The 113093-nt window shown below is 71.6% G+C and carries 114 protein-coding genes, 2 tRNA genes and 1 pseudogene (2 of these 117 cut by a window edge); 89 read left to right on the top strand and 28 right to left on the bottom strand.

The annotated features are described in order from the left end of the window. The 3 genes in view from ABD286_RS05270 to ABD286_RS05260 are tightly spaced (at most 3 nt apart) and all read left to right on the top strand, a layout consistent with a single transcriptional unit that may run on beyond the window. Positions 1–274: the end of an ROK family protein gene (locus tag ABD286_RS05270; RefSeq protein WP_344190989.1), read on the top strand. It extends 644 nt beyond the left edge of the window; the window shows 274 of its 918 coding nt (coding positions 645–918); the start codon falls outside the window, past its left edge; its stop codon occupies positions 272–274. Then, positions 271–1200, top strand: coding sequence for a 1-phosphofructokinase family hexose kinase (locus ABD286_RS05265; protein WP_344190987.1), 930 nt, complete (start codon positions 271–273; stop codon positions 1198–1200). The genes ABD286_RS05270 and ABD286_RS05265 overlap by 4 nt, the downstream gene beginning before the upstream one ends. A 3-nt stretch (positions 1201–1203) precedes the next feature. Further along, positions 1204–2037 (top strand): class II fructose-bisphosphate aldolase, encoded by an 834-nt coding sequence (locus tag ABD286_RS05260; RefSeq protein ID WP_344190985.1) that lies wholly within the window; start codon positions 1204–1206, stop codon positions 2035–2037. A 54-nt stretch (positions 2038–2091) separates the two neighbouring features. On the opposite strand, the gene ABD286_RS05255 is transcribed toward ABD286_RS05260, so the two are convergent. After that, positions 2092–2682 carry a TetR/AcrR family transcriptional regulator gene (locus tag ABD286_RS05255; RefSeq protein WP_344190983.1) on the bottom strand — a complete coding sequence of 197 codons (591 nt, stop codon included), beginning with the start codon at positions 2680–2682 and terminating at the stop codon, positions 2092–2094. Positions 2683–2732: 50 nt separating this feature from the next. On the opposite strand from ABD286_RS05255, the gene ABD286_RS05250 reads away from it, so the two are divergent. Continuing rightward, positions 2733–3233, top strand: coding sequence for an FBP domain-containing protein (locus ABD286_RS05250; RefSeq protein WP_344190981.1), 501 nt, complete (start codon positions 2733–2735; stop codon positions 3231–3233). Between the two features lie 110 nt (positions 3234–3343). Next, complete coding sequence (locus ABD286_RS05245; protein WP_344190979.1) at positions 3344–3967, top strand: histidine phosphatase family protein; 624 nt, start codon at positions 3344–3346, stop codon at positions 3965–3967. Positions 3968–3971: 4 nt separating this feature from the next. Here the strand turns inward: ABD286_RS05245 and nucS are convergent, their stop codons facing one another. After that, positions 3972–4667 (bottom strand): endonuclease NucS, encoded by a 696-nt coding sequence (gene nucS / locus ABD286_RS05240; RefSeq protein WP_344190977.1) that lies wholly within the window; start codon positions 4665–4667, stop codon positions 3972–3974. Between the two features lie 122 nt (positions 4668–4789). On the opposite strand from nucS, the gene ABD286_RS05235 reads away from it, so the two are divergent. From ABD286_RS05235 to ABD286_RS05225, 3 genes are all read left to right on the top strand, one after another. Further along, a complete protein-coding gene (locus ABD286_RS05235; protein WP_344190975.1) occupies positions 4790–5194 on the top strand; it encodes a hypothetical protein in 405 nt (134 codons plus the stop codon). A 55-nt stretch (positions 5195–5249) separates the two neighbouring features. After that, positions 5250–7028 (top strand): 3-hydroxyacyl-CoA dehydrogenase family protein, encoded by a 1779-nt coding sequence (locus ABD286_RS05230; protein WP_344190973.1) that lies wholly within the window; start codon positions 5250–5252, stop codon positions 7026–7028. 66 nt (positions 7029–7094) lie between these two features. Next, positions 7095–7394: a hypothetical protein gene (locus tag ABD286_RS05225; protein WP_344190971.1), complete on the top strand. Its 300-nt coding sequence runs from the start codon at positions 7095–7097 to the stop codon at positions 7392–7394. A 61-nt stretch (positions 7395–7455) separates the two neighbouring features. On the opposite strand, the gene ABD286_RS05220 is transcribed toward ABD286_RS05225, so the two are convergent. The 3 genes from ABD286_RS05220 to mce all read right to left on the bottom strand — a co-directional run bounded on the left by ABD286_RS05220 (position 7456) and on the right by mce (position 10778). Continuing rightward, positions 7456–8817, bottom strand: a complete 1362-nt coding sequence (locus tag ABD286_RS05220; protein WP_344190969.1) for an AI-2E family transporter — start codon at positions 8815–8817, stop codon at positions 7456–7458. Positions 8818–8865: 48 nt separating this feature from the next. Further along, positions 8866–10203 (bottom strand): crotonyl-CoA carboxylase/reductase, encoded by a 1338-nt coding sequence (gene ccrA / locus ABD286_RS05215; RefSeq protein WP_344190967.1) that lies wholly within the window; start codon positions 10201–10203, stop codon positions 8866–8868. Positions 10204–10334: 131 nt separating this feature from the next. Continuing rightward, positions 10335–10778 (bottom strand): methylmalonyl-CoA epimerase, encoded by a 444-nt coding sequence (mce, locus tag ABD286_RS05210; RefSeq protein ID WP_344190965.1) that lies wholly within the window; start codon positions 10776–10778, stop codon positions 10335–10337. A 141-nt stretch (positions 10779–10919) separates the two neighbouring features. Between mce and gatC the strand changes: the two genes are divergently transcribed. The 3 genes from gatC (at position 10920) to gatB (ending at position 14378) form a co-directional block, all read left to right on the top strand. Continuing rightward, positions 10920–11216 carry an Asp-tRNA(Asn)/Glu-tRNA(Gln) amidotransferase subunit GatC gene (gene gatC / locus ABD286_RS05205; RefSeq protein WP_344190963.1) on the top strand — a complete coding sequence of 99 codons (297 nt, stop codon included), beginning with the start codon at positions 10920–10922 and terminating at the stop codon, positions 11214–11216. Between the two features lie 136 nt (positions 11217–11352). Then, entirely contained in the window at positions 11353–12834 is a 1482-nt protein-coding gene (gatA, locus tag ABD286_RS05200; protein WP_344193265.1) for an Asp-tRNA(Asn)/Glu-tRNA(Gln) amidotransferase subunit GatA, read from the top strand. A gap of 5 nt (positions 12835–12839) precedes the next feature. Further along, a complete protein-coding gene (gene gatB, locus ABD286_RS05195; RefSeq protein WP_344190961.1) occupies positions 12840–14378 on the top strand; it encodes an Asp-tRNA(Asn)/Glu-tRNA(Gln) amidotransferase subunit GatB in 1539 nt (512 codons plus the stop codon). An 18-nt stretch (positions 14379–14396) separates the two neighbouring features. On the opposite strand, the gene ABD286_RS05190 is transcribed toward gatB, so the two are convergent. After that, positions 14397–14975 carry a GNAT family N-acetyltransferase gene (locus ABD286_RS05190; RefSeq protein ID WP_344190959.1) on the bottom strand — a complete coding sequence of 193 codons (579 nt, stop codon included), beginning with the start codon at positions 14973–14975 and terminating at the stop codon, positions 14397–14399. 17 nt (positions 14976–14992) lie between these two features. Next, entirely contained in the window at positions 14993–16177 is a 1185-nt protein-coding gene (locus tag ABD286_RS05185) for a PQQ-dependent sugar dehydrogenase (protein ID WP_344190957.1), read from the bottom strand. An 81-nt stretch (positions 16178–16258) separates the two neighbouring features. On the opposite strand from ABD286_RS05185, the gene ABD286_RS05180 reads away from it, so the two are divergent. Further along, the gene (locus ABD286_RS05180; protein WP_344190955.1) at positions 16259–17197 is read left to right on the top strand and encodes a 2-hydroxyacid dehydrogenase; all 939 of its coding nucleotides are present in this window, start codon (positions 16259–16261) and stop codon (positions 17195–17197) included. Here the strand turns inward: ABD286_RS05180 and ABD286_RS05175 are convergent. Further along, complete coding sequence (locus tag ABD286_RS05175) at positions 17185–17982, bottom strand: glycoside hydrolase family 16 protein (protein ID WP_344190953.1); 798 nt, start codon at positions 17980–17982, stop codon at positions 17185–17187. The genes ABD286_RS05180 and ABD286_RS05175 overlap by 13 nt on opposite strands. 78 nt (positions 17983–18060) lie before the next feature. Between ABD286_RS05175 and ABD286_RS05170 the strand changes: the two genes are divergently transcribed. Further along, positions 18061–19146: a WD40/YVTN/BNR-like repeat-containing protein gene (locus ABD286_RS05170; protein ID WP_344190951.1), complete on the top strand. Its 1086-nt coding sequence runs from the start codon at positions 18061–18063 to the stop codon at positions 19144–19146. Beyond that, on the top strand, positions 19143–19427 hold the full coding sequence (locus tag ABD286_RS05165) for a MoaD/ThiS family protein (RefSeq protein WP_344190949.1): 285 nt from the start codon (positions 19143–19145) through the stop codon (positions 19425–19427). The genes ABD286_RS05170 and ABD286_RS05165 overlap by 4 nt, the downstream gene beginning before the upstream one ends. A gap of 39 nt (positions 19428–19466) precedes the next feature. Here ABD286_RS05165 and ABD286_RS05160 read toward each other — a convergent pair whose 3' ends face one another. Both ABD286_RS05160 and ABD286_RS05155 read right to left on the bottom strand, forming a co-directional pair. Continuing rightward, positions 19467–20588, bottom strand: coding sequence for a PLP-dependent cysteine synthase family protein (locus ABD286_RS05160; RefSeq protein ID WP_344190947.1), 1122 nt, complete (start codon positions 20586–20588; stop codon positions 19467–19469). Between the two features lie 37 nt (positions 20589–20625). After that, positions 20626–21300, bottom strand: coding sequence for a TetR/AcrR family transcriptional regulator (locus ABD286_RS05155; protein WP_344190945.1), 675 nt, complete (start codon positions 21298–21300; stop codon positions 20626–20628). A gap of 80 nt (positions 21301–21380) precedes the next feature. On the opposite strand from ABD286_RS05155, the gene ABD286_RS05150 reads away from it, so the two are divergent. The 9 genes from ABD286_RS05150 (at position 21381) to serA (ending at position 33304) form a co-directional block, all read left to right on the top strand. After that, a complete protein-coding gene (locus ABD286_RS05150; RefSeq protein ID WP_344190943.1) occupies positions 21381–21998 on the top strand; it encodes a hypothetical protein in 618 nt (205 codons plus the stop codon). Next, complete coding sequence (locus ABD286_RS05145; RefSeq protein ID WP_344190941.1) at positions 21995–24058, top strand: YhgE/Pip family protein; 2064 nt, start codon at positions 21995–21997, stop codon at positions 24056–24058. The genes ABD286_RS05150 and ABD286_RS05145 overlap by 4 nt, the downstream gene beginning before the upstream one ends. Before the next feature lie 126 nt (positions 24059–24184). Further along, the gene (locus ABD286_RS05140; RefSeq protein ID WP_344190939.1) at positions 24185–24709 is read left to right on the top strand and encodes a SixA phosphatase family protein; all 525 of its coding nucleotides are present in this window, start codon (positions 24185–24187) and stop codon (positions 24707–24709) included. A gap of 109 nt (positions 24710–24818) precedes the next feature. Beyond that, a complete protein-coding gene (ilvD, locus tag ABD286_RS05135) occupies positions 24819–26534 on the top strand; it encodes a dihydroxy-acid dehydratase (RefSeq protein WP_344190937.1) in 1716 nt (571 codons plus the stop codon). 177 nt (positions 26535–26711) lie between these two features. Continuing rightward, positions 26712–27599 (top strand): zinc metalloprotease, encoded by an 888-nt coding sequence (locus tag ABD286_RS05130; RefSeq protein ID WP_344190935.1) that lies wholly within the window; start codon positions 26712–26714, stop codon positions 27597–27599. A 286-nt stretch (positions 27600–27885) separates the two neighbouring features. Further along, on the top strand, positions 27886–29820 hold the full coding sequence (locus ABD286_RS05125; RefSeq protein ID WP_344190933.1) for an acetolactate synthase large subunit: 1935 nt from the start codon (positions 27886–27888) through the stop codon (positions 29818–29820). A 5-nt stretch (positions 29821–29825) separates the two neighbouring features. Beyond that, the gene (ilvN, locus tag ABD286_RS05120; RefSeq protein ID WP_056917201.1) at positions 29826–30338 is read left to right on the top strand and encodes an acetolactate synthase small subunit; all 513 of its coding nucleotides are present in this window, start codon (positions 29826–29828) and stop codon (positions 30336–30338) included. A gap of 103 nt (positions 30339–30441) precedes the next feature. Beyond that, positions 30442–31470: a ketol-acid reductoisomerase gene (ilvC, locus tag ABD286_RS05115; RefSeq protein ID WP_344190929.1), complete on the top strand. Its 1029-nt coding sequence runs from the start codon at positions 30442–30444 to the stop codon at positions 31468–31470. Positions 31471–31717: 247 nt separating this feature from the next. After that, positions 31718–33304, top strand: coding sequence for a phosphoglycerate dehydrogenase (serA, locus tag ABD286_RS05110; RefSeq protein ID WP_344190927.1), 1587 nt, complete (start codon positions 31718–31720; stop codon positions 33302–33304). 97 nt (positions 33305–33401) lie between these two features. Here serA and ABD286_RS05105 read toward each other — a convergent pair whose 3' ends face one another. After that, positions 33402–33941 carry a GNAT family N-acetyltransferase gene (locus ABD286_RS05105; RefSeq protein WP_344190925.1) on the bottom strand — a complete coding sequence of 180 codons (540 nt, stop codon included), beginning with the start codon at positions 33939–33941 and terminating at the stop codon, positions 33402–33404. Positions 33942–34214: 273 nt separating this feature from the next. Here ABD286_RS05105 and ABD286_RS05100 point away from each other — a divergent pair, with 273 nt between their 5' ends. The 3 genes from ABD286_RS05100 to ABD286_RS05090 all read left to right on the top strand — a co-directional run bounded on the left by ABD286_RS05100 (position 34215) and on the right by ABD286_RS05090 (position 36694). Further along, positions 34215–34304, top strand: a complete 90-nt coding sequence (locus ABD286_RS05100; RefSeq protein ID WP_344190923.1) for a 3-isopropylmalate dehydrogenase — start codon at positions 34215–34217, stop codon at positions 34302–34304. 125 nt (positions 34305–34429) lie between these two features. Next, positions 34430–35497 (top strand): 3-isopropylmalate dehydrogenase, encoded by a 1068-nt coding sequence (locus ABD286_RS05095; protein WP_344190921.1) that lies wholly within the window; start codon positions 34430–34432, stop codon positions 35495–35497. 87 nt (positions 35498–35584) lie between these two features. Then, on the top strand, positions 35585–36694 hold the full coding sequence (locus tag ABD286_RS05090) for a branched-chain amino acid aminotransferase (protein WP_344190919.1): 1110 nt from the start codon (positions 35585–35587) through the stop codon (positions 36692–36694). Positions 36695–36767: 73 nt separating this feature from the next. Here ABD286_RS05090 and ABD286_RS05085 read toward each other — a convergent pair whose 3' ends face one another. Continuing rightward, the gene (locus ABD286_RS05085; protein WP_344190917.1) at positions 36768–37505 is read right to left on the bottom strand and encodes a M50 family metallopeptidase; all 738 of its coding nucleotides are present in this window, start codon (positions 37503–37505) and stop codon (positions 36768–36770) included. A gap of 719 nt (positions 37506–38224) precedes the next feature. Between ABD286_RS05085 and cimA the strand changes: the two genes are divergently transcribed. Further along, positions 38225–39805, top strand: coding sequence for a citramalate synthase (cimA, locus tag ABD286_RS05080; RefSeq protein WP_344190915.1), 1581 nt, complete (start codon positions 38225–38227; stop codon positions 39803–39805). A 613-nt stretch (positions 39806–40418) separates the two neighbouring features. Here the strand turns inward: cimA and ABD286_RS05075 are convergent. Next, entirely contained in the window at positions 40419–41972 is a 1554-nt protein-coding gene (locus tag ABD286_RS05075) for a PAS domain-containing sensor histidine kinase (protein WP_344190913.1), read from the bottom strand. 165 nt (positions 41973–42137) lie between these two features. Continuing rightward, entirely contained in the window at positions 42138–42563 is a 426-nt protein-coding gene (locus tag ABD286_RS05070; protein WP_344190911.1) for a response regulator, read from the bottom strand. A gap of 143 nt (positions 42564–42706) precedes the next feature. Between ABD286_RS05070 and ABD286_RS05065 the strand changes: the two genes are divergently transcribed. Further along, positions 42707–43387 carry a response regulator gene (locus ABD286_RS05065; protein ID WP_344190909.1) on the top strand — a complete coding sequence of 227 codons (681 nt, stop codon included), beginning with the start codon at positions 42707–42709 and terminating at the stop codon, positions 43385–43387. A 24-nt stretch (positions 43388–43411) separates the two neighbouring features. Here ABD286_RS05065 and argG read toward each other — a convergent pair whose 3' ends face one another. After that, positions 43412–44839 carry an argininosuccinate synthase gene (gene argG, locus ABD286_RS05060; protein WP_344190907.1) on the bottom strand — a complete coding sequence of 476 codons (1428 nt, stop codon included), beginning with the start codon at positions 44837–44839 and terminating at the stop codon, positions 43412–43414. Between the two features lie 75 nt (positions 44840–44914). Next, positions 44915–45811, bottom strand: coding sequence for a 3-methyladenine DNA glycosylase (locus tag ABD286_RS05055; protein ID WP_344190905.1), 897 nt, complete (start codon positions 45809–45811; stop codon positions 44915–44917). A gap of 59 nt (positions 45812–45870) precedes the next feature. On the opposite strand from ABD286_RS05055, the gene ABD286_RS05050 reads away from it, so the two are divergent. Continuing rightward, complete coding sequence (locus ABD286_RS05050) at positions 45871–46869, top strand: SGNH/GDSL hydrolase family protein (protein ID WP_344190903.1); 999 nt, start codon at positions 45871–45873, stop codon at positions 46867–46869. A gap of 9 nt (positions 46870–46878) precedes the next feature. Here the strand turns inward: ABD286_RS05050 and ABD286_RS05045 are convergent, their stop codons facing one another. Further along, positions 46879–47058, bottom strand: coding sequence for a hypothetical protein (locus ABD286_RS05045; protein ID WP_344190901.1), 180 nt, complete (start codon positions 47056–47058; stop codon positions 46879–46881). Positions 47059–47152: 94 nt separating this feature from the next. On the opposite strand from ABD286_RS05045, the gene ABD286_RS05040 reads away from it, so the two are divergent. Further along, positions 47153–48106 carry a GlxA family transcriptional regulator gene (locus ABD286_RS05040; protein WP_344190899.1) on the top strand — a complete coding sequence of 318 codons (954 nt, stop codon included), beginning with the start codon at positions 47153–47155 and terminating at the stop codon, positions 48104–48106. 20 nt (positions 48107–48126) lie between these two features. Then, positions 48127–48897: a fumarylacetoacetate hydrolase family protein gene (locus ABD286_RS05035; protein ID WP_344190897.1), complete on the top strand. Its 771-nt coding sequence runs from the start codon at positions 48127–48129 to the stop codon at positions 48895–48897. 65 nt (positions 48898–48962) lie between these two features. On the opposite strand, the gene ABD286_RS05030 is transcribed toward ABD286_RS05035, so the two are convergent. Continuing rightward, positions 48963–49646, bottom strand: a complete 684-nt coding sequence (locus tag ABD286_RS05030; RefSeq protein WP_344190895.1) for a DUF2306 domain-containing protein — start codon at positions 49644–49646, stop codon at positions 48963–48965. A gap of 107 nt (positions 49647–49753) precedes the next feature. Between ABD286_RS05030 and gltX the strand changes: the two genes are divergently transcribed. The 5 genes from gltX (at position 49754) to ABD286_RS05005 (ending at position 52306) form a co-directional block, all read left to right on the top strand. After that, positions 49754–51280: a glutamate--tRNA ligase gene (gene gltX / locus ABD286_RS05025; protein WP_344190893.1), complete on the top strand. Its 1527-nt coding sequence runs from the start codon at positions 49754–49756 to the stop codon at positions 51278–51280. Next, complete coding sequence (locus ABD286_RS05020; RefSeq protein WP_344190891.1) at positions 51277–51747, top strand: SRPBCC family protein; 471 nt, start codon at positions 51277–51279, stop codon at positions 51745–51747. The genes gltX and ABD286_RS05020 overlap by 4 nt, the downstream gene beginning before the upstream one ends. After that, the gene (locus tag ABD286_RS05015) at positions 51744–51956 is read left to right on the top strand and encodes a hypervirulence associated TUDOR domain-containing protein (RefSeq protein ID WP_344190889.1); all 213 of its coding nucleotides are present in this window, start codon (positions 51744–51746) and stop codon (positions 51954–51956) included. The genes ABD286_RS05020 and ABD286_RS05015 overlap by 4 nt, the downstream gene beginning before the upstream one ends. A gap of 96 nt (positions 51957–52052) precedes the next feature. Beyond that, positions 52053–52124, top strand: a tRNA-Gln gene (locus ABD286_RS05010). 109 nt (positions 52125–52233) lie between these two features. Then, positions 52234–52306 (top strand) — tRNA-Glu (locus ABD286_RS05005). Between the two features lie 106 nt (positions 52307–52412). Here the strand turns inward: ABD286_RS05005 and ABD286_RS05000 are convergent. Then, on the bottom strand, positions 52413–53006 hold the full coding sequence (locus tag ABD286_RS05000) for a MerR family transcriptional regulator (protein WP_344190887.1): 594 nt from the start codon (positions 53004–53006) through the stop codon (positions 52413–52415). A gap of 178 nt (positions 53007–53184) precedes the next feature. After that, positions 53185–53928 (bottom strand): IclR family transcriptional regulator, encoded by a 744-nt coding sequence (locus ABD286_RS04995; RefSeq protein ID WP_056883602.1) that lies wholly within the window; start codon positions 53926–53928, stop codon positions 53185–53187. A 143-nt stretch (positions 53929–54071) separates the two neighbouring features. On the opposite strand from ABD286_RS04995, the gene leuC reads away from it, so the two are divergent. The 4 genes from leuC to murA all read left to right on the top strand — a co-directional run bounded on the left by leuC (position 54072) and on the right by murA (position 58547). Next, positions 54072–55532: a 3-isopropylmalate dehydratase large subunit gene (gene leuC, locus ABD286_RS04990; RefSeq protein ID WP_344190885.1), complete on the top strand. Its 1461-nt coding sequence runs from the start codon at positions 54072–54074 to the stop codon at positions 55530–55532. After that, complete coding sequence (leuD, locus tag ABD286_RS04985) at positions 55532–56125, top strand: 3-isopropylmalate dehydratase small subunit (RefSeq protein WP_344190883.1); 594 nt, start codon at positions 55532–55534, stop codon at positions 56123–56125. Before leuC ends, leuD begins: the two co-directional genes overlap by 1 nt. Positions 56126–56533: 408 nt before the next feature. Continuing rightward, entirely contained in the window at positions 56534–57133 is a 600-nt protein-coding gene (locus tag ABD286_RS04980; protein ID WP_344190881.1) for an HU family DNA-binding protein, read from the top strand. Positions 57134–57230: 97 nt separating this feature from the next. Further along, complete coding sequence (murA, locus tag ABD286_RS04975; RefSeq protein WP_344190879.1) at positions 57231–58547, top strand: UDP-N-acetylglucosamine 1-carboxyvinyltransferase; 1317 nt, start codon at positions 57231–57233, stop codon at positions 58545–58547. Here murA and ABD286_RS04970 read toward each other — a convergent pair. Together ABD286_RS04970 and cofC are read right to left on the bottom strand one after the other, a co-directional pair. Further along, complete coding sequence (locus ABD286_RS04970; protein ID WP_344190877.1) at positions 58544–58762, bottom strand: hypothetical protein; 219 nt, start codon at positions 58760–58762, stop codon at positions 58544–58546. The two genes, murA and ABD286_RS04970, sit on opposite strands and share 4 nt — an antisense overlap. Positions 58763–58814: 52 nt before the next feature. Beyond that, entirely contained in the window at positions 58815–59450 is a 636-nt protein-coding gene (gene cofC, locus ABD286_RS04965) for a 2-phospho-L-lactate guanylyltransferase (protein ID WP_344190875.1), read from the bottom strand. Positions 59451–59554: 104 nt separating this feature from the next. Here cofC and ABD286_RS04960 point away from each other — a divergent pair, with 104 nt between their 5' ends. After that, positions 59555–60316, top strand: coding sequence for a lysophospholipid acyltransferase family protein (locus tag ABD286_RS04960; RefSeq protein ID WP_344190873.1), 762 nt, complete (start codon positions 59555–59557; stop codon positions 60314–60316). After that, entirely contained in the window at positions 60313–61311 is a 999-nt protein-coding gene (locus ABD286_RS04955) for an NAD(P)H-dependent glycerol-3-phosphate dehydrogenase (RefSeq protein WP_344190871.1), read from the top strand. The genes ABD286_RS04960 and ABD286_RS04955 overlap by 4 nt, the downstream gene beginning before the upstream one ends. Positions 61312–61345: 34 nt before the next feature. Here the strand turns inward: ABD286_RS04955 and ABD286_RS04950 are convergent, their stop codons facing one another. Continuing rightward, positions 61346–62419 (bottom strand): trans-sulfuration enzyme family protein, encoded by a 1074-nt coding sequence (locus tag ABD286_RS04950; RefSeq protein WP_344190869.1) that lies wholly within the window; start codon positions 62417–62419, stop codon positions 61346–61348. A gap of 74 nt (positions 62420–62493) precedes the next feature. On the opposite strand from ABD286_RS04950, the gene ABD286_RS04945 reads away from it, so the two are divergent. Then, positions 62494–63639 (top strand): D-alanine--D-alanine ligase family protein, encoded by a 1146-nt coding sequence (locus tag ABD286_RS04945; RefSeq protein WP_344190867.1) that lies wholly within the window; start codon positions 62494–62496, stop codon positions 63637–63639. A 132-nt stretch (positions 63640–63771) separates the two neighbouring features. Here the strand turns inward: ABD286_RS04945 and ABD286_RS04940 are convergent, their stop codons facing one another. Further along, the gene (locus ABD286_RS04940; RefSeq protein WP_344190865.1) at positions 63772–64251 is read right to left on the bottom strand and encodes a DUF3515 family protein; all 480 of its coding nucleotides are present in this window, start codon (positions 64249–64251) and stop codon (positions 63772–63774) included. A 7-nt stretch (positions 64252–64258) separates the two neighbouring features. Continuing rightward, on the bottom strand, positions 64259–64492 hold the full coding sequence (locus tag ABD286_RS04935) for an Lrp/AsnC family transcriptional regulator (RefSeq protein WP_056915180.1): 234 nt from the start codon (positions 64490–64492) through the stop codon (positions 64259–64261). Between the two features lie 188 nt (positions 64493–64680). On the opposite strand from ABD286_RS04935, the gene thiL reads away from it, so the two are divergent. Next, a complete protein-coding gene (gene thiL, locus ABD286_RS04930) occupies positions 64681–65655 on the top strand; it encodes a thiamine-phosphate kinase (protein WP_344190863.1) in 975 nt (324 codons plus the stop codon). A 95-nt stretch (positions 65656–65750) separates the two neighbouring features. On the opposite strand, the gene rpmB is transcribed toward thiL, so the two are convergent. Next, positions 65751–65945 carry a 50S ribosomal protein L28 gene (gene rpmB / locus ABD286_RS04925; RefSeq protein WP_055814433.1) on the bottom strand — a complete coding sequence of 65 codons (195 nt, stop codon included), beginning with the start codon at positions 65943–65945 and terminating at the stop codon, positions 65751–65753. Between the two features lie 165 nt (positions 65946–66110). Here rpmB and ABD286_RS04920 point away from each other — a divergent pair, with 165 nt between their 5' ends. From ABD286_RS04920 to rsmD, 4 genes are read left to right on the top strand one after another with little or no spacing between them, the layout of a single operon-like run. Continuing rightward, positions 66111–67799 carry a DAK2 domain-containing protein gene (locus tag ABD286_RS04920; protein WP_344190859.1) on the top strand — a complete coding sequence of 563 codons (1689 nt, stop codon included), beginning with the start codon at positions 66111–66113 and terminating at the stop codon, positions 67797–67799. Positions 67800–67801: 2 nt separating this feature from the next. Further along, positions 67802–70093, top strand: a complete 2292-nt coding sequence (locus ABD286_RS04915) for an ATP-dependent DNA helicase RecG (protein ID WP_344190857.1) — start codon at positions 67802–67804, stop codon at positions 70091–70093. 44 nt (positions 70094–70137) lie between these two features. After that, positions 70138–70914, top strand: a complete 777-nt coding sequence (locus ABD286_RS04910; RefSeq protein ID WP_344190855.1) for an alpha/beta fold hydrolase — start codon at positions 70138–70140, stop codon at positions 70912–70914. 55 nt (positions 70915–70969) lie between these two features. Beyond that, the gene (gene rsmD, locus ABD286_RS04905) at positions 70970–71545 is read left to right on the top strand and encodes a 16S rRNA (guanine(966)-N(2))-methyltransferase RsmD (RefSeq protein WP_344190853.1); all 576 of its coding nucleotides are present in this window, start codon (positions 70970–70972) and stop codon (positions 71543–71545) included. Positions 71546–71641: 96 nt separating this feature from the next. Here rsmD and ABD286_RS04900 read toward each other — a convergent pair whose 3' ends face one another. Beyond that, positions 71642–71938: a hypothetical protein gene (locus ABD286_RS04900; RefSeq protein ID WP_344190851.1), complete on the bottom strand. Its 297-nt coding sequence runs from the start codon at positions 71936–71938 to the stop codon at positions 71642–71644. A 160-nt stretch (positions 71939–72098) separates the two neighbouring features. On the opposite strand from ABD286_RS04900, the gene ABD286_RS04895 reads away from it, so the two are divergent. The 35 genes and pseudogenes from ABD286_RS04895 to trmD all read left to right on the top strand — a co-directional run bounded on the left by ABD286_RS04895 (position 72099) and on the right by trmD (position 107865). Next, positions 72099–72653 carry a hemerythrin domain-containing protein gene (locus tag ABD286_RS04895; protein WP_344190849.1) on the top strand — a complete coding sequence of 185 codons (555 nt, stop codon included), beginning with the start codon at positions 72099–72101 and terminating at the stop codon, positions 72651–72653. Between the two features lie 60 nt (positions 72654–72713). Next, positions 72714–73244: a pantetheine-phosphate adenylyltransferase gene (gene coaD, locus ABD286_RS04890; protein WP_344190847.1), complete on the top strand. Its 531-nt coding sequence runs from the start codon at positions 72714–72716 to the stop codon at positions 73242–73244. A 13-nt stretch (positions 73245–73257) separates the two neighbouring features. Further along, the gene (locus tag ABD286_RS04885; protein ID WP_344193263.1) at positions 73258–75366 is read left to right on the top strand and encodes an acyltransferase family protein; all 2109 of its coding nucleotides are present in this window, start codon (positions 73258–73260) and stop codon (positions 75364–75366) included. Between the two features lie 124 nt (positions 75367–75490). Beyond that, on the top strand, positions 75491–76087 hold the full coding sequence (locus ABD286_RS04880; RefSeq protein WP_344190845.1) for a YceD family protein: 597 nt from the start codon (positions 75491–75493) through the stop codon (positions 76085–76087). 1 nt (position 76088) lies between these two features. Then, entirely contained in the window at positions 76089–76283 is a 195-nt protein-coding gene (gene rpmF / locus ABD286_RS04875; protein ID WP_344190843.1) for a 50S ribosomal protein L32, read from the top strand. Between the two features lie 14 nt (positions 76284–76297). Next, on the top strand, positions 76298–77185 hold the full coding sequence (rnc, locus tag ABD286_RS04870) for a ribonuclease III (protein ID WP_425565314.1): 888 nt from the start codon (positions 76298–76300) through the stop codon (positions 77183–77185). A 20-nt stretch (positions 77186–77205) separates the two neighbouring features. Then, on the top strand, positions 77206–78075 hold the full coding sequence (gene mutM / locus ABD286_RS04865; protein ID WP_344190841.1) for a bifunctional DNA-formamidopyrimidine glycosylase/DNA-(apurinic or apyrimidinic site) lyase: 870 nt from the start codon (positions 77206–77208) through the stop codon (positions 78073–78075). Positions 78076–78134: 59 nt separating this feature from the next. Further along, complete coding sequence (locus ABD286_RS04860) at positions 78135–78431, top strand: acylphosphatase (RefSeq protein WP_344190839.1); 297 nt, start codon at positions 78135–78137, stop codon at positions 78429–78431. Positions 78432–78576: 145 nt separating this feature from the next. Further along, complete coding sequence (locus ABD286_RS04855; RefSeq protein WP_344190837.1) at positions 78577–78780, top strand: hypothetical protein; 204 nt, start codon at positions 78577–78579, stop codon at positions 78778–78780. After that, complete coding sequence (locus ABD286_RS04850) at positions 78777–79091, top strand: chorismate mutase (protein WP_344190835.1); 315 nt, start codon at positions 78777–78779, stop codon at positions 79089–79091. Before ABD286_RS04855 ends, ABD286_RS04850 begins: the two co-directional genes overlap by 4 nt. A gap of 246 nt (positions 79092–79337) precedes the next feature. Then, entirely contained in the window at positions 79338–82910 is a 3573-nt protein-coding gene (gene smc, locus ABD286_RS04845; RefSeq protein WP_344190833.1) for a chromosome segregation protein SMC, read from the top strand. Between the two features lie 70 nt (positions 82911–82980). Further along, positions 82981–83253: a hypothetical protein gene (locus ABD286_RS04840; protein WP_344190831.1), complete on the top strand. Its 273-nt coding sequence runs from the start codon at positions 82981–82983 to the stop codon at positions 83251–83253. Positions 83254–83436: 183 nt separating this feature from the next. Then, on the top strand, positions 83437–86124 hold the full coding sequence (locus tag ABD286_RS04835) for a WD40/YVTN/BNR-like repeat-containing protein (RefSeq protein ID WP_344190829.1): 2688 nt from the start codon (positions 83437–83439) through the stop codon (positions 86122–86124). Positions 86125–86264: 140 nt separating this feature from the next. Then, a complete protein-coding gene (gene ftsY / locus ABD286_RS04830) occupies positions 86265–87491 on the top strand; it encodes a signal recognition particle-docking protein FtsY (protein ID WP_344190827.1) in 1227 nt (408 codons plus the stop codon). A 2-nt stretch (positions 87492–87493) separates the two neighbouring features. After that, positions 87494–88558, top strand: coding sequence for a hypothetical protein (locus ABD286_RS04825; protein ID WP_344190825.1), 1065 nt, complete (start codon positions 87494–87496; stop codon positions 88556–88558). 155 nt (positions 88559–88713) lie between these two features. Then, on the top strand, positions 88714–89175 hold the full coding sequence (locus ABD286_RS04820) for a hypothetical protein (RefSeq protein WP_344190823.1): 462 nt from the start codon (positions 88714–88716) through the stop codon (positions 89173–89175). Continuing rightward, positions 89172–90110 carry a hypothetical protein gene (locus ABD286_RS04815; protein WP_344190821.1) on the top strand — a complete coding sequence of 313 codons (939 nt, stop codon included), beginning with the start codon at positions 89172–89174 and terminating at the stop codon, positions 90108–90110. The genes ABD286_RS04820 and ABD286_RS04815 overlap by 4 nt, the downstream gene beginning before the upstream one ends. Positions 90111–90119: 9 nt before the next feature. Continuing rightward, positions 90120–90764 carry a maleylpyruvate isomerase N-terminal domain-containing protein gene (locus ABD286_RS04810; RefSeq protein WP_344190819.1) on the top strand — a complete coding sequence of 215 codons (645 nt, stop codon included), beginning with the start codon at positions 90120–90122 and terminating at the stop codon, positions 90762–90764. Between the two features lie 140 nt (positions 90765–90904). Continuing rightward, the gene (locus ABD286_RS04805; protein WP_344190817.1) at positions 90905–92299 is read left to right on the top strand and encodes an ammonium transporter; all 1395 of its coding nucleotides are present in this window, start codon (positions 90905–90907) and stop codon (positions 92297–92299) included. After that, positions 92296–92634 carry a P-II family nitrogen regulator gene (locus ABD286_RS04800; RefSeq protein ID WP_056883635.1) on the top strand — a complete coding sequence of 113 codons (339 nt, stop codon included), beginning with the start codon at positions 92296–92298 and terminating at the stop codon, positions 92632–92634. The genes ABD286_RS04805 and ABD286_RS04800 overlap by 4 nt, the downstream gene beginning before the upstream one ends. Positions 92635–92800: 166 nt before the next feature. Next, the gene (locus ABD286_RS04795) at positions 92801–95179 is read left to right on the top strand and encodes a [protein-PII] uridylyltransferase (protein ID WP_344190816.1); all 2379 of its coding nucleotides are present in this window, start codon (positions 92801–92803) and stop codon (positions 95177–95179) included. A 48-nt stretch (positions 95180–95227) separates the two neighbouring features. Next, the gene (ffh, locus tag ABD286_RS04790) at positions 95228–96850 is read left to right on the top strand and encodes a signal recognition particle protein (RefSeq protein ID WP_344190814.1); all 1623 of its coding nucleotides are present in this window, start codon (positions 95228–95230) and stop codon (positions 96848–96850) included. Next, positions 96847–97719 carry an alpha/beta fold hydrolase gene (locus ABD286_RS04785; protein WP_344190812.1) on the top strand — a complete coding sequence of 291 codons (873 nt, stop codon included), beginning with the start codon at positions 96847–96849 and terminating at the stop codon, positions 97717–97719. The genes ffh and ABD286_RS04785 overlap by 4 nt, the downstream gene beginning before the upstream one ends. A 74-nt stretch (positions 97720–97793) precedes the next feature. Continuing rightward, the gene (locus ABD286_RS04780) at positions 97794–98879 is read left to right on the top strand and encodes an amidohydrolase family protein (RefSeq protein ID WP_344190810.1); all 1086 of its coding nucleotides are present in this window, start codon (positions 97794–97796) and stop codon (positions 98877–98879) included. A gap of 212 nt (positions 98880–99091) precedes the next feature. Continuing rightward, positions 99092–100126 carry a sulfate ABC transporter substrate-binding protein gene (locus tag ABD286_RS04775; RefSeq protein ID WP_344190807.1) on the top strand — a complete coding sequence of 345 codons (1035 nt, stop codon included), beginning with the start codon at positions 99092–99094 and terminating at the stop codon, positions 100124–100126. Positions 100127–100129: 3 nt separating this feature from the next. After that, on the top strand, positions 100130–101029 hold the full coding sequence (cysT, locus tag ABD286_RS04770) for a sulfate ABC transporter permease subunit CysT (protein WP_344190805.1): 900 nt from the start codon (positions 100130–100132) through the stop codon (positions 101027–101029). Further along, complete coding sequence (gene cysW, locus ABD286_RS04765; protein WP_344190803.1) at positions 101026–101835, top strand: sulfate ABC transporter permease subunit CysW; 810 nt, start codon at positions 101026–101028, stop codon at positions 101833–101835. Before cysT ends, cysW begins: the two co-directional genes overlap by 4 nt. Then, a pseudogene (locus ABD286_RS18875) lies at positions 101832–102485 on the top strand (sulfate/molybdate ABC transporter ATP-binding protein); the annotation flags it as partial. The gene cysW and the pseudogene ABD286_RS18875, both read left to right, overlap by 4 nt. Positions 102486–102515: 30 nt before the next feature. Continuing rightward, the gene (locus ABD286_RS18870; protein ID WP_425565356.1) at positions 102516–102842 is read left to right on the top strand and encodes a TOBE-like domain-containing protein; all 327 of its coding nucleotides are present in this window, start codon (positions 102516–102518) and stop codon (positions 102840–102842) included. 107 nt (positions 102843–102949) lie between these two features. Beyond that, positions 102950–103423 (top strand): RrF2 family transcriptional regulator, encoded by a 474-nt coding sequence (locus ABD286_RS04755; RefSeq protein ID WP_344190799.1) that lies wholly within the window; start codon positions 102950–102952, stop codon positions 103421–103423. After that, a complete protein-coding gene (locus tag ABD286_RS04750) occupies positions 103420–104931 on the top strand; it encodes an SDR family NAD(P)-dependent oxidoreductase (RefSeq protein ID WP_344190797.1) in 1512 nt (503 codons plus the stop codon). Before ABD286_RS04755 ends, ABD286_RS04750 begins: the two co-directional genes overlap by 4 nt. 248 nt (positions 104932–105179) lie before the next feature. Then, positions 105180–105692, top strand: coding sequence for a 30S ribosomal protein S16 (gene rpsP, locus ABD286_RS04745; RefSeq protein ID WP_344190795.1), 513 nt, complete (start codon positions 105180–105182; stop codon positions 105690–105692). A gap of 2 nt (positions 105693–105694) precedes the next feature. Continuing rightward, on the top strand, positions 105695–105937 hold the full coding sequence (locus ABD286_RS04740; RefSeq protein ID WP_056915145.1) for an RNA-binding protein: 243 nt from the start codon (positions 105695–105697) through the stop codon (positions 105935–105937). Between the two features lie 94 nt (positions 105938–106031). Then, positions 106032–106580, top strand: a complete 549-nt coding sequence (gene rimM / locus ABD286_RS04735) for a ribosome maturation factor RimM (protein WP_344190792.1) — start codon at positions 106032–106034, stop codon at positions 106578–106580. 10 nt (positions 106581–106590) lie between these two features. Further along, positions 106591–107865 (top strand): tRNA (guanosine(37)-N1)-methyltransferase TrmD, encoded by a 1275-nt coding sequence (gene trmD / locus ABD286_RS04730; protein ID WP_344190790.1) that lies wholly within the window; start codon positions 106591–106593, stop codon positions 107863–107865. On the opposite strand, the gene ABD286_RS04725 is transcribed toward trmD, so the two are convergent. Then, positions 107848–108606 (bottom strand): ABC transporter permease, encoded by a 759-nt coding sequence (locus tag ABD286_RS04725; protein ID WP_344190788.1) that lies wholly within the window; start codon positions 108604–108606, stop codon positions 107848–107850. The genes trmD and ABD286_RS04725 overlap by 18 nt on opposite strands. Before the next feature lie 162 nt (positions 108607–108768). On the opposite strand from ABD286_RS04725, the gene ABD286_RS04720 reads away from it, so the two are divergent. From ABD286_RS04720 to ABD286_RS04695, 6 genes are all read left to right on the top strand, one after another. Continuing rightward, positions 108769–109827 carry a LacI family DNA-binding transcriptional regulator gene (locus ABD286_RS04720; RefSeq protein WP_344190786.1) on the top strand — a complete coding sequence of 353 codons (1059 nt, stop codon included), beginning with the start codon at positions 108769–108771 and terminating at the stop codon, positions 109825–109827. Between the two features lie 51 nt (positions 109828–109878). Then, positions 109879–110103: a hypothetical protein gene (locus ABD286_RS04715; protein ID WP_344190784.1), complete on the top strand. Its 225-nt coding sequence runs from the start codon at positions 109879–109881 to the stop codon at positions 110101–110103. A 248-nt stretch (positions 110104–110351) separates the two neighbouring features. Next, entirely contained in the window at positions 110352–110711 is a 360-nt protein-coding gene (rplS, locus tag ABD286_RS04710; protein WP_344190782.1) for a 50S ribosomal protein L19, read from the top strand. 135 nt (positions 110712–110846) lie between these two features. Continuing rightward, positions 110847–111575: a signal peptidase I gene (gene lepB, locus ABD286_RS04705; protein ID WP_344190780.1), complete on the top strand. Its 729-nt coding sequence runs from the start codon at positions 110847–110849 to the stop codon at positions 111573–111575. Then, the gene (gene lepB, locus ABD286_RS04700; protein WP_344190778.1) at positions 111572–112894 is read left to right on the top strand and encodes a signal peptidase I; all 1323 of its coding nucleotides are present in this window, start codon (positions 111572–111574) and stop codon (positions 112892–112894) included. Before lepB (ABD286_RS04705) ends, lepB (ABD286_RS04700) begins: the two co-directional genes overlap by 4 nt. Before the next feature lie 3 nt (positions 112895–112897). After that, positions 112898–113093 carry the 5' portion of a ribonuclease HII gene (locus tag ABD286_RS04695; RefSeq protein ID WP_344190775.1) on the top strand. Its footprint extends 635 nt past the window's final position, so 196 of the gene's 831 nt are visible here — the first part of the coding sequence; it begins with the start codon at positions 112898–112900; its stop codon lies beyond the right edge, outside the window.

Raw genomic sequence — 113093 nt, 5'->3', positions numbered from 1 at the left:
CGTCGATGCCGGCGACGCCGTGGCGACGCAGGTGTGGGGTGTCGCCGTGCAGGCGCTCGCGCGTGCGATCGTGGTCACCGTGACGCTCACGGGAGTGGACCGGGTCCTCGTCGGCGGCGGGCTGGCCCAGAGCGGCGAGACCCTGCTCGGCCCGCTGCGTCGGGCGGTCGAGGCGCAGCTGACGTTCCAACGGGTTCCGACCATCGAGCGGGCCAGGCTCGGGGAGCGGGCCGGCTGCCTCGGTGCGGCCGCGCTCGCGTGGGACCTGTCGTGATCCTCACGGTCACGCCGAACCCGGCGCTCGACGTGACGTACGACGTCGAGCACCTGACCCCGCACGGGAGCCACCGCGTGCTGGCCGTCCACGAGGTCGCGGGGGGAAAGGGCATCAACGTCGCCAGCGTGCTGCACCGGCTCGGCCGCGACGTCCTCGTCACCGGAGTGGTCGGGGGGCCGACGGGGGACCAGGTGCGCGCCGACCTGGACCGGCGCGGCATACCCCACCGCTTCGCCCGGTCCAGTGCACCGACGCGGCGCACGACCACGGTGGTGGGGCGCGACGACGGTGAGGCGACGGCGTTCAACGAGCCGGGCTGGCCGTGGCCGGACGGGTCGTGGATGGCCCTGCTCGATCACGTCGCCGGGCTGCTCGCCGAGCGCCCTGTCTCGGTGCTCGTGGCGTCCGGCAGCCTTCCCCCGGGCGCACCCGACCACGCGTTCGCCGACCTGACGCTCCTCGGCCGGGACGCGGGGGTGCCGGTGGTGGTCGACGGCTCCCGTGACGCACTGCTCGGCGCCCTCGCCGCTGGGCCCGACGTCGTGAAGCCGAACCGTGAGGAGCTCCTCGACGTGACCCATGTCGACGACCCTGTGCTCGGCGCGAAGGTGTTGCAGGACAAGGGCGCTCGCCACGTGGTGGTCTCACTGGGCGCGGACGGCATCATGGCCGTGTCGCCCACCGGGACGACGGTGCGGGCCTGGTTGGGGGAGCGGCTGAGGGGTAACGCCACGGGCGCCGGTGACTCGGCAGTGGCGGCCCTCGCCGCGTCGATCGCGCGCGGTGACGACTGGGCCGACGGCCTGGCCGACGCCGTGGCCTGGTCGGCCGCCGCCGTCCTGCGGCCGACTGCCGGCGACGTCGACCCCGACGACGTCGAACGCCTGCGCGCCGCCGTGCGCGTCGAGACCCTGGAGGACTGACCGATGCTCGTGCCGTTGACCGAGGTGCTCGCTCCCGCGCGGGAGCAGGGTCGTGGCCTGGGGGCCTTCAACGTCATCCACCTCGAGCACGCGGAGGCGCTGGTCGGTGCCGCGGAGGACGTGGGCCTGCCGGTGGTGCTCCAGATCAGCGAGAACACCGTGGCCTGGCACGGTTCCCTCGCCCCGTTGGCGCTCGCCACCCGCGCCCTGGCCGAGCGCGCCGCCGTGCCGGTGGTCCTGCACCTCGACCACGCCGTCTCGGTCGACCTGGTGCGGGAGTCCCTCGACCTCGGCTTCACGTCAGTGATGTTCGACGGGTCGAAGCTCGACGACACGACGAACCGCTCGACCACGCGAGACGTCGTCGAGCTGTGCCACGCGCACGGCGTGGACGTCGAGGCCGAGCTCGGGGAGATCGGGGGGAAGGACGGCGTGCACGCACCCGGTGTGCGCACCGATCCCGTTGATGCGCAACGGTTTGCGCTCGACACAGGGGTCGATGCCCTCGCGGTCGCGGTCGGGTCCTCCCACGCGATGACCGAACGCACCGCGTCACTCGACCTCGAGCTCGTCGCCGCCATCCGCAGCACCGTGCCCGTGCCCCTGGTCCTGCACGGGTCGTCCGGTGTCGCGGACGACGGACTCGCAGCCGCGGTGCGGGCAGGCATGACGAAGGTCAACATCGCCACCCACCTGTCGAGCGTCTTCACCGCTGCCGCCCGCGAACGGCTCGACGCGGACGCCGGTCTCGTCGACAGCCGCAAGTACCTCGGGCCGGCCAGGTCGGCGATGCGGGCCGAGGCGGCCCGCCTGCTCGACCTGCTCGCCCTGCGCTGACCCGCTGCGGCACCGACCAACTGCCGCACCAACCTGCTGACCTGACCTGACCTGCTACTGCGCTGGCGTGGACGTCCTCGTCGCCGCCCAGTGCCGCAGTGCGTGGTCGACGGCGTCCATCGAGCGCACGAACGACGTCTCGAGGTCCCGCGGGTGGTGGCTGAAGCCGCCCATCGCCTCCAGCCCGAGGAACCCGTAGACGGTCGACAGCACGAGGCGTGCGGCGTCGGTCTGGTCGGGGTCGGCCAACCCGTAGCCGCGCAGCACCGCTCGCACCAGCTCACCGTGTCGCGGCGCCGCGCTCCCGGCTGCCGTGCCAGGGTCCAGCTCCTGCTGCATCGCGGTGTAGCGACCGGGGTGCTCCAGGGCGTACCGGCGGTAGGTCGTCGCGAACGCCAGCAGCGCGTCGCGCCCCGCGAGACCTGCGACGGCGTCGGAGAGCCGGTCGGCCAGCTCGGCGAGGGCGAGCAGGGTGACCCGCGTGCGCAGGTCCTTCAGGCTCCCGACGTGGGAGTAGAGGCTGGCGTCCTTGACGCCCAGCCCGCGGGCCAGGGCCGCGAGGCTGATCGCGTCGAAACCGACCTCGTCGGCGAGGTCGGCGGCGGCCGTGGTCAGCCGGTGGGGGGTGACGCCGGCTCGTGCCATGTCCGCTCCTCAAAACTAGGTACCCTAGGTTTTGGCCTATGCTTCCTAGTATGCACGAGCTGACCGGAGCAGAGATCAGGGCGTCCTTCGTCAACGCCACCAAGGGCGAGACCACGAGGCTGGCGCTGCCGTCGGACCTGGCCGACCTGCCGTGGGACGACCTCGACTTCCTGGGGTGGCGGGACCCCGCGTCGCCGCAGCGCGCCTTCATCGTCATGACGACCGCTGCGGGTGCGACGGGGATCGCGCTGCGCCTGGCGCACTCCGCGACCGGGAGGCGCCGGCGCAACATGTGCGCGGTCTGCCTGACCACCCACTCCGGTGACGGCGTCTCCCTGATGACGGCACGCAAGGCCGGCCGCGCGGGGCAGCAGGGCAACTCGGTCGGCACCTACCTGTGCAGCGACCTCGCCTGCTCGCTGTACGTCCGTGGCCTGCGCAGCGCCGGGCCGGGTGCACGCCTCCAGGAGTCGTTGTCCCTCGAGGACCAGGTGGAACGGATGCTGGGGCGGCTCGAGGCGTTCGTCGCCGGCGTCGCCAGGTCCGCGTGACGCCGGCGGCGCCGTCGCGCCACCTCTGAGCGCCCCACGCGGGGGCAGTCCCGGAGCCCCAGGCGACGTGCCGCGCGACGCACCCCGCGCACGCGCCATACGCTCGGGGCGTGAGCGACCTCCACTGCCCGGCGACGCTCCTCGTCGCGCGGCACGGCGACGCGGAGTACGGCCATCCCTCGGTGCTGTCCGACGAGGGCGGCTGGCTGACCACCAGGGGACGCGAGCAGGTCAGAGCCCTGGGGCAGTCGTTGGGGGACCGGCGGATCGCCCGGGTGTACACAAGTCCGCTCCAGCGGGCCGTGGAGTCCGGGGAGCTGGTCGCGACACTCCTGGACGTGGACGCCGTGGTCGTCGAAGGACTCGAGGAGTTCTCCGTGGGAGCGCTGGCCGGGCGTCCGCACGACGACCCGGAGCTCGCCTCGGTGTTCAAGGCCTGGATGCACGGGGACCCCGGGCGGTTCATCCCCGGGGGTGAGTCAGGCGCCGACGTCCTGCGGCGCTACCGCGAGGCGTTGCAGGCCATCGCCGACCAGCACCGGGGGGAGACGGTGCTCGTCTTCTCCCACGGCGGCGTGATGTCGTTCGCCCTGCCCCGGCTCGCCGATCCAGTGAGGCAGGACCTCGTGGCGCGGGCGTTCCTGCCCAACTGCGGTGCGGCCGAGGTGAGGGTGGACGCCGACGGGTTCGATGTCGTGACGTGGCCCGGGTCGATCGACCGCAGCGTGGTCTGACCCTTCAGAAGAGCCGGGTCGTGGTGTCGTCGATGCCGCGCAGTGCGTCGTAGTCGAGCGTGACGCACCGGATGCCGCGGTCGGTGGCCAGCGTGCGGGCCTGCGGCTTGATCTCCTGGGCGGCGAAGATCCCGGTGACGGGCGCCAGGTGGGGATCGCGGTTCATCAGCTCGAGGTAGCGGGTGAGCTGCTCCACGCCGTCGATGTCGCCGCGCCGCTTGATCTCCACCGCGACCGCGCTGCCACCGGCGTCACGGCACAGGATGTCGACGGGACCGATCGCCGTCATGTACTCGCGTCGGACCAGCGTCCAGCCCTCGCCGAGGGTGTGGATGTGCTCGGCGAGCAGCTTTTGGAGGTGCGCCTCGACGCCGTCCTTGATGAGACCGGGGTCGACGCCGAGCTGGTGGGCCGAGTCGTGCAGGACCTCGTGGATGAGGACGCGCAGGCGGTCCTCGGACTTGGCGTGCTGCACCTGCCACACCGCGGTCACGCCGTCGGCCGCCTCGTGCTCCTCGGGGGAGACCTCGACCATCGCGCAGGGCGGTGACATCCAGTTGAGCGGTTTGTAGGAGCCGCCGTCGCTGTGCACGAGCACCGAACCGTCGGCCTTGACCATCAGCAGTCGCGTCGCCAGGGGGAGGTGGGCCGACAGCCGACCGTCGTAGTCCACGGAGCACGTCGCAATCACCAGTCGCACGAGGCGCCACTCTACGGTGGCGCGCTCGGGTCGGGCGAACCGATGAGGTCCCGGCGACGAACACCTGATTGCGCGAGGCCGACTCGGGGCGCACACTCGGAACAGAGGTGAGGTGAGCACCCATGGTGAACCTGCTGGGCAATGTTGCCGCGCTGGCGATCGTCGTCGCCGTGGCGTGCGGCATCCTGCGCTGGGTCTCGACCGGTGCCCCGCCGCGCACCATCCAGCCGTTCTTCGACCGGCTCGACCGCCTCCGGGCCCGGCGACGCGGGCGTCCAGAGCCGCTGCCCCCCATCCTGCTGGCCCTCGAGGTCAGCCGACTCTCGGACCACGTGCGCTACGTCGAGCACTCCGACCTGCCCAACAAGGCCGAGCGGCTGATGGCGGCCCGTCTCGCCTACGACCACACGCTGCGCGACTACTGCCGTGCCGTCGACATCCCCGTGCCGACCGCGATCCGTGGCCTGTCGACCGAGCAGCGGTTCCACATGGAGTCCGCCCTCATCGGCGCCGGTCACGAGTGGTGACTGTCACGCCCGGCGGGTCTGCACCCTCCTGAGCGGCTCTGACAGACTGCGCCGCATGGCTCGTGAGTTCAGCAAGGTCGCTGTCGTCGGACTCGGCACCATGGGTGCCGGCATCGTGGAGGTGTTCGCCCGCAACGCCATCGACGTCGTGGCGATCGAGGTGGACGATGCCGCGGTCGAGAAGGGCAGGGGTGTCCTGCAGCACTCCACCGACCGTGCGGTCAGCCGGGGCAAGCTGTCCGAGGACGACCAGGCGGCTCTCCACTCGCGGGTGCACTTCACCTCGAGCATCGACGAGGTGGCCGACTGCCAGCTGGTCATCGAGGCCGTCCCCGAGCACCTGCACCTCAAGCGCGAGATCTTCGCCAAGCTCGACGCGGTCGTCGGTCCCGACGCCATCCTCGCCACGAACACCTCGTCGCTGTCGGTCACCGAGATCGCCGTCGCCACGAGCAACCCGAAGCGCGTCGTCGGCATGCACTTCTTCAACCCGGCGCCGGTCCTGCAGTTCGTCGAGGTGATCCGCACCGTCGTCACCGAGGACGAGGTGTTCGAGGACGTCAAGGCCCTGGCCCAGCGGCTCGGCAAGCAGCCCGTCGTCGTCGGCGACAAGGCCGGCTTCATCGCCAACGCCCTGCTCTTCGGCTACCTCAACCACGCCGTCGCGATGTTCGAGAGCAAGTACGCCTCCCGCGAGGACATCGACGCCGCGATGAAGCTCGGGTGCGGCTACCCCATGGGTCCGCTGGCGCTGATGGACCTCATCGGACTCGACACGGCCTACGAGATCCTCGACACGATGTACAAGCAGGGCCGCGACCGCCTGCACGCCCCGAGCCCCATCCTCAAGCAGATGGTCAGCGCCGGTCTCAAGGGCCGCAAGAGCGGGCGCGGCTTCTACACGTATGCCGAGCCTGGCAGCTCCCAGCTCGTCGACGACGCACTCAGCCCTGCGACCGAGGGCGGGGAGCACGTCGCAACCCGGACGGTGCGCACGGTCGGTGTCGTGGGTTCGGGCACCATGGCGACCGGCATCATCGAGGTCTTCGCCAAGGCCGGGTACGACGTCACCTACGTCACCCGCAGCCAGCCCAAGGTCGACGCCGTCACCGCGGCCGTGCAGAAGTCGCTGGAGAAGGCCGTCCAGCGCGGCAAGCTCACCGACGAGGCGCGCGACGAGGCGCTGGGTCACCTGACCGGCTCGACGTCGCTGGACGACCTGGCCACCGTCGACCTCGTCGTGGAGGCGGTCGTCGAGGACCTCGCGGTCAAGCGTGCGCTCTTCGAGAACCTCGACGAGATCTGCCGGCCGGGGGCGATCCTCGCGACGACCACCTCCTCGCTCCCGGTGGTCGAGTGCGCTGCCGCGACGGCCCGACCCGAGGACGTCATCGGGATGCACTTCTTCAACCCGGCCCAGGTGATGAAGCTCGTCGAGGTCGTCCACACCGTCTCGACCGCCCCCGACGTCGTGGCGACGGTGCAGCAGGTCTGCGCCGACCTCGGCAAGCACGCCGTCACCTGCGGCGACCGTTCGGGCTTCATCGTCAACGCCCTGCTCTTCCCGTACCTCAACGACGCGGTCAAGATGCTCGAGGCGAACTACGCGACGGCGGACTCGATCGACACGGCCATGAAGACGGGGTGCGGCCTGCCGATGGGCCCGTTCGAGCTCCTCGACGTGGTCGGCCTCGACGTCTCCCTGGCGATCCAGCGCGAGCTCTACCTCGAGTTCCGTGAGCGCGGCTTCGCCCCGGCGCCGCTGCTCGAGCACCTCGTCACGGCCGGCTACCTCGGGCGCAAGTCCGGCCGCGGCTTCCGCACCTACGCCTGAGCCCACCCGGCTCGTCGACGGCAGTCCCGTCGGGCGGTCGTCGGCGGTTCTGGGAGAATCACCTCCATGCCCCGAGCCAACCGTCGCCGCCGTGACGACGTCCCGCTGAACGTCGACCGGGCCGTCGGTGGGCTCACGCGGCGTGAGTCGTACGGCGCGTCGGAGTGGTTCGTCCGCAGGGTCACCGGGGCATCGGCCAGCCGCGCCTACCTGTGCCCGGGCTGCCAGCAGAACATCCCGATGGGCACCCCGCACGTGGTCGCCTGGCCGGCCGACGGCATGGGCGGTCTCGACGACCGGCGCCACTGGCACACGGCGTGCTGGGAGGCACGCGAACGGCGGCACACGCGCGGCGCCATACGGTGACTGCGTCAATCCGGAACGGCGAAGGGGTCGGTGCGCACTGCGCACCGACCCCTTCCCGAGTTCAGTGGCGCCGCTGGCGCGGCAGCAGCACCTCTTCGTACAGCAGCAGGAGACCCGCGGCGACGGGGATCGCCAGGAGCGCACCGAGCACGCCGAGCAGGCTGCCGCCGGCGAGGGCCGCGACGACGGTGACCGCCCCCGGCACAGAGACGGTGCGCTGCATGATCTTCGGGGCGATGAGGTAGTTCTCGACCTGCTGGTAGACGAGGTAGTAGACGGCGGCGATGATCGCGTCCTGGGTGTTGGTGAACACCGCGACGAGCACGACGATGGCCGCACCGATCGTGGCACCGACCATGGGGACGAGGCCGAGGAAGCCCACGGCGACGGCGAGCACGGCGGCGTACGGAATGCCGACGATCACCATCATGAAGTAGGAGCAGATGGCGTTGATCGTCGCGACCGCTACCTGGCCGATGGCGTAGGAGCCGGTCCGACGCATGATCTCCTCGGACAGGGAGATCACGCGCGGGCGGCGGGAGGCGGGGACCATCGCGTAGGCCGCCTGCTTGACCCGGGGCAGCGAGGCAAGCAGGAAGAGGGTGAGCACGAGGACCGTGAAGGCCTGGAAGATCCCGCCGATCACTGCGGCGCCCACGCCGAGCACGCCACCGAAGACCTGGCCGATGAAGTTGCCGTCGGTGAGGCGCTTGTTGAACTCCGCCTCGATCTTGTCGACCACCTGGTAGTGCTGGTCGATGTCCTTGACGAACGGGTTGTTGAGCAGCTGGTTGAGGTAGTCGGGGGACTTGGCCGCGAGGTCGCCGCCCTGCTGGACGACGGGGGGGACCACGAGCAGGCCGATGAGCGTGAACACCACGACGACGCCGGCGAAGACGATGGCCACGGCCCCCGGTCGGCGCACGCCACGCCGGGTCAGGAACTCGACCAGGGGGTTGAGGGCCAGCGTCAGGAAGAAGGCCACCACGACGAGCGTGATCGTCGTGGTGAGGCGACCGAGGGTCTGCCACAGGAGCAGCGCCGCGAGCACGCCCAGGGCGCCGACGAACCCCATGTAGAACGGCGACTGCCGGTTGAGCGGGCGTCCTGCCGTGCCGTAGCGCAGCCCCCGCTTGCCGTCCTTGGGCTCGCCCTCGGTGGTGTGCTGGGGCTCGTGGGTCACAGGTCCCGCGGCAGCTGCCGGTTCCGCCGGGGCAGGTTGGTGGGACGGCGGCTCGCCGCCGTCAGCGCTGTCGCTGGCCGGGTCGTCGTGCTCGCCGCGGTGGCGCAGACCGGGCAGCACGTCGGCGAGCAGGTCACCCGCCGACGTCGGCGCACCACTCCGCTCATGGGGGTGGTTGCTGGCACGCAGAGCCTCACGCTGTGCGTGCCGGAACTCGCGCCATCGTTCCAGCACCGACATGTCTGGAACCCTAGGGCACCGCACCCACCGCCGCCGCGACGGTGCAGGTCAGGCGTTGCGGAACCGGTTGATCGCGGCCAGGTGGGTGGCCCGCTTCTCGTCGTCCGTGACGCCCAGACCGGCCTCGGGGGCGAGCGTGAGCACGCCCACCTTCCCCTGGTGCAGGTTCTGGTGGACGTCGTACGCCGCCTGGCCCACGTCCTCGAGCGCGTACGTCTTGGACAGGGTCGGGTGGATGAGGCCCCGGTTGATGAGGTCGTTGGCCTCCCACGCCTCGCGGTAGTTGGCGAAGTGGCTGCCGATGATGCGCTTGAGGTTCATCCAGAGGTAGCGGTTGTCGTACTCGTGCATGTACCCGCTCGTCGACGCACAGGTGACGATGGTGCCGCCCTTGCGCGCGACGTACGTGCTGGCGCCGAAGGTCTCGCGGCCGGGGTGCTCGAAGACGATGTCGGGGTCCTTGCCGCCGGTGAGCTCGCGGATGCGGGCGCCGAAGCGCTTCCACTCCTTCTGGTCCTGGGTCGTCGGGTCGCTCCAGAACTTGTAGCCCTCGGCGCTGCGGTCGATGACCAGCTCGGCACCCATGGCGCGGCAGATGTCGGCCTTGTCGGGGGAGGAGACGACGCAGACGGGGGTGGCTCCTCCGGCCAGCGCCATCTGGGTGGCGTAGGACCCGAGGCCACCCGAGGCGCCCCAGATGAGCACGATGTCGCCGAGCTTCATGCCGGCACCGTTGCGGGAGACGAGCTGGCGGTAGGCCGTGGAGTTCACCAGACCGGGGGAGGCGGCCTCCTCCCAGGTGAGGTGCGCGGGCTTGGGCATGAGCTGGTTGGTCTTGACGATGGCGAGCTCGGCCAGGCCGCCGAAGTTGGTCTCGAAGCCCCAGATCCGCTGCTGCGGGTCGAGCATCGTGTCGTTGTGCCCGTCGGCGTCCTCGAGCTCGACCGACAGGCAGTGCGCGACGACCTCCTCGCCGGCCTTCCACTTCTGCACGCCGGGACCGGTCCGCAGGACGACGCCGGCGAGGTCGGAACCGACCACGTGGTACGGCAGGTCGTGGCGCTGGGCGTACTCCGAGGTGCGCCCGTAGCGCTCGAGGAACCCGAAGGTCGATACCGGCTCGAAGATCGAGGTCCACACGGTGTTGTAGTTGATGGCGCTGGCCATCACGGCCACGAGGGCCTCGCCGGGGGCCAGCTCGGGGATCGGCACGTCGTCCACGTGCAGCGACCGGCGCGGATCCTTGTCGCGGCTCTCCAGGCCCTCGAAGAGCCCGACCTCGTCCTTGTGCACGGTCACCCCGCGGTAGGACTCGGGAAGGGGGAGTGCGGCGAAGGTCTGCTCGGTGCGGTCCCCGGAGAGGATGGCGTCGCGGATGTCCTGCATGGGATGTGGCTCCTCGGCGTCGTCGGCGTCATTGGCTCGGCTGCGGCCGAAACTACTGCGGGGTAGGGCGCTGCGGTGGCCAGTGAGACTCCGGTCACGAGGTGACCTGCCTCACCCCTGAGTAGGTGTCGTCAGTGGGTCTCGTAGGCCGGCTGGACCAGCTCGACCAGCACCCCGCCGGCGTCCTTGGGGTGGATGAAGTTGACGCGGCTGTTGGACGTGCCACGGCGGGGTGCGTCGTAGAGCAGGCGCAGGCCGCGCTCGCGCAGGATCGTGCTGACCGCCTCGACGTCCTCGACGCGGTAGGCGACCTGCTGGACGCCCGGCCCGGAGCGGTCGAGGAACTTGGCGATCGTCGACTCGGGCGTCAACGGCGCGAGGAGCTGGATGTGCGACCCGCTCCCACCGACGGCCATCATCGCCTCGCGGACGCCCTGCTCCTCGTTGACCTCCTCGTGCGCGAGGGTCATGCCGTAGGTGTCGCGGTAGAACGCGATCGCCGCGTCGAGGTCCGTGACCGCGATGCCGACGTGGTCGATGGCCGTGAAGAGCTCCGAGGGCAGCGCTGCATCCATGGGGGTCACCCTAGGCTCAGCCGGGTATGGCGCGACAGGAGTGATGCGTCACCCCTCCTCGGAGGGGGCCGGCCCCGGGTCCTCGACCAGGCGGCCGGTCTCCTGCGAGTGCCTGTGCTGGACGCCCCTAGACTGACCTGCATGTCTGCACTGTCCCGGGACGACGTCGCCCACCTCGCCGGCCTCGCCCGCATCGACCTCTCGGACGCCGAGCTCGACCGCATGGCCGGTGAGCTCGGGGTCATCCTCGACTCCGTCGCCAAGGTGCAGGAGGTCTCCGCAGGTGACATCGAGCCGATGTCCCACCCGCTGCCCCTGACCAACGTGACCCGACCCGACGTGGTCCGCCCGTCCCTCGGCGCCGAGGCCGCCCTCTCCGGCGCGCCGCAGCAGGACCAGCAGCGCTTCTCGGTGCCGCGCATCCTCGCTGAGGACTGACCCGCCCGACCGAGCCTTCGGGCCGCCCCACCCGCACCAGCCCAGTGACCGCACCCCCGCTCGGACCCGGTCACTCGCGACAGACCAAGGACCACCACTCGTGAACTCCGACCTCACCCGCTCCAGCGCCGCAGAGATGGCGCACGCGCTCGGCTCCGGCGAGCTCAGCTCCGTCGAGATCGTGCAGGCGCACCTCGACCGCATCGCCGCGGTCGACGCCGACGTGCACGCCTACCTCCACGTCGACGGCGAGGGAGCCCTCGCCGCGGCCCGCGAGGTCGACAGCCGTCGCGCCTCCGGTGAGGAGCTGCACGTCCTCGCCGGCGTGCCGATCGCCGTCAAGGACGTCCTGGCCACCAAGGGCCTCCCGACGACCTGCGGGTCCAAGATCCTCGAGGGCTGGGTGCCGCCGTACGACGCGACCGTCGTCGCGAAGCTGCGCGCCGCCGGCATGCCGATCCTCGGCAAGACCAACATGGACGAGTTCGCCATGGGTTCCTCCACCGAGCACTCCGCCTACGGCCCCACCCACAACCCGTGGGACCTCACCCGCATCCCCGGTGGTTCGGGAGGCGGCTCGGCTGCCGTCGTCGCTGCGTACGAGGCCCCGCTGGCCATCGGCACGGACACCGGTGGCTCGATCCGCCAGCCGGCCTCGGTCACGGGCACGGTCGGCGTGAAGCCGACGTACGGCGGGGTCTCCCGCTACGGTCTCGTGGCGCTCGCGTCCAGCCTGGACCAGGCGGGTCCCTGCACCCGCACCGTCCTCGACGCGGCCCTGCTGCACTCCGTCATCGGCGGTCACGACCCGCTCGACTCGACCTCCATCAACGCCCCGGTGCCGTCGGTCGTCGCAGCCGCCCGTCGCGCGGACGTCAAGGGACTTCGGGTCGGCGTCATCAAGGAGCTCGGTGGCGAGGGCTACCAGAACGGTGTGCGCGACCGCTTCGACGAGTCCGTGGCCCTGCTCCAGGAGGCCGGCGCCGAGGTCGTCGAGGTGTCCTGCCCGAGCTTCGACTACGCGCTCGCCGCCTACTACCTGATCCTCCCCAGCGAGGCTTCCTCCAACCTGGCCAAGTTCGACGGGATGCGTTACGGCGCAAGGGTTCTCCCCGCCGGCGTCGACGACCCCAGCGCCGAGCAGGTCATGGCTGCGACGCGTGACGCCGGGTTCGGTGACGAGGTGAAGCGCCGCATCATCCTGGGCACCTATGCCCTGTCGAGCGGCTACTACGACGCCTACTACGGCCAGGCGCAGAAGGTCCGTCGCCTCATCGCCGACGACTTCGCCGCTGCGTTCGAGAAGGTTGACGTCCTGGTCAGCCCGACCGCGCCGACCACCGCGTTCAAGCTGGGCGACAAGCTCGACGACCCGATGTCCATGTACCTCCAGGACGTCGCCACCATCCCGGCCAACCTCGCCGGTGTGCCCGGCATGTCGCTGCCCAGCGGCCTCGCCGACGAGGACGGGCTGCCCACGGGCATCCAGATCCTCGCCCCCGCGACCCACGACGACCGCCTGTACGGCGTCGGCGCGGCTCTGGAGCGCATGCTCCTCGACCGGTGGGGTGCACCGCTGCTCACCCAGGCCCCCGAACTCTCCGCGAAGGGAGCGTGACCCCGATGGCCACCGCCGTCACCGAAGAGGTCGTCGACTACGACGAGGCCCTCAAGCGCTACGACCCCGTGATGGGCCTCGAGGTCCACGTCGAGCTCAACACCGCGACGAAGATGTTCTGCGGCTGCGCGACCGAGTTCGGCGCCGCACCCAACAGCCAGGTCTGCCCGGTCTGCCTCGGGCTGCCCGGCGCCCTGCCGGTCGTCAACGCCACCGCGGTCGAGTCGGCGATCCGCATCGGGCTGGCGCTGAACTGCGAGATCGCGCAGTGGTGCCGGTTCGCCCGGAAGAACTACTTCTACCCGGACATGCCGAAGAACTTCCAGACCTCTCAGTACGACGAGCCGATCGCGTTCAACGGTCACCTCGACGTCGAGCTCGAGGACGGCACGACCTACCGCGTGGAGATCGAGCGCGCGCACATGGAGGAGGACACCGGCAAGTCGCTGCACGTCGGTGGCTCCACCGGTCGCATCCACGGCGCCGAGTACTCCCTCGTGGACTACAACCGCGCTGGCATCCCGCTCATCGAGATCGTCACCAAGCCACTGACCGGCGCCGGTGAGCGCGCCCCCGAGGTGGCCAAGGCCTACGTCGGTGCGCTCCGTGAGCTGCTGCGCGCCCTCGGCGTCTCCGACGTGAAGATGGAGCAGGGTTCGCTGCGCTGCGACGCCAACGTCTCGCTGCGGCCCAAGGTCGGCGACGCGACGAGCGACGAGCAGGCGGCGGTGCCGCTCGGCACCCGCACCGAGACCAAGAACGTCAACTCGCTGCGCAGCGTCGAGCGTGCGGTCCGGTACGAGATCACGCGGCATGCGGCGATCCTCGACAAGGGTGGGAAGATCATCCAGGAGACGCGCCACTGGCACGAGGACACCGGAGTCACGACGAGTGGTCGCGAGAAGTCCGACGCCGAGGACTACCGCTACTTCCCTGAGCCAGACCTCGTGCCCGTCGCCCCGACGCGCGAGACGGTCGAGGCCCTGCGCCAGACCCTGCCGGAGCCCCCCGGTGAGCGCCGCAAGCGGCTCCAGTCCGACTGGGGCTACAGCGATCTCGAGATGCGCGACGTCATGAACGCCGGCGCCGTCGAGCTCATCCAGGAGACGGTCGCTGCCGGTGCCACGCCGGCCGCAGCCCGCAAGTGGTGGACCGGTGAGCTGGCCCGTCGCGCCAACGCCGAGGGCCGCTCGGTCGAGGACTTCGGCGTCACGCCGGCGCACATCGCCGAGCTCGACGGGCTGGTCCGCGACGGCCGGCTCAACGACTCGATGGCGCGCCAGGTGCTGGAGGGCGTCCTTGCCGGAGAGGGCACGCCGACCGAGGTCGCCGACGCCCGGGGGCTCGAGCTGGTCCAGGACGACGGTGCGCTCGAGGCAGCCGTCGACAAGGTCATCGAGGCCAACGCCGACGTGGCGCAGAAGGTCCGCGACGGCAAGGTCCAGGCGGCTGGTGCCCTGATCGGCCAGGTCATGAAGGAGATGCGCGGCCAGGCCGACGCCGGCAAGGCCCGCGAGATCATCCTCGCCAAGCTCACCAGCTGACCGCCGGCGCGGGTGGGGTCAGGCGAGGGGCGGAAGGGTTGCGTCGGCGGCGCGGAACTCGCGGTCGAGCACGGCCATCACGAGGTCGTCGTGCCACTGGTCGCCGATGAGGCAGGTCTCCCGCTCGCGGCCCTCCTCGACGAACCCGCACCGCCGGTAGCAGGCGATGGCTGCCGCGTTGAACGACAGGACCCGCAGGTCGATGCGGTGCAGGTCGAGGGTGTCGAAGGCGTGCCGCAGCACGAGCCGCGTGGCGGTGGTGCCGGTGCCCCGACCCATGACCGCAGGGGAGAACATCCCGATGGCGAAACGCGCCCTGCGGTCGGCGTGGTTCAGGGCGTGCAGCATGGTGTGCCCGACGAGCCTGCCCTGCACCTCGACGGCCCACAAGGTCCCGCCCGCCCGGGTCGTGACGTCGTCCATCCACGCGCGCACCTCGTCGTCGGACATCGGTCCCGTGTCACGGTCCGAGCCGTAGCAGTGCTCGATCTCGCGGTGCCACCCGTGCTCGCGCCGGGCGTCGGCGTCGGCGCCGACGAAGGGCCGCAGCCGCACGTCGCCACCCTCGAGGACCGGGGGCGCCGGGGTCTCGGTCACGGTGGTGCCTCCAGTGCTCAGGTCAGGTCGTCGAACGGGATGGCCAGGAGCTTGTCGTCGTCCTCGGCGCCGCCACCTCGAGAGGTGTTGTTGGACAGCACCCACAGGCGTCCGTCGGGGGCGAGCACCGCGTCGCGCATGCGACCGTACTCGCCCTGCAGCAGCCGCTCCGGCGTCCCGGCACCGTTGCCCGACACCGGGATCCGCCACAGCGACTCACCGCGCAGCGCCGCCATCCAGATCGCGCCGTCGGCGTAGGCGATCCCGCTCGGGGACGCGTCGGACGTCGCCCACTGCACGAGCGGCTCGACGAACCCGTCCCGGCGCTCCTTGCCCTCGACGACCGGCCAGCCGTAGTTCTTGCCCGGCTCGATGCGGTTGAGTTCGTCCCAGGTGTTCTGCCCGAACTCGCTCGCGTACATCGTGCCGTCCGGCGCCCACGCGATGCCCTGCACGTTGCGGTGGCCGTAGCTCCAGACCGGTGACCCGCTGAAGGGGTTCCCCGGCGCGGGCTTGCCGTCCTTGGTGATGCGCAGGATCTTGCCGCCGAGCGAGTCGCGGTCCTGCGAGCGGTCGGTCTGCCCCGCGTCACCCGTCGTGACGTAGAGGAAGCCGTCGGGGCCGAACTTGAGCCGACCACCGTTGTGGTTCCCGGCCTTCGGGATCCCGGTGAGCACGGCGCGCTGCTGGGACGGCTTGCCGTCCTCGAACGTCACCCGCACGACCCGGTTGTCGTCGGCGGCCGTCGTGTAGAGGAAGACGCTGCGGTCGCTGGCAAAGGTCGGTGAGACGGCGACCCCGAGCAGGCCTCCCTCGCCCCCGGGCTCGACCCCGCCCACCCGACCCAGGTCGACGGGATCCTGGCCGTCACGCACCTGCAGGAGGCGGGCCTCGTCGCGCAGGGTGAGCAGGGCAGAACCGTCGGGGAGGAACGCCGTCGCCCAGGGCACGTCGAGGTCGCTCGCGACGGTCGTCTGCTCGGTCACCTCGGCAGGGGATGACGTGGCCGAGGACGACGGGGCGGTGGTCGTCGTGGTCGCGGCGCCGGGGGAGCCGCTCGCACTCGACGAGGACGGGCTCACCACGGGTGCCGTGAGGGCGTCCTCGTCGGAGCCGCTGCTGCATGCTGCGAGCGCGAGGGCGAGGGCGCCGGTGACGGCGGCGAGTCGGACACGGGCGGAGGGTTCGGGACGAAGCGCCATACCCCATTGTGCGCGAGGTGGTGCCGCGTCGCCGGTGGGACGGCGCGCAGTGGCCGCGGGGAGGCGGTTAGCGTGGGGGCCATGACGCTCGTGACGCTGCCGGGACAGGACTGGATCGACGCGGTCGGGCCGGTCCCCGGGCTCGAGCTCGCGGTGTGGGACATGGCCGGGCCGCCGGAGCGCGCCGACGAGGTCAAGGTCGTCGTCCCGCCGTACATGGGGGCCGGGCCGCTGCTGCCCAACATCCGGCACGCGCCGTCCGTGGAGCTCGTGCAGACGCTCACGGCGGGGTACGAGGACATCGCCGCTGTGCTGCCCGAAGGGGTGGGACTGGCCAACGCGGCCGGGGTGCACGACGCGTCGACCGCAGAGCTGGCGCTCGCCCTCACGCTGGCCTCGCTGCGCGACTTCCCCGACTTCCACGCGGCCCAGCAGGAGGGGCGCTGGCTGCCGGGCTCGATCCACCAGGCGCTCGCGGACAAGCGCGTCCTCATCCTCGGTTATGGCTCCATCGGACGCGCCATCGCCGCCCGCTTCACCCCCTTCGAGGTCGAGCTCACCGCTGTCGCGAGCACCGCGCGGGCGGGTGACGACCTGGTCCGCTCGGTGCACGGGGTGGACGAGCTGCCGAGCCTGCTGCCCGAGCACGACGTCGTCGTCGTCATCGTGCCCCTCGGCCCGGCGACCGCGGGGCTCGTCGACGACGCGTTCCTGTCCGCAATGCCCGACGGTGCGCTCCTGGTCAACGTCGCCCGCGGCGGCGTCGTGGACACGGACGCCCTCGTCGAGCACCTCGGGGCTGGTCGCCTGCGGGCGGCGCTCGACGTCACCGACCCCGAGCCCCTTCCCGAGGGACACCCGCTGTGGTCGGTCCCCGGGGTCCTCATCACGCCTCACGTCGGTGGCGCCTCGACGGCGTTCAAGCCGCGGGCGGTGCGCCTGCTGCGCGAGCAGCTCGGGGCGTATGCGGCGGGGCGACCGCTGCGCAACATCGTCCGGGAGCAGGGTCAGGGCGCGTAGCCGCGCACCCAGTCGACGACGAGCTCCGGCACGTGGGCTGCCTCCTGCTCGTCAGCGGGGGTGGCCCACGTCGGGAAGTCGAACACGGCGAGCATGCTCTGCACGGGGTAGTCCGGTGCGACGTCGGCCGAGCGCACGACCACCCCGTCCACGAGGAAGTCCGCAGAGCCTCGGCGCCAGTCGACGGCATAGACGTGGAACTCACTGACGTCGAGCTCGAGCCGCGGGGCAGCCCAGTCCTCACTCAGGGCGGGATCGCGGAACGCGTGCACCCCCATACCGATCTCGGCACTGGTGCCCGACACCGAGCGGCCGAACACCTCCATCACGCAGAGCTCACCGCAGCGCTCCGGTGAGTCCTCGAGCCCGACGAACCACCAGGCCGCCATGGACCTCGGGCTGAGCGACATGCGCGCCCTCACCTCCAACCGGCCGAGGTAGGGGGTCCAGCCCCACCACGCCTCCTGCTCCTCGCGGACGACGCTGCGGCCGTCGACCGGCTGCTGTCCCACACGACTCCCGACCGGCCCGGAGAACACGCCCGACTGGACCCCGGACACCCGCAACGGTGGGTCGTCCTGCACGTCGGGGCACCACATCGCCTGGTCGGGGGCGACGGTCAGGTGCAGGCACGAGTCACGCACCTCCCACGTCGCCGCCGTCGCAGCCCGCGAGCTCCACTGCGGCAGGTAGTGCGGGAGCCAGCGGACCCGGTCGAGCCCACCGCCGGACCCGTCGTCGAAGTCGTCCTCGAACACCAGCTCGCCAGGTCGTGGTCCGCTCACGGCTGCCTCCTCGATCTGCTCCAACTCGTCCCATCATGGCTGGTCACACCGACACCCGTCAGTGCCACCATGGGGGGCATGACACAGACGATCGTGGGCATCGGAACGCGCAAGGGGCTGTGGTTCGCCCGCAGCGAGGACCGTCGGACCTGGCAGGTCGACGGCCCCCACTTCCTCATGAGCGAGGTGCTCTCGCTCCTGTTCGACACCCGGCGCGAGACCGCGCGGATCGTCGTGGGGTTTCGCTCCTCGCACTGGGGCCCGTCGCTCCAGCACTCCGACGACCTGGGGGCCACGTGGGTCGAGCACCCCGAGGGATCGATCCGGTTCCCGGAGGACACGGACACTGCGCTCAAGGCCACCTGGCAGCTCGTCGCCGACCCGCACGACCCGCAGGTCGTCTGGGCCGGCACCGAGCCGCAGGGGCTGTGGCGCAGTGCCGACGGCGGTGAGACCTTCGAGCTCAACCGTGGCCTGTGGGACCACCCGCACCGACCCGAGTGGGGCGAGGGCTTCGGGGGCGGCGCGATCCACACGGTGCTCCCCAGCCCGGCCGACGCCGACTCGATGCTCGTCGCGATGAGCACCGGCGGCGTCTACAACACCCGGGACGGCGGACGGTCCTGGACCCCGGGCAACACCGGGATCCACGCCTACTTCCAGCCGCACGACGAGTGGCCCGAGTTCGGGCAGTGCGTCCACAAGGTGGCCCGCGACAGCGCCACCCCGACCCGTCTCTACGCGCAGAACCACAAAGGCGTCTACCGGTCCGACGACGACGGCGTCACCTGGACCTCGATCGAGGCCGGTCTGCCGACCAACTTCGGCATGACGGCGGTGACCCACCCCAGCCGTGGCGACACCCTGTGGCTGGTGCCGATCGCCTCCGACGGCGAGCGGATCCCACCCGCGGCGACCCTGCAGCTCCAACGCACCGACGACGCCGGGGCGACGTGGCACACCCAGAACGCCGGGTTGCCGAAACCCAGCTACACCAACGTTCTTCGCGATGCCGCAGGGGTGGACACCGCCGACGAGCCGGGCCTCTACGTCGGCACACGCAACGGAGAGGTCTACGCCACGACGGACGGCGGCGAGTCCTTCACCCGGATCGTCGAGCAGCTCCCCGACGTCCTGTGCGTGCGGGCGGTGACTCTCCCGTGACCGCGCGGGTCGTCCTGCCCGGCTTGCTGCGCGACCTCGCCGACGGTGCCGCAGAGCTGCCGGTCGAGCTCGGGGCGCCGGCACCGTTGTCCCAGGTCCTCGACGCCGCCTTCGAGCCATGGCCCATCCTCGCCTCGAGGATCCGGGACGAGCGCGGCGAGATCCGCCGCCACGTCAACGTGTTCGTCGACGGCGAGGACGCCAAGCGGGCCGACGGCGTCCGCACCGAGGTCGGCCCGCAGGCCACCATCCACGTGATCAACGCCGTCTCCGGGGGCTGAGAGGAACCGGGCCGGGAGCAGGTGTGCGGCGGAGCCGGCTCAGCCGGTCCAGACCCCGTCGTCCCAGGCGCGTTGCAGGACAGCGGTGTACGGCGCGAGGTCCAGGCCCCGGGAGGCGAGCCATGCGTCGTCGTCGTACGTCGCGGCATACCGCTCTGCGCCGTCGCACAGCAGCGAGACGATGCTGCCGCTCTCACCCCGCGCCGTGAGCTCGCAGCCGAGCCGGAGCACTCCGTAGAGGTTGGTGCCCGTCGAGGCTCCCGCGCGACGGCCGGTGCGGTCGTTGAGGAAGCGCATCGCCGCCACCGACGCGGCGTCCGGTACGAGCATCATCCGGTCGACGACGGTCGGTACGAAGCTGGGCTCGACGCGAGGGCGCCCGATGCCCTCGATCCGTGAACCGCAGGCCGCGGCGACCCCGGCGTCGTCGCCGCGGAAGGCGGGCAGGAACGCCGAGCGCTCGGGGTCGACCACGCAGACCTTGCTGGCGAGGCCGCGGTAGCGGACGTAGCGCCCGATCGTCGCGCTCGTCCCGCCGGTCCCGGCGCCGACGACGACCCAGTGGGGGACCGGATGCCGCTCCAGCGCCATCTGCTCGAACACCGACTCGGCGATGTTGTTGTTGCCCCGCCAGTCGGTCGCGCGCTCGGCGTACGTGAACTGGTCGAGGTAGTGGCCTGCGCGCTCGACAGCGAGCTTGCGGGCCACGTCGTACACCTCGCCGGCATCGTCGACGAGGTGGCACTGCCCGCCCTCGCGCTCGATGAGGGCGATCTTCTCGGCGCTGGTGGTGCGTGCCATGACCGCGATGAACGGAAGCTCCAGCATCCGTGCGAAGTACGCCTCGCTCACCGCTGTCGATCCGCTCGACGCCTCGATGACAGTGGTGCCCTCGCGGAGCTCGCCGTTGCACAGGGCGTAGAGGAACAGCGACCGGGCGAGCCGGTGCTTGAGGCTTCCCGTGGGGTGCGTCGACTCGTCCTTGAGGTAGACGTCGACCTCGGGCAGGCCGGGTACCGGGATCTGCACGAGGTGGGTGTCGGCGCTGCGGTTCGCGTCGGCTTGGATCCGCCGGACCGCCTCGTCCAGCCAGGCCCGGTCCGTCGGGGTGGCAGCCGGTACGTCGACGATCGGGGGCGCGGGATCGGTACGGGCGTCCATGGGGGCGAGGGTAGCGGTCGCCCTCGTCGGCCCCGGTTCAGCTCGACGACACCTCCGGCGCCTCGTCGACGTCGGTGGCCGCCCGGACGAGCAGGGGCACGAAGGTGCGCTCGAGCGAACCCGCCTGGACGTGCGTGGGGTCCAGCAGGTGCTGGCCCAGACCTCCCTGGAAGACGGTGCTGATCACGCGGACCAGGTCAGCCGTGGGGACCGACGTCCGCAGCCCCCGGGCCGCGGCGATCCGGTCGACCAGCTGGGTGAGCTCCTCCCGGATGGCCTCCTGGGCCGCTGCCCAGGCACGTCGCGCGTCGTCGTCCCGCAGCGCGTGCAGGGCGAACTCGCTGGTGAGCAGGTGCCACCGACGTCGGGCCTCGGGCTCGGCGGTCCAGACGTCGAACACCCGGTCGAGCACCTCCTCGAGCGAGAGTCCGGGCTCCTCGGCCACCTCGGCGATCCGGCGGCGCAGCGCGGCCGCGTGAGCGGCATACAGCTCGAGGACGAGCTCGTCCTTGGAGCCGAAGTTGGAGTAGAACGCCCCGCGGGTGAACTCGGCGCGATCGCAGAGGTCCTCGACGCTGGAGCCGTGGAACCCGCGTTCGGCGAACACGGTCTCGGCGGCGGCGAGCAGGCGGGCGCGGGTGGCCTCCCGGCGGGCGGTGCGGCGCGGGGGCGACGTGTCGGGGCTCACGGCCCCGGGGGTGGCGACGGGCATGGCCGCAAGAATACACTTCTGTATCGAATACATACATGTATCGAAACGCCGTGGCCCCGCGGCAGGAGAAGGCTGGACGCATGGAACTCATTGCGGATCGCGTGGGGGTCGCCGGGCTGCACGCCCCACTGCTGCTCCCCACGGACGTGCACGCCCGACCTCGCAACGTGACCGTGATCGCCGGAGACCCCGGCTACGGCCACGTAGCACTCGCGCTCGCTCTCGGAGGGAGGGTGCCGCTGTCCAGCGGGACCGTCACCCTCGATGCTGACGAGGACGAGACGTTGCGCCGACGACACGTGGCCCTCGTCGACGTCCCCGGCGTCACTGCGCCCGAGGACGCCGTCTCGGTCCGCGCCGCAGTGGCCGAACAGCTTGCGCTCGCCGGACGGCCCGCGGGTCGCGCCGCGACCCGGGCCTTCCTCGGCGGACACGGGGTCGAAGAGGCGGGCGCGCGGTTCGAGGCGCTCCTGCCCTCCGTGCGCACGGTCCTGCTCATGCACGCCGCTGCCTCCCGAGCCGCCACCCGCGTGCTGGTCGTGGCGGCTCCCGACCGCTTCGGTGGAGACCCGAACGACTGGTATGGCGCGGCGCAGCGGCTGGCTGCCGACGGACTGACCGTGGTCGTGCAGGTCACGCACGCGACGGCGCGACAGCTGGCAGTACCGGCCACCTACGAGCTGGGGGTGTCTCGATGACCGCGCTGCGCCTGGCGCTCACCGAGCTGCGCCGGGTCACCGCGGGTCGGCTGCCGAGGGCGGCCCTCGCGACCCTCGTCCTCGTGCCGACGCTCTATGGCGGCCTCTACCTCTACGCCAACAAGGATCCCTACGGGAACCTCGACCGCGTCCCCGCCGCAGTCGTCGTCGAGGACGCCGGCACGACCCTCGCCAACGGCGAGCGCCTCGAGGTCGGCGACCAGGTCGCCACCTCCCTGGTCGACTCACGGAGCTTCGACTGGCACCGTGTCACGCAGGCCGCGGCGAGGACCGGCGTCGAGGGCGGGGAGTACGACTTCGCGGTCATCGTCCCGAAGGAGTTCTCGGCCGATCTCGCCTCGAGCGCAGAGTTCACGCCCCGTCAGGCGAAGCTCCAGGTCGTGACGAACGACGCCAACAACTACCTCGCCCGGACCATCGCCAACCAGGTGGCCGCCCAGGTCACGAAAAGTGTTGCGTCGCAGGTGAGCTCGACCGCGGCCAACCAGCTGCTCACCGGGTTCACGACGATTCACGGCAAGGTTGCCGACGCCGTCGACGGTGCCGGCACACTTGCGTCCGGCCTCGCGGACGCCGACAGGGGCGCGCGTGAGCTCGCCACCGGGGCCGGCAGTCTGCGAGCCGGGCAGGAGAAGCTCCTCGGTGGAACGCGGGAGCTGTCGTCGGGGGCGACCGAGGCGGCGTCCGGGGCGGAGCGCCTCGCGACCGGGGCAGGCGCCCTGGGGTCGGGGTTGGCCACCCTCGACAGCCGCACCAGCACCCTCCCGGCCGACACGCGCAGGCTCGCCGAGGGCGCCCAACAGGTGGCCGACGGCAACGCCCGGGTGGCTGAAGCCGGAAGGCAGGTGGCTGCAGCCTCCAAGGACCTCGCCAGCACCCTCACCTCGGCCCAGGGCGACCTCGCCGACAGGTTGCGGGAAGCGGGCTTCACCGACGACCAGGTGCAGCAGGTCCTCGCGGCCGCCACGCGGGCCAGTGGTCCGATCGAGGATGCGAACGCCCGCGTCCAGACCGCGTCGGGTCAACTCGACCGGCTCTCGAGCGGGGCCGCACAGGTCGCGACCGGTGCGGACCGGCTGGCGGCGGCGGCAGGTCCGCTGCAGACCGGCATCCACCGGGCGGCCACCGGGAGCGCCACACTCTCCACGGGGGCCGATGACCTCGCGAGCGGCAACCGGGCGCTGGCTGCAGGCGCCACGAAGCTGGTCGCCGGACAGGAGCAGGCGCTGTCCGGTGCGAGCCGGCTCGGGACCGGTGCGAACAAGCTCGCAGACGGACTCGACCAGCTCTCGACCGGGGCCGCGTCCCTGCGTGACGGGCTGGCCAAGGGCCTGAAGTCAATCCCTGACCCGAGTGCGGACCAGCGCAAGGCCGTGGCGCAGACGCTCGGCAATCCTGTTGGCGTGCAGGCGAACTCACTCGCCTCCGCCGCCAGCTACGGCGCCGGTCTCGCTCCGTTCTTCCTCAGCCTGTCGCTGTGGATCGGCGCCTACGTCCTCTTCCTCCTGCTCAAGCCCCTCTCGTCGAGGGCCCTCGCGACAGGGCAACCGAGCTGGCGCACGGCCCTGGGTGGATGGCTGGCACCGGCTCTGCTCGGGCTGGTGCAGGCAGTCCTCGTCTTCGCGATCGTCACCCGGGGTGTCGGCATCGACGTGGCGCGACCCCTCGCCTTGATCGGGTATCTGGTCGCCGTGTCGGCCACGTTCGTCATGGTGCTGCACGCCCTCGCAGCGCGGTTCGGTGCGCCGGGCAAGTTCCTCGGGCTGGTGCTCATGGTGGTGCAGCTGGTCAGTGCCGGCGGGACGTTCCCGTGGCAGACCCTGCCCGAGCCGTTGCACCCGCTGCACCACGTGCTGCCGATGAGCTACGCCGTCGACGGCGTGCGTCGACTCATGTACGGGGGATCGCTCGCGCCCCTCGCCCTGGACCTCGCGGTCCTGCTCGCGTGGTTCGTCGCAGCCTTCGCCGTGGCCACCTGGGCGGCGCACAGGGCCGGTCGGTGGTCGGCCCTGCGCATCAAGCCCGAGCTCGCGATCTAGGCAGGCCCGGGCGCGGGACGCGAGCAGCCGGACCACCCGGCGGGAGTCCTGGTCGTCGCGGTTTCTCCGTCCCCGGCGCGGTTGTCAAGACTGGCTGAACGGCCCCGACAGGGCCATGCTCGGGGTATGACCCTGGCCAGCGATGACAAGGTCCTGATCCTGTTCCGTCACGCGAAGGCGGAGGAGGGGTTCGGCAAGCCCGACCACGACCGCGAGCTCACCGACCGGGGCCGCCGCGACGCCCGCACGGCGGGGGCCTGGCTGCACGAGCACGGCCTGGGCCCCGAGCTGGTCCTGTGCTCCACCTCGGTCCGCACGCGCCAGACCTGGGAGGCGGCGGAGGAGGGCGGTGCCTGCGGCGAGACCGTCGAGTACGACGACACCGTCTACGCAGGTGGCTCCGAGTCGGTCCTGCGCGTCGTGCGCGAGTCCGCGGGCGAGGCCCAGGTGGTCCTCGTCGTCGGCCACAACCCGACCATGGCGGCGCTCGCGAGCGGGCTTGCCGAAGGCAACGGCTCGCTGCAGGCGCACGACTGCCTCGCGGCCGGCTTCCCGACCTCGACGGTGGCGGTGCTGCGGTACGCCGGTCCCTGGTCGGGCCTGGGCTTCGGGACCGCCGAGCTCGACCGGTGCCACGTCGCGCGGGGATGACGTATGGCGCGGACGCACCCCGCGGCGCGGCATACCTGCTGTGCGGGAAGGTGATCCGGCACCTGAGACCCACGTCCCACGTGCTGGACCGCGGTCCTAGACTGCGACCATGACGACCACCGAGCCCACCACCAACGGCGTCGACATCAAGCCGCGCAGCCGCGACGTCACCGACGGCATCGAGAAGACCGCGGCCCGCGGGATGCTCCGCGCGGTGGGGATGGGCGATGACGACTGGGTCAAGCCGCAGATCGGGGTGGCCAGCTCCTGGAACGAGATCACCCCCTGCAACCTGTCGCTCGACCGGCTCGCCAAGGCCGTCAAGGACGGGGTGCACTCGGCCGGTGGCTACCCGCTGGAGTTCGGCACGATCTCCGTCAGCGACGGCATCTCGATGGGTCACGAGGGGATGCACTTCTCGCTCGTCAGCCGGGAGATCATCGCCGACTCGGTGGAGACGGTGATGAACGCGGAGCGGCTCGACGGCTCGGTCCTGCTCGCCGGTTGCGACAAGTCGCTGCCCGGCATGCTCATGGCCGCGGCCCGCCTCGACCTGAGCTCGGTGTTCCTCTACGCCGGCTCGATCCTCCCGGGAATCGCCAAGCTCTCCGACGGCTCGGAGAAGACCGTCACGATCATCGACGCCTTCGAGGCCGTCGGTGCCTGCGCCGCCGGCCTGATGTCGCGGGCGGACGTCGACGCGATCGAGCGCGCCATCTGCCCGGGTGAGGGTGCCTGTGGCGGCATGTACACCGCGAACACGATGGCCTCCGTCGCCGAGGCGATGGGTATGTCGCTGCCGGGTTCCGCGGCACCGCCGGCCACCGACCGCCGCCGGGACGGGTTCGCCCGCAAGTCCGGTGAGGCCGTCGTCGAGCTCCTGCGCCGCGGCATCACCGCGCGCGACATCATGACCAAGGAGGCGTTCGAGAACGCCATCGCCGTCGTCATGGCCTTCGGTGGCTCGACGAACGCGGTCCTGCACCTCCTCGCCATCGCCAACGAGGCGGAGGTCGACCTGACCCTCGACGACTTCGAGCGCATCGGGTCGAAGGTCCCGCACCTGGCCGACGTGAAGCCGTTCGGACAGTTCGTCATGACCGACATCGACCGGGTCGGGGGAGTGCCGGTCGTCATGCGGGCGCTGCTCGACGCCGGTCTCCTGCACGGTGACTGCCTCACGGTGACGGGCAGGACGATGGCCGAGAACCTCGCCGACATCGCGCCCCCGGACGTCGACGGCAAGGTCGTCCGCGCCATGAAGGAGCCGATCCACAAGACCGGTGGGATCACCATCCTCAAGGGATCGCTCGCCCCCGAGGGCGCCGTCGTGAAGTCCGCCGGGTTCGACTCCGACGTATTCGAGGGCACCGCCCGCGTCTTCGACGGGGAGCGGGCCGCGATGGACGCGGTCGAGCAGGGGACGCTCAAGGCCGGGGACGTCGTCGTCATCCGCTACGAGGGTCCCAAGGGCGGTCCCGGCATGCGCGAGATGCTCGCCGTCACGGGGGCCATCAAGGGCGCCGGCCTCGGCAAGGACGTCCTGCTGCTCACGGACGGACGCTTCTCCGGTGGCACCACGGGCCTGTGCGTCGGCCACGTCGCCCCCGAGGCGGTCGACGGCGGTCCCATCGCGTTCGTCCGCGACGGCGACTCGATCACCCTCGACGTCGCCAACGGACGGCTCGACGTGCACGTCGCGGAGGACGAGCTGGCCCGCCGCGCCGAGGGTTTCGAGCCGCCGCCGGCCAAGTACCCGCGTGGCGTGCTGGCCAAGTACCGCAAGCTCGTCGGCAGCGCGAGCGGCGGTGCCGTCTGCGGCTGATGCCCTGATTCTGGTGGCTCCGGGCCGTCCGTCGGCCCGGAGCGCGACCGGAATGCCCGTGTGGTGTGGGTATGGGCGCCTAGGTGGGTGGGGAGTGCTCCCCATTCCACCGTGGCTCTGGCCGTCCTACGTTCGCCCCGACCCCCGCGCCGTGCGGGGGTGGACAAGGGGGAACCAATGAACACTCGCATGAAGGCACTGCTGGCAGCGGCGGGGGCCGCCGCTGTCGTCGCTCCGATCGGAGCCCTGGCTTCGGCCCAGGCGTCCACGACGACAGCACCGCTGTCCGCGGTCGCGGAGGCCAGCACGGACGTCGGGGGCATCCACGACGAGGACCCGGGCTTTGACGCTGGCGTCGCCCAGGTGACGCGTGAGCTGGCGGCCGACCCATCGGCGCGAGCGGCAGCCGAACGCGCCGTGGGCGTCGACATCAAGGTCTACTACAAGGTCTTCTATGACCGGCAGACCGGCAAGGGCAAGCTCACCTACGAGCAGGCGCTCAACCAGACCAAGTGGCTCAACCACTCGTACAGCGGCGGCCAGGGCGGCGTCGCCACGCGCTTCGACTTCGTTCTCGGTGGCTACAAGAACATCGCCGTCGACAGTCGTCGCGTGAACCTCGACAACACCACCGCCGGCAACGGTGCCACCTACGTCAGCGAGCGCACGAAGTCGCTGATGCGCAACCACCACGACGGTGGGGCGGCGACCCTCAACGTGTACGTTGCAGACCTCGTCGGTGACGGGGTCGACGGACCGCAGGGCAACGGGCTGATCGGCAAGTCGACGTTCCCGCAGTACGCGAAGGCTCACCCGAACGTGGACGGCGTCTGGTACGACCGCGGAGCCATCCGGGGGACGGCCGGCGACGGCACCTCCCGCAACTCGACCGGTGACGTGCTGGTCCACGAGGTCGGGCACTGGATCGGGGCGCTGGCGCACACCGACACCAGTGGGGCCTGCCGTGCCAACTTCATGTCCTACGCCTCGGACGCCTGCATGACCTCGTTCACCAGTGGTCAGGCTGATCGGATGTCCTCTGCCTGGACGCGCTACCGCGACTGACCGCCGGCCACGCGCCGGGGTGACCGGCTGACGTGATCGCTCGCGATCCGGACCTGTGACTGAGACGACAGGTCCGGATCGCGAGACCGGTCGTCTCGCTCGTTGACACTGCCGGGGCGGCGGGGGGAGAGTGCACGTGTGGCACGAATTCTCGTACTTCCCTAGCGCGCCGGCACTGACCGATCAGAGCCAGCGCGCTGCCCTCCGTTGTCCCGCACCGGGACTGGAGGGTTTTTTTGTGAGCAGATCCAGTTGAGCGAGATACGCAACCGAAAGCGGTAGAGACGTGAGCGACACGAGGACGACGCCGGCCCCGAGCCCGTCCCAGGTGGCCCAGAAGGCCCAGCAGGCGCAGCAGGAGGCCCGGGCGAAGCAGCCCACCGAGGTCACCGGGGCGCAGAGCCTCGTGCTCTCCCTCGAGGCCATGGACGTCGACACGGTGTTCGGCATCCCGGGCGGGGCGATCCTCCCCGCCTACGACCCGCTGCTCGACTCGGTCAAGGTGCGCCACATCCTCGTGCGTCACGAGCAGGGCGCCGGCCACGCGGCCGAGGGGTACGCCAGCGCCACCGGCAAGGTCGGGGTCTGCATGGCCACCTCCGGGCCCGGTGCCACGAACCTCGTCACCGCCATCGCCGACGCCTACATGGACTCGGTCCCGATCGTCGCCATCACCGGCCAGGTGAGCTCGGCCTCGATCGGCACGGACGCCTTCCAGGAGGCCGACATCCGCGGCATCACGATGCCGATCACCAAGCACAACTACCTCGTCACCGACGCGTCGCAGATCCCGCGCGTCATCGCCGAGGCCTTCCACATCGCCTCGACGGGCCGACCCGGACCGGTGCTCGTCGACATCTCCAAGGACGCACTTCAGGCCCGCACCACCTTCAGCTGGCCGCCGAAGTTCGACCTGCCGGGCTACCGCCCGGTGGCGCGTCCGCACACCAAGCAGATCCGTGAGGCCGCCCGCCTGATCGCGGCGGCCCAGCGACCGGTGTTCTACGTCGGTGGCGGCGTCATCCGGGGCAAGGCGTCCGACGCGCTGCGCGAGTTCGTGGAGCTCACGCAGATCCCCGTCGTCACGACGCTGATGGCCCGTGGCGCCGTCGCCGACAGCCACCCGTTGCACCTCGGCATGCCGGGCATGCACGGGTCGGTCGCCGCCGTCACGGCCCTGCAGAAGTCGGACCTGCTCATCACCCTGGGCGCACGGTTCGACGACCGGGTCACCGGCCAGCTGTCGACCTTCGCCCCCGAGGCCAAGGTGATCCACGCCGACATCGACCCCGCGGAGATCTCCAAGAACCGCGTCGCCGACGTGCCGATCGTCGGCGACGTCCTCGAGGTGATCGGTGACTTGCACAAGGCCGTCGCCGCCGATATCGCTGCCGGGACCGCCGGCGACTACGCCGCGTGGCGCGCCCAGACGGCCGGGTGGAAGTCGACCTTCCCCCTCGGCTACACGACCCCCGAGGGCGGCGAGGCGGTCTCGCCGCAGCACGTCATCGAGCGCATCGGCGCCATCAGCGGACCCGAGTCCGTCTACGTCGCCGGTGTCGGCCAGCACCAGATGTGGGCCGCCCAGTTCGTGCAGTACGAGCGCCCGAACGCCTGGCTCAACTCCGGTGGGCTCGGGACCATGGGGTATGCCGTGCCGGCCGCCATGGGCGCGAAGGTCGCCCAGCCGGAGCGCACGGTGTGGGCCATCGACGGCGACGGGTGCTTCCAGATGACGAACCAGGAGCTCGCGACCTGCGTCATCAACAACATCCCCATCAAGGTCGCGATCATCAACAACAGCAGCCTCGGCATGGTCCGCCAGTGGCAGTCGTTGTTCTACAACCAGCGTTACTCCAACACCGACCTGCACACCTCGGTCGGCAGCCGGATCCCCGACTTCGTCAAGCTTGCCGACGCGTACGGCTGTGCCGGTCTGCGGTGCGAGCGCCCCGAGGACATCGACGCCACGATCAAGGCCGCGATGGAGATCAACGACCGCCCGGTCGTCGTCGACTTTGTGGTCCACCGCGACGCGATGGTCTGGCCGATGGTGCCGGCGGGCGTGAGCAACGACGCGATCCAGGTCGCCAAGGACACCGCGCCCCAGTGGGACCGCGAAGAGGACGAGGCGACCGCCCAGCCCGAGGACGCCGACAACTCCGAGACCACCCCAGAGACCACCCTGGAGACCACCTCCGAGAGCAAGGACGGGAAGTGAGCGCCATGAGCAAGCACACCCTGTCGGTCCTCGTCGAGAACAAGCCCGGCGTGCTCGCACGCATCGCGGCGCTGTTCTCCCGCAGGGGATTCAACATCGACTCCCTCGCCGTGGGCCCGACCGAGCACCCGGAGATCTCCCGGATGACCGTGGTGGTCGACGTCGACGCGCTCCCGCTCGAGCAGGTGACCAAGCAGCTCAACAAGCTCGTCGAGGTGCTCAAGGTCGTCGAGCTCGAGCCCACCGCGTCGGTCCAGCGCGAGATCCTGCTCGTCAAGGTCCGCACCGACCTGCACAGCCGCAGCCACGTCCTCGAGACCGTGCAGCTGTTCCGTGCCAAGGTCGTCGACGTGGCCAGCGACACCCTGACCATCGAGGTCACCGGCAACCGCGACAAGCTCGCCGCGTTCCTCGAGGTCCTCGAGCCCTTCGGGGTGAAGGAGCTCGTGCAGTCGGGCATGGTGGCCATCGGACGCGGTTCGCGCTCGATCACCGACCGTGCGCTGCGCAGCGCCTGACCACCCCACACCTCCGGTGGCGCACGCGCCATACGCGCTCACCGGCTGAACCACCAAGCACCGCAACCGAACCCAGCAGATCCCAACCGAAGGAGTGGCCACCGTGGCCCAGATGTTCTACGACGACGACGCTGACCTGAGTGTGATCCAGGGCAAGAAGGTGGCCGTCATCGGCTACGGCAGCCAGGGGCACGCGCACGCGCTGAACCTGCGCGACTCCGGGGTCGACGTCCGTGTCGGCCTCGCCGAGGGCAGCAAGAGCCGCGCCAAGGCCGAGGCCGAGGGCCTCACCGTGAGGACCGTCGCCGAGGCGGTCAAGGAGGCCGACCTCGTCGTCATCCTCACGCCGGACCAGGTGCAGCGGAAGGTCTACGCCGACGACATCAAGCCGAACCTCAAGGAGGGCGCCGCCCTGCTCTTCGGCCACGGCTTCAACATCCGGTTCGACTACATCAAGCCTGAGGCGACCTCCGACGTCCTCATGGTGGCCCCCAAGGGTCCCGGCCACCTCGTGCGTCGCGAGTACGTCGACGGCCGTGGCGTCCCGGTGCTCCTCGCCGTCGAGCAGGACCCGTCCGGCACTGCTTGGGACCTCGCCCAGTCCTACGCCAAGGCCATCGGTGGCCTGCGCGCCGGCGGCATCAAGACCACCTTCACGGAGGAGACCGAGACCGACCTGTTCGGTGAGCAGGCCGTTCTCTGCGGTGGTGCGAGCCAGTTGGTCCAGTACGGCTTCGAGACCCTGACCGAGGCCGGCTACCAGCCGGAGATCGCCTACTTCGAGGTGCTGCATGAGCTCAAGCTCATCGTCGACCTCATGGTCGAGGGCGGCATCGCCAAGCAGCGGTGGTCGGTCTCTGACACGGCGGAGTACGGCGACTACGTCTCCGGACCGCTGGTCATCGACCCCAGCGTCAAGGAGAACATGGCGGCGGTGCTCGCCGACATCAAGAACGGCGCGTTCGCGAAGCGCTTCATCGAGGACCAGGACGCCGGCGCCCCGGAGTTCAAGGCCCTGCGCGAGAAGGGTGCCCAGCACCCGATCGAGTCCACGGGCAAGGACCTGCGCAAGCTGATGTCGTGGATCAAGGACTCCGACAACGACTACGTCGAGGGCTCCGCCGCCCGCTGACGCCTGAGCGGGACGGCACGACACGACTGCGAAACGGCGGTTGTTCGACAACACGGGAGCAATGTCCCCCGGGTTGCCGAGCAACCGCCGTTTCGTCGTCCGGGGAGCGACCGGCGTGAGCAACGGCACCGTGTCACATGTCGAGCCGGTGCATCCACATGCTGAACGCCGCCGTATGCTTGCCGCGGCACAGCGCGGTGCCGGAACACCTGTCCACGCACCCTTTCGACCCCCAGAGGACTGACCTGTGAGCAAGCCGATCGTCCTGATCGCCGAGGAACTCTCGCCCGCCACCATCGACGCCCTCGGGCCGGACTTCGAGGTCCGCACCGTCGACGGCGCCTCCCGCGAGGCTCTGCTGCCCGCGCTCGCCGACGTCGACGCCGTGCTGATCCGGTCCGCCACGAAGATGGACGCCGAGGCCATCGCCGCGGCGAAGAACCTCAAGGTGATCGCCCGCGCTGGAGTGGGGCTCGACAACGTCGACGTCCCCGCCGCCACCCAGGCCGGTGTCATGGTCGTGAACGCCCCGACCTCCAACATCACCTCTGCCGCCGAGCTCGCGGTCGGACTGCTGCTCGCGACGGCCCGCAACATCGCCCCCGCAAACCAGGCCCTCAAGGCCGGCGCGTGGAAGCGCAGCAAGTACGGCGGTGTCGAGCTGCTCGACAAGAAGGTCGGCGTCGTCGGCTTCGGCCGAATCGGCCAGCTCGTCGCCGAGCGGCTCAAGGGCTTCGGCATGGACATCCTCGCCTACGACCCCTACGTCTCCGCCCAGCGCGCCGGCCAGCTCGGTGCCCAGCTCGTCACCCTCGACGAGCTGCTCGAGCAGAGCGACTTCATCACGGTGCACCTGCCCAAGAGCCCCGAGACCCTCGGCCTCATCGGCAAGGAGGCGCTGACCAAGGTCAAGCCGACCGTGCGCATCATCAACGCCGCCCGTGGCGGCATCGTCGACGAGGAGGCGCTGGCCGAGGCCCTGCGCGAGGGCCGGGTCGCCGGCGCCGGCATCGACGTCTTCGCGACCGAGCCGACCACCGAGAGCCCGCTCTTCGAGCACGAGTCGGTCGTCGTCACCCCGCACCTCGGTGCCTCCACCGACGAGGCCCAGGAGAAGGCCGGCGTCTCCGTCGCCAAGTCCGTCCGACTGGCCCTGGGTGGCGACCTGGTCCCGGACGCCGTCAACGTGTCCGGTGGCGCCGTTCCCGAGGAGGTCCGCCCCGGTATCGCGCTCGTCGAGAAGCTCGGTCGCATCTTCACCGCGCTCGCCGGCTCCGTCCCCGTGCAGCTCGACGTCGACGTCCACGGCGAGATCACCGAGCACGACGTCTCGATCTGGAAGCTCGCCGCGCTCAAGGGCCTGTTCGCCGACGTCACCGAGGACCCGGTGACCTACGTCAACGCGCCGCTTCTCGCCGAGCAGCGCGGGTGCGAGGTGCGCCTGCTCACCGACCCGTCCACACAGGACTTCCGCAACGTCACCACGCTGCGTGGCACGCTCGCCGACGGCACGACCGTCAGCGTCGCCGGCACGCTCACCGGCCCGCGGATGATCGAGAAGATCGTCGGGGTCAACGGCTTCGACATCGAGGTGCCCCTCACCGACCACCTCGCGTTCTTCACCTACGTCGACCGCCCCGGCGTCATCGGCACCGTCGGCCGACTCCTCGGCGACGCCCAGGTCAACATCGCCGGCATGCAGGTCGCCCGCAACGAGAAGGGCGGCCAGGCGCTCGTCGCCCTCACCGTCGACAGCGCGATCCCTGCCGACGTGCTCGGCGCGATCGTCTCCGAGGTCGGGGCCGAGGTCAGCGTGGTCGACCTCGCCGGCTGACCCACCTGTTCGCCCGGTGCCGTCCCGGCACCCCCGGTATGCCGCCCGCTCGTCCTGAGCGGGCGGCACACCTGTGTCCGGGAGAGGAGGCCGAGCGTCAGCCGCGTGGTGGACCGTCGTGCAGCACGAGGTTGAACAGCAGGCTGTCGCGCCAGTCGCCGTCGAGGTGGAGGAACTGGGGGATCCGGCCGCACTCGATGAACCCGCAGCGCCGCAGGACCGCCTGCGACGGGAGGTTCGCGACCATGGTGCTGGCACCGAGCCGGTGCAGGCCGAGCGCGTTGCCTCGCTGGACGAGGTGCTCGAGGGCTGCCACGGCCAGCCCCCGGCGCAGGTGCTGGTGATCCACCCAGTACCCGACGTCCGCTCCCTGCATCGCGCCGCGGACGATGTTCTGGAGGTTGGCCGCGCCGACCACGGTGTCGTCGTGCCACAGCAGCCAGCAGTCGTACAACCCGAGCTCGACCTGGTGCAGTCGTCCCCGCACCACCTCGAGCTGGCCGTCGGCGGTGAAGAACGTCTCGGGCCGTGCGGGTTCCCAGGGGCGCAGGTGCTCACGGTTGCGCAGCGCCGCGTGGGCGAGCGCGGCGGAGTCGCCGAGCGACAAGGGGCGCAGGGTGTAGCCGTCGGGGAGCACCGGATCACCCTAGGACCCATGAGGCGCGGGTCACGTCCAGAGGTGTCTCACGCAGTGGGAACCGGGTACCAAATAGTTGGACGTCCACCTAATCTCGAAGCATGACGCAGCGGGTCGTAATTCTTATCCGCCGCGGCGAGTTCCGGTAGTCAGCCACCTCGCCGCGGAGATCCCGCGTGCACGGCTGACCGAGGCGCCCCGTCATCCGGGAGCGGCCCCCGCAGAACTCTCCAGACCCGAATCCCTGTGCTGCACAGGAGAATCCACGAAGGAATGACCGACATGAGCGAAGAAGCACAGAAGGCACGTCAGGCACTGCAGGAGTCGATGGACCTGCGCGAGCAGGGTCACTCCGACGACTGACCACAGACCGACGGCGGTGCCGCGAGAGCGCACCGCACGACGAACGGCCCCAGGCGACCCGCCGGGGCCGTTCGTCATGTGAGACGCAGGTATCAGATCGCAAGACCGCTTCTAGGCTGGTCGGCATGTCCACCCACGCCTCCAGCACCGACACCGTCAACCTCGCCGTCATCGGCGGAGACGGCATCGGCCCAGAGGTCGTCGCGGAGGGCCTCAAGGTCGTCGATGCGGTGACCGGCGGCTCGGGGCCGAAGTTCTCGACGACGGAGTACGACCTGGGCGCCCGTCGGTGGCACGCGACCGGTGAGACGCTGCCCGACTCGGTCCTCGAGGAGCTGCGCGGCCACGACGCCATCCTCCTCGGTGCCATCGGCGACCCGACCGTCCCGAGCGGCGTCCTCGAGCGTGGTGTGCTGCTGCCGCTGCGGTTCGCCCTGCAGCACTACGTGAACCTGCGACCCGCCAAGCTCTACCCCGGTGTCCAGAGCCCCCTGGCCGTCGAGCGCGTCGCCCCCGACGGCATCGACTTCGTCGTCGTCCGGGAGGGCACGGAGGGGCCGTACGTCGGCAACGGTGGCTCGCTGCGTACCGGGACTCCCCACGAGATCGCCACCGAGGTGAGCGTCAACACGCGGTTCGGCGTGGAACGCGTCGTCCGCGACGCCTTCGCCCGTGCGGCAGCCCGTCCGCGCAAGCACCTGACCCTCGTCCACAAGCACAACGTCCTCACGCACGCGGGTCACCTGTGGCGTCGGACGGTCGAGGAGGTCGGGGCCGAGTTCCCCGACGTGGAGACCGCCTACCAGCACGTCGACGCCGCCACGATCTTCCTGGCGACCGACCCGGGCCGGTTCGACGTCATCGTCACCGACAACCTCTTCGGCGACATCATCACCGACATCGCGGCCGCCATCGCCGGCGGCATCGGCTTGGCAGCGAGCGGCAACATCAACCCCGAGGGCACCGCGCCGAGCATGTTCGAGCCGGTCCACGGGTCGGCCCCCGACATCGCCGGTCAGGCCAAGGCCGACCCGACGGCGACGATCTTGTCCGTCTCCATGCTGCTCGAGCACCTCGGTCGGACCGAGGAGGCGCAGCGGGTCGAGCGGGCGGTCGCCGCCGACCTCGCCGAGCGCGGCACGAGCGTACGCAGCACCACCGCGGTGGGCGACGCGATCGCCTCGCGCCTCTGAGTCACGGCTGCACCTGAGTCTCCTGCCGGGGGTGCCAGTCCGGCGGGTAACCTCGGCAGGAGATCCGCAACGACGCAGGAGGACTCCATGAGCCAGACCACCGCCCCGCTGACCTTCGAGGTCACCCGCCGCACCGATCCGCGGCCGGACGCGGAGCGTGAGGCGGTACTGGCCAACCCTGGCTTCGGGACCACCTTCACCGACCACATGCTCACCCTGACGTGGACGAAGGGGGAGGGATGGCACGACGGCAAGGTCACCGCATACGGGCCGATCTCCCTCATGCCGTCCGCGGCCGTCCTGCACTACGCGCAGGAGATCTTCGAGGGCATGAAGGCCTACCGCCACGAGGACGGCTCCATCTGGACGTTCCGCCCCGAGGCCAACGCCCAGCGCATGATCCGCAGCGCCCGTCGCATGACGCTTCCGGAACTGCCGGAGGAGGACTTCATCGCCTCCTTGCGCGCGCTGGTCGAGGTCGACCAGGCGTGGGTGCCGTCCGGCACCAGTGGTGAGGCCAGCCTCTACCTGCGTCCGTTCATGTATGCGTCGGAGGCCTTCCTCGGCGTCCGCCCGGCGTCGGAGGTGACGTACTCCGTCATCGCGTCCCCGGCCGGGGCCTACTTCACCGGCGGCATCAAGCCCGTGACACTGTGGCTCTCGATGGACTACGCCCGGGCCGGCGATGGCGGCACCGGTGCGGCCAAGTGTGGCGGCAACTACGCCTCCAGTCTCGCGGGCCAGCTCGAGGGCATCGAGAACGGCTGCGACCAGGCGGTGTTCCTGGACTCCTCGACGCACACGTACGTCGAGGAGCTCGGCGGCATGAACCTGTTCTTCGTGACCCGCGACAACCGCCTGATCACCCCGGAGCTCACCGGCTCGATCCTCGAGGGGGTCACCCGCTCGTCGGTGCTGGCGCTCGCCAAGGAGATGGGGCTCGAGCCCGAGGAGCGGCGGATCCCCATCCAGGAGTGGAAGGACGGAGCCGACAGCGGCGAGATCACCGAGATCTTCGCCTGCGGCACCGCAGCGGTCATCACGCCCGTCGGCGAGCTCAAGTGGGACGGCGGCAGCTGCGACCACCGCAACGGTGTCGACTACGGACCGGTCACCCGGAGCATCCGCGAGAAGCTGCTCGACATCCAGTACGGCCGCGCCGAGGACACCCACGGCTGGCTGACCCGGCTCGTCTGAGAGAACGGTCAGCTCCACCGAACGCGCGTCGGGCCCTCGTGGCCCGGCGCGCGTCCTCGTCCGGGCGGGGCGATCAACCCATCGCCAGCAGGCTGCGCAGCGCCCACCACGTCGAGGCTGCCAGCACGAGGACGAAGCTCGCGTTCCAGAGCCAGCGCGGCAGGCGGGTCAGCCCGGCGAGGACCGCCGGGTCGGACTGGCCGCCGGGCCGGCGAACGACCGCTCCGAGGTGGCGCCAGGCGCCGACGAGGAGGAACGAGCCGGTGCCCAGCAGGACGCCGCCCTGCACCGCCGGCGCCGCCCACCACCAGAGCGCCCCGGTCACGGCGGTGAGGGCCACCATCACGGCGGCGGTGTAGGCGGACCGAACCCGTACCAGGGTGAGGAGCAGGACAAGCGCCGTGGCACCGAGAGCAGGCGGCGCCCACCCGGCGCCGACCGCGTGCAGCGAGAAGGCTCCGACGACCGCGGGGGCGGGATAGCCGGACCAGGTGCACAGCACCCGGCCGAGACCGCGTGCAGGGCCGACGGTCACCGCGTGGCCCGACATGTCCCCGCGCAGGACGAGTCCGGTGAAGCGGCGACCGAAGAGGGTCCCCACGAGGCCGTGGCCCAGCTCGTGCACGACGGTGACGACGACCCTGACCTGCGTCCACCACGACGGGACGAGCACCACGGCGAGGACGGCGGCGAGCACCACGACCACGGCTGGCCAGGTCGGTATGGCACCGGCGGTGGGCTGCAGGCGCAGCGCCACCTCGCGCCAGAGGTCGGTCGCCTGTCCGTCGGCGGCAGTGGTGAGGAGGAGCACGGGAACATCCTCACTGCCCACCCTGTGCCTGCCGTCAGCGGGCGTCTCGTGCGCGGCTCACCCCGGGGCGCTCGTGGTGGCGTCGGCCATCGTCCGCTCAGGCTGCAGCGGGTATGGAGCGGGGTCGCCTTCGTCTGCGCCACTGGTCCAGGGCGGTGTCGTAGGACCCGATGGTCAGGTCCCACTCGACCCGCGGCCTGCCTCTCCCGATGAGGCCAGCCCACTGCGCCGGCCTGTGCTCCGCTGTCGTCGTCGCGGGCGACGCGGCCGGCGTAGCGCTGTTGGTGGACGAGGGTGTGGTGGGGCGCGGCAGAGCAGGGCGGCGTTGCTATCGGCGACCACTGACAACGGTCAGGGGTCACCCACAGGGTCTGAACCGTTGTGGCACAGACCAATTGGTCGGACGGCTGAGACCTCACGGGGTGCGGCGTCCAGTGGCTTTGACCATCATCCGGAACGGGGGTTCAGTCGGCGGACGGCGCGTGCCACAGTAAGCGCATGACCTCCTGGCACATGGCGACCACCATGGTGATTATCGACTAGCGCGACGAGACCTCCTCGTCGCGCAGACCTCCCACACCCGGGGGGTCTTTTGCTTTGTCAGGACCTTCGCCAGGCCACCATCCCCGGCCCCGGAGGCGCGACAGGGGAGAATGAACCACCAGGACCACACGCACCACACGACTCGACTGCACCGATGACCCGACGGGACCACCACGATGAGCGACCTGCACGTCTACGACACCACCCTGCGCGACGGAGCGCAGCAGGAGGGGCTCAACCTCTCCGTGTCGGACAAGCTCGCCATCGCGGTACACCTCGACGAGCTCGGGGTCGGGTTCATCGAGGGCGGCTGGCCGGGGGCGAACCCCAAGGACACCGAGTTCTTCGCCCGCGCCCAGCGCGATCTCACGCTTCGCAACGCCACCCTCGCGGCGTTCGGCGCGACCAGGCGGGCCGGCGGTCGCGCGGCCACCGACCCGCTGGTCCGCGCCCTCGTCGACTCCGGCGCCCCCGTGGTCACGCTCGTGGCCAAGTCCCACGTCCGCCACGTGGAGACCGCGTTGCGCACGACCCTGGAGGAGAACCTGGAGATGGTGCGCGACACCGTCTCCTTCCTCGCCGGCGAGGGTCGGCGCGTCTTCCTCGACGCGGAGCACTTCTTCGACGGGTATGCCGCCGACCGGGCCTACGCTCTCGAGGTCGTCCGGGCGGCGATGGAGTCCGGCGCCGAGGTCGTCGCGTTGTGCGACACCAACGGCGGGATGCTCCCGCACCAGATCGCCGACGTCGTCGCCGACGCGGTGGGCAGCACGTCGGCGCGCGTGGGGATCCATTGCCACAACGACACCGGCTGCGCGGTGGCCAACTCCATGGCTGCCGTGGACGCAGGCGCCACGCACGTGCAGGGGACGATCAACGGGTACGGCGAGCGCACCGGCAACGCCGACCTGCTCACCGTCGTGAGCAACCTGCAGATCAAGCAGGGCCTGCCCCTGCTCGAAACCGGTCGTCTGCGCGAGGCGACGCGGATCGCCCACTCCATCAGCGAGATCACGAACGTCCCGCCGTACAGCCGCCAGCCCTACGTCGGGGCCAGCGCCTTCGCGCACAAGGCCGGCCTGCACGCCAGCGCCATCCGAATCGACCCCGACCTGTACCAGCACACGGACCCGATGCACGTGGGCAACGACATGCGAATGCTGGTGTCGGACATGGCCGGTCGCGCCAGCATCGAGCTGAAGGGCCGAGAGCTGGGGTACGACCTGTCGGGCAACGACGAGCTGCTCAGCGGTGTCCTCGCCAAGGTCAAGGACCTCGAGTTGCGGGGCTACACGTTCGACGCCGCCGACGCCTCGTTCGAGCTGCTGCTGCGGCGTGAGGTCGAGGGCAAGGGACTCGACTTCTTCGCCGTGGAGTCGTGGCGCGTCATCACGGACGCACGTGGCGAGGAGTCCGCACTGTCCGAGGCGACCGTCAAGGTGGTCGCCGGCGGGGAGCGCGTCGTCGCGACCGGGGAGGGCAACGGCCCGGTGAACGCCCTCGACCACGCCCTCCGCCAGGCGCTCACCCCGGCCTACCCGGAGCTGGCCAAGCTCGAGCTCATCGACTTCCGCGTCCGCATCCTCGACGCCGCCCATGGCACCGACGCCGTCACCCGTGTCCTCATCGAGACCTCCGACGGCACGACGTCCTGGGAGACCATCGGCGTCGCGGGCAACATCCTCGAGGCATCGTGGCAGGCGCTCGTGGAGGGCGTGACGTACGGCCTGGTCCGCGCCGGGGTCTCCGTCCGCTGACCCTGTCCCTCGGAGCCGGATGGCCGCGGACATGGGACGAGCACCGATCGGACCCGTGCAGGGGGGGAGGGGCCGAACGGTGCTCGTCACGACGAGCTCGGCGCACGTGAAGTGGGGGGATCACCGGAGCTCGTAGCACCAGTCTGGCCGATCGGCCTGGGGACGAACCCGATGCGAGCGTCGCATTTCGCCTAGTGCATCGACACCAGCACCATGACAGCTGGGTCTCGCGGCGTCCGGGGCGGACGGCCCCGGACATGGGACGAGCACCGATCGGACCCGTGCAGGGGGGAGGGGCCGAACGGTGCTCGTCACGACGAGACCGGTGCGCGGGTGAGGCGGGGGGATCACCGGAGCTCGTAGGACCAGTCTGGCCCACCCCACAAGGGGCAAACCCGATGCGAGCGTCGCATCTTGCCTAGTGCATGGACACCAGTGACTGGGCGTGACGTCCCGGGCAGGCCCGGGCGGGCCCGGGGACGTCGAGCGCCGACCGGCCCTCAGGGGACGCGGGCCGGTCGACGTACCTTCACCTTCTCCCACAAGGGCGGCCGGCACCCAGTGCCGCAGCGCGATCCTGCCTAGTGCGCAGGCACCGTATGGGGAGTAAGCCTCAGTCGTCGTCGTCGCTGCGGTCGTCGGCGTCGGCCTGCGGCTGGGGCCGGGTGCTCTGGCTGGCGGCCAGGGTCAGGCCGAGCCCTGCGCCCAGGCCGGGAGGACCGCTCGGTGCGGCGCCGGGTCCCGGGAGCCACAGGGACACGAGGGTGCCGCCGTGCGGGCTCTCGCCGATCGTGCACCGACCCCCGGCCAGGGTGGCGCGGTCCTGCATGCCGGAGACACCGCGGTGACCGGGCGCCGAGCCGTGGAGCGCCTGGCCCGGGCCGATGCCGTCGTCGTGCACCTCGACCGTCAGACCCCCGTCGGCACCCGCGACCGTGACAAGGACCTGCCGCGCCTTGGCGTGCTTGAGTGCGTTGACCAAGGCCTCCTTGACGATGCGGTATGCCACGGCTCGGGTCGCCTCGGGCATCGCCGGCTCCGCCGAGCCGTCGACCTTGCCGTGCAGCTCGGTGCCCTCGAAGATCTCCTCCACGGCGCGCTGGAGTGCGCCGGCCAGCCCGCGCACCTCGAGGTTGGGTGGCTCGAGGTCGAACAGCAGTGACCGCAGGCGCTCGGTCGCTCCGCTCAACGTCTCCTGGAGGCCGTCCAGTTCGGGCAGCAGGTCGGGCGCGTGCTCGCGCAGGCGCCGTCGCAGCAGTCCCATCCGCAGGTCGACCGCGGCGATGGCCTGCACGGGGTCGTCGTGGACGTCGGCGGCGATGCGGTTGCGCTCGGCGTCCTGGGCGTCGACGAGGCGGGTGAGCAGGGCGGTGCGCTGCTCGACGAGTGCGCTCATGGCCGTGTCTGCGGCGACGCGGTCGCTGATGTCGCGTTGGACCGTGGCCAGGGCGAAGGGCTCGCCGGTGGTGATGTCGAACATGAGGAAGCTCGCGACGGCCACGGGGATGGCGCTGCCATCCTGGTGCTTGAGGGTCGTCTCACCCTCGAAGTGGCCGTCGCGCACCACGGCCGGCTGTTCGACCTGGAGCGAGAGCTCCAGGCCCTCCGGGGTGAGGTAGTCGGAGATCGTGGTGGTGCTGACGTCGTGCTCGCGTGACATCCCGATGAGCCGGCGCCCGCCCGGGTTGACGTACTCGACCGTGCCGTCGAGGGCGGCGATGGCGATGAAGTCCGGGGACGCCTCGACGAGGGCCTTGAAGCGGCGCAGGTCGGAGGACAGGTCCAGGGCGCGGGCCCGGCTGTCGCGAGCCTCCTCCTCGGCCCGGCGCTGCTCCGTCACGTCGATCGTCATGCCTATGGCACCGGACACCGAGCCGTCGTCGTCGTGGATCGGTTCGAAGTGCAGCACGAGCCGCCGCCCCTCGAACTCTCGTTCGTGGCTGTGGCGCTCGCCGGCGAGGGCGCGCTCCAGGGACTCGATGCTCATCGCGTCCTCGCGGTAGAGCTCACGCAGGTCGGTCCCGACCAGCTCTCCCGGCGCGAACCCCAGGGCCGCCAGCCCTGAGCCCACGGAGAGCGTGCAGACCCCGTTGGCGTCCATCCCGAAGAACACCTGAGGACCCAGCCCTGCGTGCTCGGTCGTCGTCGACCTCGTGCCGTCTGCCATGAGTGGTCCCCTCGCCTCCCGGCTGCTGGTCGCCCATGCTAGGTGCGAGCACCGCAGTCCACCACGGCCGGGCGGTTGATGGGACGGCGCGGTCCGGACTGCACCCTGGTGGCGTGAGTCCCGGGCGGGCGGATCGGCCGGGCGGCGACCAGCCGGAGAGCGCGGTCAGTTGCCGAGCAGCATCCGGAGCGCCCCCGCACCGGAGCCCGTCGCCAGCACCACCTCGCCCGCGGCGCACTGGGCGAGCACCTCGGGCAGGCTCTCGCCGATCCGACCCTTGGCGAGGTAACCGACGGCGCCGGCGCCCACCATGGCGGCGACCGTGCTCAGGCTTGTCTCGGCAGAGACGGCCACCACGACGGGCGGTGACGGCAGGGCGACGAACGCGGCGACCGCTGCCGGGCCACCGCCGGGCATGCGCACGTCGAGCAGGGCGATGTCGACCTCCGAGTCGATCGCCACCTGGAGTGCGTCGTGCCCGTTGGTGGCGGTGCCGACGACGAGGAAGCGGCTGTCGGACTCGACCACGTGGACCATCGCGGCGAGCATCTGCGGGTGGTCGTCGGCAATCAGCACGCGGAGGTGGGACACGGACCTGCCTGTCCTGATCGAGGGGGAGGCGCTGTCGCTGACCGCGACCTCAGGAAGTCCATGGTGGCGGTACTCGGTGCCAATTTGGCGGTGCACGCGCGCCGCGCCACCTAGTGCATGGATACTAGGTGCCGGGAGGGGACATGACTGATGTCGAGGACGGCGGGGACGACCGCCGCGTCACGGAGCCGATACGCGTGCTCATCGTCGACGACCACGAGGTGATGGCTGCGAGCCTGGCCCGGGTCCTCGACGACGAGCCCGACGTGGTGTCCGTGGGACTGGCCAGCACCTTGGCCCAGGCGCGGGCACGCGTGCAGTCCTCGGCTCCCGACGTCCTGGTGCTCGACCGGCGGCTCCCCGACGGCGACGGGGTGGATGCGATCCGCGACCTGAAGGCGTTGCGCCCCAGCATGAACGTCCTCGTCCTCACGGGGTCGAGCTCCGACGACGTCCTCGTCCGCGCCCTGGAAGCCGGGGCCGCGGGGTTCCTCTCCAAGACGCGCAGCCTCGCCGAGGTCACCTCCGCCGTCCGCGCCGCGGCCCAGGGCGAGGCGTCGATCTCCTCGGAGATGCTGGCCCGGCTGCTGCCCAGGCTCACCCGGGTGAGCGCACCGGTGCCCACCCTGACCCGCCGTGAGGACGAGGTCCTCGCGATGCTGGCCCAGGGCATGTCCAACGCCGCCATCGCGGCGGAGCTGGTCGTGAGCGTCAACACCGTCCGCAACCACGTGTCCAACCTGTCGGCCAAGCTGGGCGCGCACAGCAAGCTCGAGGCGATGTCCATCGCCATCCAGCGCGGACTGCTCGACCCGCCCGGCTGAGGCGCGTCAGCACGGGGAGCCGCCTCAGTCGGTGCCGGACTCCATCGCTGCACGGTCGAGCGCGTCATCGTCCGAGTCGAGCTGCGCCGCAAAGGGATTCGACGAGATCGCCTTCGCGCCACCGGGCTCGAGGTCGCCCACGAGAGCCTGGTGACGAGCCACCAGCTGGCCCTGCGCTGCATACAGCTCGAGCTTGGCTCGGGAGTCGGCGATGTCGAGGTTGCGCATGGTCAGCTGCCCGATGCGGTCGACGGGTCCGAAGGCCGCACCCTCGGTGCGCTCCATCGAGAGCTTCTCGGGGTGGTAGCTGAACGCGGGGCCGGCGGTGTCGAGGATCGAGTAGTCCTCGCCGCGGCGCAGGCGCAGGGTGACCTCGCCCGTGACCGCGGAGGCGACCCAGCGCTGGAGCGACTCGCGCAGCATGAGCGACTGCGGGTCCAGCCAACGGCCTTCGTACAGCAGGCGACCGAGGCGACGACCCTCCGCGTGGTAGCTGGCGATGGTGTCCTCGTTGTGGATCGCGTTGAGGAGGCGCTCGTAGGTGATGTGCAGCAGGGCCAGGCCAGGAGCCTCGTAGATGCCGCGGCTCTTGGCCTCGATGATGCGGTTCTCGATCTGGTCGGACATGCCGAGTCCGTGGCGACCACCGACCTTGTTGGCCTCGTCGACCAGCGCGACCGGGTCGCCGCCGAAGTCGTTGCCGTTGATGGCGACCGGACGGCCCTGCTCGAAGCGGACCGTGACGTCCTCCGTGGCGATCGCGACGGACTCGTCCCAGAACCGCACGCCCATGATCGGCTCGACGATCTCGAGGCTCTCGTCCAGGTGCTCGAGGGTCTTCGCCTCGTGGGTGGCGCCCCAGATGTTGGCGTCGGTGGAGTAGGCCTTCTCGGTGCTGGCGCGGTAGGGGAGGTCGCGGGCGGTGAGCCACTCCGACATCTCCTTGCGGCCACCGAGCTCGGTGACGAAGTCGGCGTCGAGCCACGGCTTGTAGATCCGCAGGGACGGGTTGGCCAGCAGCCCGTAGCGGTAGAACCGCTCGATGTCGTTGCCCTTGTAGGTGGACCCGTCGCCCCAGATGTCGACGCCGTCGTCCTTCATGGCGCGCACCAGCAGCGTGCCGGTCACGGCGCGGCCCAGCGGCGTCGTGTTGAAGTAGGTGCGGCCGCCGCTGCGAATGTGGAACGCCCCGCACGCGATCGCGGACAGGCCCTCCTCGACGAGCGGGCCGCGGCAGTCGACCAGGCGGGCGAGCTCTGCGCCGTACTGTCCGGCGCGATCCGGGACGGTGTCGATCTCCGGCTCGTCGTACTGGCCGAGGTCGGCCGTGTAGGTGCAGGGGATCGCCCCCTTCTCACGCATCCACGCGACTGCGACAGAGGTGTCCAGACCGCCTGAGAAGGCGATCCCGACACGTTCACCAACGGGCAGGGACGTCAGAACTTTGGACACGGCGACCAGACTAGAGCCCCCGGTGCCGCACCCACGAAACGGACCAAACTGCGGGCGGCGGGCCGGTGCCGCCGATCAGGTGGGTGCGAGCTGGTGCACCGCGTCGATCGCCGTGACCAGCCGCTCGCGCAGCACCTGGCCGCGCTCGGCGAACCCGCGCTGCGCGGCGGCATACTCAGCCCGTCCCTGCGGGGTCTCGATCCGCACGGGCTCGTAGCCGAGGTCGCTGAGGTCGTAGGGGGAGGCGCGCATGTCGAGCTCGCGGATCGCACCCGCGTGGTCGAAGCAGTCGAGGACCAGGTCGCCGGGGACCGCGGGCGCAAGCTTCATCGCCCACTTGTAGAGATCCATCCCGGCGTGCAGGCAGCCCGGCTGCTCGAGCGCGACCTGGCTCTCGCGCGTCGGTTGCAGGAGGTTGAGCGAGCGCGCCGGCGGCGTGTAGAAGCGGAAGGCGTCGAAGTGCGTGCACCTGATCTGCTGGCCGCGGACGACCTCGTCGGTGCCTTCGGCGCCCAGGCGCAGCGGCCAGGCGGAGTGCCGCACCTGCTCGGGCGTCAGGCCGTAGACCATCGCCCACTCGTGCAGTCCGAAGCAGCCGAGCTGAGCCGGGCGGCTGGCGGTGGCGGTGAGGAGCTCCCTCACGAAGTCGAGGGTGCGGCTGCGCTGGGCGACGTATGCCGCGACGTCCAGCTCGACGTCCCTGCCCATCACCCGGTAGTGCTTCCACTGCGCGCGGGGTGACGTGGCGGCGTCCTCGAGGCGGACGCCGGGTCCTGGGTGCCACCGGCGCAGGAGCGCGGGGCGGAACGGGTAGTAGGTGAAGAGGAAGTCCTCGACGGGGTGGGCGACCGACTCGCCCCGTCGGGCCCGGTGCCCCGCCGTCGCGGCGTCGGCGCGCGCGCCATGGGCCGTCTCGAGGGTCGCCCACTGCTCGCGCGTGAGCGCCACCGGTCCCGTCTGCCCTGTCTCCATCGCCGCAGCAGGGTAACCCGGCCCAGGGGGTTCCCAGCCAGCCGTGGCACCGTGGCCCCATGAACCGTCGCCGCCTCGCCGCGGTGCTCGCCGTGCTCGCGCTGCTGCTCGGGGTCGGCGCCGTGGTCGGGTTCACGACCGGGGCGGTCGACCGGGTGCTCGGCGGCGCCCCTGCCCCGTCGACCGCGTCCACCACCTCCGCGCCCACCACCTCCGCGCCGACGTCCCCTCCGAGGTCCGGACCGACCACGTCCGCACCACCCTCTTCGACGGCACCCGGCTCCGGGTCGACGATCTCCCCGCCGTCGTCGGCGCCTGCGGGCACCGGCTACTACCTCGCCCTCGGTGACTCGCTCGCCGCCGGCTTCCAGAACGGTGCCGACCACCGGACCGAGGGCTACGTCGGGGCGGTCCGCGCCGCGCTCGAGGAACGTGACGGGCCCACGCAGCTGGTCAACCTCGCCTGCTCCGGCGAGACCACGACCTCGATGCTGGAAGGCGGCGGGTGCACCTACGACGAGGGCACGCAGCTGGCCGCCGCCGAGGCGTTCCTGCGCGAGAACGCAGCCGACACCCGCCTCGTCACCCTCGACATCGGCGGCAACGACGTCGCCCGCTGCGGGTTCGGCGGGCTGAAGCCGTCGTGCACCACGCCGGCGCTCGCGACGCTGTCGGACAACCTGCCGCAGATCACGAGCCGCCTGCGGGCCGCGGCGCCGAAGGCCCAGGTCGTCGTCCTCAACTACTACGACCCGTTCCTCGTCCTCGACCTGCTCGGTGACGCCGGGCTCGGCCAGAAGTCGGTGACGGAGCTGGCCAAGGTCAACGGCGTCATCGCGCGCAGTGCCGCGGCGAGCGGCGCCCGTGTGGCCGACGTGGCGACGGCCTTCCAGACGACGGTCACCACGCCCACCACGGTCAAGGACGTCGGCCGGCTGCCGACCAACCTCGCGCGGATCCTCCAGTGGACGTGGATGGCCCCGCCTCGCTTCGACTTCCACGCCAACGACGCCGGGTATGCCGTGATGGCCCGTGCCGTCGTGGCCCAGCTGCGCTGACGGTCGGCGTCAGGCGCGGTGGGCCTCGACGTCATGGAGGACCCGGTCGACGTCGTGGTCGAGGTCGGTGAAGGCGATGGAGGAGTCCGCGCCGTGCGGGGCGCGGGGCAGGGCCCAGGTCCGGCGGTGGTGCCGTTCGAGGGCGACGACGAGGGTGGCGACGAAGGCCAGGAGCAGGATGATGGTCATGGCTGTAATCATGCGCTCGCAAGATTGCCGCCACGAGTGGCAGAACTGACGGGGTTCACCACTTATCTGCCACTCGTCGTGGCATGATGGCGCGATGGCGCTCACCACGATCGCGGCCCTGGCCACGAACCCCATGGCGATGTTCGAGATGTCGGTGGCCTGCGAGGTGTTCGGCCTCGACCGCACCGACGACGGAGTGCCGCCGTTCACGTTCCTCACCTGCGGCGAGACGGCCGGGGTGCCTGTGGACACGACCAGCGGCGGGCAGTTCGTCCCGAGCCACGCATGGGCGGACGCCGTCGACGCCGACCTCGTCGTCATCCCCGCCGGTGGGGTGCGCGACACCTACCCCGAGCCGCTGCTCGAGACGATCCGCGAGGCGCACCGCCGTGGCGCGACGGTCCTGTCCATCTGCACCGGGGCCTTCGTCCTGGGGGAGACCGGCCTGCTCGACGGGCGAAGTGCGGTGACGCACTGGCGCTACGCCGAGCAGTTCGCCCGACGCTTCCCGCGGACCCGGGTCTCGATGGACGTCCTCTACATCGACGAGGGCTCGATCATCACCGGGGCAGGTACCGCAGCCGGCATCGACGCCTGCCTGCACCTCGTGCGCCGCGAGCTCGGGAGTGCGGTGGCGACGCGGATCGCGCGCCGCATGGTCGTCCCGCCGCAACGGGACGGCGGCCAGCGGCAGTACGTCGAGGCGCCGCTCCCGGAGACCAGCTGCGAGAGCATCCAGCCGGTCCTCAACCACATCACCGAGAACCTCGACGAGCCGCACACCGTCCCCGACCTCGCGCGGCTGGCGATGATGTCGGAGCGCACGTTCGCCCGCCGGTTCGTCGCAGAGACGGGCACGACGCCGCACCGGTGGATCGTGCAGCAGCGGGTGCTGCGGGCCCGCGAGCTGCTCGAGCAGACCGACCTCCCGGTGGACTCGGTCGCTTCGCACAGCGGCTTCGGGTCGGCCGCGCTGCTGCGCACCCACTTCCAGTCGGTCGTGGGCACCTCGCCGCAGCGCTACCGCCGGGAGTTCTCCTCGCGCTGACCGCCGATAGGCTCGACGTCATGCGCATCGCGAGATTCACGACCGGAGAGGACCCGGTCTTCGGACTGGTCGACGGGGCAGGGGAGAAGATCGCCGAGATCACCGGCGACCCGCTCTACACGAAGATCGAGCTGACGGGGGCGACCCACCTCGTGGAGGAGGTGCGCCTCCTCGCGCCGGTCATCCCGCGCAGCAAGGTCATCGGCATCGGCAAGAACTATGCCGACCACGCCAAGGAGATGGGTGGCGAGGCCCCGACCGAGCCGCTGATGTTCCTCATCCCCAACACCGCCGTCATCGGTCCGGGCGAGCCCGTCGTGCTTCCGCCGGTCACCTCCGAGGTGCACTACGAGGGCGAGCTCGCCGTCGTCATCGGCAGGCTCTGCAAGGACATCGAGCCGGAGGAGGTCTCGAAGGTGGTCTTCGGCTACACCGTCGCCGACGACGTCACCGCCCGCGACCTGCAGCGCGGCGACGGCCAGTGGGCCCGCGCCAAGGGCATGGACACCTTCTGCCCCATCGGCCCGTGGATCGAGACCGACCTCGACCCCGCCAACCTCTCGCTGCGGACCCGTCTGGACGGCGAGGTCGTCCAGGACGGCACGACCGCGGACATGGTCCACGACGTGGCCACCCTGGTCTCCTACGCCTCCAAGGCCTTCACGCTCCTGCCCGGTGACGTCATCCTCACCGGCACCCCAGCCGGTGTGGGCCCCGTCGAGGGTGGCCAGCGCGTCGAGGTCGAGATCGAGGGCATCGGGACGCTGTCCAACCCGTTCGTCCGCCGCTAGGCACGCCGCTCGCAGGAGGTATGGCGCGGGGCCGGCCCCGCGCCATACCTCCTCACCGTCGGGGCTCAGCCCTGGAGGTCGGGGGTGCGGCGCAGCCACCACTGGGCGAAGGCGACGTGCATGGACAGCCCGAGCCAGAAGGCGATCCCGAACGTCGCACGCAGCGGCATCGTCTCGTCGCCCATGCCGAGCAGACCGATCTCGACGCCGGTGAATAGGCCCACCCAGATGCGGATCGTCGCGACACCCAGACCCACGGCGAACGCCCGGACCATCCACCGTCGGTGCTGCGCCACCTGGCCGCCCCGGATGGCGCGGAAGGCAAGGACGAGGCACACGACGAACCACGACCCGAACACCACGGAGGCGCTCGTCTCCGCGCTCCCGCCCCAGGCGAACACGACGCCGAGCACCACCGAGAGCGCCCCTGACACGAGGGCGCACACGAGCAGGGCCCTGCCGAGCCGACGGTGCAACGTGTAGTGGCGACTCCGGAACCGTTGCGAGAGCTGGAAGGGGGCGCCGAGGAGGTAGACCACACCGGGAACGATGTGGCCGTAGGCCAGCCAGGGGTGGGCGACGTACATCTCTGCGAGGTCGTCGTCCGGGACGGTGCCGCCCACGATGTGGGGGACGTCGCTGAAGAGCCGGCGCACGAAGAAGACGAGGATGATGGTCACGAGGACGGCGATGAGCACGCCGACCGGCCGCACCCGTGCCGACCGGTCCTGCCGTGTCGCGATCCCCACGAGGGCAGTCTGTGCCGGTTCGGGGGGATCTGACAACCACTGCCCGGGCCGGGGCCGCGCACGGCCGCCGGGCCGCCGCGGTGGCCCATCCCTAGAATCGGGTCACCATGAGTGAGCAGACCCCCACCGCCCCCCGCCTGCGCGTCGCCCCGTCCCCGACGGGTGACCCCCACGTCGGCACCGCCTACATGTCGTTGTTCAACCTCGCGTTCGCGCGCCAGCAGGGCGGCTCCTTCGTCCTGCGCATCGAGGACACCGACCGGGCGCGGTTCCGCGAGGACAGCGAGCAGCAGGTGTACGACACCCTGCACTGGCTGGGGCTGAACTGGGACGAGGGCCCCGATGTGGGCGGGCCGTACGCGCCGTACCGCCAGTCCGAGCGGCTGGACACCTACCGTCCCTACGTCGAGCGGCTGCTCGACGAGGGCAAGGCGTACCACTGCTGGTGCTCCACCGAGCGTCTGTCGACCATGCGCGAGATCCAGCAGAAGTCCAAGCTGCCCACCGGGTACGACCGGCTCTGCCACGGCAAGACCCGTGAGGAGCGCGCCGAGCTGCCCGGGTTCTCCGAGACGCCCGTCGTGCGCATGCTCATCCCCGAGGACGTCGAGCTGCAGTTCGAGGACCTCATCCGCGGACGCGTCTCGGCACCTCGCCCCGACGACCAGGTGATCCTCAAGGCCGACGGCTTCCCGACCTACCACCTCGCCGTCGTCGTCGACGACCACGAGATGGGCATCACCCACGTCGTCCGCGGCGAGGAGTGGATCTCCAGCACCCCCAAGCACATCCTGCTCTACCGCTGGCTCGGGCTGGAGCCGCCGAAGTGGGCGCACATGCCCCTGCTGCGCAACACCGACAAGTCCAAGATCTCCAAGCGCAAGAACCCCGCGGCGCGTCTCACGTGGTTCCGCGAGGAGGGTTACCTGCCCGAGGCCCTCGTGAACTTCCTTGCGCTGCTTGCCTATCCGCCAAAGGAGGGTGAGGGCGGCGAGGACGTCGAGGTGTTCACGTTCGACGAGTTCTCGACCGACTTCGACTGGCGCAAGGTCAACCCCGTGGGGCCGATCTTCGACCTGAAGAAGCTCGAGTGGCTCAACGGCGTGCACATCCGGGGCCTCGAGGTCCGCGACCTCGCCTCGCGCCTGCTGCCCCACCTCGAGACTGCCGGTGTCCTCTCGGGCAACCCCAGCCTCGGCGAGCTCGGCCGGCTCGAGAAGGTCACCGAGCTGATCCAGACCCGCATGGCCCTGCTGACCGAGGCGCCGGCCCTGGTCGGTCCGTTCTACGTCGCCGACGACGCCGTGGTCATCGCCGACGACGCACGCGCGCAGCTCAAGGACGACGCCGGTCAGGTGCTGACCGCTGCGGTGACGGCGCTGGAGTCCATCGACGACACACCCAGTGGCCCCCTGGGTTCCGAGAGCGGCTGGGTCGCCGCCGAGATCGAGGCCGCCCTGCGTGCAGCGATCGTCGAGGGCATGGGCATCAAGCCCAAGTTCGCCTTCGGTCCGTTGCGCACGGCGGTGTCCGGGCAGCGGATCAGCCCGCCGTTGTTCGAGTCCATGGAGATCCTCGGCAAGACGTCGACCCTCACCCGCCTCGCCCGGCTGCGCGACGAGCTGGCCCCATGAGCCGGGTCGTCTCGTCCTCCATCGACGTCGAGGCCCCGGCGGAGGTCGTCTTCGCGATCCTCGCCGACCCGCGCCAGCACTCGCGGATCGACGGCTCGGGGTCGGTGCGCGACACCGTGTCCGGGCCCGCGCGGCTCAGCCGTGGGGCGACGTTCGGTGTGGACATGAAGCTCGCCGGCCTCTCCTACCGGATCAGCAACCGCGTCGTGGAGTTCGAGGAGGGTCGCCTGATCGCGTGGCGCCACTTCGGCGGCCACCGCTGGCGCTACGAGCTCGAGCCCGTCGGCACCGGCACCCGCGTCACGGAATCCTTCGACTACTCGATGTATGCCGCCCCGCCACGCCTCCTCATCGAGGCGCTCGGCTTCCCGAAGCGCAACCGTCGGGGCATCCGGGAGACACTGGTCAAGCTCAGGTCCGTGGCCGAGTCCGATGCACGCACCGTCAACGAGGGGAAGCACTCATGAGTCTGCGCAAGGGAAGTTCGGTGTCCTGGTCCTGGGGTCAGGGGACCGCCGAGGGGACCATCTCCGAGGTGCACCACGACTCGGTCACCCGGACCATCAAGGGTTCGGAGATCACGCGCAACGGCAGCGACGACGACCCCGCATACGTCATCGAGCAGGAGGACGGGACGACCGTCCTCAAGCTCCGCAGCGAGCTGCGCGAGTCCTGAGCGAGAGCCGATTTGGGCGGGGTGGGGCGGACCGGTAGTATCGCTTCTCGGTTCACAACCTGAAGGCCTTCGGGCGCGCGGGTCGTGATACCCCCTTGGGGTATGGTGTAATTGGCAACACTACGGTTTCTGGTACCGTCATTCTAGGTTCGAGTCCTGGTACCCCAGCTCAGGCGCAAGTCCTTTGGGACGCACGCCGATTCGGAGAATTCCCCCACCATTCGGTAAGGTTCTCTCCGCTGCCCGGAGCCGCAAGGCGCCGGGCGAAACCAGCTAGGGCCCCGTTGTGTAGCGGCCTAGCACGCCGCCCTCTCAAGGCGGTAGCGCGGGTTCGAATCCCGTCGGGGCTACTCGCAGAAGGCCCCCGCCCACCAGGGCGGGGGCCTTCGCGCATGTCCGGGCCCCTATCCGGTGTGCGCGTGTGGCGCGAGGCCGGTGGCGGTGATGGCGGTGGCGTCAGCGCTGGCTGCTCATGTGCTCCTGGGCCAGTCGGCGCAGTGCGGCCAGGACCGGGTCCACGAGCACGGTGCCGGCGACGACCCGGTGCAGCGCAGAGGCGAGGTCGTCGGTCGGGACGTTCGCGACGTCGACGGCAGCGACGCCCTCGGTCGCCTCGGCGTACCCCCGGAGCGCCTCCGGTGGCAGCGGCACGCCGGCTGAACGGGCTGCGGCGATCGCGCCGCTGAGCGAGTGCAACGCGGGGGAGTCGGGCGTGACGGCCCATCCCAGCCCTGCCAGCAGGGCCATCACCTCCTCGCTCACGGGGGTGTCGGCGTGGGGAGCCGGGAGGGCGTACTGCGCGCGGCCGAGCAGGTCGTGCCGCGACCTCGGCGGGTCGTCGAGGGCCTCGGTGACCCGCTTGGCCTCGGCGACGCTCACCCCGGCGTCGATGAGTGCCCGGACGAGCCGCACCCGTCGCAGGTGCTCGTCGGAGTAGTCCGCCCTCGTCGCGCCGAGGCTCTCGCCTGCCGGCAGCAACCCTTCGCGCAGGTAGTACTTCAACGTCGGGACGGCGACGCCGCTGCGTTCGGAGAGCTCGGACATGCGCATGGGCAGCGACACTATCCAACCCCCGCGACGACGCGACGAGGCGGGGGTTGTTCGGCGACACCGGCACGTGCACGGTCCGTGTTGCCGATCAAACCCCGCTCCGCGCGCGTGGAATGGAGTGGACGGTATGGCGCGCTGTCCGGTGGTCGAGCCCTGCCGGGTGCTGTCGCGCGTACGGTCAGGCGTGGTTCTGCTGCTGCTGCTGCGCGTGGTGGCGGGCCAGGACCTCGGTCAGCTTGTTGGCGCCGGCGATGACCGTGGCGGCGTGCAGGCGCCCGGGCTGGCGCGACAGCCGCTCGATCGGCCCGGAGATCGAGACCGCGGCGACGACGCGCCCGGACGGGCCGCGCACGGGCGCGGACACCGAGGCGACACCGGCCTCGCGCTCGCCGACGCTCTGGGCCCAGCCACGGCGGCGGACGCCGGACAGCGTGGTGGCGGTGAACTTCGCGCCGTGCAGGCCACGGTGCAGGCGGTCCGGCTCCTCCCAGGCGAGCAGCACCTGGGCGGCCGAGCCCGCGAGCATCGACAGGGTCGCGCCGATCGGGATCGAGTCGCGAAGGCCGACCGGACGCTCCGCGGCAGAGACGCAGATGCGGTGGTCGCCCTGACGGCGGAACAGCTGGGCGCTCTCGTTGGTGTGGTCCCGCAGGGCGCCGAGCACCGGCCCTGCGGCAGCAAGCAGCCGGTCCTCGCCGGCGGCCGCGGCCAGCTCGGCGAGCCGCGGCCCGAGCACGAAGCGGCCCTGGAGGTCGCGGGTGACCAGTCGGTGGTGCTCGAGGGCGACGGCGAGCCGGTGGGCCGTCGGGCGGGCCAGGCCGGTCGCGGTGACCAGCTGCGCAAGGGTCGACGGCCCGGCCTCGAGGGCACCCAGGACGATGGCTGCCTTGTCGAGAACGCCGACTCCACTCGTGTTGTCCATGGGATGATATTGCCGTCTCATTCGATGAGACGCAAATCCGGGGGCGTGTCGTGCGTGCCAACGTGGGAGATCCGCGCGGCGTGGCGCATCGACGAAACACGCGCGCGAGCAGGACTGCAGGACGCGACGGAGGAGTAGGACACGTGTCAGGAACTTTGGCCGAGAAGGTGTGGAACGCCCATGTGGTGCGTCGCGCGGAAGGCGAACCAGACCTCCTCTACATCGACCTCCACCTCATCCACGAGGTGACCTCGCCGCAGGCCTTCGACGGCCTCCGGCTCGCCGGCCGCACGGTGCGTCGACCCGACCTCACCCTGGCCACCGAGGACCACAACGTTCCGACCACGCCCGGCCCCATCACCGACCTCGTGAGCCGGACCCAGGTCGAGACGCTGAGGCGCAACTGCGAGGAGTTCGGCGTCCGGCTGTTCCCGATGGGTGACGCCGAGCAGGGCATCGTCCACGTCGTCGGCCCCCAGCGTGGCCTCACCCAGCCCGGCATGACGATCGTCTGCGGCGACAGCCACACCTCGACCCACGGTGCCTTCGGCGCACTGGCGTTCGGCATCGGCACCTCCGAGGTCGAGCACGTCATGGCGACCCAGACGTTGCCCCTCAAGCCGTTCAAGACGATGGCGATCAACGTCGAGGGCGACCTCCAGCCCGGCGTGACCGCGAAGGACATCACGCTCGCGGTGATCGCGAAGATCGGCACCGGCGGCGGCCAGGGCTACGTCCTCGAGTACCGCGGCAGCGCCATCCGTGCGCTGTCCATGGAAGCCCGCATGACGGTGTGCAACATGTCGATCGAGGCAGGTGCCCGCGCCGGCATGATCGCTCCCGACCAGACCACCTTCGACTACCTCCAGGGCCGCGACCACGCCCCGACCGGTGCCGACTGGGACGCCGCCGTGGCTGACTGGTCCACCCTCCGCAGCGACGACGACGCCGTCTTCGACGCCGAGGTGGACCTCGACGCCACGGCGCTCACGCCGTTCGTCACCTGGGGCACCAACCCCGGCCAGGGCCTGCCGCTCAGCGCCGCCGTGCCGGACCCCGAGACGATGGGCGACGACAACGAGAAGGCTGCCGCCCGACACGCCTTGGAGTACATGGGCCTGACGGCAGGCACGCCGCTGCGCGAGATCCGCGTCGACACGGTCTTCGTCGGTTCGTGCACCAACGGCCGCATCGAGGACCTGCGTGCCGCCGCGGAGGTCGTCAAGGGCCACAAGGTCGCCGAAGGCGTGCGGATGCTCGTCGTGCCGGGTTCCGCGCGGGTGCGCCTGCAGGCCGAGCAGGAGGGCCTGGACCAGGTCTTCACCGACGCAGGGGCCGAGTGGCGCCTTCCCGGCTGCTCGATGTGCCTGGGCATGAACCCCGACCAGCTCGCTCCGGGGGAGCGCAGCGCGTCGACCTCCAACCGCAACTTCGAGGGGCGCCAGGGCAAGGGTGGTCGCACCCACCTCGTCAGCCCGCTCGTCGCCGCAGCCACCGCCCTGCGCGGCACGCTGTCCAGCCCGGCCGACCTCGTCGACGCCGGCGTGGGTGGCGGGGACGCCGCCCGGACCACCACCCAGCCCGCGAGCGAGGGGAGCTACTGATGGACGCCTTCACGACCCATACCGGCATCGGGGTGCCGCTGCGCCGCAGCAACGTCGACACCGACCAGATCATCCCGGCCGTCTACCTCAAGCGCGTGACGCGCACGGGGTTCGAGGACGGCTTGTTCGCGGCGTGGCGCCGTGACGACACGTTCATCCTCAACAACCCCTCGTATGCCGCCGGGTCGGTGCTCGTGGCCGGGCAGGACTTCGGGACGGGCTCGTCGCGCGAGCACGCCGTCTGGGCGCTGATGAACTACGGCTTCCGCGTCGTGCTGTCCTCGCGGTTCGCCGACATCTTCCGCGGCAACAGCGGCAAGCAGGGGCTGCTGACGGCCCAGGTGAGCCAGGACGACATCGAGCTGATCTGGAAGTACCTCGAGAACGAGCCAGGCTCCTCGGTGACCGTGGACCTCGTCTCCCGGACCGTCACGGCCGGTGACATCGTGGCGCCGTTCGAGGTCGACGACTACACCCGCTGGCGGCTGCTCGAGGGCCTGGACGACATCAGCCTGACGCTGCGCCACGAGCAGGACGTCACCGAGTTCGAGGGCCGCCGACCGAGCTGGAAGCCCTCCACGACGGTCGCCTGAACCACGGCGCGCCGACGCAGGCGCAGAAAAACCTTTGACGGGCTCGATATGCCTGTCCACACAGGGCCCCGGCCGACCGTGCCGGGGTCCTGTCGCGTCCGCCGGGCGGGCCTCCGTGTTGCCCGGGAGGGCCGAAACTCATTGTGCCCCAACGGGATCAGTGCGTCCCTGCAGGTCATGGCCGAGGGTGAGAGGCGTGGGGGCGCCAGGTCGGCCCACGCCTCCCCGCTCCCCGACGGGGGTGCATCTGGGCCTGAATCCGTTGCGACACAATGGATCAGCGTGTCCGTTGTGGTGGACTCGCACGGCCAACAGCCCTAACGTCGGACCCACGTCGGGCAGTGGCTCGGCCGCCCACCTCGTCGGACAGAGGGTGTCCGACACCACCAACCCTGTGGAGGGGAAGCCGTGAACAAGGCAGAACTGATCAAGGAGCTCGAGTCCCGGCTCGGCAGCCGCAAGGCGGCAAGCGACGCGCTCACCGCCGTCGTCGACGTGATCATCCGTGAGGTCGCCAAGGGCGGCAGTGTCGCCATCACCGGTTTCGGCACCTTCGAGCAGGCTGCTCGGGCCGCCCGGACCGGTCGCAACCCCCGCACCGGCGCGTCGGTGAAGATCAAGAAGACCGTGGTCCCGAAGTTCCGCGCCGGCTCGGCGTTCAAGGACGTCGTCAAGAACCCGCGCTCCCTGCCCAAGGCCGCCGTCGCCGGCGCCCGCGCATCGGCCGGCACGTCGAAGACCGCGGCCGCGAAGTCCGCCACGGCCAAGAAGGCGGCTCCCGCCAAGAAGGCCGTGGCCACCAAGGCTGCACCGGCGAAGAAGGCCGTCGTCAAGAAGGCCGCTCCGGCCAAGAAGGCGGCTCCCGCCAAGAAGGCCGTGGCCACCAAGGCTGCACCGGCGAAGAAGGCCGTCGTCAAGAAGGCCGCCCCGGCCAAGAAGGCGGCTCCCGCCAAGAAGGCCGCTCCCGCGAAGAAGGCTGCGGTCAAGCGCACGGCCAAGAAGGCCTGACCCGGACCGCCCTCCGGCGCACCCGACAGAGGTCGACACCCCCGACGGTGTCGACCTCTGTCGCACGTCGGGAGGGGCATGGTGGGATGCTTGCGCCATGGCAAACATCCTCACCGTGAATGGTGGCTCGCCGCTGGTCGGAGACCTCGAGGTCCGCGGGGCCAAGAACCTCGTCTCCAAGGCCATGGTGGCGGCGCTGCTGGCGGAGGACCCCTGCCGCCTCCGGGGCGTCCCGGAGATCTCCGACGTCAAGATCGTCTCCGGCCTGCTCGAGCTGCACGGGGTCAAGATCGACTCGACCGACCGTGACGGCGAGCTGCTGCTCGACCCCACGAACGTCGAGCAGGCCCACGTCGCCGACATCGACGCGCACGCAGGCTCCTCACGGGTGCCCGTGCTCCTGTGCGGGCCGCTGCTGCACCGCCTCGGCGAGGCCTTCATCCCCGACCTCGGGGGCTGCCGCATCGGCGAGCGGCCGATCAACTACCACCTCGACGTGCTGCGCCAGTTCGGTGCCGACGTCCAGAAGCGCCCCGAAGGGCTGCGCCTGACCGCCCCCAACGGGCTCAAGGGCACCCGCATCAAGCTCCCGTACCCCTCGGTCGGGACGACCGAGCAGGTCCTGCTCACCGCGGTCCGGGCCCAGGGCGTCACCGAGCTGCGCAACGCGGCCGTCGAGCCCGAGATCCTCGACCTCATCGCGGTGCTCCAGAAGATGGGCGCGATCATCAGCGTCGAGACCGACCGGGTCATCAAGATCGACGGCGTGGACCGGCTCGGTGGTTACGACCACCTCGCGATCCCGGACCGCATCGAGGCCGGCTCGTGGGCCTGTGCGGCCCTGGCGACCAAGGGCGACATCTACGTCCGTGGGGCCCAGCAGCAGGCGATGATGCCGTTCCTCAACGTCTTCCGGAAGATCGGTGGCGACTTCGACATCGACGACGAGGGGATCCGCTTCTGGCACGCCGGTGGCACCCTCAACTCGCTCGTCCTCGAGACCGACGTGCACCCCGGCTTCATGACCGACTGGCAGCAGCCGCTCGTCGTCGCCCTCACCCAGACCAGCGGCCTGTCGATCGTCCACGAGACGGTCTACGAGAACCGTCTGGGCTTCACCGAGGCGCTCGGGGAGATGGGCGCGGTCGTCCAGCTCTACAAGGAGTGCCTCGGCGGGTCACCGTGCCGGTTCGGTCGGGCCAACTTCCGCCACAGCGCGGTCATCTCCGGACCGACGCCGTTGCGGGGCGCCGAGATCACCGTCCCGGACCTGCGGGGCGGGTTCAGCTACCTCATCGCGGCCCTGGCGGCCGAGGGCCAGTCCAAGGTCCACGGGATCGAGCTCATCTATCGCGGGTACGAGCGGTTCTCGGAGAAGCTCGACTCGCTCGGCGCCGACTACGAGGTCGGCTAGCCGATCACCTGGTCGTCGCCGATCCCGACGATCCACAGCCGGGTGACTTCGCGGCCACCGTCGCCCACGGTGAGGCTCAGCCGTTGACCGGGGCGCAGGTGGCGCAGGGCGCTGGCGCCGAAGACGTCGGCCGTGAAGGTCACCTCGAGGCCGTCGTCGAGCAGCAGCGACCCTGACCCGGTCTGCTCGTCGAACGTGTGCACGCTGCCCTGCATGGGCGTCAGCGTAGCCCGGGGTGTGCCGGCGCCCGGCGTGGACGGGAGGAGCTCAGTAGGTCCCTGCGAGCACGGCGAGGGTCGCCGGACCCACCCCGAGCGCCAGCGCGGCACGCAGGGCGGCGTCGTCGTCCACGTCGGTGCGCAGCCGGGGTAGGTCGAGGTCGAGGCGCACGTGCCCGGCAGCCTCGTGCGCAGCGGCCGAACCGGTCCCGAACAGCGGCGCCAGCCGGGCCCCGTCGACCGCGGTCAGCAGCGTGGAGCCTTCACCTGCTGCGTCGGGCACCAGCGCCATCGGGTGCGCCGCCGCAGCGCCCAGGGCGGTGACGAGGTCGACCGGCCGCAGGGCAGGGAGGTCCCCGAGAAGGACCGCCACCGGCGTCCCGGGGGAGGAGCGCAGGGCGTGGTCGCGACCGGCCGCGACGGCGGCGTTCAACCCGGCGCCGGGGTCGGCGACCACGACGGCGCCGAGCCCCTCGGCCACGGCGGCCGCGCGCGGGTCGGAGGTCACGACGAGGACGTGGGCCGGCGGCATACCGGCGCAGCAGGCGGTGAGGCAGTCGGTGGCCAGGGCCAGGGCGAGGTCCTCGCGGTCGACGCCCGGCGGCGGGTGCAGGCGGGACTTGGCGCCGGCCCCACCCTTCACGGGCACGACGAGTCGCCAGGGAAGGGTGGTCGGTGGGCTCATCGCCCCGATCGTCGCAGTGGTGGCGCGCTTGCTCGACACCGACCCGCCGAGCCGCGAGGATGCACACTCGACCCCGACCCCGAGTTTCACCACGGAGACCCCTCGTGACCGCCAGCGGCGCACGCCCCCTGCCCTTCGCCTACCGCCTGGCGGTGGCGATCGTGCGACCCCTGATGCTGCTGCTGACGAAGCGGACGTGGCGCGGCACGGAGCACCTGCCGACGTCGGGGGGCTTCATCGTGTGCCCGAACCACCTGTCGTACGCCGACCCGTTCACCTTCGCGCACTTCCTCTACGACAGCGGCCACCCGCCCTACTTCCTCGGCAAGGAGGCGGTCTTCCGCATCCCGGTGGCCGGCGCGATCCTGCGTGGCGCCCAGCAGATCCCGGTGTACCGCAACACCGGCCGCGCAGCGGATGCCTTCCGCGCGGCGGTCGCGGCGGTCAACGAGGGCAAGTGCGTCGGGGTGTACCCCGAGGGCACGCTCACCCGCGATCCCGACCTGTGGCCGATGGTCGGCAAGACCGGCGCCGCGCGCATCGCCCTGACCACCCGCTGCCCGGTCATCCCCGTGGCCCAGTGGGGTCCGCAGGACATGCTCGCTCCGTACTCCAAGAAGCCGAAGCTGTTCCCGCGCACCCGTGTGCAGATGTCGGCGGGTCCGCCGGTCGACCTCAGCGACCTCTACGACCAGCCGGTCACCGGGGCGCTGCTGCGCCAGGCGACCGACCGCATCGTCGACGCGATCACGGTGCAGCTCGAGGGGATCCGGGGCGAGAAGGCCCCTGCGGAGCGGTTCGACACCCGCAAGGCGGGATTGCCCGAGACCGGCAACTTCCACCGCGGGACGAAGGAGGGTTCGTGACCAGGGCTGCGGTCTTCGGGACCGGCAGCTGGGGCACCGCGTATGCAGCGGTGCTGGCCGACGGGGGCACCCCCGTGACGATGTGGGGCCGGCGCCAGGCGATGGTCGACCAGATCAACGCGGGCAGCAACGAGGACTACCTGCCCGGCATCCGGCTGCCCGAGGGCATCCGCGCGACGACCGACCCGGTCGAGGCGGCCGCGGACGCGGACATCGTCGTCCTGGCCGTTCCGTCGCAGACGCTGCGGGCCAACCTCGCCGAGTGGGCCCACGCCCTGCCGCGACGGGCGGCGATCGTCTCCCTGATGAAGGGGGTCGAGCTCGGCACGACGAAGCGGATGAGCGAGGTCATCGCCGAGGCCGGCGGGATCGAGCCCGGGCGCATCGTCGTCGTGTCGGGGCCGAACCTCGCCAAGGAGATCGCCCAGAAGCAGCCGGCGGCCAGCGTCATCGCGTGCATCGACGAACGCATCGCCGAGATGGTGGCCGAGGCGTCGAACCCGCCCTACTTCCGGCCCTACACCTCGGGCGACGTGATCGGCGTCGAGCTCGGTGGTGCCGTGAAGAACGTCATCGCCCTCGCCGTCGGCATGGCCGAGGGCCTGGGCATGGGCGACAACTCCAAGGCCTCGATCATCACTCGTGGACTGGCCGAGACCTCGCGCCTGGGGATGAAGCTCGGTGCCGACCCCGTGACGTTCTCGGGGCTCGCCGGGGTGGGCGACCTCATCGCCACGTGCATGTCGCCGCTGTCGCGCAACCGCACCTTCGGGCTCAACCTCGGCAAGGGCATGACCGTCGACGAGGTCGTCGCCGTGACCCGGCAGACGGCCGAGGGCGTGAAGTCCTGCGAGTCGATCCTCCAGCTCGCCCACGACCACGGGGTCTCGGTGCCGATCATCGAGCAGGTCGCCGCCGTGGTGCACGACGGCCGAAGCCCCAAGGAGGTCGTCGGCGCCCTCATGCTCCGCGCCCTGAAGAACGAGGCGGAGTAGGTCTTTCGCGTCGGGCGCGTCGGGCGCGCCGGGCTCAGGCGCGCAGGGCCCGGTCGAGGTCGTGCCAGAGGTCCTCGACGTCCTCGATGCCGACCGACAGGCGCAGCAGGTTCTCCGGCACGGTCTGCGGCTCGGCCGGGTGGCGGCGACGGCGCTCGATCTGGGACTCGACCCCGCCGAGGCTGGTCGCGTGCATCCACAGGTCCGTCGCGGCGGCGACCCGCTCGGCTCCGTCGGCCCCACCCGGCACCTCGATCGCGATGATCGCCCCGAAGCCCGGGTAGCGCGCCGTCTCCACACCGGGGTGGCCGTCGAGCCGACCGGCGAGCTCGCGGGCGTTGGCGGTGGCCCGTTCGAGCCGCACGTGCAGGGTGCGCAGCCCGCGCAGGGCCAGCCAGGTCTCCATCGGTCCGGCGATGGCGCCTCCGAGCGTGCGCGCGGTCGACAGTCGCGCGCGCAGCCCGTCCCCGGCCTCGGTGGCGGCCGTGACGAGGGCACCGAGGATGACGTCGGAGTGACCGGACAGGTACTTGGTGACCGAGTGCAGGACGACGTCGACGCCGTCCTCGAGGGGACGCTGCACCAACGGGGTGGCGAAGGTGTTGTCGCACACCGTGATCGCGCCGGCCTCACGGGCCATCGCGGAGAGCGCCCGCACGTCCGACACCTCGAGCATGGGGTTGGTGGGCGACTCGAGCCACAGCATGGCGGCGCCGTCCAGGGCGGTGCGCACGGCCGCCTGGTCCGTGGGGTCGACCCGGCGGACCTGGGCCGCGCCGGTGCCGGCGAGCTGGTCGAGCAGCGCGGTGGTCCCGTTGTACGCGTGGTGCGGGACGACGACGGCCCCGCCGTGGGGGACGAGCGAGATCGCGGCGGAGACCGCTGCCATGCCCGAGGCGAAGACGAGCGCGTCGCCACCCTCGAGGGCACCCAGGGCCTCTTCGAAGGCCGTCCACGTCGGGTTGCCGACGCGGGCGTAGTTGACCGGACCGTCGGCGATGTAGGTCGAGGAGAACTCCAGCGGCGCGTTGACGCCGGCTCCGGGGACACGGGGCTGGCGGCCCAGGGCGACGACGCGGGAGGCGGGGGACAGCTGCTCGTGACTCACCCCGTCAGCGTAGGCGGCGTCGCCCGCGAGCCGTGCTGCGTGCCCGCCCGGTGAGCGGGATACGCTCGTCCGCGATGACCACGGACCAGCCCGCAGCCCCCCGCACGCCCGCCCGGAAGCCCCGCGTCGCCATCGTCTTCGGCGGGCGCTCCTCGGAGCACGCGGTGTCCTGCGCGACCGCGGCCGGTGTCATGCGCGCGATCGACCGCGACGCCTACGACATCGTCCCCATCGGCATCTCGCGCGACGGGCACTGGGTGCTCACCGACGGTGACCCGCAGCGGCTCGAGCTGACGGCCGACCGCACGCCGGAGGTCTCGTCCGAGGGCGCCGGTGTGGTCGTCCCGCTGGCCACCACCGACCGCACCCTCGTGAGCCTCGAGCCGAGCGAGGTGCCGCGCGACCTGGGTGAGGTCGATGTCGTGCTGCCGTTGCTGCACGGGCCGTTCGGTGAGGACGGCACCATCCAGGGCATGCTCGAGATGGCCGACATCCGCTACGTCGGCTCGGGGGTCTTCGCGTCCGCCGCCGGCATGGACAAGCACCACATGAAGGTGCTCTTCGCGGGGGCCGGGCTGCCGGTCGGTCCGTACGTCGTCATCACCAACGCCCAGTGGCAGCGCGACAAGGCGGCGGCGATGGATGCCGTGGCCGCGCTGACCTACCCCGTGTTCGTCAAGCCGGCCCGGGCCGGGTCGAGCATGGGCATCTCCAAGGTCTCGCACCCCGAGGCCCTCGAGGCCGCGATCGAGGAGGCGCGCACCCACGACCTCAAGGTCGTCGTGGAGCAGGGGATCGTCGGCCGCGAGATCGAGTGCGCCGTCCTGCAGGGCCGCGGCACCGACGCCCCGCGCGTCTCGCACGTCGGTGAGATCGAGGTGACCGCCGGCGGTGGGCACGAGTTCTACGACTTCGAGGCCAAGTACCTCGACGACGGTGCCGTCCTGTCCTGCCCCGCCAACGTCCCCGACGCGATCGCCGAGGAGGTCCAGCGGCTGGCCCGCGAGGCCTTCGAGGCGCTGGGCTGCGAGGGGCTGGCGCGGGTCGACTGCTTCTACACCGAGTCAGGTGACGTCGTGGTCAACGAGATCAACACGATGCCCGGGTTCACGCCGCACTCGATGTACCCGCAGATGTGGCAGGCGACCGGGCTCAGCTACCCCGAGCTGATCGACGAGCTCCTCCAGCTCGCCCTGACCCGCCCCGTCGGCCTCCGGTAGTCGCGGGCTGACCGTCCCTCTGCCGCGGGGTGGGCAGGGGGCACTCCGCTCGGCTCGTGGGCTCAGTGAGCAGGAACTGTCGGTATGGCGCGGCCGAGGTGACGGTTGGCGCTCAGTGAGCGACGGCGAGGGCTAGCTGCAGGTGCGGTTGTTGCTCGGGAGGGCCTTGGCGGCGGCGCCGAAGGCGGGGAGCAGCAGTGGGGCGGGGTCGTAGGCCCTGGGCACGAGGACCTCGATTGCGGGGTCGCGGCCGAACGTGGTGAAGCGGGTGCCGTCGGTGAGCGGGGCGGCGACCCAGTCGACGCCGTCGACGTCGAGGCACTGGTCCGTCGTGGGACCGAGGGCGGGCCAGCCGCAGGTGGCGATGATGGCGGGGTCGCCCCACTGGCGCACGTCACGGGGGTCGGTGCCCTCGGCGACGGTGGCCTCGGTGGACGGCTGCCCGCCGACGCTGCGGGGCAGCTGGCTCATGGGGGACTCGCACGCGGCCACGTGGGCGGGTGCAGCGATCCCCTCGGGCGACTGCACGGCATACAGCACACCGCCGGCCACCCCGAGGACGAGGAGGCCGGCGGCGGCGACGATCAGGCGCCGACGGGCGGCGCGGTGCACGGTCAGGTCAGACGTGGACGACGGTGCACGTCAGGGTCCGGGTGATGCCCGGGACGTCCTGGATCTTGGCGATGACGAGCTTGCCCAGCTCGTCCACGGTGTTGGCCTCGACGCGCGCGATCACGTCGTAGGGACCGGTGACGTCCTCGGCCAGGACCACACCGGCGATACCGGCGATGGCTTCTGCGACGGTCGCCGCCTTGCCGACTTCGGTCTGGATCAGGATGTAGGCCTGGACCACCACTGAGCGCCTCACTTCTGTCGAAGATGGAACACGTCATGCCGTCGGGGACGACATGGCCTGTCCGGTTGGCCGGGACATCGGCGTCCCGAGAGAACCAGACCGTGGCGAAGCGCCACGGCCAGGGCAGACGCTACCGTGCCGGTGTCCCGGCCGTCTTCCCCGGGCTGTCACGAGGAGGTCAAGTCATGGTCACGGCCGGTCGTACGCTGGCGCAGGTCTCGGAGGCGTCGCTGCTCGCCGAGATCTTCCCGTTCTTCCCCGCTCGCGAGGGCGTGCTGGTGGGACCGGGCGACGACGCGGCGGTGCTGGTCTCCGGCGGCTCCGTGGTCGTGACGACCGACGCCATGGTGCGCGGCCGCGACTGGCTGGACGAGTGGTCGACCGCCGCGGACGTGGCGACCAAGGTGTTCACGCAGAACGTCGCCGACGTCGCCGCCATGGGGGCGACCCCCACCTCGCTCGTGGTCACCCTCGTGGCCGACCCTGCGACGCCCGCCGACTGGGCGGTCGAGTTCGCGCGGACCCTCGGTGACCTGGCCACCGACGCCGGGGTGGCGGTCGCCGGTGGCGACCTCTCGTCGGCGCCCAGCGGCACCGTGATGGTCTCGATCACGGCGCTCGGCGACCTCCGGGGACGCGCCGCGGTCCTGCGCAGCGGCGCCCGCCCGGGCGACACGGTCGCGGTGCACGGGACGCTGGGTCGCTCGGCGGCCGGGCTCCTGCTGCTCCAGCAGGAAGCCGGGGCCCGTGGCGAGACCGACGGGGCGCGAGGTGCCTGCGTGGCGCACCACCTGCGGCCGGTGGTCGACGTGGTGGCCGGAGCCGCAGCGGCGGACGGGGGAGCGACGGCGATGCTCGACGTGTCCGACGGGCTGCTGCGCGACGGTTCGCGGATCGCTGCCGCGAGCGGGGTGCGGCTCGCGCTCGACTCGGCGCTGCTGGAGCCCGATCTCGTGGTGCTGCGCGAAGCCGTCGGCGACGCGGCGCTCGAGTCCGTCCTGGCCGGCGGGGAGGAGCACAGCCTGCTCGCCACCTTCGTCGGGACCCTTGGGACCCTGCCACCCGGGTGGCGGCCCCTCGGTCGGGTGGAGGAGGGCGAGGGCGTCACCCTCGACGGGGTGGCCCAACAGCCCCGCGGCTGGGACCACTTCGCTGGTTGAGGGACATCGACCCGGGCTCGACGCCCGCCGGGAACGACGAAGCCGACCGTCCCGCAAGGGGAGGGTCGGCTTCGATCAGTACCGGTCGGGCAGGGTCAGCGCTTGACCTTGCCGGCCTTGAGGCACGAGGTGCAGACATTGAGACGCTTCGGGGTCACGCCCGCGTCGCCCACCAGAGCCTTGACGCGCTGGATGTTGGGGTTCCAGCGACGCTTGGTGCGGCGGTGCGAGTGCGAGATGTTGTGACCGAAGCTCGGTCCCTTGCCGCAGACGTCGCAGTTGGCAGCCACGGGGTTCTCCTGAAATTCGATGGTGACAAGACTTGGAATGTCCCGGGCCGGAAGCGGGCGCAATGAAGCACCACGAAGGACCACGGGAACCGGTCAAGAGTAGCCGAGGACAGGTGCTGCGACCAAAACGAGGCTCCGGACGGTGCTGGGCACTAGCCTGCCACCGTGCTCGAAGCCCTGTCCGCCGTCGATGCGCGGCGGTGGGCCGTGCTCACGCGGATGGCCTTCGCGGCCCGTCGTGCGGAGATCGACGCGCTCAACGTCTTCCCCGTCCCGGACGGTGACACGGGCACCAACCTCTACCTCACCCTCGACGCCGCCCTGGACTCGGTGCGGGCCGAGCACGAGAAGGCCGGCATCCTCGGCACGGCCACCCTGGAGCAGGAGTGCTCGTCGCTGTCGCGCTCCATGCTGCTCACGGCCCGGGGCAACTCCGGCGTCATCCTCAGCCAGCTGGTGCGCGGTTTCGCCGAGGCGATCGCCGAGAGCGGGCAGCCGCAGGCCGGTGCCGAGGTCATCGCCGACGGACTGGCCCGGGCCAGCGCCCGGGCGTACGCCAGCGTCACCCGGCCGGAGGAGGGCACCATCCTCACGGTCGCCAGGGCTGCGGCGGAGGCCGGCGCGGCACGGGTCGACGAGGGACTGGCCGCCGTCGCGGAGGCCGCCCTCGACGCGGCGACCGAGGCGCTCCGGGCGACCACCGGCCAGCTGGCCGCGCTGGAACGCGCCGGGGTCGTCGACGCCGGCGCGGCTGGATACCTGCTGCTGCTCGAGGCGCTCGCGCGCGTGGTGCACCAGGACGGGGCCCACGTCGGGGAGCGGATGGAGCCGTTCGCCGAGGACCCGTCCATGCGTCGGCGCGAGGAGTGGAGCCGCCAGGGCGGCCCGGTCGAGCCCATGGGGCGCACCGGCGGAGCCCCCACGAGCGGTCACGACGGGACGCCCGGCGGGCCGGCGTACGAGGTGATGTACCTGCTCCGCGACAGCGACGAGGAACGGGCGGCGACCCTGCGCGAGGTCCTCGACGGGCTCGGCGACTCCCTCCTCGTCGTCGGCGGACCCGACCTCTGGAACGTCCACGTGCACGTCGACGACGTCGGTGCCGCCATCGAGGCCGGGCTCGATGCCGGGCGGCCCTACCGCGTCCGCGTCACGCACTTCGCCGACCAGGTCGCCCACCGCCAGCCCGCCACCGGCGTGGCCGTGGTCGCCTGCGCGGCCGGGCCGGGTCTGGCCGAGGTGTTCGAAGGGGCCGGGGCCGTCGTCGTGACCAGCGGCCCCGGCAACCGCGCCTCGGCCGGCCAGCTGCTCGACGCCATCCGTGCCTCGCACGCCCTGTCCGTCATCGTCCTGCCCAACGACCGCGACACCGAGATGGCCGCCCGCGCAGCAGCGAGCGCCGCCGAGCAGGAGGGCCTCGACGTCCACCTCGTGCGCTCGCGGACGGCGGTGCAGGGGCTCGCGGCGTTCGCGGTCTTCGACGAGCACGCCTCGGCGTCCCGCAACGCTGCCGAGATGAGCCACGCGGCGGCGGCCACCCGACACGGCGCGGTCGCGCTCGCGAGCAAGCAGGCCCTGACCAGCGCCGGTCCGTGCGAGGCGGGTGACGTCCTCGGCGCCGTCGGTGGCGACGTGGTCATCGTCGGCCACGACATCGCGGAGGTGGCCCTCGACGTCGTCCACCGCCTCCTGTCCAGCGGCGGAGAGCTGGTCACGGTCATCGGTGGGGAGGGCGCCCCCGACGGCCTCGTCGAGGAGCTCGGAGCCCGTATCGAGCGTGGTCACCGCGACGTGGAGGTCACCGTCATCGACGGTGGCCAGCCGCACTACCCCCTGCTGCTGGGAGTCGAGTAGGCGTGGTCGACGAGAACACCAAGCTGGACAAGGTCCTCGGGGCGAGGACGGCCGGGACGCTGGCCAAGCACCGCAACCTCGTGACGGTCGGCGACCTCCTGGAGTTCTGGCCGCGCCGCTACCTCGAGCACACCTCCGACCTGTCGGACCTGCACGTCGGCAAGTACGTCGTCGCCGTGGCCGAGGTGAAGACCTCGGTCACGCGGCGGATGCAGAAGCGCCGCGGCGAGATGCTCAACGTGACGATCACCGACGGCCGCAACGACGTGGACCTCGCGTTCTTCAAGGCGTGGGGGCACAAGGACGCCCTGCTGCCCGGGGTCCGTGCGGTGTTCGCCGGCGAGGTCGGGCTGTACCGCGGGCGCTGGCAGCTGACACACCCGGCCTACCAGCTGGTCGAGGGTTCGGTGGGCTCATCGGCCACCGACCGTGGTCCGATCCCGGTCTACCTCCAGGTCAAGGGCCTGCAGAACTGGTCGGTCGCCGAGTGCGTGCGCATCGTGTTCGACCACCTCGAGTCCGTGCCCGACCCGCTCCCCGCGACCCTGCGCTCGCGCCACGGACTCCCCGGACGGCTCGAGGCGCTGCGGGGGATCCACGTGCCCGCGGCGTTCCCCGAGGTGCAGCGGGCCCGGCACCGGCTGCGCTACGAGGAGGCGCTGGTGCTCCAGACGCTGCTCGCGCAGCGCCGGGCCCGTCAGGCCGCCGACCGCACGACCGGTCGGACGCCCAGGGCGGGCGGGTTGCTGGCGGCGTTCGACGAGCGGCTGCCGTTCGAGCTCACCGCCGGCCAGCGCGAGGTGGGGGAGACCCTCGCGGCGGAGATGGCGCGCGACATCCCGATGAACCGGCTCCTGCAGGGCGAGGTCGGCTCGGGCAAGACGATCATCGCGCTGCGGGCCATGCTCGCCGCCGTCGATGCCGGCGGCCAGGCGGCTCTGCTCGCGCCGACGGAAGTCCTTGCGGCACAGCACCACCGGTCGATCACCGCCATGCTCGGCGACCTCGCGGAGGGCGGCCTGCTCGGAGGCAGCGACATCGGCACCCGGGTCGCCCTGCTCACCGGCAGCCAGGCGACGGCGGCCCGGCGGGCCAACCTCCTCCAGGTCGCGAGCGGCGACGCCGGCATCGTCATCGGCACGCACGCGCTGATCCAGGAGAAGGTGCAGTTCCAGGACCTCGCGCTCGCCGTCGTCGACGAGCAGCACCGGTTCGGCGTCGAGCAGCGAGATGCACTGCGCGAGAAGGGAACCCAGCCACCCCACGTCCTCGTCATGACCGCGACGCCGATCCCGCGGACCGTGACGATGACGGTGTTCGGCGACATGGAGACCTCGACGCTGTCGGAGCTGCCACGCGGCCGCTCGCCCATCGCCACGCACGTCGTCCCGTCCGAGCGCGCCGCGTGGGTCCAGCGCACCTGGGAGCGCGTCGCCGAGGAGGTGCGAGCCGGCCGCCAGGCGTATGTCGTGTGCCCGCGGATCGGTGACGAGTCCGGGTCCGCGGGGAGTGCCGTGACCGCGGACGACGAGGAGCTGCCGACCGCGCCCGTGTCGGCCTCCGGGGCGCGATCCCTGGATGCCGAGGACGACGACGTCGGTGGTGACAGCGACCCCGCCGTCGACGGCGAAGGCGCGCCTGCCGTCGGGGCGCCCAAGGAGCTGGCCAGCGTGTACGCCGTCGAGGCCGCCCTGCGCGACAACCCCGCGCTGGCGGGCTTGTCCCTGGCGGTGCTGCACGGCCGGATGGCGCCCGAGGACAAGGACGCCGTGATGGCGGCGTTCAACGCCGGCGAGATCCAGGTCCTCGTCTCCACGACCGTCATCGAGGTCGGCGTGGACGTCCCCAACGCCACCGTCATGGTCGTCGTCGACGCCGACCGGTTCGGGGTCAGCCAGCTGCACCAGCTGCGCGGACGCGTCGGTCGAGGCAGGCACGCGGGCCTGTGCCTGCTCATGACGTCCTCGGAGACCGAGGCGTCGATGGAGCGGCTCGAGGCGGTGGCCGGGACGACGGACGGGTTCGAGCTGGCCCGGCTGGACCTGCAGCTGCGTGGCACGGGAGACGTCCTCAGCGGGAAGCAGAGCGGTGGCGGCCGGTCGGGGCGGGCCATGGGCCGGGGGAGCTTCCGGTTCCTGTCGCTGGTGCGCGACGAGGAGATCATCCTCGAGGCGCGCGACGACGCGACCGCGCTGATCGCCCGCGACCCCGAGCTGACGAAGCACCCCGAGCTCGCCGCCGCTGTCGCCGACCGCCTCGACGCCGAGCAGGCCGCCTTCCTCGAACGCGGCTGAAAACCCGGGAGCCACGGCGCGGCCCCGGCCCCTAGGGTGGCGAGATGCTGCTCTCCCACGACGTCTCGGGCTCCGGCCCGGCGGTCCTGCTCCTCCACTCGGGGGTCGCGGACCGCCGCATGTGGGACGACCTCGTCCCCGCGCTCGGCCACAGCTTCACGGTGGTGCGGCCCGACTTCCGCGGGTTCGGCCAGACGCCGCTCCCGCCCGGCGAGTACGCCGATGCCGACGACCTCGACGCGCTGCTCGACCACCTGGGCATCGAGTCCGCCGCGGTGGTCGGGTCGAGCTTCGGAGGCAGGGTGGCGCTCGAGCTGGCGACCCTGCACCCCGGGAGGGTGTCGTCCCTCGTGCTCCTCTGCGCGGCATACCGAGGGGTGGAGCCGACCGCGGACGTCCGGGCGTTCGGCGCCGAGGAGGACCGGCTCCTCGAGGCTGGTGACGTCGAGGGGGCGACCGAGCTCAACGTGCGCACGTTCCTGGGGCCGGACGCGAGGGCGGCCACCCGCGACCACCTCGTCGAGATGCAACGCCATGCGTTCGAGGTGCAGATCGCGGCCGACGAGCAGGACCCGCCGCCGTCGCCGCGGCGCGTGGACGTGGACCTCTCCGCGATCGCGGTGGACACCGTGGTGGTCTCGGGCGCCCTGGACCTCGACCTGTTCACGCAGGTCGCCGAGGTGCTGGCCCGGGAGATCCCGGGCGCCGAGTCGGTCGTGCTCGACTGGGCCGGCCACCTGCCGTCGCTGGAGCGCCCCGACGCCGTGCTCGCGCTGCTGCTCGACGTCCTGCGCGACGACCCGGCGGTCCACCAGCCCTGAGTTCCGACGCGGCACGTGCAGGAGCCGGACCACGTCGCGCTGTTACGGTCCTGCCGTGACGCGGATCATCAGCGGCCGGGCCGGCGGACTACGACTGGCCACGCCTCCCGGTGCGGGCACCCGCCCCACGAGCGACCGGGTGCGCGAGGCGCTGTTCTCCCGGCTCGAGCACCTCGAGGTGCTCGCCGGCGCGCGGGTCCTCGACCTCTACGCCGGCTCGGGCGCCCTCGGGCTGGAGGCGTTGAGCCGGGGCGCGTCCTCGGTCCTGCTCGTGGAGTCGGACAAGGCCGCCGCGAAGGTGACGCGCGCGAACGCCGAGGCGATCGGCATACCCGGCGCGGTGGTCCGGCAGTCCACGGTGGCCAGGGTGCTCGCGACCCCACCGGCGGCGCCGTGCTCCCTGGTGTTCAGCGACCCGCCGTACGCCCTCACCGAGGACGAGCTCGCCGCCGACCTGGTCCTGCTGGCCGAGCAGCAGTGGCTCACCGACGATGCGCTCGTCGTCGTCGAGCGCTCGTCGCGGACGCCCGAGCCGCGGTGGCCCGCGGACTGGGAGCCGGAGGGGGAGCGGCGCTACGGGGAGACGAAGATCTGGTTCGCCGGCCCCCGGGTGCCGGACGAGATCGCCTGAGCCGTATGGCGTCCCGCGCGTGCGTGAGGGCCGGTGCGGACGCGACGAGGGCCCGGGAACCGAGCTGGTTCCGGGCCCTCGTGCCGTGCAGGTGCCTCAGGCGGTCGGTGCCGCCGAGGGGATGATGCTGAACTGCACCGCACCGGACTGGTCGACGTTCGCGTCGAGGACCTGGTCGGCGAGCGCGACCGCCGCGGTCTCGTCGAGGAAGACCTTCGCGCCGTCGCTCTCGACGACGGCGTCGCCGGGGACGGGCTGCTCCGAGGTGGTCACGGTGAGGGCTCCCGCGGCCGGGTCCTCCTGGCTGAAGCGCAGACCGGCGTCGTCGCCGACCTCCGTCTGGTCGACCAGGGTCTTGACGATCGTGCTGGCGTTCTCGGTCAGGGTGAGCATGTGCTCCCTCTCTGTCGGTGGAGTTCGGCCCATGAGGTCAGGACGTCTCCACCGTCTCGCAGGCACGCAAAGGTCTCAAACCGGGCGTCCGGTGGGTGGGACCGGTTCGCGGGGCCGTCCCGGAGGTGTGGAGTCGTCGCAGGTGAGGAAGGCTGGAGCCATGACGGACTACGAGATCCCCCGCCCCACCTCCGGTGACGTCGTCGAGCTCATCCTCGAGGACCACCGCCTGTTCGAAGCCCTGCTGCGCGACCTGCGCGACGCCACGGCCGACCGCGAGGCGGCCCGCGCCGCCCTGTCCGCGGTCCTCATCGCCCACGGCGAGGCCGAGGAGTCGAAGGTCTACCCCAACCTCCAGCGCAAGGACGCCATCACCGACCACGAGGCCGAGCACGGCGAGGAGGAGCACGCCGAGGGCAACGAGGCGCTGCTCGCCCTCTTGGAGTGCAAGGGCACCGACACCCAGAAGTTCGACGACGCCGTCGAGGACCTCGCCACCGCGCTGAACCACCACATCGGCGAGGAGGAGCAGACCATCCTCAACCCCGCGCGCACCGAGGTGTCGCAGGAGGTCCGCGAAGACCTCGGCGCGAAGTGGACGGCCGAGCGCAACCGCCTGCTCGACGAGGGCGCCGGCTCGCTCACCAACGTGCGCGAGATCGTGGCCAAGGCCCACAAGGATGGGCTCCTCCCGGCTGACGACGAGGACGAGTGAGCGTCGTCGAGGGCTGCGCGTGACCGGTGGGTGCGGGGCCGGCGCTGCTAGCGTTCCGCTGTGACCAGCCCCGCGCCCGGCCCTGCGCCCACCCCGGCCACCGGAGCCCTGCGACGGGCGGTCTGTCCCGGCTCCTACGACCCGGTGACCCTGGGCCACGTCGACGTCATCCGGCGCGCCGCGGCGCTGCACGACGAGGTCGTCGTCGCGGTGCTGCACAACCCTGCCAAGCAGGGCGTCTTCACCCCTGACGAGCGTCGCGAGCTCATCGAGGACGCCCTCGGCGGGCTGCCCGGCGTCCGCGTGGAGGTCTTCGGCGGCCAGCTGCTCGTCGACGTGTGCGCCGCGGTGGGCGCGCAGGTCGTGGTCAAGGGCCTGCGCAGCGACGTCGACTTCGCCTACGAGCTCCCGATGGCGCTGATGAACCGTCACCTCAGCGGTGTCGAGACGGTGTTCCTGCCCGGGGACCCGGCCTTCGGCCACGTCTCCAGCTCGCTGGTCAAGGAGGTGGCCCGCTACGGCGGCGACGTCACCGGCCTCGTGACCGACCGGGTGCGGGACGCCCTCGTGGCCCGTCTGCACCAGCAGTGACAGGAGCAGTCAGCTGACCGCACGAACCCGCCGGCCGGAGCGCTTCCGCCCGGACATCGAGGGGCTGCGGGCGGTCGCCGTCCTGCTCGTCCTGATCTACCACGCCGGGCTCCCGCTGAAGAACGGCTTCCTCGGGGTCGATGTCTTCTTCGTCATCTCCGGCTTCCTCATCACCGGCATCCTCGTGCGCGAGCTGCTGGACACCGGGACGATCGCCTGGGCGCGCTTCGTCGGTCGACGGGTCCGCCGCCTCCTGCCGGCCGCCATCCTCGTCCTCGTCGTGACCGCGGCCGTCACGTGGTTCGTGGTCCCCGGTCTGCGCCGGCGCGAGATCGGCGCCGACATCGCCGGCGCCGCCCTCTACGTCGTCAACTGGGTGTTCGCCCACCGCGCCGTCGACTACCTCGCCTCCGACGCCCGTCCGTCGCCGGTCCAGCACTTCTGGTCGCTGGCCGTCGAGGAGCAGTTCTACGTCGTCTGGCCGCTCGCGCTCATCGCCCTGGCCTACGTCCTGCGCCGGTTCGGCCGGCGCCCGTCCCTGCGCGCGGTCGGCCTGATGCTCGCCGCGCTGGCAGTGCCCTCGTTCGCGTACGGCGTGTGGCTCAGTGCCCTCGACCCGGACCGGGCGTACTTCGTCACCACGACCCGTGCGTGGGAGCTCGGTGTCGGCGCGGGGCTCGCGGTGTGGATCGCGGCCCGTGAGCGCAATCGCGACCCAGCGACAGGGCCACCACTGGAGGGCGGGGTTCTGCCCGCCGCCGTGGGTTGGCTCGGTCTCGCCGCGGTCCTGGGCACCGCGGTGTGGCTCCCTTCCGGCGCCACGACCCCCGGCCCCTGGACCCTCGTCCCGACGCTCGGGGTCGCGGCGGTCCTCTGGGCCGGTTGGACCGGTGCGGGCGCCGGTCCGGTGCGGGTGCTCGGCACCCGGCCGATGGTGTGGATCGGTGGTCTGTCCTACTCGATCTACCTCTGGCACTGGCCGACCGTGATCCTCACCGAGTGGGCCCTCGACGGGCTCTCGGACGGGCTCAAGGTCGGGGTCGTCGTGCTGTCGGTCCTGCCGGCGTGGGCGAGCCACCGGTTCCTCGAGCAGCCGGTGCACCACAGCAAGGCCCTGGCGACGCACACCCGCCGCGCCGTCGTCGTCGGTCTGGCGCTGTCGGCCACCGGCGCCCTCGCCGCCCTGCCCCTGCTGCAGGCGCCCTCGCCGTTCCGGACGACGCCGTTGGCCGGCGCGACGCCATCCATCGACCAGCTCGGCGCCGCGACGCTGACGTCCCCGCTGAGCACCGACCCCTCGGGCTACGTCGTCGACGACTGGGAATGGCTCACCCCGGACCCCCAGCTGGCCGGCAAGGACCGCCCCGCAGCGGACGTCGACCGGTGCCAGGTGGACCGCCTCACCGCCGACCCCGTCCCGTGCGAGTTCGGGGTCGCCGACGGACCGGTGACCGTGGCGCTGGTGGGGGACTCCAAGGCCATGCAGTGGCTGCCGGCCCTCGAGCGGCTGGCGCCGCAGCGCGGCTGGCGCATCGTGACCTACGGCAAGTCGGCGTGCGCGTTCGCCGCCGGCGCCGCGGAGCAGGCGGGGAAGCCCTACCCGTCGTGCGACGAGTTCAACGCCCGGGTGATGCGGGCGTTGGAGGCCGACCCGCCGGACCTGCTCCTCACGTCCGGGTACGCCGCCACGGCGTGGGACGGGCAGGCGGCCACGCGGGACGCCCTCGTCCGGGGCCTGGTGCAGCGCTGGGGCGAGGTGGCCGACCTCGGGGTGCCGATGGCCGTCATCGGCGACAGCCCGCTGTCCCCGGACGACCTCGACGTCTGCACGGCGCGGCACCCCCGCAAGCTGACCCTCTGCTCGTTCGACAAGGCGACCGCGGTCGAGGGCAGCGGGCTCCCCGCCCAGCAGCTCGCGGCATACGAGTCCGGCACCACCCTCATCGACCTCACCCCCTGGATCTGCCCCGTGGTGCAGTGCCCCGTGGCCATCGGGCACGTGACCATCCACCGGGCCGGGGACCACCTCACCGCCACGTACGTGCGCACGCTGGCGGGCCGGCTCGGGGCCGCCCTGGACGCGCTCCCTCCCGCGAGCGGCACGACCCCGCCCTCGCGCTGAGGTCAGGGCGGGGGAGGGGAGATCCCCGCGCATTTGGGAGTCTGGGTGGCGCTCCGGTAACCTCGTGCGTCGGTCTACGTCTCATCCGAGGCGCATGGCCGAGTCACTCGACACAGCTGGAGCCATGGAACACCTCAATCCCCGATCGCCGCTGGTCTTCGACACCACGGACCTCGGTCGGCGACCCGGATCCATGGTGCGGGTCCAGCGTTCCGTCGAGACACCTGCCGACTTCGGCACGGAGGTCATCGCGGTGCCGCAAGGCGCTCCGATGCAGATCGAGCTGCGGCTCGAGTCCGTGGTCGAGGGCGTGCTGGTGACGGGCTCGGTCCACGCCACGGCAACCGGCGCCTGCGTGCGGTGCCTGGACCCGGTCGCCCACGACGTGGACGGTCACTTCCAGGAGTTGTTCGCCTACGCCGACCGTGCTGCCCACCACCGCGAGGTGGGGGCGGACGACGACGAGACCGAGGAGCACACCCTCGAGGGCGACCTGTTCGACCTCGAGTCCGTGCTCCTGGACACGGTGGTGCCCGCACTGCCGTTCCAGCCGGTGTGCCGCGAGGACTGTCCGGGACTGTGCTCCGAGTGCGGAGAACGCCTGGCCGACGATCCGGACCACCAGCACGATGTGATCGACCCCCGGTGGGCTGCGCTCAACGCGCTGGCCACCGATGTCAGCACCACCACCCAGAGCACCATCGAAGAGAAGAGGAACTGACGTGGCTGTCCCGAAGCGGAAGACGTCGCGCTCCAACACCCGTTCGCGTCGCGCGAACTGGAAGACGACGGCGACCACGCTCACCGTGTGCCCCCAGTGCAAGGCCCAGATGCAGCCGCACATCGCGTGCCCGTCCTGTGGCACCTACAAGGGTCGCCACTACACGGTCGCCGAGCGCACCGAGCACCAGGGCTGAGTCCCGACTCTCGCGTGAGTTCCACTCCGTCCCCCACGGGGGACAGCGAGACGCAGCGGCCCGTCGACGGGTTCGTCCAGCACCTCACCGAGGTGGTGGGTGGTCCGGTCGACGAGTCGCTGCTCCTGCGCGCCCTGACGCATCGCTCGTACGCGTACGAGAACGGCGGCCTGCCCAACAACGAGCGCCTCGAGTTCCTCGGCGACTCGGTGCTGGGGCTGGTCGTCACCGACACGCTCTACACGACGCACCCCGACCTGCCCGAGGGGCAGCTCGCGAAGCTTCGTGCGGCCGTCGTCAACATGCGTGCCCTCGCCGACGTCGCGCGCACCCTGGGCCTCGGCGACCACGTCCTGCTCGGACGTGGTGAGGAGACCACCGGCGGTCGTGACAAGGCCTCGATCCTCGCCGACACGATGGAAGCCGTCATCGGCACCGTCTACCTGTCCGCGGGGATGGACGCCGCCGCGACCCTCGTGCACCACCTGCTGGACCCGCTGATGGCCGCCAGCGCCACCCTCGGCGCCGGACTCGACTGGAAGACCAGCCTCCAGGAGCTGTCGGCGGCGGCGTCGCTCGGTGTCCCCGAGTACCGCGTCGAGGAGGAGGGTCCCGACCACGAGAAGACCTTCCATGCCCACGCGGTCGTCGCGGCCGAGGTGCTCGGCGCCGGCACCGGTCGGTCCAAGAAGGAAGCCGAGCAGAAGGCTGCCGAGCTCGCGTGGCGCACCCTGAGCACCCGCGCCGCCGAGGCCGCGGCCGCCGAGGCCGCGCGGGCCGAGGCCGTCGCGAAGGCTGCCGCGGCGAAGGCGGCAGCGACCCAGGCCGCGGTCGCGGCCACCGCGGCGATCGCCGGGCACGGGTCGTCCGACGACGACACCGTGGCGGGCTCGCCCTCCTAGGCGAGCGGTCGCCATACGCCGTGCCTGAGCTGCCCGAGGTCGAGGTGGTCCGTCGCGGGCTGGCCGACCACGTCGTCGGCCGCACCATCGAGCGGGCCGAGTTCCGCGGTGCCCGCGTCGCCCGCCGGCACCTGCCGGGACCGCTCGACCTCGCCGAGCGGATCACGGGCAACCACGTCGAGCAGGCGAGGCGCCGCGGCAAGTACCTCTGGCTCGTCCTGCGGACCCCGGACGGGTCGCGGCAGGGGCTGATCGCGCACCTGGGCATGAGCGGGCAGCTGCTCGTCGAGCCCCCGGACGCCCCGCCCGAGAAGCACCTGCACGCGGTCTTCGACTTCGCCGACGACGGACCCCAGCTCAGGTTCGTCGACCAGCGGACGTTCGGGGGTATGGCGCTCGCGGAGCTCACCCCCGACGGCGTGCCCGAGCCGGTGGCCCACATCGCCCCCGACCCGCTGGAGGCGGCGTACGACGCGGCTGCCGTGGTGCGCCGGATGAAGGGCAAGGCGGTCGCCGTCAAGCGCGCCCTGCTGGACCAGACCCTCGTCTCGGGTGTCGGCAACATCTACGCCGACGAGGCGCTGTGGCGTGCCCAGGTGCACGGTGCGCGACTCTGCTCGGCGCTCACCAAACCCACGTTGTCGCGCATCCTCGACCACGCGCGCGAGGTCATGCTCGAGGCGCTGGGGCAGGGCGGCACGAGCTTCGATGCGTTGTACGTCAACGTGAACGGCGCCTCAGGGTACTTCGACCGCTCGCTGCACGCATACGGCCAGGAGGGGCGACCGTGCGACCGGTGCGGCACACCGATCCGGCGCGAGGCCTTCATGAACCGCTCGTCGTTCTCGTGTCCACGGTGCCAGCCGCGACCGCGGCCGGTGCGCGGCTGACCGTGGGCTGACAGCAGGGCCGTCACGGCGGTACAACTGACTCGAGAGGGGTGGTGCAGATGGACCACGACGGTCCCGCGCGAGCAGTCATCTGGGTGCACGGTCGTGTGCAGGGTGTGGGGTTCCGCTGGTGGGTGCGGGCCCGCGCCCTCGAGCTTGGCCTCGTCGGCCACGCGCGCAACGCCGGTGACGGCCGGGTCGAGGTCGTCGCCCAGGGCGAGCAGGACAGTGTGCGCCGGTTGATCGGGCTGCTGGAGGAGAAGCCGTCGCAGCACCTGCGACCCGGTGAGGTGCAGACCTGCGTGACGTCGTTCGGGGCACCGCGCGAGGGCATCTCGGGGTTCGTCGAGAAGTAGGGAGCGGTCGGGCCGGTTCCGTGGGGACGGGCCCCAGATCGTCCATTGACCGGCGTTGGCGGGGCTGTCACGCTGAGAGACGGTCCCCCCGGCTCACCCCGACGGCACATCCCCGACGGCGCACCGCCGTCTCCAAGGAGTCACCATGGCCAAGGCCCTCGTCGGCTACCGCGTCGCCCACGACCCGCGCCTGCAGCTCGAGACCCTCGAGCTGCGCCGCCGCGTGTCCGACCTCGAACACCTCGTCGACCGCCTCCAGCGCGACAACGACCTGCTGCGCGAAGCAGCGCGGGAGCGGGTGAGACACGAGGACGTCGTAGGTGCCGGCGCGCCTACGATTGCCGGGTGACCCAGCCCGCCACACCGCCCGACACCGGCGCCACGTCTGCCGACCTGCTGCGCCTGCGCGCGAGCATCGACAACATCGACGCCGCCCTGATCCACCTGCTCGCCGAGCGCTTCAAGTGCACCCAGCAGGTCGGCGAGCTGAAGGCGCGCGAGGGTCTGCCGCCCGCGGACCCCGCGCGGGAGGAGTCCCAGATCGGGCGGCTGCGCGACCTCGCCGACACCGCCGGGCTCGACCCGACGTTCGCCGAGAAGTTCCTGAACTTCGTCATCGCCGAGGTCATCCACCACCACGAGCGCATCGCCAAGTCCTGAGGCGCCGGCTGGAGCCCGGGCGCCGTACCCTGCGCGCCACCGTGGGCGCTCCACCCTGGGCGCCCCACCCTGGGCGCCCCACGTGCCCCATACGCCCCACGGTGCACAGGCAACGCAGGGGAGGCCGCGCTCCCGGGAGCACGCCGCCGCCGCGGGTAGGGTGGCCCCGACCCAGCGCCGCCCGTGTCCCCCGACCGTGACCCCCATCGCGACCCCCTGCCCCCTCACCCAGGAGCCGACCCGCTCGTGTACGTCAAGAGCCTGACCCTGAAGGGCTTCAAGTCCTTCGCCTCGGCGACCACGATGCGCCTCGAGCCCGGCATCACGTGCATCGTCGGGCCCAACGGCTCCGGCAAGTCCAACGTCGTCGACGCGCTCGCCTGGGTCATGGGGGAGCAGGGTGCCAAGAGCCTGCGCGGCGGCAAGATGGAGGACGTCATCTTCGCCGGGACCGCCGGCCGCGCGCCGCTCGGTCGCGCCGAGGTGGCCCTGACCATCGACAACACCGACGGCGCGCTGCCGATCGACTACACCGAGGTCACCATCGCGCGGACCATGTTCCGCAACGGCGGCTCGGAGTACGCCATCAACGGCACGTCCTGCCGACTGCTCGACGTCCAGGAGCTGTTGTCCGACAGCGGGATCGGCCGCGAGATGCACGTCATCGTCGGCCAGGGCCAGCTCGACGCGGTCCTACGCGCGACCCCCGAGGAGCGCCGCGGCTTCATCGAGGAGGCCGCCGGGGTCCTCAAGCACCGCAAGCGCAAGGAGAAGGCGCTCCGCAAGCTCGAGTCGATGGAGGCCAACCTCACCCGGGTCAACGACCTCACCGGTGAGATCCGCCGCCAGCTCGGCCCGCTCGGTCGCCAGGCCGAGGCGGCCCGTCGAGCCGCCGGCATCCAGGCCGACGCGCGTGACGCTCGCCTGCGCCTGCTCGCCGACGACCTCGTCCAGCTCACCTCGACCCTCGAGCAGGAGGTCGCCGACGAGTCGGCCCTCATCGCCAAGCGCACCGAGGTCGAGGAAGGTCTGGCCACCCTGCGCAGCCGGCTGGCCACCCTCGAGCAGCAGGCCCAGGACGCCGCCCCGGAGCTGACGAAGGCGCAGGAGCGCTGGTTCGCCCTGCAGCAGCTGCGCGACAAGCTCGCCTCCACCAAGTCGCTCGCCTCCGAGCGGGTCCGCCTGCTGTCGCAGGACAGCCAGGACGAGCAGACCACCGGTCGCGATCCCGAGGAGCTCAAGAAGCAGGCCGCCGAGGCGCGCACGCAGGAGGAGTCGCTGCTCGCCGACGTCCGCGAAGCCGCTCGTGCGCTGGAGGCGGCCATCACCGAGCGCACCGAGGCGGAGAAGGCGTATGCCGCGGAGCAGCAGCGCCTCCAGCGCCTCGCGCGCGCCGCGGCCGACCGCCGAGAGGGGTTGGCCAAGCTCGCCGGCCAGGTCGGTGCCCGTCGGAGCCGCATCGAGGCAGGGGAGGCCGAGCTCGGCCGCCTGCGCGGGATCGTCGAGCAGTCCCAGGAGCGGGCTGCGGCCGCCGAGCGCGAGTTCGCCCAACTCGAGTCCTCCGTCGCCGTCGACGAGGAGGGCGAGGAGGGGCTGGACAGCGCGTACGAGAAGGCCGCCGCCGTCCTCGAGGGCATCGAGGCCGAGGTCGAGAAGCTCAAGGAGGCCGAGCGCACCGCAGAGCGTGACCGCACCACCGCCGCGGCCCGGCTCGAGGCGCTCGAGCTGAGCCTGTCCCGCAAGGACGGTGCCGCCACCCTCATCGCCGCCGCGGACGACCGCCACGGCATCGTCGGCTCCGTCGCCTCGCTCCTGCAGGTCAAGGGCGGTCACGAGGCGGCTGTCGCCGCAGCGCTCGGCTGGGCCGGCGACGCCCTCGCCGTCCAGTCGGTCGACCACGCCGCGCGGGCCCTGCTCACCCTGCGCGAGGACGACGCGGGCCGGGCGGCGTTCCTCGTCGGCCAGACCGCCGTCTCCAGCGACCCCTCGACGTGGCCGTCCCTGGACGGGTCGGCGGTCTGGGCCCGCGACGTCGTCGAGGCGCCCGCCTCCGTCCGACCGGCCGTCGAGCAGCTCCTCGACCGGGTCGCCCTCGTCGACGACCCCGCGCTCGCGGCGGCCCTCGTCGCCCGTGGTGAGGGGGTCACCGCGGTCACGGCCGACGGCGACGTCTTCGCGCCCGGGTTCGTCCGCGGAGGCAGCAGCCACGCCCCGAGCCTCATCGAGATCCAGTCCGCCGTCGACGAGACGCGTGACCGGGTGGCCGATGCGACCCGGCGCGGTGAGCAGGCGAGGTTCGCCCTCACCGGCACGCAGGAGCGGCACCGCGAGGCGAACGCCGACGTCGAGGCGGCCCTCGACGCCCTGCACGACTCCGACGCCAAGATGGCGGCCGTGGCCGAGCGCCTCGGGCAGCTCGGCGCGACCGTCCGAGCCGCCCGCGCCGAGGCGGAGCGGACCGAGCGCACCATCGCGACGGCCACCGAGGCCCTCGAGGCCGACCGCGTCGAGCTCGCCGGCCTGAGCGAGCGCCTCGACGAGGCCAGCGCCGAGCCGACCGAGGCGCAGGACCCGAGCACCGACGAGCGCGACCGCCTCGAGGCTCTCGCCAGCCGCGGGCGGGCGACCGAGACCGAGCTGCGCCTCACGCTGCGCACCAAGGAGGAGCGCGCCCGCGCGCTCAAGGGCCGCGCCGACTCCCTGGAGGGAGCCGCCCGCAACGAACTGGCCGCCCGGCAGCGGCTCGCGGCGCGCCAGGAGCGCCGCAAGCGCGAGGCCACGGTGGCCGAGGCCGTCCGTCGCGGCGCGGCATACGCCGTCTCGCTCGTGGCGGCCACCCTCGACACCGCAGCCCGGCAGCGCGCCCTCGCCGAGACCGCGCGCACCGAGCGCGACCAGGCCCTCGCGCAGGTGCGCCGCGAGGTCAGCGCCCTCCAGGACGAGCTGCGCGAGCTCACCGACACGGTCCACCGCGACGAGGTCGCCCGCACCCAGCAGCGGCTGCGGATCGAGGCCATGCAGGCCAAGGCCGTCGAGGAGCTGGGCATGGACCCGGCCGTCCTCATGGAGGACTTCGGGCCCCACCAGCCCGTGCCGCACGTACCCGGACCCGACGACGACCCGGACGACCTGCCCGAGCCGGCGCCCTACGTCCGCGAGGTCCAGGAGAAGCGGCTGCGCAAGGCCGAGCGCGGGCTCAGCGCACTCGGTCGGGTGAACCCGCTGGCGCTGGAGGAGTTCGCGGCGCTCGAGGAACGGCACAAGTTCCTCACCGACCAGCTCGAGGACCTCAAGAAGTCCAAGCGCGACCTGCTCGACATCGTCAAGGAGGTCGACGAGCGGGTCGAGCGAGTCTTCACCGAGGCGTTCCACGACACCGCCGCCCAGTTCGAGGGCGTGTTCGGCCGCCTGTTCCCCGGCGGCGAGGGCAAGCTCACGCTCACCGACCCGTCGAACATGCTGACCACCGGCATCGAGGTCGAGGCCCGCCCGCCCGGCAAGAAGATCAAGCGCCTGTCGCTGCTCTCCGGTGGCGAGCGCTCGCTCGTCGCGGTGGCGCTGCTCGTGTCGATCTTCAAGGCGCGGCCCAGCCCCTTCTACATCATGGACGAGGTGGAGGCGGCGCTCGACGACGCCAACCTCGGCCGCCTCATCACCCTCTTCGAGGAGCTGCGCGACTCCAGCCAGCTCATCGTCATCACCCACCAGAAGCGCACCATGGAGGTGGCGGACGCGTTGTACGGCGTGTCCATGCGTGGTGACGGTGTGACCACCGTGGTCTCGCAGCGGATCCGCGACGTGGCGGCCCAGAGCGCCTGACCAGCGACCGGGCGTCCCATGGCGGGGTGTCGATTTGGTCGGGGGCGCCGGGGCAAGGCACTCTGGTCCCATGGTTGCGCTGATCATCGGGATGCTGCTGTGCGTCGGACTGGCCCTGGCCGTCGTCGCCGTCGTGGCGGTCCCCGCGCGCCGCGAGGGACGCGAGCTGCTCAGCCCGCAGGGCGAGGAGATCGTCGCCGCCGTCAAGGAGAAGACCGAGTCGACGCTCGAGTCCACCATCGAGAAGACCGGTGACGTCCTGTCCGCCACCAAGGACAAGGTCAGCGACACCGTCCAGCGCGAGCCGGCCGACGAGACCGGTCGCCACCGCCAGGCGAGCTGAGCCATCACAGACGGCGCAGATGCCGCGTCACGGTCCACCCCTCGACCTGCGCGTTCACCGAAACGGCTGACGACCTCCTTCGACTGAACGGCCCATGACAGATGTCATGGGCCGCACGTGTGTCTACCCCTGATGCTGGGGCGGACCCGGACCGGGTCATGTCCTGATCTGGAGGAGACACGCATGGCATCCCTCACACCCCGGGCACGCAGGCTGGTGGCAGCCGGTGCCGGGATCGCCCTCGTCGCCGGAGGAGCCAGCGGCTTCCTCGGCCGCCATGAGCTGAACGAGGCCTGGCTGAAGTACCAGTGGCGCGACAAGCACTACAACGCCGCCGTCATGGAGAAGGCGCTCATGATCGCCGGGGGCAACCCCTCCGAGGCGCAGAGCGAGTCCAAGGAAGCGGTGACGATCGCGGAGCAGTTCGAGCAGGCGCGCACCGCGCCCGGCATCGTCGCCCCCGGGGCGTACGGCTCGGCATACACGCAGCTCCAGTCCCTGCCGAAGACGGCAGGCACGTGGCACGAGGTCACCAAGGTGACCTACGACGCCGACGACCCGCGCTACCGCGACTGGAACTCCAACTCCTCCGGTGGCGCCGGCAAGGTCACCGGCCGCATCACCGGCCTCGCAGCCGACACGAGCAACCACGTGTATGCCGCCGGCGCGGACGGCGGCGTGTGGCGCTCCTCCACCGGTGGCGGGGGCTGGACCCCCATCGCGGACACCCTGCCCTCGCTCAGCGGTGGCGACCTGCAGCTCGCCGGCGACAGCTCGCTCTGGTACGCCACGGGCGAGGCGAACACGGGTGGCACGTCCTACGTGGGCGCTGGTGTCTACCGACTGGCCAACCCCACGAGCGGCAGCTTTGCGCCGACCGACCGCGTCGGTGGCAAGGAGCTCGAGTCGACGACCATCGGTCGCATCCGCTTCGGTGGCGGCACGAACGTCTTCGCGGCGACCAACCGCGGCATCTGGTACCACGCCGCCGGCAGCAAGGCCGGGGCCTGGACCTTCGGGTTCGCCCCGAACATGTCGTGGATGCCGGAGATCAAGGACGACGCGGGCAACACCCTCGTCCCGGCCGGCTCCGACTGGAAGGGCAACACGGAGTCGGGCGCGACCAACGCGGCCTACAAGAACATCGTCAACGACATCGCCGTGGACCCCAAGAACCCCAAGCACGTCATCGCCGCCATCGGCTGGCGCTCGGGTGACACGTACAACGGGTTCTACGAGACGAACGACTTCACGCAGGGGCCGTCGAGCTGGCACAAGCTCTCGGTGACCCTCGGTGGCATCACCAACGGCAGCGACGTGGGCTACACGACCTTCGCGTTCAGCAAGGACGGCAGCCGGCTCTACGCGGAGGTGCAGCAGCCCAGCAAGATCAACTCCGCCTCCTCGCTGGCCGGCATCTTCGTCTCCAAGTCGGGCTCGCCGAGCGGGCCGTGGAACAAGATCGCCGACGCAGCCCAGCTGCACAACAGCGGTTCAGCGCTCGACCGCAAGGGCTACGCCGTCGGGGTGCAGGCCTGGTACAACCAGTTCCTCCAGGTCGACCCCGCGAACCGTGACCACGTCTGGGCCGGTCTCGAGGAGGTCTTCGAGACCAAGGACGCCGGGTCGCACTGGTCGGCCGTGTCGCCGTACTGGAACTTCACCTTCCCGTGCTGGAGCCTCTCCGACGCCTCGAACACCTGTCCGCTCGCAGGCCACCCCGACCAGCACTCGGTCACCGTGGGCACCCAGGGTGGCAAGCCGATGGTGTTCTTCGGCAACGACGGCGGTGTCTACCGCCGCCCGGTCAACGGAACGGTCAACGCCAACGGCAACGCCACGGACCTCGAGTCCACGACGGCCGACGGCACGATGGACGCCCTCCAGTACTACTCGGTCTCCGTCGGCAAGGACGCCAAGAACGGCGGCGTCGTCGTCTCCGGTGGCCTGCAGGACAACGGGGTGTCCAACCTGTTCGCCGTCCGCCCGGACGGCAGCAACGGCGACACCAAGATGGGGTCCAACTTCGGTGGCGACGGCGGCGATGGTGCGGCCGACCCGCGCCAGGGCTGCAACCAGCTGCAGGAGTACACCAACCTGGCGGTGAAGATCACCAACAACTGCGCGCTGAACCCCGGCGCCCAGTCCGAGGCCGAGGCGACGTCGTACTCCCTCGACCCCGGCGACCCGCTCCCGCGGTTCATCGCGCCGATCTCGCTGGACTCGGGCAACCCGGACCACTTCATCTTCGGTGGCGAGTTCGTCTACACCGGCATGAAGGGCTGGACCGCGACGCGCAGCGCCTCGGACCTGACCAAGGCGTTCGACCTCGGTACGGGCCACTCGGCCACGGCCGTGTCGATGCACAACGGTGTCTCCTACGTCTCCTGGTGCGGTCCGTGCAACAACGCCGGCTTCGCCCGGGGCATCGCGACCAACGCCGGCGGGACGTGGCACCAGCTCACCCTGGGTTCGGGCTTCCCCAACCGGTTCGTCCAGGGCATCGGCATCGACCCGACCAACACCCAGCACGCGTATGCCGCGATCAACGGCTTCTCGCGCCGGTTCACCGAGGGCCCCGGTGCGGGTGTCGGTCACGTCTACGAGACCCGGGACGGGGGCGCCACGTGGACGGACACGAGCGCGAACCTTCCCGACGTCCCGGCGAGCAGCATCAAGCAGCTCGCGAACGGCGGCGTGGTCCTGGGCACCGACCTGGCTGCCTTCTACCGGGCGCCGGGTGCGACGACCTGGCAGCAGCTCGGCACGGGCCTGCCGCTCACGGTGGTCATGGACCTCGAGTCCGGTCCTGACGGGAACCTCTACGCCGCGACCCACGGTCGGGGCATCTGGAGCATCACCGCTCCTTAGTAGCAGGTCCGACCATGCACGACGTGGGCGGTCGGGGGTGACCCCGACCGCCCACCGTGCTGTCCGGCAGGACCCGGCGCGGGCACGGCGCCGTCCGGTGGCCGAGGTCGAATCGTGTGCAGCACCGGTGATGGGGGAGGATGACCCGCGTGATTGATCAGCTGTGGGAATGGATTGCCATCGCCGTCGGGATCCTCGTGGTCCTCGGAGGCGCCCTGCTCGGGCTCGTGCGTGGCCGGGGTGGGAAGACCAAGGACGCGCCACGCACCCCGGCGCCGACCGGCACGACCGACACCGAGGTCCTGCCCGGTGTCGGCGACGACGCCACCGAGCCGCGTGACGCGCCGAAGCGCTCGGTCGAGGATGTCGGTGGCGGGGTCGACACCCTGCCCGCACCGCAGACCCTGCCCGAGCCCGAGGTCGCCCCGAGCGTCGAGCGCCCCGACTCCGCCCAGGGCCGTCTCACCCGGCTGCGCGCCCGCCTGTCGCGCTCCAACTCCGCCCTCGGCCAAGGCCTGCTCGCCCTGCTCTCCCGAGGGCGTCTCGACGAGGCCGCCTGGGAAGAGGTGGAGGACACCCTCATCGCCTCCGACCTCGGCGTCGAGGCCACCACCGAGCTCGTCGACAGCCTGCGGGCCCGCGTCAAGGTCGAGGGCACGACCGACGAGGCCACCGTCCGCGGCTGGCTGCGTGAGGACCTGCTGCGCCTCGTCGACCCCGGGATGGACCGCGCCGTCGCCAGCAGCCGCGTCGGCGAACGTCCGGCCGTCGTGCTCGTCGTTGGCGTCAACGGCACCGGCAAGACCACCACCGTCGGCAAGCTCGCCCGCGTGCTCGTGGCCGAGGACAAGGACGTCGTCCTCGGTGCGGCAGACACGTTCCGCGCCGCCGCCGCCGACCAGCTCGAGACCTGGGGCGCCCGCGTCGGGGTGCCGACGGTGCGCTCCGACCGCGACGGCGCCGACCCCGCGGCGGTCGCGTTCGACGCCGTCAAGGCCGGCATGGAGATGGAGGCCGACGTCGTCCTCGTCGACACCGCGGGTCGCCTGCACAACAAGGTCGGCCTCATGGACGAGCTCGGCAAGGTCAAGCGCGTGATCGAGAAGCAGAGCCCGATCGACGAGGTCCTGCTCGTCCTCGACGCCACCACCGGGCAGAACGGCCTGCGCCAGGCCGAGGTCTTCGCCCAGGTCGTCGATGTCACCGGCATCGTCCTGACCAAGCTCGACGGCACGGCCAAGGGCGGCATCGTCGTGTCCGTCCAGCGCAAGCTCGGCGTGCCGGTCAAGCTCGTCGGCCTGGGGGAGGGCCCGGACGACCTCGCGCCGTTCGATCCCGAGGCGTTCGTCGACGCGCTGCTCGACTGAGGGTGCCTCACCTGAGACCGGCCCGACGGCTCGCTGCCGCGGTCCTCGCCGCGGCAGCACTGGGTATGGCGTCCACCGGCGCGACCGCCTCCGCCACCGTCGGCACGACCGCGTCCGCGGGCGGCGGGTTCCGGATCCTCGACGACCGGATCGAGGAGTCCTCGGGGCTCGCGCTGAGCCGGGCCCACCCGCACACCGTCTGGACGGCCAACGACTCGGGCGACTCCGCGCGGATCTTCGCCGTCGACACCCGCACCGGGAAGACCGTCGGGGTCCACTCCTTCGGCGCGCCGGTGGTCGACGTCGAGGCGCTCGCGGTCACCCCACAGGGACGGGTCCTCGTCGCCGACATCGGTGACAACGCCCGTTCCCGCGAGGTCGTCAGGGTCTTCTGGTTCGACGAACCGGCGCTCGGCACCACCAGCGGTGGCTGGGCCTCGTGGGAGCTGACCTACCCCGACGGGCCGCACGACGCGGAGTCGATCGCCGTCGACCCCACGACCGGGCGCGTCGTCATCGTCACCAAGAGCGCCGACGGCGGCGTCTACGCCCTGCCCGAGAAACCGAGTCGACAGGGCGTCAACCGCCTGGAGCGCCTCGCCGACGCCCCTGCGACGGCGACCGACGCGGTGTTCCTCGGTGACGGGTCGGCGCTCGCCGTCCGCACCTACACCCAGCTCGTCCTGCTCGACCCCACGTCGTGGCGCCCCCTGGTGTCCGCCCTGCTCCCGCTCCAGCGCCAGGGCGAGACGATCGCCCTCGCCCCGGGCGCCGACCAGGGCCTGCTCGTCGGGAGCGAAGGCAGCCGGTCACCGGTGCAGCAGGTCACCGTGCCGGCGACACCGGTCGCCTCGCCCTCCTCGGCGGCGACCCGGGCAGCCACCCCCGCTCCGTCTGCGTCGACCTCGGGTCCGAGCGCCGGCCCGATCACGGGTCCGGGTCAGGCGCCCGACGCCACCCCGCCGGTGAACCGTGCCCAGCTCGTCGCCGGCCTCGGCGGCTCGGTCGCCCTCGTCCTCGTCGCCCTCCTGGCGACCCGGCTGGCCCGACGCGCGCAACGCCGATGACCCGGCGCCACTGAGCGGGGGCACCGCCCGTGACCCGAGTCTTTGAGCGTCTGACCCCGTCAGGGTGGGGTCAGACGCTCAAAGACTCGGGTGGGTGGCGCCGTACGGGCGCTGTGGTCGCCGACCACAGCCCTCCCATCGCCTACCCTGTGGGCGTGGAACCGGGGGTCGTGCGACTGGGCGCCGCTGCGAAGTCGTGGCGGGCCGTCGTCGTCCTCGCGCTCACCGTCCTCTTCTGCGCCGGCTCCCTCGTCGGGGACGACCACTGGTGGCCGTTCAGCCCGTGGCGGATGTTCTCCACCTCGCAGGCGGCCACGGGGTCGGTGATCTCCACCGGCATCGAGGTGCAGACCGCCGACGCCCCCGACACGTGGGTCAGCGCTCCGCTGACCCCGGAGAACACCGGCCTCAACCGCGCCGAGATCGAGGGCCGCATACCGCAGATCGAGGCCGACCCCGCACGGCTTGGGACGCTCGCCCGCAGCCACGCCGAGCTGCGCCCGGACGCCCCCGAGTGGACCGCCCTGCGCGTGGTCCGCCGCCAGATCGTCGTCGTCGACCGGAAGCCCACGGGCGAGGTCCGCACCCAGGTCGTCGCGCAGTGGGAGGCACGATGACACGCCTGAGTGGATGGCTCTTCGCGCCGATGCCGCTCGCGCGGGTGGCCGTCCTGCGGCTGCTCGTCTTCGCGTTCGTCGTCATCGACGTCCTCGGCCTGCACACCTCCGGCTGGTACCACGGCTGGGCCGACCCCGTCTGGTACGAGCCCCTCGTCATGGGGGAGGTGCTGCACCTGCCAGCCGCGACGGTGCTGCTCGTCCAGACCCTCAAGTGGGGCTGCGTGCTCGCAGCCCTCGCCGCGATGACCGGCCGGGCACCGCGGCTGCTCGGGTGGACCGTGGCCGTCGGCTGGGTCTGGTACCAGTACGTCGCTTTCTCCTACGGCAAGGTCGACCACGACCGGGCCGACTTCGTCGTGGCGCTCGCGCTGCTGCCGACCGTGGGGATCGCCCACCTGTCCGACCGGCGCCGTAGCGAGGCCGCGGGCTTCGCGCTGCGCGCCATCCAGCTGGCCGCGGTGGCGACGTACTTCCTGTCCGCCTGGGCCAAGATCCGCTTCGGCGGCTGGGAGTGGGTCAACTCGGCGACCATGGTGCGGGCGGTGGTGCGCCGGGGGACGCCGATGGCCCAGTGGCTGCTCGAGGTGCCGTGGACGCTGCACGCGTTCCAGTGGGTGCTGTTCGCGGCCGAGCTCACGGCCCCGGTGATCTTCCTGCTCTCCGAGCGGTGGCGGCGCCGCGTAGTGGCCGGGTGGTTCGTCTTCCACGCGATGACCTACGCCGCCATCACCATCGCCTTCTGGCCGCACCTCGTGATGATGCTCGCCTTCCTGCCCCTGGAGCGGTATGCCGCGTGGCTGCGCGAGCGCTTCCCCCGCCTCCCGGGTGGGTCACCGCCCTCGAGCGGGTCACCACCGGGGGAGCCCGTTGAGGCGGTCGCACCGGACCCGGCCGGACGTCGTCCGGGGGCGACGGTCGGCACCGCTGGTTAGCATCGGCCGATGAGCCGAGCCGAGCACGCCGCAGCCTTCCTCGCCGCCGTCGACCTGTCCCGGGAGCTGGCGACCACCCCTCAGGTGGCCGCCGCCTGGGACCGCGAGAGCAGCTGCTCCGGGATGACGGTGGGCGGCCTGACCCACCACCTCTTGCAGCAGGCCGACCTCGTCGCCGACGGCCTGCGCGCCGAGCCGAAGGCACAGGAGCCGATCACGCTCGCCGAGCACTACGAGCGGGCCGCGTGGGTCAGGGCTGCGCCGGAGGACGAGGTCAACGTCGGCATCCGCGAGGGCGGCAACGAGCAGGCCCGGTCCGGGCGCGACGCCGTGCTGGCCGGGGCCCGCGTCACCATCGACGCCCTGCCCGCGCTGCTGGCGGCGCCCCGCGACCCCGACACCATCCACCTGCCGTGGCAGGGCTGGTCGCTGACCACCACCGACTTCCTCACGACCCGCATGATGGAGCTGGTCGTGCACGGTGACGACCTCGCCTCGAGCGTGGACCTGGACACCCCCACCCACCGCCGTGAGGTGATCGAGCCGGTCCTGGCCCTGCTGACCGGTGTCGCGGTGCGACGGCACGGCCAGGCGGCCCTGGTCCGGGCCCTCTCGCGCCCGCAACGGGCACCCGGCTCGGTGTCGGCGTTCTGACCTCCGGGCGGTGCTGACGAAACCTTGGCGAGCGCCATACCGGCGCAAGAAACCTGATTCTTACGCCGGTGACCAACCGCTAACACGCCCGTAACAAACGCGGGCACGACCTGAAACGCCGGGGCGTCACAGTTCTGGCCATGACAGAACCCACGATCAACGAGGCCGCGACCGCCTTCATGCTCGTCGCAGCCTCCATGGTGCTCCTCATGACCCCCGGGTTGGCGCTGTTCTACGGCGGCATGACCCGATCGAAGTCGGTCCTCAACATGATCATGATGTCGTTCGGGGCCCTGGGCGTCGTCGGTGTCGTGTACGTGCTGTGGGGCTACTCCATGGCGTTCGGCAACCTGCAGGACGGCTCGTCCGACATCGCGGGCCTGTTCGCCAACCCGTTCCACCTGTTCGGGCTGAACGGCGTCATCGGGCCCGACGGCTCGCGCCTCATCGACGTGTTCGGCGTCGACGTGTTCATCCCCGAGATCTTGTTCGTCGGCTTCCAGCTGACCTTCGCGGTGATCACCGTCGCGCTCATCAGCGGCGCGGTGGCCGACCGCGTGAAGTTCAGCACCTGGTTGGTCTTCTCCGGCATCTGGGCGACCGTCGTCTACTTCCCGATCAGCCACATGGTCTGGGGCGGCGGCATCCTGTCCGGCGCCGAGGGCGGCCTGTCCGCCGCCATCTACGGTGCGACCGACGGCGTGGCCAACGTGCTCCCGATCGACTTCGCCGGTGGCACGGTCGTCCACATCAACGCCGGTATCGCCGGCCTGGTGCTGGCCGTGATCGTCGGCAAGCGCTTCGGCTTCGGCACCCAGGCCATGCGTCCGCACAACGTGCCGACCGTGATGCTCGGTGCCGGCCTGCTGTGGTTCGGCTGGTTCGGGTTCAACGCGGGCTCCGAGCTCGCGGCCGACGGCCTCGCCTCGCTGGTCTGGGTCAACACGACCGCTGCGACCTGCGCCGCGATGCTCGGCTGGCTCCTCGTGGAGAAGATCCGGGACGGCCACGCGACCACCGTCGGTGGTGCCTCCGGTGTCGTCGCCGGCCTGGTCGCCATCACCCCCGCCTGTGGCGCCCTGTCGCCCGTCGGCTCGCTCATCCTCGGCGCCGTCGCCGGTGCCCTGTCGGCCCTCGCCGTCGGCCTGAAGTACAAGTTCGGCTACGACGACTCGCTCGACGTCGTCGGTGTGCACCTCGTCGCCGGCCTCTGGGGCACCATCGGTGCCGGCCTCCTGGCCACCTCCTCGGGCCTGTTCTACGGTGGCGGCATCGACCAGCTGGTCGTGCAGATCCTCATCGCCGTGGCCTCGCTGCTCATCTCCGGCATCCTGACGGCCGTCATCGCCCTGGCCCTCAAGGCCACCATGGGATGGCGCGTCGACAAGGACGTGGAGTCCGACGGCATCGACCAGTCCGAGCACGGTGAGTCCGGATACGACCTGGGCAGCCTGACCGGCGGCCGCTTCGGCTCCTCCGGTGCAGTGTCCACCTCGGCGCCCAGCGCCAAGACCCACGAGGGAGCCAGCGCATGAAGCTCGTGACCGCCATCATCAAGCCCCACCAGCTCGACGAGGTCAAGGAGGCCCTGGAGGCCTACGGCATCTCGGGCATGACCGTCAGCGAGGCGTCCGGCTACGGCCGCCAGCGCGGCCACAGCGAGGTCTACCGCGGTGCCGAGTACACCGTCGACTTCGTGCCCAAGGTCCGGGTGGAGGTCCTCGTCGACGACATCGACGCCGGTTCTGTCGCCGACGTCATCCTCAAGTCGGCCCAGACCGGTCGGATCGGCGACGGCAAGATCTGGACCGTCCCCGTCGAGGACGTCGTCCGCGTCCGCACCGGGGAGCGCGGGGTCGACGCACTCTGACCGACAGACGCACCACCCGCTCCGGCCCCCGACGGAGCGCCCCCACCGGCCGACACCCGGGACGATCCCCCCGTCCCGGGTGTCGGCCTTTGCGCCGCCGGGGCGCTAACACAGCCGTAACACGCGTGCGCACTGCGCGAAATGACGAGAGGGCACAGTGGCTGACATGACGATCGAGCAGACCGACCTGGCGGCTCGCCGCCTGGACCTGGCCGGTGCCCGGGGCTTCGACGCCCCCGGTGCGGGGCAGGTGCGCCGCGACGCCATCGCCGCCCTGACCCGGGAGTGGCTGACGACCGTGTGGCAGCAGGCCCTCGACGGTCGCCGCGCCGAGGGGGTGGCGCTTGCCGCGGTGGGCAGCCTCGCCCGCGGTGACGCCGGCCCGCTCAGCGACGTCGACCTCGTGCTGCTGCACTACGGCCGTTCGCTGTCGGGGGAGGACCTGCGCGGCCTCGCCGACCGCATCTGGTACCCCGTCTGGGACGCCGGGGTGCGCCTCGACCACTCGGTCCGCACCGTCAACCAGTGCCGCACCGTCGCCTCCGGTGACCTGACCGCGGCGGTCGGGCTCCTGGACCTGCAGTGCGTGGCCGGTGACGCCGAGGTGGTCACCGCCGCCCGGTCCACGGTCTCCCACGACTGGCGGGCCAACGCCCGCCGTCGCCTCCCACAGCTCATCGACGGCCTCAAGGCCCGGCACGCCCGGCACGGCGACCTCGCCCAGAGCCTCGAGGCCGACCTCAAGGAGGCCCACGGCGGCCTGCGCGACATGACGGTCCTCAACGCCCTCGTGGCGGCCTGGCTCACCGACCGTCCCCATGAGGCCGTCGACGCCGCGCACCGGGTCCTGCTCGACGTGCGCGACGCCGTCCACGTGGTCACCGGCAAGGGCCGCGACCGCCTGACCCGCGAGGACCACGACGCCGTCGCGGCCCTGCTGGGTCACCAGGACTCCGACGACATGCTCACCGAGGTCGCGACCGCCGGCCGCACCATCGCCTACGCCCTCGACGGGACGGTACGGCGCGCCGGCCAGTCCCAGCGCGCCCGCACCTTGCGCGTCGGGCCCCGCCGCCCGCAGCTCAACCCGCTGGGCTTCGGCATGTTCGAGCACGACGGCGAGGTCGTCCTCGGCCCGCGCAGCACCCTGTCCTCCGACGCGCTGCTGCCGCTGCGTGCTGCCGTCGTCGCTGCCCGCAACAACCTGCCGATCGCCCCCACCACGCTGGCCAACCTCGCCGGGCAGCCGCCGACCCTCGAGGAGCCGTGGCCGGAGATCGCCCGCGACCTGTTCGCCGACCTCCTCGCCACCGGCCCCGGCCTCATCGGCGTCTGGGAGGGCCTGGACCAGGCCGGGATCATCGACCGCTGGCTGCCCGAGTGGGCCGCCGTGCGCTCGCGTCCGCAGCGCAGCGCCGTCCACCGCCACACCGTCGACCGCCACCTCATCGAGACGGTCGTCATCGCCGGGGGACTGGTGCGCGGGGTGAGCCGCGCCGACCTCCTGCTGCTCGCCGCCCTCCTGCACGACATCGGCAAGATCCCGGGGGCCCACGACCACTCGGCCAGCGGGGCACCGCTCGCCCGCGCCATCGCGACCCGCCTGGGCTACCCGGCCGCCGACGTCGACATCGTGACCACCCTGGTGCGCGAGCACCTCACCTTGATCGACCTCGCCACCCGGCGCGATCACCAGGACCCGGGGACCGTCACCGCGGCCCGCGCCGCCGTCGGTGGCTCGCGGGAGGTCTTCGACCTGCTCGTCGCCCTCACCGAGGCCGACGCCTCCGCCGCCGGGCCGCAGGCCTGGACCGACTGGCGCGCCACCCTCCTGCGCCAGCTCGCCGAAGCCGCCCGGACCGGGTGGGAGGAAGGAACCATGCCCCCACCTGCCGAGAGCACCGCCGTGGCCGCAGCGGACCTCGAGTCCGTCGCCGCGGGGGAGCCCCGCGTCGTCGTCCGCCCCATGGGCGGGTCCTACCGCATCGACGTCTTCGACCGGGACCGGCTGGGACTCTTCGCCGACACCGCAGGGCTGCTCGCTGCATACGGGCTCGTCGTCCGCACCGCGATCCTGCGCACGGTCGACGGCGTCGCCGCCAACGAGTGGCACGTCGAGAGCCCGAGCACCGAGCCGCCGGACGAGCAGCGCATCGTCCGGGGCCTCGAACGGCTCGCCCAGGGCGACCGCGGTCCGCTCGGGCTGCTCGACCGCCGCCGCCAGTTCGCGGCACGCCCTAGCGCCGAGGCCGGCACGGGCTCGCCCGGCCAGGCCCGGGCCCTGGTCGTCCCGCACGCGTCCGAGGAGGCGACCGTGATCGAGGTGCGCGCCCAGGACCGTCCGGGGCTGCTCCACGAGCTGGGTATGGGGTTCGCGAAGGCGGGCCTGTCCGTGCGGTCCGCGCACATCGCCACCTATGCCGGGCAGACGCTCGACACGTTCTACGTCACCGAGTTCGGCGGGCGGCTGCTGCCACCGGCCAAGGTGGCCCAGACCGTGGCGATGGTCATCGACATCTGCGACGGGGCGGCCCCGGGCTCATGACGGCGGTCGTGTCGGTGTGCCCCGCCGCGACCGATTAGTCTGAGGGCCGTGTTCACGTCTCTCTCCGACCGCCTGACAGCCACCTTCAAGAACCTCCGGGGGAAGGGGCGGTTGTCCGAGTCCGATGTCAACGCCACCGTGCGCGACATCCGGCTCGCCCTCCTCGACGCCGACGTCTCGCTGCCCGTGGTGAAGCAGTTCACCTCCGCGGTGCGCGACCGTGCCCTCGGCTCGGAGGTCTCGGGGGCGCTCAACCCCGGCCAGCAGGTCGTCAAGATCGTCAACGAGGAGCTCGTCGGCATCCTCGGCGGGCAGACGCGGACCATCCAGTTCGCCAAGAACCCGCCGACCGTCATCATGCTCGCGGGTCTGCAGGGTGCCGGAAAGACCACCCTCGCGGGCAAGCTGGCGCGCTGGCTCAAGGAGCAGGGCCACACCCCGATCCTCGTCGCCGCCGACCTCCAGCGACCCAACGCCGTGACCCAGCTCGAGGTCGTCGGTGAGCGCGCGGGCGTCCCGGTCTACGCCCCGGAGCGCGGCAACATCGGCGGCCACGACGCCGTCGGCCCGACCGGCGAGGGCACCCGCTCGTTCGGCGACCCCGTGGGGGTCTCGCGCGCCGGTATCGAGCACGCCCGCCGCAACCAGCACGACGTCGTCATCGTCGACACCGCCGGCCGCCTCGCGGTCGACGCCAACCTCATGCAGCAGGCCGCTGACATCCGCACGGCCATCTCGCCGGACGAGGTCCTGTTCGTCATCGACGCGATGATCGGCCAGGCCGCGGTCGACACCGCGCTCGCGTTCCAGGAGGGCGTCGACTTCACCGGTGTCGTCCTGTCCAAGCTCGACGGCGACGCCCGTGGTGGTGCGGCCCTGTCTGTCGCCTCGGTCACCGGCCGCCCGATCATGTTCGCCAGCACCGGCGAGGGCGTGAAGGACTTCGAGGTCTTCCACCCCGACCGCATGGCTTCGCGCATCCTCGACATGGGTGACGTCCTCACCCTGATCGAGCAGGCGGAGAAGGCGTTCGACGCCCGCCAGCAGCAGGAGATGCAGCGCAAGTTCCTCGCCGAGGAGGACTTCACCTTCGACGACTTCCTCGACCAGATGGCTGCCCTGAAGAAGATGGGTGGCCTGAAGTCGATGCTCGGCATGATGCCGGGCATGGGCCAGATGAAGGCCCAGCTCGACAACCTCGACCCGCGCGAGTTCGACCGCATCGAGGCGATGGTCCGCTCGATGACGCCGTTCGAGCGCACCCACTCCAAGCAGATCAACGGGTCGCGTCGGCTGCGCATCGCGAAGGGTTCGGGCGTCGAGGTCTCCGAGGTCAACGGCCTGCTCGAGCGCTTCACCGAGGCGCAGAAGATGATGAAGCAGCTCGCCCGTGGCGGTGGCATCCCCGGCATGCCGGGCATCCCCGGGATGGGCGGCGGCGCCGGCAAGCGCGGCAAGCAGCAGCCGCAGCGCAAGAAGTCCAAGTCGGGCAACCCCGCCAAGCGGGCGGCCGACGAGCGCGCTGCGGCCGAGAAGGCCAAGGCCGCGCGCACGGGCGGTGGCGGTGGCGGCGGCTCGGCCTTCGGTGGTGGCGCTGGTGCGTCCGGCGCCCCGGCCGACATGGACCCGAGCCAGCTGCCCGCGGGCTTCGAGAAGTTCCTCGGACGGTGACGGCCGGGGCTGACGGGACCCCCGGCGGGATCGCCGCGGCCGGGTCGGTGCCGACGCTCCACACCCTCTCGGTCGGCACCGCCGGCCCGCGGGTCGCGTTCCTGCACGGGCTGTTCGGCCAGGGCCGCAACTGGTCGCAGATCGCCAAGGCGCTCGCTGGGCCGGACGGTGACGGCGCCCGCTCGACGCTGGTCGACCTGCCCGACCACGGTCGCTCGCCGTGGAGCGGGGAGTTCTCCTTCGCGGCCTACGCCGATGCGGTGGCGGCGACGCTGCGCGGCATCGACGCCGATGCGAAGTGGATGGTCGTCGGGCACTCGCTCGGCGGCAAGACCGCCATGCTGCTCGCGCTCCAGCACCCCGAGCTCGTCGCCAGGCTGGTCGTCGTCGACATCGCGCCGAAGTCCTACGGCAGCCTGGAGCGGTTCAGCGGCTACATCGCCGAGATGGAGCGGCTGCCGTTGTCGGCGCTGACCTCGCGTGGCGACGCGGAGGCACGGTTCGAGGAACCGAATGCCGGGGTCAAGGCCTTCCTCATGCAGAACCTGCGCCGTGACGGCGACACCTGGCGCTGGCAGGCCAACCTGGGCCTGTTCTCCGCGGACGCCGCGAAGGGGACCGGCTCGGTCATCGCCGACTGGCCCACGTCGGCCGGTGACCTCCCGGCCTTCGACGGGCCTGTGCTGTGGGTGGCGGGGTCGGAGTCGGAATACATCCGCGACGAGGACCTGCCGGCGATGCAGGCGCTGTTCCCGAAGGTGCGCCAGCTGACCGTCAAGGGTGCCTCGCACTGGGTGCACACCGATGCCCCCGAGGTCGTCGTCGAGGCCCTGCGCCGGTTCGTCCGACCGCTCGCCGACGGCTCCTGACCGGTCCGCGTCCTGCCGGGCCTGCGGTGGTCGCAGCGCGAGAGAACTCCGGGCTGCCTCGCTAGGGTCCTTCCATGGCAACGGTGCTGCACCTGCAGGGTGAGATCCTCGTCGGGCCGGACGATGTGCGTCCGGAGGCCTGGGTGGTCGGCGGGCGGTTGACGTTCGAGCGGCCCACGGCAGCCGGTGGCGACGTCCAGACCCTGCGCGGCTGGGTGCTGCCGGGACTCGTCGACGCGCACTGCCACGTCGGCCTGGACGCGCACGGCGCGGTCGACGACCAGACCGCTGAGTCCCAGGCGCTCGCCGACCGCGAGGCCGGAACGCTGCTCATCCGTGACGCGGGTTCGCCTGCCGACACCCGGTGGATCGACGAGCGCGACGACCTGCCGAAGATCATCCGGGCCGGGCGCCACATCGCCCGCACCCGTCGCTACATCCGCAACTTCGCCCACGAGATCGAGCCGGACCAGCTCGTCGAGCGGGTCCGGCTCGAGGCGAGGGCGGGTGACGGCTGGGTCAAGCTCGTCGGCGACTGGATCGACCGGGACACCGGCGACCTCGCGACCTGCTGGCCGGTCGACGTCCTCACCGACGCCATCGCCGCCGCCCACGAGGAGGGCGCGCGGGTCACGGCCCACTGCTTCGGCGAGGCCTCGCTCTACGACTTCGCCGCCGCCGGCACCGACTGCATCGAGCACGCGACGGGTCTGGAGCCCGAGACGATCGCGCAGTTCGCCGAGCAGCAGATCGCGATCGTGCCCACGCTGGTCAACATCGCGACCTTCCCCGCCATCGCCGAGCCCGCCAAGGAGAAGTTCCCGGCCTACCACCAGCGGATGCTCGCGCTGCACGAGCGCCGCTACGCCACCATCGGCGCGGCCCGCGACGCCGGCATCCCCATCTACCTCGGCACCGATGCCGGCGGTTCGCTGCGGCACGGCCTCGTGGCCGACGAGGCCCACGAGCTCACCAGGGCGGGGCTCAGCGCCGGTGAGGCCCTTCATGCCGCCACGTGGGGCGCGCGGACGTGGCTCGGCCGCCCCGGGCTCGAGGAGGGCGCGGACGCCGACCTCGTCGTCTACGCCGCAGACCCCCGCCGCGAGATCCGCGCGTTGGCCGCACCGGAGCACGTGGTGCTGCGCGGCACCGAGGTCTGAGCGCGCCACACCGCTCGCCCTGGAGCCAGCGAGGGCAGGTGGGCGACCTGTCGGAGAAGGGGTGGTTTCACCACATCCACGATGCGAGACATAAGCGCACGTTATTTGACCGATAACGCAACGCTATCCAAAATCCTAGGTGTCACATAGGAGATCACCTGCCGTCCGGCCGGTGACCACGGCCAGCCCTGCTGGCGCCGAAGGAGCCCACGATGAACCGTCACCCCCGCCTCGCCCTGGCCGCCGTCGCGACCGTTGGCGCGATGGTGATGACGGCCTGTGCGGGCGGAGGTGCCAGCGACACAGTCGGTGCGGCCGCCGGCGACGCAGGCGCGGCCACGAGCACCATCGACCTCTACGCCTACGCCGTCCCGAAGGTCGGTTTCGACAAGGTCATCCCCGCGTTCAACGCGACGGCTGCCGGCAAGGGCGTGCAGTTCCAGCAGTCGTACGGCGCGTCCGGCGACCAGTCGCGCAAGGTCGCCGCCGGCGCCTCGGCCGACTTCGTGAACTTCTCGGTCGAGCCCGACATCACCCGCCTCGTCGATGCCGGACTCGTCGACAAGGACTGGAATGCCAACCAGTACAAGGGGATCCCGTTCGGCTCGGTCGTCACGATCGTCGTCCGCAAGGGCAACCCGAAGGGCATCAAGGACTGGGACGACCTGCTCAAGCCCGGCGTCGAGGTCGTCACGCCCAACCCGTTCAGCTCCGGCAGTGCCAAGTGGAACCTCCTGGCCCCCTACGCCGCCAAGAGCGACGGCGGCAAGAACGACGCCGCCGGGCTCGCCTACATCGAGAAGCTCGTCACCGACCACGTGAAGGTGCAGCCGAAGTCCGGACGCGAGGCGACCGAGACGTTCCTCCAGGGCACCGGCGACGTGCTGCTGAGCTACGAGAACGAGGCGCTGTTCGCCGAGCGCAGCGGTGACCCGGTCGAGCACGTCACGCCGCCCACGACGTTCAAGATCGAGAACCCCACGGCCGTCGTCAACAAGAGCAAGAACCTCGAGAAGGCCAAGGCCTTCAACGACTTCCTCTTCACGCCCGAGGCGCAGAAGCTGTGGGCGCAGGCGGGCTTCCGCCCGGTGGACCCGACCGTGGCCAAGGAGTTCGCGGCCGACTTCCCCGAGCCGCAGAAGCTCTGGACCATCGACGACCTCGGTGGCTGGAAGACCGTCGACGGGACGCTCTTCAAGAAGGAGACCGGCTCCATCGCGCTCATCTACGACAAGGCGACGTCGTAACCCATGACCACCACGATCACCCCGCGCAGGGATGACCGCAGGGACGACACCGACGTGTCGTCCCTGCGGGCGCGCCCGGAGCCCCATGGCCCCAGGGGCTCAGGACTGGCCCGCGGCCTCGGTCGTCCGCTCGGCGTCGGCCTTGTCGGCCTCTGGCTCAGCATCATCGTGCTGCTGCCGCTGGCGGCCCTGACCGTCACCTCCTTCGAGGAGGGCTGGTCGGGGTTCTGGGACGCCGTCACCGCACCGGTGGCGCTGGCCTCCCTCCGCGTCACGGTCGGTGTCTCGGTCGTCGTCGCCCTCGTCAACGCGGTCATGGGGACGCTCATCGCGTGGGTGCTGGTCCGTGACGACTTCAAGGGCAAGCGGATCGTGAACGCCCTGATCGACCTGCCGTTCGCGCTGCCGACCATCGTGGCGAGCATCGTGCTGCTCTCGCTCTACGGCCCGAACAGCCCGGTCGGCATCCACCTCAACGCGACCCAGCCCGGCCTGCTCGTCGCCCTGGCGTTCGTGACCCTGCCGTTCGTCGTGCGTTCGGTGCAGCCGGTCCTCATCGAGGCCGACCGCGAGGTCGAGGAGGCCGCCGCGTCGCTGGGGGCGTCGAACTGGACCACCTTCCGCCGCGTCGTCCTGCCCACCCTCGCGCCGGCGGTCATCGGTGGCACGGGGCTCGCGTTCGCCCGGGCCATCGGCGAGTACGGCTCGGTCGTCCTCATCGGCGGCAACATCCCCCGCGAGACGCAGGTGGCCTCGCAGTACATCCAGCAGCAGATCGAGATCGACCGGCCCGTCAACGCGGCCGCCGTCTCGGTGGCGCTGCTGGCGATCGCCTTCGTCACGCTGTTCGTGCTCCGCGTCCTCGCCGGCCGCAGCCAGCGCCGCGAGGAGGACTCCGCATGAGGACGTCGACCGCCGCCCGGATCAGCCTTCGCACCGTGGCCCTGGGCTACCTCGTGCTCCTGCTCGCCGTGCCGATCGTGCTCATCCTGTGGCGCACCTTCGGTGAGGGGGTCGGCACGTTCATCGACTCCATACGCACTCCCGCGGCGATCTCCGCGCTCAACCTGTCGCTGCTCATCGTGGCCATCACCGTGCCGCTGAACGTCGTGTTCGGCGTCGGCACCGCGCTGGCCCTGGTGCGCGGCCGCTTCCGTGGGCGCGGGCTCATCCAGGCCGTCGTCGACCTGCCGTTCGCGGTGTCGCCGATCGTCGTCGGCGTCTCGCTCATCCTGCTGTGGGGGTCGTCGGGGTGGTTCGGCGGCATCGAGAACAGCCTGGGCATCCGCGTCATCTTCGGACTGCCCGGCATGGTCATCGCCACGATCTTCGTGACGCTGCCGTTCGTCGTCCGTGAGGTCGAGCCCGTCCTGCACGAGATCGGCACCGAGCAGGAGCAGGCCGCCTCCACGCTCGGCGCAAGCTCGGCCCAGACGTTCTGGCGCATCACCCTGCCCGCGATCCGCTGGGGACTCACGTACGGCGTGGTGCTCACCATCGCCCGTGCGCTCGGGGAGTTCGGCGCGGTGATCATGGTCAGCTCCGGCTTCCCGGGGGTGAGCCAGACGCTCACGCTGCTCGTCCACTCCCGCTACATCGACGACCACAACACGTATGGCGCGTACGCCGCGGCCACGCTGCTCATGGGACTGGCCGTCCTCACCCTGCTGCTGATGACCCTGCTCGACCGCAAGAGGAGCACGACATGATCACCGTGACCGGAGCCCGCAAGAACTACGGCGACTTCGCCGCGCTCGACGACGTGACCCTCGACATCCCGGCCGGCACGCTGACCGCGCTGCTCGGTCCCAGCGGCTCGGGCAAGTCGACCCTGCTGCGCTCCATCGCCGGGCTCGAGCGACTCGACGCCGGCTCCATCGTCATCGGTGGCCGTGACGTCACCGGCGTGGCGCCACAGAAGCGGGGGATCGGGTTCGTCTTCCAGCACTACGCGGCGTTCAAGCACATGACCGTGCGGGACAACGTCGCGTTCGGGCTCAGCATCCGCAAGCGCCCCAAGGCCGAGATCGCCAAGAAGGTCGACGACCTGCTCGAGATCGTCGGCCTCGACGGGTTCCAGCACCGCTACCCCGCCCAGCTCTCCGGCGGCCAGCGCCAGCGGATGGCCCTGGCCCGGGCGCTCGCGGTCGACCCCGAGGTGCTGCTGCTCGACGAGCCGTTCGGTGCGCTCGACGCCAAGGTCCGCGCCGACCTGCGCCAGTGGCTGCGCCGGCTGCACGACGAGGTCCACGTGACCACGGTGCTCGTCACCCACGACCAGGAGGAGGCGCTCGACGTCGCCGATCGCATCGCCGTCCTCAACAAGGGCCGCATCGAGCAGGTAGGCGACCCGGTGTCGCTGTACGACCGCCCCGCCAACGACTTCGTGATGTCGTTCCTCGGTTCGGTCGCCCGTCTCGGCGGACAGCTGGTCCGGCCGCACGACATCACCCTGGAGCGCAGCCGTGACCGCGCCGTGGCCGCCGATGCCGCCGTCGGCAGCCCGGCCGGGGTCGTGGAGGCCGTGGTCGAGCGCGTCGTCCGCCTCGGCTTCGAGGTGCGCATCGACCTGCGGGCCGACTCTGGTCAGCGCTTCGCCGCACAGGTCACCCGGGGCCAGGCCGACGCGCTGGGCCTCACCGAGGGTGAGACCGTCTACGCGAGAGCCACCCAGGGCCCCGACGCCTACGAGCTGGAGCCCGCGCTCGCCATCTGAGCTGCCGCGGGCAGCGACGTGCAGTCGTCGAGGCCGGCGGGTGGGCGGAGCGTGACCGGTCGCGGAGACCGAGGCCACTGCACGTCATCCCCTCCGCGTGCGACACAATGCGCACCGTGGACATCTCGGCACGCACGGAGTACGCCGTCCGGGCCATGCTCATCCTCGCCGAGGCGGCCACCACGTCGGCCGGCCCGGTGAGCGTGGAGACCCTGGCCTTCAGGCAGACCCTCCCGCGCAAGTTCCTCGAGGCCATCGCCGCCGACCTCAAGACGGCCGGCCTCGTCAAAAGCACCCGGGGTGCCCGCGGCGGCTACGCCCTGACCCGCGAGCCGCGCGACATCAGCCTCGGCGACGTGTTCCGCGCCGTCGACGGACCGCTCGCGGAGGTGCGTGGCCTGCGCCCGCACGAGACGAGGTACGAGGGCGTCGCCGAGCACCTGCCCACCGTGTGGGTCGCGGTGCGGGCCAGCCTGCGCTCGGTGCTCGACGAGACCAGCCTCGCCGACGTGCTGTCCGGCGAGTTGCCCGAGCGCGTGTCCGCGCTCGCCGACGACCCGGATGCGTGGCGCAGCCGATGACCGACGAAGCCACCCTCGAGCAGATCGACCCCGACGACCTGGCCACCGCGCTCAAGGTGCTCGAGCTGCTGCCCGAGCTCGACGCCGGCCACCCGGACATCGAGACCATCAAGCGCGCCACGGGGCGAATGTACAAGCGTGTCCGCAAGTCCCGTCGTCGCGCGGCCCTCCAGCCGCAGGTCGAGCACGACGAGGCGATCATCGCGGCGACGGCCACCGGGTCCCCCATGCGGATCGACGACGAGACCAAGGGGATCCCGCTCGTCTCCAGCGTCCGGGGCGCCCACGCGGGTGAGCTGATGAAGCCGCGCGGCTGCTACATCTGCAAGGCGGAGTACACCCTCGTCGACGCGTTCTACCACTGGCTGTGCCCCGACTGCGCCGAGCTCAGCCATGCCAAGCGGGACCAGCGCACCGACCTCACCGGGCGTCGCGCCCTGCTCACCGGCGGCCGGGCCAAGATCGGGATGTACATCGCCCTGCGCCTCCTGCGCGACGGCGCCCACCTGACCATCACCACCCGGTTCCCGCGCGACGCGGCGAGACGCTTTGCGGCACAAGAGGACTCGTCCGACTGGATCCACCGGCTCAAGGTCGTCGGCATCGACCTGCGCGACCCCACCCAGGTCGTGGCGCTCGCCGACGAGGTCGCCGCGGCCGGCCCACTCGACATCCTCATCAACAACGCCGCCCAGACGGTGCGCCGTTCGCCGGGGTCCTACGGACACCTCGTCGACGGCGAGAACGCACCGCTGCCGTCGGGGGTCGACCTCCCCGAGCTCGTGACGTTCGACCGGATCAGCGAGGCACACCCGGCCAACCTCATCGGCACCCTGCGCGAGCACCAGGTCGCCCACCACGAGGGGGAGTCGCCCGAGCACGCCGAGCAGGTGCTGGCCGAGCGGACCGCAGCGTCGATGACCGCCATGGCCCTGTCCGCCGGGCACGCCAGCCTCGACGCCCACCTCGCCGGCACGGCCCTCGACGCCGGCGGGCTCCTGCCGGACACGCAGGTCAACAACTCGTGGACCCAGAAGGTCGAGGAGGTCGACCCGCTCGAGCTGCTCGAGGTGCAGCTCTGCAACGCCACGGCCCCGTTCATCCTCGTGTCGCGGCTGCGACCCGCGATGCGCGCAGCGGTGGCGGCCGGGGCGCGACGTGCCTACGTCGTCAACGTCTCCGCCATGGAGGGCCAGTTCTCACGCCGCTACAAGGGCGCCGGCCACCCCCACACCAACATGGCCAAGGCCGCGCTCAACATGCTGACCCGCACGAGTGCGGGGGAGATGTTCGAGACCGACCGCATCCTCATGACCGCCGTGGACACCGGCTGGATCACCGACGAGCGGCCGCACCACGAGAAGCTGCGGATCGCGGCCGAGGGGTGGCACGCCCCGCTCGACCTCGTCGACGGTGCCGCCCGCGTCTACGACCCGATCGTGCGCGGGGAGGCCGGCGAGGACGTCTACGGCTGCTTCGTCAAGGACTACCGGCCCAGCCCCTGGTGACGCAGGCGGACCCCACGACGTCGTGCGGGCCAACGCGCCATACCTCGTGGTCGGGGGCACCCCCGGCCGTCTGGCAGAATGGTCCGCTGTACCCGTCCAGGCACGGGCCCACGCATGGCGCGGAGCTCCGCTCCGCCCGCCGCAGCGGGCCTCCTGGCTCTGGAACGCCTACACCGGGTTCCGGCACCCCGCGCGACTCGTGCGCGGTCTCGCCGTGCTCACAACACGAACAAGGAGACACCACCACCGTGGCCGTCAAGATCCGTCTGAAGCGCATGGGCAAGATCCGTGCACCGTTCTACCGCGTCGTCGTCATGGACTCGCGCGCCAAGCGCGATGGCCGGGCCATCGAGGAGATCGGCAAGTACCACCCGACCGAGGAGCCCTCGCTCATCGACATCGACTCGGAGCGTGCGCAGTACTGGCTGGGCCAGGGCGCGCAGCCGACCGAGGCCGTTGCCGCCCTGCTCAAGGTGACCGGTGACTGGCAGAAGTACAAGGGCGAGCCCGGCGCCGAGGGCACCCTCAAGGTCAAGGCTCCGAAGACGTCCAAGAAGGACCTCTACGAGGCCGCCATCGCCGCCGCCGGCAAGGGCGACACGGGCAGCGACACCGCGACCACCCCGAAGAAGAAGGCTGCCAAGAAGGCCGACGAGGCTCCTGTCGAGGAGCCCAAGGCCGACGCCAAGGCTGACGACGCCAAGGCTGACGAGGCCGCGACCACGGAGGCCCCGGCCGCCGACGCCGCGGACAAGGCCTGACCGTGCTGGAGGAGGCGCTCGAGCACCTCGTCAAGGGCATCGTCGACCACAAGGACGAGGTTGCCGTTCGACGCAAGGAGCTCCGCCGCGGTGAGGTGCTCGAGGTCCGGGTCCACCCCGAGGACCTCGGGCGCGTGATCGGCCGTTCCGGCCGCACCGCGAGCGCCCTGCGCACCGTCATGGGCGCGCTGGCCGGCGGGCACACCGTCCGGGTCGACATCGTCGACACCGACAAGGTCCGCTGACAGCGTTCCGACAACCGGTCGTTCCGAGGGCCGCTGGGATCACGATCCCGGCGGCCCTCGGCATGTCACCACCCACCCTGAGAGGATCGTGGCCATGCCTGCCACCGACCAGCTGCTCGTCGCCCGCATCGGCAAGCCCCACGGCCTGCGCGGTGAGGTCACCGTCCAGGCGCACACCGACGACCCGGAGCGCCGCTTCATCCCCGGCGTCGTCTTCGCGACCGAGGCCCCGGCCGGGTCCGGTGTCCCTAAGGCGCTGACCCTGGCGACGGCCCGCCTGCACCAGAAGATCTGGCTGCTCGGGTTCGAGCAGATCCCCGACCGCACCGGCGCCGAGGGCCTGCGCGGCACCCGGCTGTTCGTCACCCTCGGTGACGTCATCGACGACGTGGACGACGACGAGGACGGCTGGTACGAGGACGAACTCGTCGGGCTCACGGTCGTCGACACCGACGGCGCCACCCTCGGTGAGGTGGCAGGCCTCGAGACGGGCGTCGCCCAGGACCTGCTCGTCGTGACGCTCACCAGCGGTCGTCAGGCCCTCGTGCCGTTCGTGGACGAGATCGTGCCCGAGGTGGACGTCGAGGCCCGTCGCGTCGTCATCGACCCGCCGCCCGGCCTGCTCGAGCTCGCCGACGAGTGACCGCCTGACCATGCGCCTCGACGTCGTCTCGATCTTCCCCGAGTACCTCTCGCCGCTCGACCTGTCGCTCATCGGCAAGGCCCGCCGCGACGGACTGCTCGACCTGCGGGTCCACGACCTGCGCGACTTCGCCCACGACCGGCACCAGAGCGTCGACGACACGCCGTACGGCGGCGGCGCCGGCATGGTGATGAAGCCGCAGCCCTGGGCCGAGGCGCTGGCCCACGTCGCAGGCTCGGACGACGGCGGTGCGGCGGTGGCCGGCAGCGACGACCCGGCGCCAGCCCGTCCGAGGCTCATCGTGCCGGGGCCCGGCGGCGTGCCGTTCAGCCAGGCGTTGGCCCGCGAGCTCGCCGGGGAGCCCTGGCTGGCCTTCGCCTGCGGCCGGTACGAGGGGATCGACGAGCGCGTCTACGAGCACGCGGCGCAGGACCTCGGTCTCGAGGTGACCGTGGTGTCGCTCGGCGACTACGTGCTCAACGGGGGAGAGGTGGCGGTCCTGGCCATCGTCGAGGCCGTCGCGCGCCTGCTCCCGGGGGTGATCGGCAACGCGGAGTCCCTCGTCGAGGAGTCCCACGAGGACGGCCTGCTCGAGTACCCCGTCTACACCAAGCCCTCGTCCTGGGAGTCTGCTTCCGGGGTCCGCAGGGACGTGCCACCGGTCCTGCTGTCGGGCGACCACGGCCGCATCGCGGCCTGGCGCCACCAGCAGCGGCTGGAGCGCACGGCCGCCCGGCGTCCCGACCTGCTGCACGCCTCGCAGGCGATGCCCGGTGCTGCCGCCACGGGCGCGCTCGAGGGCCTCGACGTGTCCACCGCGACGCCGGCCGACGCCCCTGAGCTGCTCACCCTGTCGCGGGCCTGCTGGGTCACCGAGGGCCGGGCCAACGGCTCCTTCGACATCCCGCCGCTCGTGGAGTCGCTCGCCGACGTGGTCGACGGACTGGGGCAGTGGCAGACCTGGACGGTCCGCTCGGCCGGGCGGCTGGTGGGATCGGTGCGCGGTCGGCGCGACCCGTCCGACGACGCCACCTGGCAGGTCGGCCGGCTCATGGTCGCCCCGGACCTGCAGGGTCACGGACTCGGGCGTGCCCTGCTCGCCCACGTCGAGGCGGCAGCCCCCTCGGACGTCACGACCTACTGGATCAACACCGGGCGGGGGAGCGAGCGCAACCTGCGCACCTACCGCAAGGCGGGGTACCGGGCCGTCCCCGGCGAGGGCGCGTACCCCGGCACCGTGGACCTCACCAAGAAGCGGGTGCGCGGCTCAGTCGACGAGGGCTGAGCGCAGGTCCGCCGGGACGAGCCGGCGGGCGGCGACGAGGCGCTCGGCGACCCCCACCGTCACGGTCTGCGCAGCCATGATCCCGAACAGCACGAGGACCTGCGCGGTGGCTGCCTGCACCGGCGAGCCGCCGCCGAGCATCACCCCGATGAAGGCGCCCGGGAGGGTGACGACGCCGGTCGTCTTCACCTGGTCCAGGCCGGGCAGCAGGGCCTCGGGTGCGCGGCGGTGGACGACCTCGCGGATCGCCTGCGCCGGCAGCAGGCCCAGCGACAGGGCCGCCTCGTACTGCGCGTGCTCGTCGCGCAGCGCGGCGAAGGCACGCCGTCCGACGAGGGTGTGGGCGGTCATGGCGTTCCCGACGATGATCCCGGCGACGGGGATGATGGCGATGCCCTCGGGCGGGATCGTGCCCGTCGCCAGGACGACGACCAGCACGGGCACGACACCGGCGGCCATCGCGAGGGCGGCGGCCGGCCACGAGGCCGGTGCCTCCACCCGACGAGAGGTCGTCAGCACGCCGAGGGCGAACATGACCCCGACGAGCAGGACCGACAGCCACAGGTGGTCCACGACCACGGTGATGAGCAGGGCGGCGACCCCGAGCTGGGCGATCGCCCGCAGCGCCGCGACCACGGCCGACCGCTCCAGCCCGTAGCCGTTCACCCGGTGCGCGGCGACAGCCAGGGCGAGCAGGGCCACGAGGGCGACGGCGACGGGCCAGCCGGGATCGATGCTCACGCGGACACGCTAGTGCCGGTCCGGGCGCCTGCCGGACGCGACCCGTGTGCGCTGGTCCGGGAAGGCGCTTGCCGTGCACGCCGACCTTCTGTATCGTTTTACTCGAACGATCTAGTAGATCGATGCAGCACGTGTCGGTCGATGATCAGGAGGAGGCAGGCGATGGGCAACGTGACCCTGAAGTCGGTGGCAGAGGCGGCCGGCGTCTCCATCTCGACCGTCTCCAACGCCTACAACAAGCCGGACCAGATGTCCGCCGAGGTGCGTCAGCGCGTCCTCGAGGCGGCGAGGTCGCTCGGCTACCCGGGCCCCAACCCGGCGGCCCGCAGCCTGCGGTCGCAGCGGGCCGGGGCGATCGGCCTGCTCCTGACCGAGCGGCTGAGCTACGCGTTCTCCGACCCCTACACCGTGGGCATGCTCGCCGGTGTCGCCGAGGTGGCCGAGCAGTTCTCGACCGGGTTGCTGCTCATCCCGCTCGAGCCCTACGACCCGTCCCGGCCCGAGGACGTCGAGCCCTCGGTCGACGCGATGCGCCAAGCGGTCGTGGACGGCGTCATCGCCTACTGCGTCGACGCGGACCACCCGGCCAGGCAGGTCGCGCTCGGGCGCGGGCTGCCCCTCGTGTCCAACGTGGACGGCCCCGACGCCGCGCAGGCCTACGTCGTCATCGACGAGCACCGCGCCGCCGCGGCCCTGGGCCGGCACCTGCGCGACCTCGGCCACCGCAGCGTGGGGATCGTCGTGGACGCCCGCCGGTGGGACGACGAGCCGACGCTGGTCGGACCCGAGGACGAGGCCGCTCTGTTCACCGACAGCCATGCCCGCCTCGTCGGCCTGCGGGACGGCTTGGGCCCGGACGTCGAGCTCACGGTCGTGTTCGCCGGCCACAACTCCCACGACGCCGGGGCCAGGGCCGCGGCGTTCCTGCTCGACCGTCGGGACCGACCCGCGGCGATCGCCTGCATCAGCGACGTGCTGGCCCTCGGCGTCATCGAGTCCATGCAGCAGCGGGGCCTGGCCGTCGGCCGGGACGTGTCCGTCACCGGGTTCGACGACGTGCCTGCGGCCGGAGCGGCGGGCCTGACCACCATCCGACAGCCGATCGCCGAGAAGGGGCGGCTCATGGGCCGCATCCTCGTCGACCCCGACTACACCGAGCGCCGTGTGGTGCTCCCCACCGAACTCGTCGTGCGGTCCAGCACCGGACCCGCGGCGCGCTGACACCCGTCAGCACCCGACCCAGCACCACCGCACCCTCGAAGGGAGAAGGACATGAGCGACTACATCGCCCTCACCATCAACAGCAACGCAGGCGCCGCCCTGGCCCGGTCGGCACGACCGGACGCCCCGGTCGTCGACGACGGACACGCGACCCGTCCGGCTCGCCGGCCGGTGCGACGTTCTTTGGCGACGACGCTGCGCGCCGTCGCCGTGGCCGAGCGCCGCCTGGCGGACCGCCTCGACCCGGCCTGCCGGCCCGCGGCTGCCCGCGCCTGATCGGCCGCCGCGGCAGCACCGCCCGTGCACGACCTCCGGCGATTTCAGCCGGGGCCCCTGCCCGTGGCAGAATGACTCCTTGCGTCTGAACGACCAGCGCCCCTGCCACAGGGGGAGTACGGCGGCACCGGATCCGGTGCCCACGGCCTGACCGCCACGTACGCGGCCCGTCCAGCACGCGCCATACCCATCACGCACGACCGACAAGCCTGGGCGACCTGTGGCGCCGAGAAGAAAGCGAATCTGCCATGCAGCGTTTCGACGAGATCGACAAGGTCTCCCTGCGCGACGACGTCCCCGCCTTCCGCGCCGGTGACACCGTCAACGTGCACGTCAAGGTCATCGAGGGCACGCGCTCCCGCGTCCAGGTCTTCAAGGGCGTCGTGATCCGTCGCCACGGTGGCGGCGTCACCGAGACCTTCACGGTCCGCAAGGTCTCCTTCGGCGTCGGCGTGGAGCGCACCTTCCCGCTGCACACCCCGGTCATCGACAAGATCGAGGTCGTCACCCGCGGTGACGTCCGTCGCGCCAAGCTGTACTACCTGCGCGACCTGCGCGGCAAGGCTGCCAAGATCAAGGAGAAGCGCGAGACGATCCCCGCCAAGTAAGGCGAGCTCATCTCGACCCTCGAGTGTCCCGGCACGCTCCGACCCAGCCTCGAGGGTTAGGCTCCGGAAGCGATGAACCCCGGACCCGAAGCACCCCAGCAGGATCCGGCCACCCCGTCAGCCCAGGCTGACGCGGTGGCCGTTTCCGCGACTGCCGACGACCACGGCACCGACCGTGGCGCGCAGCAGTCGGACCACCCCCGACGACAGGGTCCCTCGTGGATCGTCCTCGTCGGGGTGGCGTTGCTGGTGATGCTCGTGGTCCGGGGTTTCCTCGTGCAGTCCTTCTTCGTCCCGTCCGGCTCGATGGAGCCCACCATCGAGCCCGGTGACCGCATCCTCGTGAGCAAGCTCGTGTCCGGCGACGAGGTGCAGCGCGGGGACGTCGTCGTGTTCGACGGCACCACGACGTTCGCCGCCGCCGACCGCACCCCGCACCAGGCCGACGGCCTGATCGGGCGCACGTTGGCCGGGGCCGCGTCGCTCGTCGGGGTCGACCTCGGCGAGCAGGACTTCGTCAAGCGCGTCATCGGCCTCCCGGGCGACCGGGTGGTCTGCTGCGGCACCGACGGCCGGCTGACGGTGAACGGCGTCCCGGTCCAGGAGGACTACCTCTTCCCGGGTGACGTCCCGAGCGAGCTGACCTTCGACGTGGTCGTGCCCGAAGGCCGCCTGTGGGTGATGGGCGACCACCGCAGCGACAGCGCGGACAGCCGCGCCCACCTCGGCGACCCGGGCGGTGGGACCGTCCGCACCAAGGACGTCGTGGGTCGTGCCACCGCCACCTTCTGGCCCCTGAACCGCATCGGGGGCTTCGACCGCCCGAGCTCCCTCGCGACCATCCCCTCGGCGGGATCCCGGTGAGCCCCAGCCCGGAGGGCCGGCCGGACCACGAGGAGCGCGGCTGGCTCGGTTACGACCGCGCGCCCGCCGACGTGGATGACGCGTCGACGGCCGGCGTCGATGCGTCGGGCCATGCGTCGGGCGATGCGTCGGGCCCCGCCGCGCCTGACCCCTCTGCTGCGCCGAGCCCATGGCTGCGGCACGACGCCGCCGGTGACCCGACCGTCGGGCACGAGTCCGGTGGCGGCCCGGACCGCGACCCGGCCTGGCTCGAACCAGAGCTCGAGGTCCCCGCGCAGCCCACCGGCGACGCCCACGACACCGGTGTCCCGCCAACCCTCGCCGAGGAGCCCCCCACCGTGCAGCCCAGCGACTCGGCCGGTCAGGCGCCGTACGACGCCACCGCGCCGGCCGACGCCACCGCGCCGGCCGACGGCACCGCGCCGACCGATGAGGCTGCGGTCGACGAGGCAGGGGCCGACGACGTCGCGACCGGTCCGCGTCGGAACCCCCCGCAGGGCGACGAGACCGATCCCGAGGCCGAGGCAGGGGTGATGGCGGTCGCCGGGGCGGCGATCAAGGAGTTCGCGATCGTCGTCGGCATGGCTCTCGTGCTGTCGTTCATCGTCAAGACCTGGTTGCTCCAGGCCTTCTACATCCCGTCAGGGTCGATGGAGGACACCCTCGTCCTCAACGACCGCGTCATCGTCAGCAAGCTGACCCCCGGACCCGTCGACCTCAAGCGCGGCGACATCATCGTGTTCGCCGACCCGGGCGAGTGGCTGGAGGAGACGCCCCAGGTGCCGCACGGCAAGGTCGTCACCGTCCTGCGCGAGGCGGCGACGTTCGTCGGCCTGCTCCCCGACAACTCCGAGAACCACCTCATCAAGCGCGTCATCGGCCTCCCCGGCGACCGGGTCGTGTGCTGCGACGAGGGCGGGCGCATCACCATCAACGGCACCGCGATCAAGGAGCCGTACCTCAAGGCCGGCGACGCGGCCAGCGACCAGGACTTCGACATCACCGTCCCGCGCGGCCGCGTGTGGGTCATGGGTGACCACCGTTCCAACTCCGCTGACTCCCGCGCCCACGACGCCCCCGAGAACAACGGGAGCCAGGGCTCGGTCGACGAGCGGCTCATCGTCGGACGCGCGGTCGCGCTGGTCTGGCCGCTGGACCACCTGACCTGGCTGTCCAACCCGACCGAGACGTTCGCGACCGTGCCGGCGCCGCGGTCCGAGGACGCGCCCGCTCCCACGGACGAGCCGTCGGTCGACCCGAGCTCGGAGACCGGTGGGGTCGAGGTGCCCGGCGGCGACGGCGGCGAGGGCGGCGGCTGAGCCGTGCCCGCACCACGACGGACCAGCGCCCGCCCGGGTAGTCGCAAGCCGAGCCTGCGCGTCGAGCGCGCGCTGCAACGCGAGGGCCACCGCGTCCTCGCGGGGATGGACGAGGTCGGTCGCGGGGCGCTGGCCGGGCCGGTGACGGTCGGGGTCGTGCTCATCGACGAGACCTGTCGCAGCGCCCCGACCGGCGTCA

The sequence above is a fragment of the Pedococcus aerophilus genome, from assembly GCF_039532215.1.
Lineage (GTDB): Bacteria > Actinomycetota > Actinomycetes > Actinomycetales > Dermatophilaceae > Pedococcus > Pedococcus aerophilus.
The sequence above is the reverse complement of the archived record's forward strand: the minus strand, read 5'-3'. Positions and strand labels throughout refer to the sequence as shown.

Excerpts from the sequence above, each read along its gene's own strand:
- ABD286_RS05145 (WP_344190941.1), top strand. The coding sequence starts at position 21,995 with ATGACCGCGCTGCGCCTGGCGCTCACCGAGCTGCGCCGGGTCACCGCG.
- ABD286_RS04910 (WP_344190855.1), top strand. The coding sequence starts at position 70,138 with ATGCTGCTCTCCCACGACGTCTCGGGCTCCGGCCCGGCGGTCCTGCTC.
- ABD286_RS04900 (WP_344190851.1), bottom strand. The coding sequence starts at position 71,938 with ATGCTCACCCTGACCGAGAACGCCAGCACGATCGTCAAGACCCTGGTC.
- gatA (WP_344193265.1), top strand. The coding sequence starts at position 11,353 with ATGGCGCACGCGCTCGGCTCCGGCGAGCTCAGCTCCGTCGAGATCGTG.
- ABD286_RS04755 (WP_344190799.1), top strand. The coding sequence starts at position 102,950 with ATGCGCACCGTGGACATCTCGGCACGCACGGAGTACGCCGTCCGGGCC.
- ABD286_RS04800 (WP_056883635.1), top strand. The coding sequence starts at position 92,296 with ATGAAGCTCGTGACCGCCATCATCAAGCCCCACCAGCTCGACGAGGTC.
- ilvN (WP_056917201.1), top strand. The coding sequence starts at position 29,826 with ATGAGCAAGCACACCCTGTCGGTCCTCGTCGAGAACAAGCCCGGCGTG.
- ABD286_RS04750 (WP_344190797.1), top strand. The coding sequence starts at position 103,420 with ATGACCGACGAAGCCACCCTCGAGCAGATCGACCCCGACGACCTGGCC.
- ABD286_RS05225 (WP_344190971.1), top strand. The coding sequence starts at position 7,095 with ATGCCCCGAGCCAACCGTCGCCGCCGTGACGACGTCCCGCTGAACGTC.
- ABD286_RS04795 (WP_344190816.1), top strand. The coding sequence starts at position 92,801 with ATGACGATCGAGCAGACCGACCTGGCGGCTCGCCGCCTGGACCTGGCC.
- ABD286_RS05230 (WP_344190973.1), top strand. The coding sequence starts at position 5,250 with ATGGCTCGTGAGTTCAGCAAGGTCGCTGTCGTCGGACTCGGCACCATG.
- ABD286_RS04805 (WP_344190817.1), top strand. The coding sequence starts at position 90,905 with ATGACAGAACCCACGATCAACGAGGCCGCGACCGCCTTCATGCTCGTC.
- ABD286_RS04840 (WP_344190831.1), top strand. The coding sequence starts at position 82,981 with ATGGTTGCGCTGATCATCGGGATGCTGCTGTGCGTCGGACTGGCCCTG.
- cimA (WP_344190915.1), top strand. The coding sequence starts at position 38,225 with ATGAGCGACCTGCACGTCTACGACACCACCCTGCGCGACGGAGCGCAG.
- cysW (WP_344190803.1), top strand. The coding sequence starts at position 101,026 with ATGAGGACGTCGACCGCCGCCCGGATCAGCCTTCGCACCGTGGCCCTG.
- leuD (WP_344190883.1), top strand. The coding sequence starts at position 55,532 with ATGGACGCCTTCACGACCCATACCGGCATCGGGGTGCCGCTGCGCCGC.
- ABD286_RS05170 (WP_344190951.1), top strand. The coding sequence starts at position 18,061 with ATGACACAGACGATCGTGGGCATCGGAACGCGCAAGGGGCTGTGGTTC.
- thiL (WP_344190863.1), top strand. The coding sequence starts at position 64,681 with ATGGTCACGGCCGGTCGTACGCTGGCGCAGGTCTCGGAGGCGTCGCTG.
- gatB (WP_344190961.1), top strand. The coding sequence starts at position 12,840 with ATGGCCACCGCCGTCACCGAAGAGGTCGTCGACTACGACGAGGCCCTC.
- rimM (WP_344190792.1), top strand. The coding sequence starts at position 106,032 with ATGCCTGCCACCGACCAGCTGCTCGTCGCCCGCATCGGCAAGCCCCAC.
- ABD286_RS05000 (WP_344190887.1), bottom strand. The coding sequence starts at position 53,006 with ATGCGCATGTCCGAGCTCTCCGAACGCAGCGGCGTCGCCGTCCCGACG.
- ABD286_RS04945 (WP_344190867.1), top strand. The coding sequence starts at position 62,494 with ATGACCACGGACCAGCCCGCAGCCCCCCGCACGCCCGCCCGGAAGCCC.
- ABD286_RS05035 (WP_344190897.1), top strand. The coding sequence starts at position 48,127 with ATGCGCATCGCGAGATTCACGACCGGAGAGGACCCGGTCTTCGGACTG.
- ABD286_RS05250 (WP_344190981.1), top strand. The coding sequence starts at position 2,733 with ATGCACGAGCTGACCGGAGCAGAGATCAGGGCGTCCTTCGTCAACGCC.
- murA (WP_344190879.1), top strand. The coding sequence starts at position 57,231 with ATGGCAAACATCCTCACCGTGAATGGTGGCTCGCCGCTGGTCGGAGAC.
- ABD286_RS05185 (WP_344190957.1), bottom strand. The coding sequence starts at position 16,177 with ATGGCGCTTCGTCCCGAACCCTCCGCCCGTGTCCGACTCGCCGCCGTC.
- ftsY (WP_344190827.1), top strand. The coding sequence starts at position 86,265 with ATGACCCGCGTGATTGATCAGCTGTGGGAATGGATTGCCATCGCCGTC.
- ABD286_RS05130 (WP_344190935.1), top strand. The coding sequence starts at position 26,712 with ATGAACACTCGCATGAAGGCACTGCTGGCAGCGGCGGGGGCCGCCGCT.
- ABD286_RS05090 (WP_344190919.1), top strand. The coding sequence starts at position 35,585 with ATGAGCCAGACCACCGCCCCGCTGACCTTCGAGGTCACCCGCCGCACC.
- gltX (WP_344190893.1), top strand. The coding sequence starts at position 49,754 with ATGAGTGAGCAGACCCCCACCGCCCCCCGCCTGCGCGTCGCCCCGTCC.
- ABD286_RS05050 (WP_344190903.1), top strand. The coding sequence starts at position 45,871 with ATGAACCGTCGCCGCCTCGCCGCGGTGCTCGCCGTGCTCGCGCTGCTG.
- ccrA (WP_344190967.1), bottom strand. The coding sequence starts at position 10,203 with ATGCAGGACATCCGCGACGCCATCCTCTCCGGGGACCGCACCGAGCAG.
- ABD286_RS05155 (WP_344190945.1), bottom strand. The coding sequence starts at position 21,300 with ATGCCCGTCGCCACCCCCGGGGCCGTGAGCCCCGACACGTCGCCCCCG.
- ABD286_RS04880 (WP_344190845.1), top strand. The coding sequence starts at position 75,491 with ATGGAACACCTCAATCCCCGATCGCCGCTGGTCTTCGACACCACGGAC.
- ilvD (WP_344190937.1), top strand. The coding sequence starts at position 24,819 with ATGACGACCACCGAGCCCACCACCAACGGCGTCGACATCAAGCCGCGC.
- ABD286_RS05255 (WP_344190983.1), bottom strand. The coding sequence starts at position 2,682 with ATGGCACGAGCCGGCGTCACCCCCCACCGGCTGACCACGGCCGCCGCC.
- ABD286_RS04810 (WP_344190819.1), top strand. The coding sequence starts at position 90,120 with ATGAGCCGAGCCGAGCACGCCGCAGCCTTCCTCGCCGCCGTCGACCTG.
- ABD286_RS04715 (WP_344190784.1), top strand. The coding sequence starts at position 109,879 with ATGAGCGACTACATCGCCCTCACCATCAACAGCAACGCAGGCGCCGCC.
- ABD286_RS05015 (WP_344190889.1), top strand. The coding sequence starts at position 51,744 with ATGAGTCTGCGCAAGGGAAGTTCGGTGTCCTGGTCCTGGGGTCAGGGG.
- ABD286_RS05020 (WP_344190891.1), top strand. The coding sequence starts at position 51,277 with ATGAGCCGGGTCGTCTCGTCCTCCATCGACGTCGAGGCCCCGGCGGAG.
- ABD286_RS05045 (WP_344190901.1), bottom strand. The coding sequence starts at position 47,058 with ATGACCATCATCCTGCTCCTGGCCTTCGTCGCCACCCTCGTCGTCGCC.
- ABD286_RS18870 (WP_425565356.1), top strand. The coding sequence starts at position 102,516 with ATGTCGTTCCTCGGTTCGGTCGCCCGTCTCGGCGGACAGCTGGTCCGG.
- ABD286_RS04780 (WP_344190810.1), top strand. The coding sequence starts at position 97,794 with ATGGCAACGGTGCTGCACCTGCAGGGTGAGATCCTCGTCGGGCCGGAC.
- ABD286_RS05095 (WP_344190921.1), top strand. The coding sequence starts at position 34,430 with ATGTCCACCCACGCCTCCAGCACCGACACCGTCAACCTCGCCGTCATC.
- ABD286_RS05100 (WP_344190923.1), top strand. The coding sequence starts at position 34,215 with ATGACCGACATGAGCGAAGAAGCACAGAAGGCACGTCAGGCACTGCAG.
- ABD286_RS05075 (WP_344190913.1), bottom strand. The coding sequence starts at position 41,972 with ATGGCAGACGGCACGAGGTCGACGACGACCGAGCACGCAGGGCTGGGT.
- gatC (WP_344190963.1), top strand. The coding sequence starts at position 10,920 with ATGTCTGCACTGTCCCGGGACGACGTCGCCCACCTCGCCGGCCTCGCC.
- ABD286_RS04835 (WP_344190829.1), top strand. The coding sequence starts at position 83,437 with ATGGCATCCCTCACACCCCGGGCACGCAGGCTGGTGGCAGCCGGTGCC.
- ABD286_RS05040 (WP_344190899.1), top strand. The coding sequence starts at position 47,153 with ATGGCGCTCACCACGATCGCGGCCCTGGCCACGAACCCCATGGCGATG.
- ABD286_RS04860 (WP_344190839.1), top strand. The coding sequence starts at position 78,135 with ATGGACCACGACGGTCCCGCGCGAGCAGTCATCTGGGTGCACGGTCGT.
- rplS (WP_344190782.1), top strand. The coding sequence starts at position 110,352 with ATGCAGCGTTTCGACGAGATCGACAAGGTCTCCCTGCGCGACGACGTC.
- ABD286_RS05065 (WP_344190909.1), top strand. The coding sequence starts at position 42,707 with ATGACTGATGTCGAGGACGGCGGGGACGACCGCCGCGTCACGGAGCCG.
- ABD286_RS05150 (WP_344190943.1), top strand. The coding sequence starts at position 21,381 with ATGGAACTCATTGCGGATCGCGTGGGGGTCGCCGGGCTGCACGCCCCA.
- ABD286_RS05260 (WP_344190985.1), top strand. The coding sequence starts at position 1,204 with ATGCTCGTGCCGTTGACCGAGGTGCTCGCTCCCGCGCGGGAGCAGGGT.
- ABD286_RS04855 (WP_344190837.1), top strand. The coding sequence starts at position 78,577 with ATGGCCAAGGCCCTCGTCGGCTACCGCGTCGCCCACGACCCGCGCCTG.
- ABD286_RS05235 (WP_344190975.1), top strand. The coding sequence starts at position 4,790 with ATGGTGAACCTGCTGGGCAATGTTGCCGCGCTGGCGATCGTCGTCGCC.
- ABD286_RS05160 (WP_344190947.1), bottom strand. The coding sequence starts at position 20,588 with ATGGACGCCCGTACCGATCCCGCGCCCCCGATCGTCGACGTACCGGCT.
- ABD286_RS04720 (WP_344190786.1), top strand. The coding sequence starts at position 108,769 with ATGGGCAACGTGACCCTGAAGTCGGTGGCAGAGGCGGCCGGCGTCTCC.
- ABD286_RS04775 (WP_344190807.1), top strand. The coding sequence starts at position 99,092 with ATGAACCGTCACCCCCGCCTCGCCCTGGCCGCCGTCGCGACCGTTGGC.
- ABD286_RS05140 (WP_344190939.1), top strand. The coding sequence starts at position 24,185 with ATGACCCTGGCCAGCGATGACAAGGTCCTGATCCTGTTCCGTCACGCG.
- cofC (WP_344190875.1), bottom strand. The coding sequence starts at position 59,450 with ATGAGCCCACCGACCACCCTTCCCTGGCGACTCGTCGTGCCCGTGAAG.
- ABD286_RS04895 (WP_344190849.1), top strand. The coding sequence starts at position 72,099 with ATGACGGACTACGAGATCCCCCGCCCCACCTCCGGTGACGTCGTCGAG.
- ABD286_RS04995 (WP_056883602.1), bottom strand. The coding sequence starts at position 53,928 with ATGGACAACACGAGTGGAGTCGGCGTTCTCGACAAGGCAGCCATCGTC.
- ABD286_RS04815 (WP_344190821.1), top strand. The coding sequence starts at position 89,172 with ATGACACGCCTGAGTGGATGGCTCTTCGCGCCGATGCCGCTCGCGCGG.
- ABD286_RS05180 (WP_344190955.1), top strand. The coding sequence starts at position 16,259 with ATGACGCTCGTGACGCTGCCGGGACAGGACTGGATCGACGCGGTCGGG.
- ABD286_RS05220 (WP_344190969.1), bottom strand. The coding sequence starts at position 8,817 with ATGTCGGTGCTGGAACGATGGCGCGAGTTCCGGCACGCACAGCGTGAG.
- ABD286_RS05055 (WP_344190905.1), bottom strand. The coding sequence starts at position 45,811 with ATGGAGACAGGGCAGACGGGACCGGTGGCGCTCACGCGCGAGCAGTGG.
- cysT (WP_344190805.1), top strand. The coding sequence starts at position 100,130 with ATGACCACCACGATCACCCCGCGCAGGGATGACCGCAGGGACGACACC.
- trmD (WP_344190790.1), top strand. The coding sequence starts at position 106,591 with ATGCGCCTCGACGTCGTCTCGATCTTCCCCGAGTACCTCTCGCCGCTC.
- ABD286_RS04970 (WP_344190877.1), bottom strand. The coding sequence starts at position 58,762 with ATGCAGGGCAGCGTGCACACGTTCGACGAGCAGACCGGGTCAGGGTCG.
- mce (WP_344190965.1), bottom strand. The coding sequence starts at position 10,778 with ATGGATGCAGCGCTGCCCTCGGAGCTCTTCACGGCCATCGACCACGTC.